Origin of the sequence: Saonia flava (genome assembly GCF_011927795.1) — a bacterium.
GTDB classification, from domain to species: Bacteria; Bacteroidota; Bacteroidia; order Flavobacteriales; family Flavobacteriaceae; genus Saonia; species Saonia flava.
Window position 1 is genome coordinate 830,666 of the sequence record NZ_JAATJJ010000001.1, and the last position, 115,343, is coordinate 946,008.

General features: G+C 35.6%; 78 protein-coding genes and 1 tRNA gene (1 of these 79 cut by a window edge). 29 read left to right on the plus strand and 50 right to left on the minus strand.

The window, feature by feature from the left end:
• The 5 genes from GGR42_RS03645 to GGR42_RS03665 all read right to left on the minus strand — a co-directional run.
• A partial coding sequence (locus tag GGR42_RS03645; protein WP_167960951.1) for a PKD domain-containing protein occupies window positions 1-7,698 on the minus strand: 7,698 nt, incomplete at its 3' end.
• 253 nt (window positions 7,699-7,951) lie between these two features.
• Window positions 7,952-10,315 (minus strand): GumC family protein, encoded by a 2,364-nt coding sequence (locus GGR42_RS03650; RefSeq protein ID WP_167960953.1) that lies wholly within the window; start codon window positions 10,313-10,315, stop codon window positions 7,952-7,954.
• 35 nt (window positions 10,316-10,350) lie between these two features.
• On the minus strand, window positions 10,351-11,127 hold the full coding sequence (locus GGR42_RS03655; RefSeq protein ID WP_167960955.1) for a polysaccharide biosynthesis/export family protein: 777 nt from the start codon (window positions 11,125-11,127) through the stop codon (window positions 10,351-10,353).
• Window positions 11,128-11,132: 5 nt separating this feature from the next.
• Entirely contained in the window at window positions 11,133-13,085 is a 1,953-nt protein-coding gene (locus tag GGR42_RS03660) for a polysaccharide biosynthesis protein (protein WP_167960957.1), read from the minus strand.
• Window positions 13,085-14,209 (minus strand): DegT/DnrJ/EryC1/StrS family aminotransferase, encoded by a 1,125-nt coding sequence (locus tag GGR42_RS03665; RefSeq protein ID WP_167960959.1) that lies wholly within the window; start codon window positions 14,207-14,209, stop codon window positions 13,085-13,087. Before GGR42_RS03665 ends, GGR42_RS03660 begins: the two co-directional genes overlap by 1 nt.
• Before the next feature lie 247 nt (window positions 14,210-14,456).
• Here GGR42_RS03665 and GGR42_RS03670 point away from each other — a divergent pair, with 247 nt between their 5' ends.
• The 3 genes from GGR42_RS03670 (at window position 14,457) to GGR42_RS03680 (ending at window position 17,922) form a co-directional block, all read left to right on the plus strand.
• Window positions 14,457-15,854, plus strand: a complete 1,398-nt coding sequence (locus GGR42_RS03670; RefSeq protein ID WP_167960961.1) for a nucleotide sugar dehydrogenase — start codon at window positions 14,457-14,459, stop codon at window positions 15,852-15,854.
• The gene (locus GGR42_RS03675; protein WP_167960963.1) at window positions 15,851-16,870 is read left to right on the plus strand and encodes an NAD-dependent epimerase; all 1,020 of its coding nucleotides are present in this window, start codon (window positions 15,851-15,853) and stop codon (window positions 16,868-16,870) included. The genes GGR42_RS03670 and GGR42_RS03675 overlap by 4 nt, the downstream gene beginning before the upstream one ends.
• A 140-nt stretch (window positions 16,871-17,010) precedes the next feature.
• Window positions 17,011-17,922: a sulfotransferase family protein gene (locus GGR42_RS03680; RefSeq protein WP_167960965.1), complete on the plus strand. Its 912-nt coding sequence runs from the start codon at window positions 17,011-17,013 to the stop codon at window positions 17,920-17,922.
• A gap of 166 nt (window positions 17,923-18,088) precedes the next feature.
• Here GGR42_RS03680 and GGR42_RS03685 read toward each other — a convergent pair whose 3' ends face one another.
• The 21 genes from GGR42_RS03685 to GGR42_RS03785 form a co-directional block, all read right to left on the minus strand.
• Window positions 18,089-18,982 carry a sulfotransferase gene (locus GGR42_RS03685; protein WP_167960967.1) on the minus strand — a complete coding sequence of 298 codons (894 nt, stop codon included), beginning with the start codon at window positions 18,980-18,982 and terminating at the stop codon, window positions 18,089-18,091.
• Between the two features lie 525 nt (window positions 18,983-19,507).
• Entirely contained in the window at window positions 19,508-21,703 is a 2,196-nt protein-coding gene (locus tag GGR42_RS03690) for a CBM96 family carbohydrate-binding protein (protein ID WP_167960969.1), read from the minus strand.
• Window positions 21,704-22,244: 541 nt separating this feature from the next.
• Window positions 22,245-23,276 carry a glycosyltransferase gene (locus GGR42_RS03695; RefSeq protein WP_167960971.1) on the minus strand — a complete coding sequence of 344 codons (1,032 nt, stop codon included), beginning with the start codon at window positions 23,274-23,276 and terminating at the stop codon, window positions 22,245-22,247.
• A 255-nt stretch (window positions 23,277-23,531) separates the two neighbouring features.
• A complete protein-coding gene (locus GGR42_RS03700; protein ID WP_167960973.1) occupies window positions 23,532-24,800 on the minus strand; it encodes an ATP-grasp domain-containing protein in 1,269 nt (422 codons plus the stop codon).
• A gap of 66 nt (window positions 24,801-24,866) precedes the next feature.
• The gene (locus GGR42_RS03705) at window positions 24,867-26,105 is read right to left on the minus strand and encodes a glycosyltransferase family 2 protein (RefSeq protein WP_245201384.1); all 1,239 of its coding nucleotides are present in this window, start codon (window positions 26,103-26,105) and stop codon (window positions 24,867-24,869) included.
• Between the two features lie 120 nt (window positions 26,106-26,225).
• Entirely contained in the window at window positions 26,226-27,014 is a 789-nt protein-coding gene (locus GGR42_RS03710) for an SDR family NAD(P)-dependent oxidoreductase (protein WP_245201385.1), read from the minus strand.
• Window positions 27,015-27,155: 141 nt separating this feature from the next.
• Window positions 27,156-27,764 (minus strand): sugar transferase, encoded by a 609-nt coding sequence (locus tag GGR42_RS03715; protein ID WP_167964335.1) that lies wholly within the window; start codon window positions 27,762-27,764, stop codon window positions 27,156-27,158.
• Complete coding sequence (locus tag GGR42_RS03720) at window positions 27,764-28,903, minus strand: glycosyltransferase family 4 protein (RefSeq protein ID WP_167960975.1); 1,140 nt, start codon at window positions 28,901-28,903, stop codon at window positions 27,764-27,766. Before GGR42_RS03720 ends, GGR42_RS03715 begins: the two co-directional genes overlap by 1 nt.
• A gap of 30 nt (window positions 28,904-28,933) precedes the next feature.
• Window positions 28,934-30,055, minus strand: coding sequence for a glycosyltransferase (locus GGR42_RS03725; protein ID WP_167960977.1), 1,122 nt, complete (start codon window positions 30,053-30,055; stop codon window positions 28,934-28,936).
• Window positions 30,056-30,075: 20 nt separating this feature from the next.
• The gene (locus GGR42_RS03730; protein WP_167960979.1) at window positions 30,076-31,161 is read right to left on the minus strand and encodes a glycosyltransferase; all 1,086 of its coding nucleotides are present in this window, start codon (window positions 31,159-31,161) and stop codon (window positions 30,076-30,078) included.
• Between the two features lie 23 nt (window positions 31,162-31,184).
• On the minus strand, window positions 31,185-31,343 hold the full coding sequence (locus GGR42_RS03735; protein WP_167960981.1) for a hypothetical protein: 159 nt from the start codon (window positions 31,341-31,343) through the stop codon (window positions 31,185-31,187).
• Between the two features lie 28 nt (window positions 31,344-31,371).
• Entirely contained in the window at window positions 31,372-32,673 is a 1,302-nt protein-coding gene (locus GGR42_RS03740) for an O-antigen ligase family protein (protein ID WP_167960983.1), read from the minus strand.
• Window positions 32,663-34,204: a lipopolysaccharide biosynthesis protein gene (locus tag GGR42_RS03745; RefSeq protein ID WP_167960985.1), complete on the minus strand. Its 1,542-nt coding sequence runs from the start codon at window positions 34,202-34,204 to the stop codon at window positions 32,663-32,665. The genes GGR42_RS03740 and GGR42_RS03745 overlap by 11 nt, the downstream gene beginning before the upstream one ends.
• 590 nt (window positions 34,205-34,794) lie before the next feature.
• Window positions 34,795-35,970, minus strand: coding sequence for an OmpA family protein (locus tag GGR42_RS03750; RefSeq protein ID WP_167960987.1), 1,176 nt, complete (start codon window positions 35,968-35,970; stop codon window positions 34,795-34,797).
• A 221-nt stretch (window positions 35,971-36,191) separates the two neighbouring features.
• Window positions 36,192-37,337, minus strand: a complete 1,146-nt coding sequence (gene bshA / locus GGR42_RS03755) for an N-acetyl-alpha-D-glucosaminyl L-malate synthase BshA (protein WP_167960989.1) — start codon at window positions 37,335-37,337, stop codon at window positions 36,192-36,194.
• A gap of 74 nt (window positions 37,338-37,411) precedes the next feature.
• Window positions 37,412-40,324 carry a glycoside hydrolase family 3 N-terminal domain-containing protein gene (locus GGR42_RS03760; RefSeq protein WP_167960991.1) on the minus strand — a complete coding sequence of 971 codons (2,913 nt, stop codon included), beginning with the start codon at window positions 40,322-40,324 and terminating at the stop codon, window positions 37,412-37,414.
• 102 nt (window positions 40,325-40,426) lie between these two features.
• On the minus strand, window positions 40,427-40,909 hold the full coding sequence (locus GGR42_RS03765) for an ABC transporter ATPase (protein ID WP_167960993.1): 483 nt from the start codon (window positions 40,907-40,909) through the stop codon (window positions 40,427-40,429).
• A gap of 2 nt (window positions 40,910-40,911) precedes the next feature.
• Entirely contained in the window at window positions 40,912-41,703 is a 792-nt protein-coding gene (locus GGR42_RS03770; protein ID WP_167960995.1) for a (Fe-S)-binding protein, read from the minus strand.
• 14 nt (window positions 41,704-41,717) lie between these two features.
• The gene (locus GGR42_RS03775) at window positions 41,718-43,043 is read right to left on the minus strand and encodes a (Fe-S)-binding protein (RefSeq protein WP_167960997.1); all 1,326 of its coding nucleotides are present in this window, start codon (window positions 43,041-43,043) and stop codon (window positions 41,718-41,720) included.
• Between the two features lie 3 nt (window positions 43,044-43,046).
• Window positions 43,047-44,006, minus strand: coding sequence for an MlaD family protein (locus GGR42_RS03780; protein WP_167960999.1), 960 nt, complete (start codon window positions 44,004-44,006; stop codon window positions 43,047-43,049).
• A 56-nt stretch (window positions 44,007-44,062) separates the two neighbouring features.
• Window positions 44,063-45,316, minus strand: a complete 1,254-nt coding sequence (locus GGR42_RS03785; RefSeq protein WP_394352747.1) for an N-acetylmuramoyl-L-alanine amidase family protein — start codon at window positions 45,314-45,316, stop codon at window positions 44,063-44,065.
• Window positions 45,317-45,510: 194 nt separating this feature from the next.
• Between GGR42_RS03785 and GGR42_RS03790 the strand changes: the two genes are divergently transcribed.
• Window positions 45,511-48,183, plus strand: a complete 2,673-nt coding sequence (locus GGR42_RS03790) for a putative LPS assembly protein LptD (RefSeq protein WP_245201386.1) — start codon at window positions 45,511-45,513, stop codon at window positions 48,181-48,183.
• Between the two features lie 10 nt (window positions 48,184-48,193).
• Window positions 48,194-48,574 (plus strand): RidA family protein, encoded by a 381-nt coding sequence (locus GGR42_RS03795; RefSeq protein ID WP_167961005.1) that lies wholly within the window; start codon window positions 48,194-48,196, stop codon window positions 48,572-48,574.
• Here GGR42_RS03795 and GGR42_RS03800 read toward each other — a convergent pair.
• From GGR42_RS03800 to GGR42_RS03815, 4 genes are all read right to left on the minus strand, one after another.
• Complete coding sequence (locus GGR42_RS03800) at window positions 48,567-49,418, minus strand: N-acetylglucosamine kinase (protein WP_167961007.1); 852 nt, start codon at window positions 49,416-49,418, stop codon at window positions 48,567-48,569. The genes GGR42_RS03795 and GGR42_RS03800 overlap by 8 nt on opposite strands.
• Before the next feature lie 82 nt (window positions 49,419-49,500).
• Window positions 49,501-50,502, minus strand: a complete 1,002-nt coding sequence (gene gap, locus GGR42_RS03805; protein WP_167961009.1) for a type I glyceraldehyde-3-phosphate dehydrogenase — start codon at window positions 50,500-50,502, stop codon at window positions 49,501-49,503.
• A gap of 21 nt (window positions 50,503-50,523) precedes the next feature.
• Window positions 50,524-51,498 (minus strand): 6-phosphofructokinase, encoded by a 975-nt coding sequence (pfkA, locus tag GGR42_RS03810; RefSeq protein ID WP_317169687.1) that lies wholly within the window; start codon window positions 51,496-51,498, stop codon window positions 50,524-50,526.
• Between the two features lie 166 nt (window positions 51,499-51,664).
• Window positions 51,665-56,107: a translocation/assembly module TamB domain-containing protein gene (locus tag GGR42_RS03815; RefSeq protein ID WP_167961011.1), complete on the minus strand. Its 4,443-nt coding sequence runs from the start codon at window positions 56,105-56,107 to the stop codon at window positions 51,665-51,667.
• Window positions 56,108-56,185: 78 nt separating this feature from the next.
• On the opposite strand from GGR42_RS03815, the gene tsaD reads away from it, so the two are divergent.
• The 7 genes from tsaD (at window position 56,186) to GGR42_RS03850 (ending at window position 61,849) form a co-directional block, all read left to right on the plus strand.
• On the plus strand, window positions 56,186-57,220 hold the full coding sequence (gene tsaD, locus GGR42_RS03820; protein WP_167961013.1) for a tRNA (adenosine(37)-N6)-threonylcarbamoyltransferase complex transferase subunit TsaD: 1,035 nt from the start codon (window positions 56,186-56,188) through the stop codon (window positions 57,218-57,220).
• A gap of 56 nt (window positions 57,221-57,276) precedes the next feature.
• Complete coding sequence (locus GGR42_RS03825) at window positions 57,277-57,603, plus strand: TfoX/Sxy family protein (protein ID WP_167961015.1); 327 nt, start codon at window positions 57,277-57,279, stop codon at window positions 57,601-57,603.
• A complete protein-coding gene (locus tag GGR42_RS03830) occupies window positions 57,604-58,074 on the plus strand; it encodes a GNAT family N-acetyltransferase (RefSeq protein ID WP_167961017.1) in 471 nt (156 codons plus the stop codon).
• An 85-nt stretch (window positions 58,075-58,159) separates the two neighbouring features.
• Window positions 58,160-58,867 carry a 16S rRNA (uracil(1498)-N(3))-methyltransferase gene (locus tag GGR42_RS03835; RefSeq protein WP_167961019.1) on the plus strand — a complete coding sequence of 236 codons (708 nt, stop codon included), beginning with the start codon at window positions 58,160-58,162 and terminating at the stop codon, window positions 58,865-58,867.
• Window positions 58,868-58,923: 56 nt separating this feature from the next.
• Entirely contained in the window at window positions 58,924-59,571 is a 648-nt protein-coding gene (locus tag GGR42_RS03840; RefSeq protein WP_167961021.1) for a DUF4159 domain-containing protein, read from the plus strand.
• Window positions 59,572-59,574: 3 nt separating this feature from the next.
• On the plus strand, window positions 59,575-60,663 hold the full coding sequence (locus tag GGR42_RS03845; RefSeq protein ID WP_167961023.1) for an AI-2E family transporter: 1,089 nt from the start codon (window positions 59,575-59,577) through the stop codon (window positions 60,661-60,663).
• Between the two features lie 73 nt (window positions 60,664-60,736).
• On the plus strand, window positions 60,737-61,849 hold the full coding sequence (locus tag GGR42_RS03850) for a THUMP-like domain-containing protein (RefSeq protein WP_449421097.1): 1,113 nt from the start codon (window positions 60,737-60,739) through the stop codon (window positions 61,847-61,849).
• A gap of 1 nt (window position 61,850) precedes the next feature.
• On the opposite strand, the gene GGR42_RS03855 is transcribed toward GGR42_RS03850, so the two are convergent.
• Together GGR42_RS03855 and GGR42_RS03860 are read right to left on the minus strand one after the other, a co-directional pair.
• On the minus strand, window positions 61,851-62,768 hold the full coding sequence (locus GGR42_RS03855; RefSeq protein WP_167961027.1) for an alpha/beta hydrolase: 918 nt from the start codon (window positions 62,766-62,768) through the stop codon (window positions 61,851-61,853).
• 11 nt (window positions 62,769-62,779) lie between these two features.
• Window positions 62,780-63,496, minus strand: coding sequence for a M15 family metallopeptidase (locus GGR42_RS03860; protein ID WP_167961029.1), 717 nt, complete (start codon window positions 63,494-63,496; stop codon window positions 62,780-62,782).
• A gap of 108 nt (window positions 63,497-63,604) precedes the next feature.
• On the opposite strand from GGR42_RS03860, the gene GGR42_RS03865 reads away from it, so the two are divergent.
• Genes GGR42_RS03865 through GGR42_RS03875 form a run of 3 tightly spaced genes read left to right on the plus strand, consistent with a single transcriptional unit; the run spans window position 63,605 to window position 67,876 of the window.
• Window positions 63,605-65,014 carry a GH1 family beta-glucosidase gene (locus GGR42_RS03865; protein ID WP_167961031.1) on the plus strand — a complete coding sequence of 470 codons (1,410 nt, stop codon included), beginning with the start codon at window positions 63,605-63,607 and terminating at the stop codon, window positions 65,012-65,014.
• 13 nt (window positions 65,015-65,027) lie between these two features.
• Window positions 65,028-66,116 (plus strand): glycoside hydrolase family 130 protein, encoded by a 1,089-nt coding sequence (locus GGR42_RS03870; protein WP_167961033.1) that lies wholly within the window; start codon window positions 65,028-65,030, stop codon window positions 66,114-66,116.
• Between the two features lie 2 nt (window positions 66,117-66,118).
• The gene (locus tag GGR42_RS03875; RefSeq protein ID WP_167961035.1) at window positions 66,119-67,876 is read left to right on the plus strand and encodes an arylsulfatase; all 1,758 of its coding nucleotides are present in this window, start codon (window positions 66,119-66,121) and stop codon (window positions 67,874-67,876) included.
• A gap of 4 nt (window positions 67,877-67,880) precedes the next feature.
• Here the strand turns inward: GGR42_RS03875 and GGR42_RS03880 are convergent, their stop codons facing one another.
• Window positions 67,881-68,042, minus strand: coding sequence for a hypothetical protein (locus GGR42_RS03880; RefSeq protein WP_167961037.1), 162 nt, complete (start codon window positions 68,040-68,042; stop codon window positions 67,881-67,883).
• Window positions 68,043-68,259: 217 nt separating this feature from the next.
• Here GGR42_RS03880 and GGR42_RS03885 point away from each other — a divergent pair, with 217 nt between their 5' ends.
• Genes GGR42_RS03885 through GGR42_RS03905 form a run of 5 tightly spaced genes read left to right on the plus strand, consistent with a single transcriptional unit; the run spans window position 68,260 to window position 74,926 of the window.
• Window positions 68,260-69,888, plus strand: a complete 1,629-nt coding sequence (locus GGR42_RS03885) for a vitamin K epoxide reductase family protein (RefSeq protein WP_167961039.1) — start codon at window positions 68,260-68,262, stop codon at window positions 69,886-69,888.
• Window positions 69,889-69,926: 38 nt separating this feature from the next.
• Complete coding sequence (locus tag GGR42_RS03890; protein ID WP_167961041.1) at window positions 69,927-70,088, plus strand: hypothetical protein; 162 nt, start codon at window positions 69,927-69,929, stop codon at window positions 70,086-70,088.
• Window positions 70,089-70,141: 53 nt separating this feature from the next.
• Window positions 70,142-71,392, plus strand: coding sequence for a glycosyltransferase (locus GGR42_RS03895; protein ID WP_167961043.1), 1,251 nt, complete (start codon window positions 70,142-70,144; stop codon window positions 71,390-71,392).
• A 35-nt stretch (window positions 71,393-71,427) separates the two neighbouring features.
• Window positions 71,428-73,632 carry a peptidase domain-containing ABC transporter gene (locus GGR42_RS03900; RefSeq protein ID WP_167961045.1) on the plus strand — a complete coding sequence of 735 codons (2,205 nt, stop codon included), beginning with the start codon at window positions 71,428-71,430 and terminating at the stop codon, window positions 73,630-73,632.
• A 1-nt stretch (window position 73,633) separates the two neighbouring features.
• A complete protein-coding gene (locus tag GGR42_RS03905) occupies window positions 73,634-74,926 on the plus strand; it encodes an HlyD family secretion protein (RefSeq protein ID WP_167961059.1) in 1,293 nt (430 codons plus the stop codon).
• 10 nt (window positions 74,927-74,936) lie between these two features.
• On the opposite strand, the gene GGR42_RS03910 is transcribed toward GGR42_RS03905, so the two are convergent.
• Window positions 74,937-75,815 carry a helix-turn-helix domain-containing protein gene (locus GGR42_RS03910; RefSeq protein ID WP_167961061.1) on the minus strand — a complete coding sequence of 293 codons (879 nt, stop codon included), beginning with the start codon at window positions 75,813-75,815 and terminating at the stop codon, window positions 74,937-74,939.
• Between the two features lie 798 nt (window positions 75,816-76,613).
• On the opposite strand from GGR42_RS03910, the gene GGR42_RS03915 reads away from it, so the two are divergent.
• The 3 genes from GGR42_RS03915 (at window position 76,614) to GGR42_RS03925 (ending at window position 85,285) form a co-directional block, all read left to right on the plus strand.
• Window positions 76,614-79,805 (plus strand): SusC/RagA family TonB-linked outer membrane protein, encoded by a 3,192-nt coding sequence (locus tag GGR42_RS03915; protein ID WP_317169669.1) that lies wholly within the window; start codon window positions 76,614-76,616, stop codon window positions 79,803-79,805.
• A gap of 47 nt (window positions 79,806-79,852) precedes the next feature.
• The gene (locus GGR42_RS03920) at window positions 79,853-81,607 is read left to right on the plus strand and encodes a RagB/SusD family nutrient uptake outer membrane protein (RefSeq protein ID WP_167961066.1); all 1,755 of its coding nucleotides are present in this window, start codon (window positions 79,853-79,855) and stop codon (window positions 81,605-81,607) included.
• 117 nt (window positions 81,608-81,724) lie between these two features.
• Window positions 81,725-85,285, plus strand: coding sequence for a VCBS repeat-containing protein (locus GGR42_RS03925; protein WP_167961068.1), 3,561 nt, complete (start codon window positions 81,725-81,727; stop codon window positions 85,283-85,285).
• Here GGR42_RS03925 and GGR42_RS03930 read toward each other — a convergent pair whose 3' ends face one another.
• From GGR42_RS03930 to GGR42_RS03960, 7 genes are all read right to left on the minus strand, one after another.
• The gene (locus tag GGR42_RS03930) at window positions 85,286-87,388 is read right to left on the minus strand and encodes a thioredoxin domain-containing protein (protein WP_167961070.1); all 2,103 of its coding nucleotides are present in this window, start codon (window positions 87,386-87,388) and stop codon (window positions 85,286-85,288) included.
• A 68-nt stretch (window positions 87,389-87,456) separates the two neighbouring features.
• Window positions 87,457-88,833 carry a sialate O-acetylesterase gene (locus tag GGR42_RS03935; RefSeq protein ID WP_167961072.1) on the minus strand — a complete coding sequence of 459 codons (1,377 nt, stop codon included), beginning with the start codon at window positions 88,831-88,833 and terminating at the stop codon, window positions 87,457-87,459.
• A gap of 16 nt (window positions 88,834-88,849) precedes the next feature.
• Window positions 88,850-89,965 carry an SGNH/GDSL hydrolase family protein gene (locus GGR42_RS03940; RefSeq protein WP_167961074.1) on the minus strand — a complete coding sequence of 372 codons (1,116 nt, stop codon included), beginning with the start codon at window positions 89,963-89,965 and terminating at the stop codon, window positions 88,850-88,852.
• Window positions 89,955-91,436: a sulfatase family protein gene (locus tag GGR42_RS03945; RefSeq protein ID WP_167961076.1), complete on the minus strand. Its 1,482-nt coding sequence runs from the start codon at window positions 91,434-91,436 to the stop codon at window positions 89,955-89,957. The genes GGR42_RS03940 and GGR42_RS03945 overlap by 11 nt, the downstream gene beginning before the upstream one ends.
• Window positions 91,437-91,445: 9 nt before the next feature.
• Window positions 91,446-93,155 (minus strand): glycoside hydrolase family 9 protein, encoded by a 1,710-nt coding sequence (locus GGR42_RS03950; RefSeq protein ID WP_167961078.1) that lies wholly within the window; start codon window positions 93,153-93,155, stop codon window positions 91,446-91,448.
• Between the two features lie 61 nt (window positions 93,156-93,216).
• Window positions 93,217-93,936, minus strand: a complete 720-nt coding sequence (locus GGR42_RS03955; RefSeq protein ID WP_167961080.1) for a carboxylesterase family protein — start codon at window positions 93,934-93,936, stop codon at window positions 93,217-93,219.
• A gap of 116 nt (window positions 93,937-94,052) precedes the next feature.
• Window positions 94,053-94,126, minus strand: a tRNA-Arg gene (locus tag GGR42_RS03960).
• Between the two features lie 300 nt (window positions 94,127-94,426).
• Here GGR42_RS03960 and GGR42_RS03965 point away from each other — a divergent pair.
• On the plus strand, window positions 94,427-95,305 hold the full coding sequence (locus GGR42_RS03965; RefSeq protein ID WP_167961082.1) for a phytanoyl-CoA dioxygenase family protein: 879 nt from the start codon (window positions 94,427-94,429) through the stop codon (window positions 95,303-95,305).
• 15 nt (window positions 95,306-95,320) lie between these two features.
• Here the strand turns inward: GGR42_RS03965 and GGR42_RS03970 are convergent, their stop codons facing one another.
• The 7 genes from GGR42_RS03970 to GGR42_RS04000 all read right to left on the minus strand — a co-directional run bounded on the left by GGR42_RS03970 (window position 95,321) and on the right by GGR42_RS04000 (window position 102,270).
• A complete protein-coding gene (locus GGR42_RS03970) occupies window positions 95,321-96,883 on the minus strand; it encodes a protein adenylyltransferase SelO (RefSeq protein WP_167961084.1) in 1,563 nt (520 codons plus the stop codon).
• Complete coding sequence (gene msrA, locus GGR42_RS03975) at window positions 96,880-97,422, minus strand: peptide-methionine (S)-S-oxide reductase MsrA (protein WP_167961086.1); 543 nt, start codon at window positions 97,420-97,422, stop codon at window positions 96,880-96,882. Before msrA ends, GGR42_RS03970 begins: the two co-directional genes overlap by 4 nt.
• Window positions 97,415-97,873, minus strand: a complete 459-nt coding sequence (msrB, locus tag GGR42_RS03980) for a peptide-methionine (R)-S-oxide reductase MsrB (RefSeq protein WP_167961088.1) — start codon at window positions 97,871-97,873, stop codon at window positions 97,415-97,417. Before msrB ends, msrA begins: the two co-directional genes overlap by 8 nt.
• 258 nt (window positions 97,874-98,131) lie before the next feature.
• Window positions 98,132-98,875 carry a carbohydrate-binding family 9-like protein gene (locus tag GGR42_RS03985; RefSeq protein WP_167961090.1) on the minus strand — a complete coding sequence of 248 codons (744 nt, stop codon included), beginning with the start codon at window positions 98,873-98,875 and terminating at the stop codon, window positions 98,132-98,134.
• Window positions 98,876-99,092: 217 nt separating this feature from the next.
• The gene (locus GGR42_RS03990; RefSeq protein ID WP_245201388.1) at window positions 99,093-100,172 is read right to left on the minus strand and encodes a bile acid:sodium symporter family protein; all 1,080 of its coding nucleotides are present in this window, start codon (window positions 100,170-100,172) and stop codon (window positions 99,093-99,095) included.
• A gap of 89 nt (window positions 100,173-100,261) precedes the next feature.
• Window positions 100,262-101,101 (minus strand): ThuA domain-containing protein, encoded by an 840-nt coding sequence (locus GGR42_RS03995; RefSeq protein WP_167961092.1) that lies wholly within the window; start codon window positions 101,099-101,101, stop codon window positions 100,262-100,264.
• A 47-nt stretch (window positions 101,102-101,148) separates the two neighbouring features.
• Entirely contained in the window at window positions 101,149-102,270 is a 1,122-nt protein-coding gene (locus GGR42_RS04000) for a lactonase family protein (protein ID WP_167961095.1), read from the minus strand.
• A 673-nt stretch (window positions 102,271-102,943) separates the two neighbouring features.
• Here GGR42_RS04000 and GGR42_RS04005 point away from each other — a divergent pair.
• The 5 genes from GGR42_RS04005 to GGR42_RS04025 all read left to right on the plus strand — a co-directional run bounded on the left by GGR42_RS04005 (window position 102,944) and on the right by GGR42_RS04025 (window position 113,278).
• On the plus strand, window positions 102,944-104,062 hold the full coding sequence (locus GGR42_RS04005) for a sensor histidine kinase (protein WP_245201389.1): 1,119 nt from the start codon (window positions 102,944-102,946) through the stop codon (window positions 104,060-104,062).
• A complete protein-coding gene (locus tag GGR42_RS04010) occupies window positions 104,062-104,778 on the plus strand; it encodes a LytR/AlgR family response regulator transcription factor (protein ID WP_167961097.1) in 717 nt (238 codons plus the stop codon). The genes GGR42_RS04005 and GGR42_RS04010 overlap by 1 nt, the downstream gene beginning before the upstream one ends.
• 399 nt (window positions 104,779-105,177) lie before the next feature.
• Window positions 105,178-108,195, plus strand: coding sequence for a SusC/RagA family TonB-linked outer membrane protein (locus tag GGR42_RS04015; protein ID WP_167961100.1), 3,018 nt, complete (start codon window positions 105,178-105,180; stop codon window positions 108,193-108,195).
• 18 nt (window positions 108,196-108,213) lie between these two features.
• Complete coding sequence (locus tag GGR42_RS04020) at window positions 108,214-109,791, plus strand: SusD/RagB family nutrient-binding outer membrane lipoprotein (RefSeq protein WP_167961102.1); 1,578 nt, start codon at window positions 108,214-108,216, stop codon at window positions 109,789-109,791.
• Window positions 109,792-109,963: 172 nt separating this feature from the next.
• Entirely contained in the window at window positions 109,964-113,278 is a 3,315-nt protein-coding gene (locus GGR42_RS04025; RefSeq protein ID WP_167961104.1) for a VCBS repeat-containing protein, read from the plus strand.
• 86 nt (window positions 113,279-113,364) lie between these two features.
• Here GGR42_RS04025 and GGR42_RS04030 read toward each other — a convergent pair whose 3' ends face one another.
• On the minus strand, window positions 113,365-114,579 hold the full coding sequence (locus GGR42_RS04030) for an aminotransferase class V-fold PLP-dependent enzyme (RefSeq protein WP_167961106.1): 1,215 nt from the start codon (window positions 114,577-114,579) through the stop codon (window positions 113,365-113,367).
• 72 nt (window positions 114,580-114,651) lie between these two features.
• Window positions 114,652-115,343, minus strand: partial view of an aminotransferase class V-fold PLP-dependent enzyme gene (locus GGR42_RS04035; protein ID WP_167961108.1) — the 3' portion only. It continues 538 nt past the right edge of the window; 692 of the gene's 1,230 nt are visible here — the last part of the coding sequence; its start codon lies beyond the right edge, outside the window — the gene reads right to left on this strand; the stop codon is at window positions 114,652-114,654.

Genomic DNA, 115,343 nt, shown 5'->3' on the forward strand with positions numbered 1-115,343 from the left:
AGAAACTTCCAAAGGTGCATCACCAGATTCAGTGGTAGCTGTTGCCACCGCAACTGGAGCTTCATTAGGTGAAACAATTATAGTTACAATATCAGTATCATATAATCCACCTCCATCTGTAACAGTTAAGACGACATCATACGTTCCAGGTGATATAAATGTGTAGGTTGGATTCGCTTCTGCAGATGTTCCACCATCAATAAAGTCCCATGCATAGCTTATAATACCTACATCATCTGTAGAGCCACTTCCTATAAAAGAAACTTCCAAAGGTGCTATTCCAGATTCTGGAGCAGCCGATGCCACTGCAACAGGCGACAAGTTAGGTTGATTTACGGTGATGGTCACTACATCGGTATCAATAAGGCCTTCAACGTCTGTAACAGTAAGCTCTACATCATAAACCCCCGGTGTGTTAAACGTATAGGTAGGACTTACTTCTGTTGATACTCCTCCATCAATGAAATCCCAAGAATAGCTGGCAATGGCTAAGTCATCAGTAGATACACTTCCATCAAAAGCAACCTCTAAGGGAGCGTCACCTTCCATTGGGATAGCAGAAGCTACCGCAGTTGGAGCTACTCCTGTTCCATTAACGTCAATTATTATACTCTTTGTATCTGTATTACTATCAGCATCCTCAACGGTCAAATCAACCATATACGTTCCTATTGTTGTGAAGGTATGTGCAGGATTAGACTCATTAGAGATTGGCGTACCGTCTTTAAAGTCCCATGAATAGCTAGTTACCCCCACATCATCCAAGGAATTACTTCCAGTAAAGTTCACTGTCAAAGGCACAAAACCACTAGTAACATCAGCTTGTGGAACGGCAATCAGCTCGCCAGGTTCACCAATGTACCATACAAAATCTACGGTTTCATTTCCAGCAGGGTCACCATCATCTGTTACTGTAACAGATACATTATATGGGCTATTATTAGCAGCTCCTGGGCCACTTACTCCTCCACCCTGTTGAGATTCAGGAGCATTAAGCACTGCATTGGTATTGTTATTATAACCCCAATCGTCCACTTTGTATAATACCATTCGGTCAATAGCATGACCTAAAGAGCGTTCTGAAACCTCCATGGTATAGGTACCCGGATTTACAAACCAAACAAAGATTTCATGATTATCGTTATCAAAGGTTCTTGCCTGCCAATCATAGGTTTCAGAACTCCCTCCACTTCTATATACTTTGAAGAACCCATCAGCCCCGTTTCCATCTGGTGTAGTAGCCGGTGTTACTCTTGAACTACCTATTGGGAAAACAATTTCTGATTGTGCCCCTTGAAGGTTGGTAATAATATCCGCTTCAGTTCCTGGGTTTCCTACAGAACCATCAATGGCAAAAAACCAAACATCATCATTATTGGGGAAACGTAACCAGTTATCGTTTTCCTCAGTTGGATCTATTCCTGAGTAGAAACTTCTCCAATTGAAACGATAGACCCCGGCCTCAGTAATAGTAATCTCATATGGGATTGTGCTTCCGTTGATATTATTAAAGTTATTGTTGTTGGCAATAATACCTGTAGCTCCATCCAAATTGGTAATATCCCATCCTGAAGTATCTACCGATTCAGCCTCAATGACCACCAATCCGTTTTCCTCTATAAAATTATCACCGCCACCACCGCTTATAAATCCATCATCAACAGTACCTGTTATTATTCCTGTATTCTCATTTATAGTTAAATCAGGCGGTAATCCTGTAGCGCTATATGTAGTATTATTTGGACTAGTTGCCTCAATTTGTAATGATACAGAGTCTCCTTCGTAGTTATATTGATCTCCAGGATTTGTTACCCCGAATGTAGCATCAGGATTATTGGTCAACGCAATATTAAGGGCACTTGAATCATTATAATTAATGGTCAAGGTAGCAGTTCTATCCGCCCCGGTACCCGACAATGATACACTTAATGTATGTGTTCCATTTGCATCGATTAAGGCATTTGACAATTCCCCTAATTCTATACTAAAATCAGCAGCATTGGCACCTGTTATTTCCATAGATCGTATGAACATTGCCACATTACCATCAATAACATCTAGATCTATGTCAACGGTTTCACCGTCATTAAAAATCACTGTATTTTGTGAAGATAGGACACTAACAACGCTAGGTGATCCTACAGGGTTATCTTCTCCTAGAAACTCCATATTCTTTTGGTTGCCCCCTGCTCTATTTGGAGAACCTGCCAAGATATGGACCCCTGGCCCCGAAACAATTGCCTGAGTACCGTGACGCTCAAAATTCATATCTGCCAGTCTATCCCATGATTGGGTTATTGGATCATACTCTTCCGTAATTTTCAAGGCATCATCTGTATTAACACCATAAACCAACTCATCTTGCACTTCTCCACCAATAACAAGCAACTTATTATTGAAGTTTACTGCAGAGGCACCTCCACGAGGTGTTGGTATATTTTGTCCACTGGGCAAGGTACTCCATGTACCAGAAGTAAAATCATAGACATCAACCTCAGCTATAACAGGTTTGAATACACCACCGGTGCCACCAGAAAGTCTTCCACCAGCAGCATATAATTTATCCCCTATTACAACGGCAGCAAAATGATCTCTTGCCCTAGGTGCATCAGTTAAAGGTGTCCAAGTACCTGTTGCAGGGTCAAACTCATCAAATTGAGCCACAAATCCTCCATCATGTCCATCATTGTTCCCCCCCACTATATAAAACTTATCATCATAAACTACCAAACCAGTTGAACCTCTTCTTCTATTGGCCGGTATTTGTGGACCTTGAATCCACTCTTGGTTCGCTGGATTGAACATCCATATGTACTCCGCTGGAACTTCGTTGGGATAGGCATTGTCTAGGAATGCACCAATAATCCAAATTAATCCCTGATATTCAATAGCTTGAAAGTGATTAAATTCTTTAGGAGCTGAATCAACCAGTGAAGTCCATGAGTCAGAAGTATAATCATAAACATCGATTGTTTGTGCATTTTCACGACCACCCATCAAATAAAACTTGTCACCCGCTTGTACGAAAGAATTCTCATGTCTCGCCGTGTAATTTTCATCTTCATCCTTGTCAGTCCATAAGAACTGTGTTTCGACAGTCCAAATAAAAACTTGGCTAGAGGGTGCAGACAAAGGTTTTAACGCAGTTACCACAACGGTATGGCTACCATTCCCGTTGGGACCACCCATTGATGCAGCGGTACTGATTGTACCTGATATTTGACCTGTTGCAGGATTAATGGTTATCCCTTGTGGCTGACCTGAAATATAAAAGGTAATTTGTTCGCTGGAATCTCCACCAGTTGCTGTAGCATTAAAATCAACTGCATCAAGAATTCCATTATTTTGATCTGGAATATTTGCCAATGTTAATGTAGGGTTGCCCATATCTACTGCAAACACCTCAATACCATTAACTAAGGGATTTTCAACTTCATGACCGAAAGAAATATTCAATTCACCATCATTTACAGATACAGGATAGGAAATCATTCCTCCGACCTCGTGGCCAAATCTTTCAACTAGGTCTAAATCATTTTCAACTAATGCTCCTTCAATCATTATGTCAAAAACACGATCCCCAATGTTACTTGCTTCATCAAAACTATTTCCCATGTAAAGATTAACCATATAGTCTCCATTCCCAACGGTCAAGACATATTCCATCTCAGGCGCAGCTGAAAGGTCATAACGTTCCTCATTAAAAACACCCAAGTATGTACTATTGTCTATGTATGCCGGTATGGAGGTATCCTTGGTGTTGAACGACATGACCTCATAGTCTTCGGTACGGCCCGTGTTCACTGTATAATTATTTCCAGTCTGGGCTCCATTACCCAAATCATCCTCCCAGTTAGAACCGATATCGGAAGCATCAACTTGAACTCCACCAGCATTGATACGGTACACATAGGGTTCAACAATTTCCCATGCAAAATTAATTTCTACTTGATCGCTGGTCAGTCCATCACTGTCATCAACAGTTATGGTAACATTGTAGGGGCTGCCCGAAAAGGCACCCTCTTCAATGGTACCAAAAATATGTCCGTTGGTGGGCTCAATGTCTACCCCTGGTGGCAAGCCTGAAGCTGAAAAATCAAGATTGCCGTCGCCACCAGCTGCATAGAGCGCAAAACTTCCATCAACATCATCACCGGCAAAGCTTAATTGATCTGCAATGGGATTTACATAGATGGGCGTATCAGAATCAGAAGCATCCAATATTTCGATACCGTTGATTAATGGGTTTTCTTCAAGCCCATGTAGGAATTCAACATTTATAACGCCATCGGTAACTTTTACAATATGGCTAATCATTGTACCTATATTATGCCCATAGGTTGTTGCTAAGTCTATATTGTTAAGCAAGGGCATAACAACACCTTCTATTGTTACATCAAAAATTCGTTGCCCTGGCTGTGAAGTTCCATCGAATCCATTACCCATGTATAACCGAACTTCATAATTGCCCGGTTGTGGTGCCACTGGAAAGGAATATAGTACGTTGGGGCTTCCTGGTGTGTTATCATATCGCTCAGTAGCAAAAATTTCTATTGGTGTTGTGCTTGTGTTTACAGAGCCATCAGCAGTTGTAATTGTTCCGCTGAAAGAACTGTTACTACCTGCCGTTGACAAGTACGTTGAATTATTGGCTTTTGTATCTTCATCCCAATCTATATCGGCATCAATACTGGACAACAAAGGTCCTCCGGCATTTACCCTATATAAAATGGGCGGTGTCTCGGTTACCGTTACTATAAAAGTATCATCCACAAAATTAAGGTCCTGATCCGTTGCTCTAATCGTAATATTCGATACTTGGGCTGTGGAAGGAAAAGAAAGGGTCAAGATGTTGTTTATTATGCTAGCATCGATAACAGGATTAGTGTTGTCCTCAACAGAATAGGTAAGATTGTCCGAACCATTGTCATCATCAAAATAAACATCCAAGTTGATATTCTCATCGACCGAATCTATCAATTTATCAATATCTGGTATGCCTTGAACCACTGTAGGAGTTTCTGCCTTAACATATAAAAATTCCCAAGTGCCTTCCAATTCAAAACCCGAAGCGTTGGATGTACCGATAACTCCAACCGCCAAATCTGTGTTTGCTTGCTGAATGGCATCTAAAATTGGAGTATCTGCAGCTATGGTACCCAAAGTTGTTAGGGAACCACCATCCAACTTATATTGTAGTGAAACATCTCCTGAAATCGCATCGACCACAAAGTAGAAGTCAATACTAGAACTGGGTCTATTTGGAACAGGGATATTAAAAGTTAAAGGTGTTTGTCCATTATTGTCAATTTCTTGTTGAGCCATAAGGCCCATAGGTGTAGCCACAAACTTAATGTAATTGCTCTGTGTACCATCACCAATCTGAATTCCCAATTCCCCGTTTGGTGTGTTCGCATTGGTATATAATTGGTTTTGAGTTATATCAAAGCCCCTAATTTGAGAATGTACCGTAAACCCTCCCATGGATTGATCGACTTGAACACCGTATTGAAATGCTTTTTCCTGATCGTTATTGGACTCAAAAGCCGTTCCTTCTGGCATTTGCATGGTCAATGCTCCTATGGCACCACCCAGTAAATCATCAGGGTTTGGACCAGGACCATCCAACCAGTCCAACCAATTGTTACCCGAATCGTTATTGTTCATCATACCTGTCAAGCCCAGACCCAAATAACCACCAAGCCCAGTGTCCGAATACAGGTCGTTGGTAATGGGTAGCTCATAGGCATCACTTCCTCCTATGTTTGGATTGCCCAACTGGAAAGGATCATTGGCATCCAATATACCATCGGCATCATCGTCGTCATCATTGAGGTCAGAGATTGAGTCATTATCAAAGTCACTTGGTTGCGAGCCTCCATTACAGGGATCAGTGCCATTGTCTTCTTCATCTTGATTGGTAAATCCATCAAAATCGTAATCCGCATTGGCATCATATCCAGAATCACTTGGGTCCAAACACTCTACAAAATCTTGGGGTTCCATAACAATGATGCCTCCAGTTGAGGTATTAAAAAGACCAACCCAGATAGTACCTGGAAAAGGATCCAAATCACTATTACAGGATATCCCTAAAGCATTGGCAGCCCCTCCTGCATTTAACCCAGAAGCCCAAGATTGTTCCAGTGTATTTAGGCTGCCATCTGGGTTCAATGCCACTCTGTGAAGTATACCATTGTTCTTCCCTACAAAAAGGTTCCCCTTATAATAGTCATCTCCATTACTGGCCGTATACTCATCAATACCATTTGAGTTTCTTGGAAAAATTGCGATGGGTTGATCATCTGGACCGTCAGGGTTGGTAACCGTTGGTCCTCGCCAATCACCTTCAACCGGGTTTGCCACCTCTACCGGTGGCCAATCCGCCGGTAAAGCGATAGATGGGTCATCCGTATATCCCGCTTGAGGATTTGAAGGGTCGTAAATCAAAGTTCGATAGGTAGCATTGTTAGGATTGGAATCTGGAGAAGTCAAGAGACCTGAATCGGTTGGATTTGCACGAGTTGGGTTGGGATGTCCTCCATAAAATGTATTGAATGTATAATTTTGAATATCAGTAGTAATCAATTCCAAATGATCTTCGTTGTCCATTCCCTCTCCATCATCTGGGGTTGCAATGTCTCCTCCAGGCTCTCCTGGACGATATGCATTTGTGGTATTTCCTCCCATTCCTTCATTTTCAGGTAGTCCTCCCCAACCTTCATTGGCCCCATTGTCTGTAACATATAATGCACCACTTTCCGTAACTACCAAATCGTAGGCATTTCGATAACCAGGAGATAAAATTTTCACTGGTCCACCAGCTACAACTTTGGCTTGGTTCAATCCATCATTTCCCCCAAATGGATCATTTACATCAATTCCATTATAGCCCGGTGCATCTGGATCCGTTATACCATTTGCATTGGTCCTTGTGGGGTCGTCCAATGTTGGTATATTATATTTATATACCCTGCCATTGTCAAACTTATCGCTCATTGCTTCTATAGCGTCCAAATCTATTGCCAATATAGCTGCAGAAAGTGCATATTCGCCTAACAAGGCAAAATTAATGGAAGGCGATCCACCATTGGCATTCCCCCCTTGGGCCACAATCAGGTAATTTGCCCCCCCAATTGTAACAAACTCCAATCCATTAGTGGCGTGATTTTCTTCAGAACGTGGAAGTCCCCTAACTAAATCTACCACATCCCAAGAACTTCCATTCCAATAGAAACGGGTTATTGTCCCTGAATTAGTATCTAAACCTGTATCTCCTTGACCTGTTGTAGCCCCACCTACTCTAATGTCACTTGAAGCTACATAGATAATCGGGTTTGCAGCAGTACCGGCAACTGCCAATCCAGTAGTTTCCCTTAATATGCTGGAGTTGCTAGTACCATCATCATTGTGGTTTTGGATTCCTTGAACACCCGAAAGGGTTTCCATGGAAGTCACCTTATAGTCATTGGCACCATCACGTTGTATGGTCATTACATGAACCAAACCCGTATATTCGGTTGCATAAAGTCTTCCATCAGGACCATAAGTCAGTGACGTAATCCCTGAGGCAAAACTCCCCTGGCCATTAAGATCTAACTCACTTTGTGGAAAACTTAACTGTGCTTGAACTTTAATTGAGAATATTGTTGCAAATAGAACGCATAACAATAAAAACTTGGGGTAATATTTTTTCATAATATTAAAAGTGTTTTCGACATTTTTCATAAAAGAAAAAAGGCCGTACTATGCTTCAAATATACTTTAATGTGCATGAAGCTAGTTTGTTGAAATAGTATTATTCGTTCAATTAAAGTACTTTATCGATAAAATACTAGAGACGTTAATAGGTTAATCTAAAAGATAAAAAATACAGAATTTATCTATATTTTCAACAATAGGGACAAACATTATAAGACTCAAAACAAAACTGGTTCAACTGAAGAAAACATTAGAATTTCCACCATTTTTTGGCAACCTTTCCATAACCGTAACCATACTTACCACCATACCCTAAATTGTTCAGTTTGACACCATTTACCACAAAAGAGAGGCCTTTTATTTTTCCTTCGCCCTGAAGTTTCATAGCAAAATCCAACGCCTTAATCTCTGTTACATCAGCACGTGTTACATAAATTAACTGGTTTGCATGTTCGCTGATCAACAAGGTATCTGAAACCATCATCATTGGTGCAGTATCAACTATGATATAATCATAGCGCCCAGATACCTCTTGAAAAAGTTCTTTCAACCTACCACTCATAAGAAGTTCTGAAGGATTTGGAGGAATTCTTCCTGAATAAATTACATCCAAATTGTTATCATTAACCAGCATTGTATTAATGATTTCCTTGTAAGAAATGTTTTGGTCATGTAAATAATCGGTCAGACCATAATCCGATTTTTTATGGCCGACTGAAAGATTATCTATATTCTTTCCTGTAAAAAAACTTTTGAATTTTGGATTTCGAATATCAGCACCTATTAGCAAGGCCTTTTTATGAGTATTGGCCAATATCATGGAGAGATTAACTGACAAAAAAGTTTTTCCCTCACCAGGCACACTCGATGTTATATAAATAATGTTATTGGATTCATTGGGCTTCGACTTTATTAAATAGTCTAAATTTGCTCTTATAATGCGCAATGCTTCAGCTAATACAGAGCGATCGTCTTTGACAATTATTTTTTTCTCCTTTTTACTAAGCCTAGGTAATTCGCCAAGAATGGGTATACTACGGACATTTTTTTCCAAATTGTGCATGTTATGCACTTTATTATCCATTAAATCTCTGGCATAAATTATGGAGAATGGGATTAAAAGTCCAAAAATTCCAAAAGCTAAATAGATTATCTTTTTTCTAGGAGATACAGGAATATCACTAAAATAAGCACTGTCAATCAGCTTAGACTTTGGTGCAGTTGATGCCACTGTTATTTGGGCTTCCTCTCTTTTTTGCAATAGGTAGAGATACAATGACTCTGTGGTTTGTTGACGTCTTGTAATATCTCTCAGTGCCCTTTCGTTTTTTGGTGCCGAATAAATCTTTGAATTGATGATAGCCTGTTGCCCACTTAATGTATTGACCTGTAGCCCCAAATTGTTCACTGTACTACTTAAACTTGCCTGCATCGTTCTTTTTAAGCTACTCAACTGCTGATCAAGGTTCACAATTACCGGATTCTTCTCATTAGAACTTTTGAGCAAACGATTTCTTTCCTGCACCAATTGATTGTATTGTTGTGTGGTACTGGCAATGGTTGGGTCTGACAATCCTAAATTGGCCGGAAGCACCTCATAACCTTCTTGTTGATTTACCATATCACGCATCGATCCGGCAATATTTAATTGGGTTTCTGCATTGGCCAACTCTTGGCGGTTAGCTACCCCTACATTGAGATTGATATTGGCTTCAGATGCAATATCAGTAACCCCTCTACCCGTTTTAAAATCTTCCGCTGATTGGTCTACCGATGACAGACTTGCTGAAATATCTGCTATTCGCCCCTCAATAAAACTTGAGGTTTTATCAGCTATCTGTTGCTTGTCCTCAACGGCATTCTTATTGTAAACAACAACCAATGAATTGATTATATCCCTGGCTTTCTCTTTCACGGGGTCCTCCAAACTTATGTCCAAAATACTTGAGAATTCCTGAGGTTTGGAAATAATTATTTCTTCTTGATACTTAGTGGCTATTTCTGAAAGAGGAGAAATCTCTACTTTCAGTCTTTTTCCTAAATGATTATTAATATATTCTCGATTGGGTGTAATGACAATATCACCTATTGGTGATGAAATATTTTTACCAAATGCATAATTCTTAGGAGCATCTTCCTCTTCAACCGAATAGCCAAAACTTGTAGTTGAAGAATTTATGTCCAAATAAAATTCCAAGCCCTCCCTATGCATTGTAGAATCGGGAGCAATTATATTTAGAGTTATTGGTGAGTTTTCATAGAGTTCCTTACTTCTAATACTACCCAAGGAGTATACCTTAGTGTTCAAACCCAATTGTCTGACAACTTCTATCAAGTTTGACCTGGAAGCAATTATTTCAACTTCATCTTCAACATTATTCTCCATATTGGAAAAAACATCTATGTCTTGCAAAAGACTGACTCCAGAGCCTGAACTTTTTTCTTGAAGAATTTGTATTTTGGCCTTTGCCAAATATTTGGGAGTAGAATAGCGAACAAAAAGATGGGCTATTATAATACCAATAATTAAAGACAAAACAGCCCACTTCCAGTGTTTGATATACTTTCTTATTTCATCGCTAAAATTAAAGTCACTAATATTGTTTTGACTCATTACCAAATGGTGTATAAAGAATTATGATCTAATACCTAATTTCTAGTTATTAAAATAATTGTTGATGTAATTAGTATAGAAGCAATTGACACATATATTCCAGCCCTGTTATCAAGACTTGAAGCCGTAATAGCCGATTGATTGGGTTCTACATAGACTACATCATTTTGAGTTAAATAATATACTGGAGAGCTCAAGACTTCCTTATCGGTCAAATCGACCTTGGTGTACACCTTGGTACCATCAAAATCTCGAATAACCATTACATTTTCACGTTTTCCCTTAATAGTCAAGTCGCCCGAAAGCCCTATAGCTTCTAAAATTGTAATTCGCTCTCCTTGAATCGAATAAGTACCTGGATGATTGACCTCACCCAAAATCGTGACAGAAAAATTTTTTAATCTAATATTAATAATAGGGTCCTTTAAATAATCACTCAACTTTTCACGCAGAAGCACTCTAACTTCCTCGGGCGAAAGACCTGTTATTTTAATTTTACCGATTACCGGAAAATCGATTTCACCATCTTGATCCACTAAGTAATCGACCTGTTCAGGTCGCATGCCATCCTCTTGTGACCCCCTAAAAAGATTAAACGGCACGCTTGCCTCTGGATCAAGGGTTGATATATGAATACCAACCAAATCATCTACCTTAAATTTTGGAGAGAAGGTGTTTTTATCCACCAATGTTTCGAAATTATTTGAATTCTGAAAATATACAACATCCTTTTTTGAAGCACACGAAGTTATTAATAAAATAATTGCGGTCAACCATACAGAATGAAGACTCTTCTTTTTTATAATGCCCATTGAAGCTAATTTATTTGTGTTAATTGAGTTTTTATAATGTTTTTGTTTTCAATCAGATTTTTATCGGTAGTTATGGACTTATCAAATTTACAAAGATCCGAGTTATTCGAAATATACTCTGGTACAATTTCTTTCATTAACTGCACAATGTTACTGTTGAAAACCATATTGGACACAAAAAGTTCATCAATTTTAGACCTGAAAAATTCATAATTTAAATCCCTGACCTTACTTATCATTATTTTTTTATTATAAGTAGGCAATGTATTTTCCCCGTTTGCCAGTAACTCTTCGTATAATTTTTCACCAGGTCTTAAACCTGTAATTTTAATATCAATATCTTCTGGATATTTGAGACCTGAAAGTTTTATCATATTCTTGGCTAAGTCAAATATTTTGACCGATTCTCCCATATCAAAAATGAATATTTCACCTCCTTTACCCATAGCGCCAGCTTCCAACACCAATTGCGATGCCTCAGGAATGGTCATAAAATAGCGGGTAATATCTTTATGAGTTACAGTAAGTGGCCCACCTTTTTCAATCTGTTTTTTAAATAATGGGATTACGGAACCATTGGAACCTAAAACATTACCGAACCTAGTAGTAATGAACTTGGTTTTATGCTCTTGTTGCATACAACTTATATATATTTCAGCAATTCGTTTGGTAGCCCCCATGACGTTGGTTGGATTCACCGCTTTATCAGTAGATACAAAAACAAATTTTTCAACATTGTGACTTATTGCCAAATCAGCAATATTTTTTGTTCCTCCTATATTTATTTTAATAGCTTCATAAGCATTATACTCCATCAGAGGCACATGCTTATAGGCTGCAGCATGGAATAAAATATCCGGTTTGTGCTCCTCAAAAAAATGATTCATCCTATTTTTATCCCTAATATCTGCAACAATTGGGACAAAATTATGATGCCCAGACTGCTTTAATTCTTGTTGCAGGTCATACAGTGCAGACTCAGCTTGGTCGATTATTATTAAGGATGCATAGTCATAGTTTGCTATTTGCCTCACTATTTCACTACCAATTGACCCAGCACCTCCAGTTACCATAACAGTTTTACCTTTTAATTCCTCACAAACTCTAGATTTTCTAATACTTATAGGCACTCTATTAAGCAAATCCTCAATCTGTACATTTTTAATCTGTGATGCCTTGAACTCTCCATTAATCCAATCCTGAACTGGTGGCACAATTTTGACCTGGACAGGTAAATCAACCAATCCTTCCACCAATTTTCGAAGTTTGGCATTGTCTATCTTATGAATAGCCACAATGATTTCAGAAATATTATGTTTATCAATAAGATATTCTGTCAAATCTGACCTAGAATGTACTGGAAGACCATTGATTCGTTTCCCTCTTTTTTTCTTATCATCATCTATGAATCCAACTACCTTAGAATTGGTACCTGTATGGTTTGTAAGGGCATTGTAGGTGAGAATACCCGATTCTCCAGCCCCATAAATAAATATATTTTTAAAAACCTTAAATTTAGTGACCATATTATGGTACATAGCTTTAAAAATATATCTGGATGTCGTGAGCCCTACCAAGCTAATAAGGCTATGTATGATAATTATAGAAAGAGGTATGGTGAAACCATCTATATAGTCAAAACGCCGATTGAGAATAATCACAAAAATAATGATGATACTTGAAAGACATATAGCATTAAAAATATTATAGATGTCTTTGATTCCCGTGTGCCTTATAAAACCTTTATGAGATCCTGTTACCACAAAAGTTACGGCAGCGACAATCATTACAATAGGCAATTGCAACAGAAGCTTAGATACATCAAAGCCAAAAGAGAGATTGAATCTAATGATATATGATAACACAAAAGAAAATGCAATAATCAAAGTATCAATGGCCAACACGGACCACTTTGATGCATATCTGTTCGAATTTTTTAGTAGATATTTCTTCAACATTAGCTTAAATTATTTAAGATTAGGGAAGTTATTCTATTTAAATCTTCTTCAAGCAAGTTCGAACCACTGGGCAAACAAAGTCCTCTTTTGAATAAATCTGAAGAAGTTCCATTAGTGTAACTTTCAAAACACTGGAATACGGGCTGTTCGTGCATAGGCTTCCAAAGTGGCCTACACTCTATATCTTCTATTTGCAATGCAAGTCTAATTTTTTCCCTGATTTCAAAAGATGGAGTAATTATACAGGTCAACCAACGATTACTATAATACCCTTTGGGTTCTTCCAAAAAATCAATCCCTTCAATATGGCCTAGTCGTTCTTTGTAGAAACTATAATTTGCCCTTCTAACCTTGACTCTTTCTGTCAACACTTCCATTTGCCCTCTTCCTATACCTGCTAAAACATTGCTCATTCTATAATTATGCCCAACAGAGGTGTGCTCATAATGTGGTGCACTATCCCTAGCCTGTGTAGCCAAAAAAACCGCCTTTTTCTTTATATTATTATCTTTCGTTAGTAACGCCCCTCCACCAGAGGTTGTAATTATTTTATTTCCGTTGAAGGATAATATTCCAATTTTTCCAAAACTTCCACATTTTTTCCCATTTACAGAACTGCCCAGAGCTTCTGCACTATCCTCCACTACAGGAATTTCATATCTCTTCGAAACTTCGTGAATTTCACGGGTCTTATAGGGCATGCCATATAAATGCACCGCCACAATTGCCTTTGGTTTTTTTCCTTTTTTCATTCTATCCAAGACAGCTCGCTCCAAAAGTTCTGGAGATATATTCCAGGTATCTTTTTCACTATCGACAAAAATAGGATTTGCTCCCAAATAGGTAATCGGATTTGCAGAAGCGGAAAAAGTAAAACTCTGACAAATTACATCATCGTCTCTAGAAACCCCTAAAAGCTTTAATGCCAAGTGAATTGATGCCGTACCAGAACTAAGTGCCGCAGTATGAACTTCATTGTCATAAAAATCTGATATAGAGGCCTCAAAAGCATTAACATTTGGTCCAAGAGGCGCCACCCAATTAGTATCAAAAGCTTCTTTAACATATTGCTGCTCCGTCCCTCCCATATGAGGAGAGGACAACCATATTTTAGTTTTTGTCATCAAAATTTGAAACTAGTTAAGGTTATTTAGAAATCAAATGTAGTTATATGGTTTTCAGTCAAGGGCATAATTCGTTCAAGACGTAAAATTATCGATTAAAGGAATGCGAAAAGTGAAATTTGTATAAACACTATAAAATTGTGTGTCAGTCAACGAAATAAGTAGGTCATATGACTTTTTTTGTGTGCAATAATATTAAGTTTACAAAGTTATTATAACCTTTGCACCAAAGAAACCTAACTCTATAATGAAAAAAATAAAAAAAATTTGCTGTATTGGTGCTGGTTATGTAGGTGGCCCCACAATGGCAGTAATTGCAAAAAATTGTCCAGAAATTGATGTGACCGTAGTTGATATTAACCAAAAAAGAATTGATTTATGGAACCATAACAATCTAGACCTCCTCCCAGTATATGAGCCAGGTCTAAGGGAAATTGTTAAAGAAACAAGAGGTGGGAATTTATTTTTTACCACTGAAGTAGACAAGGCTATAGATGAAGCTGAAATGATATTCATTTCTGTAAACACACCTACAAAGACTTATGGAAAGGGCAAAGGCCAAGCAGCAGACCTTAAGTTTATCGAGCTTTGTGCCAGAAATATTGCCAAAGTTGCCAAAACAGATAAAATTGTAGTCGAAAAATCCACGTTACCCGTAAGGACGGCTGAAGCCGTCAAGAGCATTTTGGACAATACTGGAAAAGGGGTTAAGTTTGAAATCCTTTCAAATCCTGAGTTTTTGGCGGAAGGAACAGCTGTTGATGACTTACTTAATGCGGACAGAGTTTTGATTGGTGGTGATGAAACCAAATCAGGTCAAGAAGCTAAAGATACCCTCAGTTGGATATATGAGCACTGGTTGCCCAAAGAAAGAATATTGCAAACCAATGTTTGGTCTTCAGAACTTTCAAAATTGGTAGCAAATGCATTTTTAGCACAGCGTGTTTCTTCAATTAATTCAATATCTGCCCTGTGTGAAAAAACAGATGCCAATGTAGCCGAAGTATCCAAGGCAATTGGTTTTGATAGCAGAATAGGATCAAAATTTTTGAATTCTTCTGTTGGCTTTGGTGGGTCATGTTTTCAAAAAGACATCCTAAATTTAGTCTATATAGCAAAAAGTTATGGCCTGAATGAAGTAGCAAACTATTGGGAGCAAGTTATTATTATGAACGACTATCAAAAAAGACGTTTTGCCGACAATATTATTTCCACACTATACAATACGGTTTCGGATAAAAAAATCTGTTTCTATGGTTGGGCTTTCAAAAAAGACACTAATGATACTAGGGAATCTGCTGCCATTTATGTCGCTGATGCACTTTTGGAAGAAAAAGCTCAAATAGTTGTTTATGACCCAAAGGTTTCTGAAGAAACCATTTATGCCGATTTGGATTACTTGGGAACGAGAAGTCCAGAGGAAAATAGAAAGCTTCTCAAAGTAATCAATGACCCTATGGAAGCTTGTAATGATGCCCATGCCATAGCTATAATGACAGAATGGGATGAGTTTAAAAACTATGATTGGATTGCCATCTTCGAGTTAATGCTAAAACCTGCCTTTGTCTTTGATGGAAGAAGAATTCTTACTAAAGAAAAAATGAATGCTATCGGATTCAAATACTATAAAATTGGGCAATCATGAAAATATTGGTGACCGGCGGTGCCGGTTTTATTGGGTATCACCTTTGCGAGGCTTTAATTAAGGATGGACATACAGTTGTAGGTCTTGACAATATCAATGACTATTATGATGTAAGCTTAAAGTATAATCGCCTAAAACAACTAGGAATTAGAAAAATTGATGCTAAGCAATACAATATCCTTTGTACCAGCAGCATACATGGAAAAAAAATGACCTTTGTTAAAATGGCCTTGGAAGACAGAGAAGCCCTTCCAGCACTTTTCGAAAATCTTGATTTTGACGTTGTATGTAACCTAGCTGCACAAGCAGGAGTCCGTTATAGTTTGGAGAATCCTTCCTCTTATATTGATAGTAATATTGTTGGTTTTTTAAATATTTTGGAGTGCTGCCGACATAATAAAATTAAGCATTTAATATATGCGAGCAGCAGTAGTGTGTATGGTATGAATGAAAAAATTCCATTTTCAGTTCAGGACAGTGTGGATTACCCCATAAGCCTCTATGCTGCAAGTAAGAAGAGTAATGAACTTATGGCACATGCTTACAGTCATTTGTATGGAATACCTACTACAGGGCTACGCTTCTTCACCGTGTATGGTCCATGGGGTAGACCCGATATGGCCATTTACCTATTCACAAAAGCAATAACCCAAGGCCAGCCAATAAATGTTTTTAACCATGGCCAAATGGAACGTGACTTCACCCATGTAAATGATATAGTCGAAGGCGTTAAGCGCATCATTGAAAAACCGGCAAAAGAAAGAAAAGACCTATACAAGCTCTATAATATTGGCAATAATAGCTCTGTAAGATTGATGGATTTCATAGAGGCCATTGAAAAAAGTTTAGGAATTAAGGCCAAAAAAAATATGATGCCCATGCAGCCTGGTGACGTATCTAGAACTTGGGCGGACGTGAATGACTTAATCGCGGATTACAATTATAGTCCAAACACTCCTGTTGAGGAGGGTATTCAATCTTTTGTGGATTGGTATAAGGATTATCATAATCTATAGACTTCATCATTGCTTCTACAATTATAAGTTAGTCAATATAAATTTTGAAAAATAGACATTATATTAAGAAAATTAGTTTGAGTATTTCGTTTTCAATTGAACTAGTTTTTTTGGTTAAAGTTAATTAAGTAAAAACTCAGATGGATAAGGATAAAAAAATAAAAGTACTTTACTTCGCTGGGTCAGGAAGATCCGGATCTACAATTTTAAATATAATTTTGGGAAATCATCCTCATATTTTTGGAGGAGGAGAATTGCAAAACATGGGGCAAGTTTACAATGCAAATAAAATTTGTTCTTGTCAAAGCCCATTGATTCATTGTGAATTTTGGTCATCTGTAGTGAATGATTGGTCTTCCAAAATTGAAGAAGACAATATTACTTCAGGTTTTAAAAAATGGAGTGAGGTTGAGGGTGTTTTTTCCATAAAATCATGGGTGAAAATGTATTTTGGAATTGGAAAAAAGGATGCTCAATTCAAAGAATATTTAAAAAGCACATCAGAATTTCTCCGTTCTGTTCAACAGCATAGCAAAAAAAAGGTTCTAGTTGACATATCTAAAAACCCTCTTCGAGCATGGGCCCTTGAGGAAAACCCTGATATTGATTTAAGAATGGTTCATCTTGTTCGGGACGGTAGAGCTGTAACCTGGTCCCTTAAAAGGACAGCTGAACGGCAAAATAGAAAAAGGCCAACATGGAGAGCTGCTATGTTTTGGGCATTGATAAATCGAATGACAAATTTAGTAAGGTCAAAAGTGGAACATAGGACTTTGGTAAGGTACGAGGATTTTATTGAAAACCCAGGTCTAGTTTTAAATCAAATCGGTGAGATGGCAGAGATTGATTTTACAGATATTATCAATAATATAGATAAAAACGATGATTTTCGAATTGATCATGTTATGGCCGGTAACGGTATTAGAAAGGCAGACACTATAAAATTTGAGACTACAAAAACTGACGGTTGGATAAAAAAACTAAATTCAAGGAGCAAAAATATTTTCAAAATTCTTTCATATAGTTCTTTGAAAAAATTTAACTACCGTTAGTTAGTGCTTACATTTTTCAATACCTCTACTTCCAAATATACGTTTTTGATACCTTCGAAATTATTTTCATCCCGTAGGCATTCCAAGTAGTATATAAATGGAAAATAGTTGGCTCTTAGTCAAGCTAGACTATATATCTTAATTTGGGACTAGGTTAGGCTAATTTCTATTTTTTTTCAAAAAGATTAATAAGCCTTCTTCTTTCCTCTTCAGAAAAGAAAGTAGCATTTTTCTTATTTTGATTAAAAATTCTATTTCTTTTAAAATAATCAAAACATGCTTTATCTTGACTTAGGCCGGTATAAGAGAGAATTTTCTCAATTGTACTTTCTGGATTTTCAATAAAATTTGTGTATTCTACTTTTAACGCATCAGGTCTATGTGTGAAAATTTCATTTTCAGTAACTTGAATAATTTTTCTTATCTGATAGGCAGTGATTTGAATATTATCTGATTTGTTAGACTCCAACCATTTATTATCAGAATCATCATAGGCCCCTTGCCACCAAAATTTGGTCATACCTCTTTCTTTCCAAAAAGGCACCCGCATCAGTGAATTTACTACTGCAATGGAATCTCTTGTTATATAAACAACCTTGGCTTTTGGAAAAATACTTAATAAATAGTTTAAACGAGAAGGTCCTGTTATTTTAAATGCCAGTCTTTTTTTTCCCTGTTTGTTAACAAGCTTGGAAAAAAAAGAAACAATACGTAATCGTTCTTCGGAAGTTGCTTTTTCATTTATCAAAAAATCTTTTGAAAAACTTATCCCATCCCTTACTAAATAATCCCACATTGGATAGGCTTCTACCGAGCGGAATATGAAGTAATTTAACGGGGAAACCTTGTTTAGCTGTTTTTTTTGACCGTGAAATCTCCAAAATGAGTTATCTGCCAGTCTTCTCAAATAATTGATATTGGTATTTCCTAATACCCTAGGTTGATATTGGGATGGATAAGCCAAGTCTTTGTGCCTCATCACTATTTCAGAAATTATCGATGTCCCAGATCTTGGCGCTCCTAAAAAAATAATAGGTTCCTCCACATAATTAATTCCCATATAATAAAATGCCTTATTCCCAATTGACTTTTTTTAAGTCTTTGGGGGTTTTTAATCCTTAAAATTTTAAAAATAATAATTTCTTCGGATTAATTGCCTTAGAATTCGACAACACTCCATTAAAAATCTTCTTTCTTCATTCTAAAGTACCTAGTAAGAGTTTTTGAAAGAATAAATGTTTTGTATATTACAAATTAAAATGTTTACTAAGACCTTCAAAATAGGACCTAAAAACTCCCTTAAGCATGTTATTTTGTCATTTTAATATACAAAAAAAACTTACTTTCTTAAAAACAACCACCTAAATCCAAAGTTTGAAAATGTCTTTTTCAAACTTTTATTAAACTGCCTGCCTATATCAAAAACCAAACTCTTTTAATGAAGGTCAATACATTGATTTTTTTTAATCAATCTTGTTTCACACTATTTCGACCAAACTGAAATATTAATGATTTTTTTATTATTAATACTTTAATAGAAGACTTAAATTCTTTATTTTACCAAAAGAAAGGAAAGGTAAAACAATTAGTCGTTAATATTTAGATTATTAGTGCCATCGATCATTGTCTCAAACCCTCCTGCATAGTATTCAGCACATATTTCTAGATTCGTATAACCAGCGTTATTTGTAACAGCATAACCTTCAGAAAATGACCAGTCTACATGAGCCATTAACATGTCATTTGGGTTATTAGGATTAAGGTGCGTGTGCTGATTTTCAAACCAGTCAGGCATGTAGTCTCCATCTGTGTCTGTATAAATTGATGTGCCTGGAAAACTACTTTGTGTCCATGAGCCAATTGATCTATACGAACTTTCTGTACCATTGTTCTTGGTTTTTGAAAAGTACGAGTTATCTAAATCGTCAGAACCATAATAAGGTGTGCCATCTTTGTTAATACCTCTATTATGACCAACACTGGCCATTACCTTTCGAGGAACATCCATTGCATCCCAATAACCCTCTGGCGGTGGATTAAAAGAGAATTGCTGGGTGGTGGTAAAAAATTGAGTTGGAACAGGCCCGTTCTCCTTTATTGAGACACCATGGAGGCTATTTGATGATGATTTAAACCAAGTATAAAGGTCAGATTGTAAATTACTGGAATTATCTACGTTAATTCCTTCAGTTATGTTGAAAGCAGAATAAATTCGAGGTTCATCACCATTCCAATCTCCACCATAATTTAGCTTATTGCCTCTTCTATGCATTCCACTTAAGCCACGAGTTACATTTCCCTGTTTATTATAATTCCTATGATAATCTACATTAGGAGTTATATTATAACGAGACAATCTTGCCGACCAATTTACAATGAAATTGTTATAATTTTCAAAATCGCCATTGGCATTCAAATTTGGGAATCTGTGCGAAATATTATAGGTCATATTTCTTGACCATGTATGGTCCCCAATATCTGTTGTTGCCGGCGTATCACCTTGTTTGTTCATAATAGATGCAGTACTATGGTCTGGATCGGCCTCTGCCAACAAGTTATAAACAAAAGAAGAACGATTTAAAGATGCATTACCCCCTTGAGAATGGGTATTGATATTTAGTGTCCATGTTTGATCAAGTCCATATCTTAAACTGCAGTGATCAACATAATTACTTGTTTCATTTTCAATTTGCAAATAATTGAGTGCATCAAAACAGTCGACATTGACTGTACATGGCTTTCCTAAATCAGATTGAAGAGTCAAAAACCTGAATATGAGATTTCCTGCCCTTGTAAATGTCATTCTAGGATGGCTTACCGTCAACCCTAACCCTGGTGCCATTTGCCCCCAAACTGCAATATCACCACTAGAAGTATCGTATTCAGCATATGCATTCGAATCTTCCACTCTACCTTCCACTTTTATTATAACAATACGCGAACCACTTGCTTCAAACGCTTCTCTAAAAGAACCTGGGCCCGAAGTGTTTAAGTTGGTCACCTCATAAAATTTAGCAGCTTTGGGATTAACCCTTGCAAAGGCCCCTGCTCCAATAGCAGAAGGAAAAGCCTTTAATGTATTTAGCGTTATTACATTATCAATACTTATAGAATCATCTTTATTCTCATCTTCATTGTCATTACTTTGTTGGGAATCACCATTTATCTTACCTATATACTCAACAACAAGTTTAGGACCTGGGTTATCAGTGCTTTCTTTGGAGGCTATTGAAATATCGTCTCCCGATTTAATGTTCAAAACAATAGACATTATGGAGGGGGTCAACCCTTCACTTTCCAAAATTACTTTTTGACTACGACCAACCTCATATTCACTGTCAATTTCACCAAGCAACTCTCCTTTTTCTGGAGCATTTTCAAATGTCAAATCCTCCTCAGTCCAATCATTCCCCAACCCTTCAAAAGCTTCTAAATGACCATAACCTTCATCTGAATCAGTAGTGAATTCAAGATATGCTCCAGTTATTGTCCCTTCGATTGATGACAAATCAAATTTTAAGTAAGTAGTTCTTGTATTGGCTTCAACACGCACAGTATTTTCATTATAACCCTTGCCATCTTGTAGATAGGCATCATCAATAGCATTTAATATTATTGTAGACTCTTCAACTTCAGAATCTTCTTCATCTACAGATAAAGAACCTGATTTATTTAAAACTATTTCTGCTAATAAATCCGAGTCTTTCTGACATGAACAAAAAAACAAAAAGATAACTAAAATAAAAGATATAATAAACGTAGAATTGGGGTTACGCTTCATAAGCTAGGTTTAATAAAGAATAATTCAAGATTTAGTATGCAATATTAAATCAAAAACGTAAAAAATCGATAAGAAGTTGTTTTTTTTCGATGAAATACATTGTTTTCGTTTTTTGCTATTTCACCTAATAACAATATTTACTTAACTTCTCTTAGATAAATTTTTAAGATGTTTGACTTTACTACGGAAGTACGTGGTTCATTCTAACCTTGGACTATTAAGTTAGTGCTTTTAACATTATTTTAGGATATTCATCCTTTTGGTTTGTCCTAAATAAAAAATGCTATTCTTTGCAATTTAATTATTTAAAAGGTTGTTTTAAAAAAATCGACAAACATAGAAAAAAAGACCTAGGTAATCATCCTATGAAAAAGAAGTCCATATTGACTTTTATGACTTAATAAATTTGACCATAGGGTTAGAAAAAAGGCAAAAGCCTACTTTGGCATCTCCTTCTATTAATTTTAGGTCCACGAAAGAAACTCATGTAAAGTATAAACAAACACTGACAACTCGAAGAAGTATTCATAATACTATTCTATCAAGAGGGAACAGCCCGCATGAGTACCATACCTAAAAAAAGACAAGTTTTATTGTTGAAAATTGGCACAAAAAAATTATTATAAAAACGGCGGGTATTGCCTTCTCCAATACCACCAATCTTGGGGTCGATTGGATATGCTTCATAGGTATTTAACCTGGATAGTATTTTTTTTAAATCTTTAAAACTAAGAAGGCGATATTTCAACGTTCTTATGAGAAGTGCGAAAACAAAGGCCTGTTGTCTACCCCTAAGGCTTTTCACTACTTTGTTATAATCCACATGAGAACTGTCAAGATCTTTTATTAATCCGTGGAAGTGTTCAATGGCATTGACCATACCATGAATGAACTTCAGGTTATGCGCTCGGTCCTTACTGGTCACAATTGAATTTTCAACTACAATGTACCGATGAACATCTATATCAACCTTGGCCATTCTATGGGCCGTTATAAAGAGACTGGCTGTAAAAATGGCATCTTCATATAATGTGCCTTCAATAAATCTTACTCCAGCATCTACCAAAAGGCTCCTCTTGACGATATATCTCCATGCTTCATTTCTAAAACCGTATTCCGCAACATAACTGATGCCGTCCATTACAAGAACAGGAAGGTCTTGAGGATTTTGTGTCAAAGAATCAAAATCAAGGGCTGCACTTTCTGCTATTTGCTTGGTATCGAACTCCAATATTTCAAGGTCATTCTCTACGGCTAATGCTATAATCAATCTCAAGACGTTAGTGGCCAAATAATCATCAGCGTCCAAAAAATAAACATAATCTCCATTGGCTGCGGCCAAACATTTATTTCTTGCAACACTTGGTCCCTGGTTTTGTTGCCTAATTAATTGAATATTTGAATGTTTTTCTGCATATTCATCTACAATTGCTGCGCCTGAATCTTTTGAACCATCATCAACAATTATAATTTCGTATTCATTATTTGACAGGCCTTGGTCAAGAAGACTTTTGAAACAGCGTTCAATATATTTCTCCTTATTGTACAGAGGAATTAGTATACTTAATTTCATTACGTTCTTTATTGACTTGTACTATTATTTTTTAATGATTACTGAAAAACATATTTATTTGAATGGTTCCAAAGTAAAAATGAAACTATATTAACATTTCAAACTCTGTTTTACCTCCCATAAAATCAGCATAAAACTAGGGCATCCTCCTGTTAAGGCAAATAAAATTGATTTAGTACAGTTTTATTGGATAAAATACTTCTATACCGAGAATACAACTAGATGAAAGCATTTCAACTTAATCGCTTTTCTACATCAATAATCGTCTTCATTGAAAGGCTTTAGCCATTCCAAAATCATGTTTTCTCCATGGGTATCATAAACCTTCAATAAACTTTTAAATTCATTGATTTTGATATTGACTTCGGGAATACTATTAGCCACCACATAAATTCTGGAATACACCTGTCTTTCAGTTCCAAGCCATTCCTTTTGAACGTTATCTGCCTCTTTAAATCGTTCCAAAACAAAAACTGTATTTGGATCAGCCTTTATCTCGTCCATACCTTGAATGGAACCAATCTCTCCACCGGTCAACAGTATCCATATGGTACAGGCCACCCTTCCTTTGAACCAATAGTCATTTTTCTCGGCAAAATCATCCTCCCCCAAAACTCCTGTAAACGCATAATTTACCAACATTTCCCTATGATCAAATCCATTGATATGGTTAATGTGGATGTGAGGTGCTTCACCTTGTAATCTAAATCCTGGGTCATAGGCATAGACAATACCGTTTTCGACAAAAAACTGAATATTAAGTACCCCATTTTGTATTTTCAACCCTTTGAAGAGCTCACACAACTTTGGGTGGACTTGTTCTATAAACAGATTAGAGTGTTTGGAAGGATAAACAGCTCCTATACAAACTGGACTGGCATCGCCCTGCTTTTTTGTGGTAATTCTGTCCGATATGGCGGAAATATAGGGAACGCCGTTTCTAAAGGTATAGTAGGCCGCCATATCATCACAGTCCATATATTTCTCTACTAAAACCACACCTTTTTTGGAAAACTTCAATGCAGTTTTAATCGATTCCATATAATCCTTTGCATCACGGCAGATTTTCATACCTACACCACCTCCGCTGTCTACGGGTTTAATCATTAAAGGGTAGTCGAGATTCTCTGGTTTATCAATGTTTGTTTCGTTCAGATAAATTCCCGGTATATCCTGTATGTTATAGTCAAGGCAATATTTTTTAAAGCCATCCTTGCTACAAAAGGCTTCCACAGCTTCCTTGGTTGCATAACAATGCATATTGAGTTTTTCACAAATCTCTTGGTAAGGCTTTACTAAAATATCTGCCACCCCCACCAGTACTGCATCAACATCAAGATTTTTGGCCAGCTGGACTATTGCGTCAACATCAAAACCATCTATATCATGAGCCTCAGAGGCATTTTTTTTTGCTGGTGCATTGGGGTTTGGATCAATTACAATGGTATAAATACCCAGAGAGACGGCAACATCCACCAAAATGCCTGTTTCAGGATTTCCCCCTAATATTATAAGTTTTTTCATATTTCAAGTTATTATAACATTTTACTATTTTAATGTCAAGGCCATTTCTAATTCAATGACTCGTTATTAATTTTTAAATTCAAATTGATCATTAAAACCTAAATTTATTAATAATTGTTTGATATCCTTTTCATCGGTGTTTATTTCTACTATTTTGCTTTTATCAATCCCCATGAGCCCAAGTTCCTCCTTAATTGCTTTGTAATTTGTTGGGTTGATGGTTGCTATGATTAAATCATCAAATTCATTATTGCTTACTACGCTAATTGGTCTGACATGATTTCCGTCAATATCCAATGGGTGATAGTCAAGGTCTATCCATTTAATAATTTCGAAAAAGTTGGATTTGGCATTGGTAGATAAAATATGTTGTCCAAAAGAACCAGAGCTATAGACAACCACTTTTGACCTAGCTGCAACATTCAAAAAAGGATTAAAAATCAGATTTCCGTCAGCATTAAAAATCAAACCTCCGGAACGAACCAGAATTTGAGAATATAAATAGTAACTAATCTGTTTGTTTAAATTTTCCTCATTTAGAACATTAGTAAGTTTTGATTTTAGGAAACTCATTAACAATCCTAGTCTAAAATATTCTATTTGTGGATCTTCAATAGATTTCACTATAGAATCATGTCGTTGTCTGTAATAATAAATTGGAATTTTGCTTATGGTTATTTTTTTAGAAATCGATAGGTAGACATAGGTTATTGCAGCATCCTCTCCCATGATTATTTCATTGGGTACGTCATATAGAACTTCACTCAACAGTGACTTTTTAAATAATTTATTCCAAACATATGTTGATATACCATGTTCACAGAAATGGCCATTATATATAGCATTTGGAAGTATTGTTGATTGCAATTCATCGTAATCGTAATTACCCACGAATTTTGATTTTACCGTTTCTATTTTCCCATCGAATTCTCTGAAATAACCAGTAACGACAAGATCTGAATTATTTGCCTCGGCAAGTTTATGTAAAATGTCCAAATAAAATTTATCTACCCAATCATCGCCGTCAACGAATGAAACATATTTTCCCTCAGCATTTTCTAACCCAGCTTTCCTTGCACTTAAGAGCCCCCCGTTTTCCTTATGAACAACTTTTATTCTAGAATCTAGTCTTGCATAATCATCACAAATTTTTGGACAACCGTCAGGACTTCCATCATCTACCAAAATTAATTCGAAGTCCGAAAAAGATTGATCTAAAAGACTATCAATACATTTTGGCAAATACTTTTCAATGCGAAAAATTGGTACAATAACACTTATTTCTACAGTATTCAATTGGTTCATAGTAATTTTAATTCAAGTATAAAACAAACCTCTACCCTAAATATTGTTTTCTTAACCAAAAACAGTGCTTTCTACAAGTTCAGTGTATGAATAAAAAACTAAAGATGAAATCATACCATGTTATATATATTCCCCTCCTGTGATTCTTATTAATGAGCCTGTTGTCATAGCTGATTCGTCAGAAATAAAATACATCACCGCAGGTATTGGGTCTGAAGTATTAAGCATTCTACCCATAGGAATTATTGTTGAGGCTTTTTCCTTTAATTTTTTAGCACTAATGCCTTCTTTGGTTCGTAGCTCAAGTTCTCCCTCGGTATTTGTCCAACCCATAACCAAATAATTTGATCTTATCCCATATTTCGCATAATGATGGGCAATGTGGTTGGAAAGTGTATACAGACTACTTTTCGTGAGTGCATATGGAGCCCTATTCATTTCACCATAATCCATATGTGCAGATCCAAAAAAAATGATAGAGCCAGATTTGTTGTCAATCATGGATTTTAATACATGTTTCAATAAAAAGAATGGTGCTTTAAGGTTGATATTGAATACACTGTCGTAGACATCTTCTTCTGTATTAGTAATGGATGAAACCGGAGTAATTCCTGCATACAAAACCAAAGCATCTATTTTTTTAAATCTTTTTATGGTTTGCTTGTAAAAATCTTTAATTCCTTCGATACTCTCCAAGTTTAGTTTATGAAAATACAGCTGACTTTCTGACTTTGTAGATTTAATGATTTTCTCACCTTCTTCCAAACTTCGGCCACAAAATGATACGTTATAGCCCTTATTCAAACAGGAGCTAAGTATTTCCTTACCAACCCCCTTAGATCCTCCCAAAATCATTATAGTTTTCATGGTAATATCTGCTTTCCTTATTATGTAATTATCTACTTTCAAATCTAAGAATTAATTTCTATGACCTTGTTTTTAATCTATTAAGTTATATAAACTTTCTTTGAACCGTAAGTATAAATCATTTTGGTTCTATTTTAATAAAAAAGATTTGTTATAATAGTAATTTCGTGTAAAATTAATTTACTAGCCTTTGGTTCCCATAAACCGCTCCATGGTTTGGTCTTCGCTTGCGGATATTCCATCTCTTTGCAATACCTTTTGGACTGTTTTGATTAAAATTTTTAAATCGGTGACAAAACTAATATTGCTAACATACCAGACATCCAAAGAAAATTTCTCTTCCCAGCTTATGGCATTGCGGCCATTTACTTGTGCCCAGCCAGTAATTCCAGGTTTTACATTATGGCGTTTGGCCTGTTCGGAGTTGTATAGTGGAAGATACGCCACTAATAAGGGCCTTGGTCCCACAATGGACATTTCTCCTTTAAGTACATTGACAAGCTGTAAAAGCTCATCCAATGATACCCCACGAACAAATTTGCCAACTTTAGTAATACGTTGCATGTCTGGAAGAAGATTTCCTTGCTCATCTTTTTTATCGTTCATGGTCTTGAACTTGATAATGGTAAAGATTTTCTCATTTTTTCCTGGTCTCCTTTGAAAGAAAAAAGGTTTTCCATTATTTGATAATGCAAGTAATACGGTCAATACCAAAATAATCGGAGATAGCACTAGTAATGCAACCAAAGAGACCGAAAAATCTATTCCTCTCTTTATGAACCTTGAATATATCATTTTTTATTCTGATTAATAATTTTCAATAAGTCAGTATTTACCAAATGGACATCAAACTTCTGTTCGGCGAGCTTTCTACTTTCCCTTCCCATTTCCTCAATTTTTTCAGGATTATCCAAAAAGAAATTTACGGCCTCTATAAGTGGGTCTAATTCTTTTGGAGGAATTAAAAAGCCATTCCTCCCCTCAATGACGGTTTCTCTACATCCGGGTGTGACAGTAGTTATTATGGGCATACCCACTGACAAGGCTTCTAGAATAGATCTTGGGACCCCTTCCCTATAGTAAGTTGGCAATACAAATATATCTCCTCCGTATAAAAAAGGCCTAACATCTTCCTGCCTACCATAGTAAATAATTACACCTTCCTCATGCAGTTTTTTTAATCTTGATGCCAGGAAAGTCAAATCCTCAGGCGGGCTACCTACCACATGGAAATTTGCGTTTCCATTTTTTTTATGGACAGACAAAGCAGTGTCAAGAAACAGTTCTATTCCCTTTTCTACCATCAATCGGCCAATTAAAATAAAGTTTACAGCTCCACCTTGATTGAATTCATTACTTTTTTTGAACCTAAATCTCTCAAGGTTTATTCCTGAACCATTTACCACATAGGATTTTTTGTTTTTTGGCAGGATATGTTGTTTCAAAAAAAGATTTTGGTCATCCACATTTTGAAAAATGGCAACATTGTTTTTTCTTAGCGATAGTTTGTACAAAATCCTGGAAATTTGCCCCAAAAATCTAGCTTTAAATGAAACTCCACTAAAAGTAAAGCCAAGCCCTGTAATGAGAGAAAAAGTCTTGATATTTAATTGTTGAGCCGCAAAAGAGCCATAAATGACAGGTTTTATAGTATAGGCGAACACAAAATCTATCTCTAACTCTTTCATTATTTTTTTAAGTTCCCCTACACTTTTAAAATCTTTGAAGGGGTTTAGCCCTTTCCTTTGTAGATTAAATTCCACAGGATGTGCACCCATAGCTTTGATTTTTTTAATACTGTCATCATAGAAATCAGGAGCGGCACACCAAACTTCATAGCCATTTTGTATCAGCTCTTCAATAAAGTCTTTTCTGAAGTTTAGTAAGGAATAGGAAACAGAACAAATAATTAAAATTCTTGGCTTTATCATTGATTGTGAATAGTTTATTGTTTCGTACTTCTAAATGACATTCTTATAGAGTTGTAAATACCCGGTGACCATATCCTGAATATCAAAATTTTTAGATCTTTCCATACATTTAGTAACAACTTCACTATAAGCACCTTCATCTTCCAATATTTTGGTTACGCTCATGGCCAAAGATTCATAATCTCCTTTATGAAATAGGATTCCATGTCCTTGAACCACTTCCGTAAGGCCTGGTACATCAGAAGCTATAAAGGGCTTTCCTGAAGCAAGTCCCTCAACACAAGAAAGGGAAAGACCTTCGAAATTTGAAGAAAGAACAACTACATCAACAGTCTTTAAAAGTCTTGGAACATCACCGCGAAGACCATAGAAGTGAACCCTTTCTGATAGATTTAAAGAACTGACCAGTTTTTCGTTATCCTTTTTTGATGGACCATCACCCACCAGAATAAGATGTGTTGTCTTAGGAAGATGCTTTAAACTTTGAATCAGTGTTTTTTGATCTTTTTGAGGAGTAAAACTGGATACTTGCATCAAAATATTTGTGCTTTCATTAAAACCTAATTCAGTTTTACTATAGGGTTGTGCCATACCTACTTCTTTTAAATCAATCCCGTTATTGATTTGGAATACTTTTTCTTTTTGTTTCCCAAGATGTTCTCTCAGATTTTTATGCACTGCGTCTGAGATGGAAATGATTTTTGTGTAGCGTTTATATATGATTTTATCTATGTATTTCAACAGGGGATGGTCTCTTCTTCGATTTGTGGTGTTGTGTTCAGTATAGAAAAGTTTTGCCGGGACTTTGCCTAAAAAACTTGCAAAACCCACCCAGTAAAAGGAAGGAAACAGGTGTACATGAACAATGTCATATTGATTCAGTAATTTTCTTAATTTAAAAATGTGCCATGGGCTGTACATATCTTTTCCTTCACCCAAAACATGGATTTTTATATCAGGACGAATTTTTATCAAACGTTCCATGAATTTGGTTTGCTGGCCATTCAGTAGAGCCAACTCAACATCTACACCTTGTTTAAGATAGGCAATGCATAAATCTGTGAGCAGTTTTTCCGCACCACCTGAACTCAAAGAATTAATTACCTGTAAAACCTTCATTATATTGGATTTCTCTACTACATTATGTAGCAAAACAGATTATTTTATGATTTTTACTTTTTCCCGAGGGAAGTCAATCCAAGAAACAACTTTTCATAACTTTCCAAAATTTTTTCTTCTGAATATCTTGAATAGACCGATTCTCGTATCGCACTTGGGTTCCAGTCTTGACATATCGATAATTCCAATTTTTCCAAAAAATCTGAATGATTTTGTGCTATATATCCATTTTGTCCCGGTATAATTATTTCGTTTATTCCACCAGGTGCATTAAATACTACTGCCGGTGTTCCCGTTGCACAACTTTCTAATAGGGCATTTGGGAAACCTTCAACATAAGACCCTTGGAGATATACATCGTTCTCTGCCAAATAATCATTTATTTTATCAGTGTGTGAAATGAATGTGATTTTTTTAGTTAACCCGAGTTCATCAATCAAATTGATTAGAGTCTCCTTATAGTCCCCAGAACCAATAATGGTATAATGAAAAGGTTTATTAAACTCGGCTAACGCCCTTAAGACTCTCTGAAATCCTTTCCGTTCCGTCAATCTGCCGATGGTTATAAACTTCAATAATTTGTCTTTGGCAAAAGCGCGTTTTTTTAATTTGAATTTTGAGGTTACCGGATTGTTGATGACCACCATTTTTGACATTGGAAGGTCAAAGTTAGCAATTAAATCAATTTTCATGTCATTGGATTGACATATGATTTTATCTTGGGATTTCAATCCCCAACGATACACCATTGCCGGTTTTTCATTTCCAGTTTCCTCACTTTCCATGCTAAAGCTGGATATGGTAGTTTCCCTAGCCACAAATTTTGTTCTAGGAAAAAAAAGTCCAATAAGGCCCATTACAGTATTTAAATGGCCCATAGAACCGATTACGATTTCTGGTCTACTCTTGACCAGGTGTTTTATTATTGCGGGTACAGCATGCTTTACACGGCTTTTGTTTAAAAAGGTTACCGGAATATTGTCAACCTGGTATTTCTGATCTTCATTGGATCCCGTAATCAGCAAATGAGAATTAAAAATAGTAGCGTCAATATTCTCCGCCAAAAACGACATAACCCGCTCAGCGCCACCTGAACGTAATGACGGCAATATAAAAAGGACATCGATTTCTTTTCCCAATTTAAATATGTTTTACAGCTACTTTAAATACCATATTCTATGTTTTTTCTGGAATACCGCAACCACCGTATATTTTTTTCATCAAACCACTTTCCTGAACGAGCATTGGCGGAAATGGTAGTACTGTCTGTTATTTGATTTTTTATCAAGTTTACAAAGTATTGTTTTTTAGTTTGTCTCATTATCGTATTAGGTAATTTAATTAGAAAGCTAATCAAAATTTTCAGTTTTTTTCCTTGGCAAGGGTATGAGCTTTTCCGATTCAAGTCCCAACAAAATTAGAATCATCAAAAAAGGATAATCTGCACTAAGAACAATGTTATTATGAAAGCTAATATGAACGGCATAGCCTAACAGACAAAGGATAAAAAAAACTCTCATAATAGAATTCGAGTTTTTATTGTGTCCCAACAAAAATTTAATAAACAAGAAAAGCAAAAAATACCCAAGCAATGAATAATAAATACCTATGTTAATGATACCATTATGGGATGGCAGGTGTAGGATCGCACCCTCTCCATATTTATAATACATAGCTTGTTTTACAGTTTTATAGTCTTTTTTGGATACTCCAAAAGGATATGTCACAGCGGCTGTGATCCCAGTAAGCCACAAAAGCGGTCTACTGTCCGAATGCCCTTGCGAACTCAATTTAGTAAGTCTTGAGTTTTTGGGCAAAAAATATTCTTGGCCTATTACAACAGAGAGAGAGAGAACGATACCGACAACAACAATAGCTGTTTGATACAAAGGTCTTTTTCTATGGGGAACCAAAAAGAAATAACCACCAACTATTACAAGTTCTCCTAGCAGCAATGAACGGGTTTGACTGAGAGCCGAGCATATAAAAACAGCTCCAAGAACTATTATATAAAATCTCTTTTTGGTTTTGATATACATAAAAAATGCCATACAAAAACTGGTGATGGCAAAATAAGTAAATGAAATAGTTGATACGAAAGGCCCAGCCATTCTAAACCTATCGGCATGCCCGCCAGAAATATACATACTTTCATTTTCAAGACCTTGTGATATTCTACCCTCTACAGGAGTAGATAACAGTGTTCTTTTAATTTCAAGCATCTGCCCAGCAATAGGGGACAAAGGATGCTGTAACAATGAGAACAAACATATTGTGAAATGGCCTATCAATATTATGTTAACGTATTTTATGTTCTTGCGGGCGGTCAAAAAAAACAATGATGAAAAAACAATAAATGAAACACCTTTGAATAAGTCAATTATCATGTCCCTTATTTCTATTTCGTTAAGGACCAAAAAGCGTAAGTCAACTATAAACTGTAATACTATAAAAGAAACTAAAAACTTATTCCACCCTCTAAAAAACCTATTCCCCCTTAGTTCGGCTAAATAAGGTTTAAAGAGCACAAAGAAGAATAAAAATTCAAGCACCCTATCTATGCTAATAATCCCTCCCAAACGAAAGCGGATAAAAACATTGTCAAAAGCCAACAAAAGGGCAATTAATATATACGAAAATTTAAGATTCATTGGTGTTGGGAAAAAAATCTTTGAATATACCTATTCGACCCATATAATTTCTAATTTTTATAGGTAGTGAATTTGAAACTAAAGTAAACATAGGTAGATTGTTAGGCGTAAAAATGATATTTTTTTTACTCTTGAAATATAGTACAAATATGGGTAAATATACCATTGTTGTAATAGACAAGTGCATCCATTTTGATTTAATTTCAAAATAATGCAGTATAACCGTACTTAGAACGAAAATTAAATGGAATATTAAATTTTTGGATAAGTCTTTAATTAATGCAATGCCTGAAAAATCGAGGAGCTTATAAAGTCTATATGACATCTGTAAATAATTTATTATCGTGGCCAATAGTACACCAGCAGCTACTCCTGCCAAAGAATAGATATAACTGCCAATATATGTGCAAACGAACATCAAAGCTGCAAATATTAGCTGATAATATGCTCCTCTATAAACAATTCCCATTGATTTGAGGTATGATTTGTTTATTCTGGTTCCAAATCTAAAAGACAGACCCAAGATCAATAATTGCAATGGGAGTACTGCCGATTTCCATTGGTTTCCCAAGAATGAGTCGATAATAAACTCTGCGTTTATCAAAATCAATACACTTATAGGCACCAAGAATCCAAAGCATAAGGTTGTGCTAAAAGTATAAAAAGAAGACAGCTTTTTTATATTACTTTGTTTTTGAGAAAGAATTGGAAATAATACTTTATCGAAAATACTTCCAAAGAAAGTAGCAGGTATGGCATAAAGCTGAAAGGCTTTTGAATAAAAGCCCAATAAAGATGTCCCTAAAACTTTACCAACAATGATGTTATCTGCTTTCTCTCCAAAAAAATTAAATATAATTCCCAAGGTATGTCCAGAGCCAAAAAAAAATAAATCCTTTAAAGGTTGCTTTTCCAAACTTAATGAAAACTTAGGTAGTTCGTAATAAACCGTTAAACAAATAGTAATACATAGTGTGATAAATTGCCCCCAAATGAGTGACCAATAGCCAAAACCAAGATAAGCCATGGTTATTGAAACAATGCCTGAGCCAATTAGGTAGGATAGCACTCCAATTTTCACACCAACATCGAATCGAAATTTTCTACTCAAAAGAGCTCCTCCGACACTACCAAAACTTACTAAAGGAAAAAAGATTGAAAAAAACCTAAGAGCATTGATATCTTCTTGTATATTAAAAAAATCAGCAAACATTGGAGTCAAGGAATAATATATAAGCCCTAAAACAATCCCCAAAACAATAGAAAGGGTATATGCCAACGAAATATGTTTGGTCGTTAGGACAGGTAATTGAATCAGAGAACTTGCAATGCCCATCGTAGTTATCTGTTTTGTAAAACTTACTACTATCATTATTATAGCAACAACACCAAATTCTTCAGGAGTTAGTAGCCTAGATAGAATACCTATTACCAAAAGCTGTAAAACAATTTGAATAACTGAACCAGAAAAGTTCCAAAGAAAACCAACAATTCCTTGTTTGGTAAGTGATTTATTTTTTGAGCTATTCATGAAAATTGTACAGGAATCAATTATTAAATATAACGGAGGTTAAGTTATTTATTTTGTTCAATATAAAAATATGTTTGTTTGCCAAAATCAAAAGAATTTTATTTATTATATAAAATTAGTTCCCAATTGTTTTGAAAAGTGCAATAGATTTAGGGCTTTCTTATTTAGTTTTAACCAGACCATATATAAATATTTAGAATAAATACACAAAGTCAAGTTCCAAAATATAAATCATATTGATTTTTGGGTAGACATCTATTCAATACCTTTTACACTTACCCGCTTTACCCAATAAAGTTTTAATTCGATTTGGCATTGTCCATACTAGCGTTTAAAACTATTTATTTTCTGCCTAATAACTAAAGCCTTTTAGTGAAAATTTTTTGTGAATGGTCGGAAGCTTAGTATAATATATAACTTTGATTATCTTCTAGTGCAAAACATCCAGTTTTTCGTTCACTCTTACAAATTATACCAAAGCCATCTTAAGGAATTTCATACTATCTTCAATAAATATTTTGAATAGTATTTAGAAATTTAATTGATGAATAGCTGAATATTTCAGAATTCCTCTACTTTATTATTCTAATCTAATTCCACAGAATTTTGAATTCCGATCTCCTATTCAACTTATGCTTAGCTTCGGAACAATATACCCCATCATCACAATCATTGGTAAGCTGTTGTTCTCCATATGCCTCACTAGAAATTCTTTCAGAATCAATACCTCTCCCAATAATATAATCTAATGTTTTATTCAATCTTCTATCGGATAGCCATTGATTGTATCCCTCTGAACCTCTTGCATCTGTATGTGAAGTTATCTTCATATTCAAAGTAGGATACTCTTCCATAATTACAACAAGACCGTCCAATACTTTCATATAAGCATTTGTAATATAGGAAGAATTAAGATTAAAATAAACTAGGCCCAAATCCTTTATTTTTTGTTCAATCATTTCTCGTTTTTGCTTCTCTGCTTCCAATTTGGCTTTTTCTTCCGCGGCTAATTTAGCACCTTCTTTTTCTCTTAGAAGCCTTTCCGCAAGCTCGTTTGCCAATTTTTCTGCTTCTCTGGCTCCATTGATTGAATCTTGAACTCGTTGTTGTTCTTTTTCCAATTCTTTCATAAGGGCCAATTTTTCCATACCCTTTTCAGACAACCCCTTTTCTATTTCGAATTGATAAATCAATCCAGCGGCATGCTGAATGTGATTAGTGGCGCCTGTTCCCATGGACCATTTACCAGACGAACTAAAATCCAATCCAAGCCTATTTGAAAACCAAGTTCTAAAACCAATTATTGCATTGTAAGTACCTCTCGGATTATTGTTTGCATCTGTATAACCAGCTCCAATACCAACATAAGGGTCAAACCAACCAGTTTGCCCAATTATTTTATTTAAGTCATAAGAAAGTCTAGCATCCAATCCTAAATAATCCTTTTCAGAATCGTTAATATCCCCATCAATAAGCTTACCGACCTTATATTTGTTATAGGTTCCTATGGCCTCCACTCCTAAACCATTTTTAAAGTACTTTCCAATACTTAATCTTGATGGAAAGGATACCATATTCCACTGATTCTCTACTTCGAAAAGATTTCCAAAAGCATCACCAGAATCATCAACAATATTGATTCCCAGCCCAATAATCCATGAGCTTTGAACTATACTATCCTTGGAAGTTAGTTGAACATCTTGTGCTAATAAGGCTTGATTAAAAAGGCCTACAATAATAATTAGATTAAAAACTTTAGTTTTCATAATAATGATTTAGGGGTAATAGTAATATAAAAGTAAAATTATCCTGAAGTTTTGAGTGGGCAAGGGAAGTACTACAAACTGTTATAAAAATCGATATAAAACTTAATAAGTATAAAATTTACACTGACTTAATCTTATAACTTTCTTTTATCGATAAAAAGACGCAAGTTAACGTAAAGTATTGAAAATTAGATTTTTAAAATGCATTGTATTTTCCTTTTCTAACCATATGAGGCTTTTAACCTTCCCTTATAGGCCTTATCATAAATTGATTCATACAAGGGTAGAATGTTCAATATATCAAAGCTCAGGGCAGTTTTGAAGGCGCTTTCCTTAAATTTTTTCAATTCCTTGTCGTTACTTAAAATGTGTAGGGCATTTTTTGCCATATCATCTACATCACCTACATTACTTAAAAAACCAGTGATTCCATGTTTATTTACTTCTTGCAATCCACCAGAATTGGTTGAGACTACCGGCACTCTATTTATCATGGCCTCTAAAGCTGCCAAGCCAAAACTTTCTGTTTGCGAGGGCAAAAGAAACAAATCGGAAAAACAAAGGATTCTATCAATCTCATTACTATTTCCCAAAAAGACCACCCTGTTTGTAATTCCAAGTTTTTCGCACTGCAATTCGGCTTTTTCTTTTTCTGGTCCTTCTCCCACCATAATAAGTTTAGCTGGCAATTTTTCATTTATTTTATGAAAAACCTTTATTACATCTGGTATGCGCTTAACTTTTCTGAAATTACTAATATGAGTCACAATTTTTTCATCATCATTCGCCATTAATGATCTTTGACAATCTGTATATTTGGTACTATACTTTTCTTTATCGATAAAATTGGGAATAACCTCTATTTCTTTATCAATTTCAAACAACTCCAACGTACTTTTTTTAAGGTTTTCCGAAACAGACGTAACAATGTCCGATTTATTAATACTAAACGTTACAGCTGGCTTATAAAAAGGGTGATTACCAACCAAAGTAATATCTGTACCGTGCAAAGTGGTAATCATTGGAATATATATACCTTCTTCCTCCAATATTTTTTTTGCCATATATCCAGCATAAGCATGAGGAATTGCATAGTGAACATGCAAAAGCTCTATTCCAAACAATTTAATGGTATCCACAAGCTTACTGGATAAAGCCAACTCATAGGGTTGGTAATGAAACAGGGGGTATTCTGGGACATGAACTTCGTGAAAATATATTTTATTGCTCAAAAGACCCAATCTCACAGGTTGCCTGTAAGTAATAAAATGTACCTCGTGTCCTCTATCTGCAAGGGCAATTCCTAATTCTGTAGCTACTACTCCACTACCCCCAAATGTTGGGTAACATACTATTGCTATCTTCATTTTTATTATAAAATAGTTTAGTCGAAAAGTCCAAAAAACATTTCAAAAAAAGTAAACAAATATAAAACTACCAATTAATTTAGAATGGCATCATAAATAGCTCTTTGAATTCTTGTTCTTAACCCAGATTTAACTAAAAGAGTATTGGACGCTGTTGGATATGTCCTGTTAGAAAGAAAAACATAGACTATTTCTTCATCTGGGTCTGCCCATGTGTAGGTTCCTGTAAAACCACTATGTCCAAAACTTTTTCTGGATACACAACCACAGGTAGGTCCTCTTTCATGTAATTGAGGTTTATCAAAACCTACTCCCCTGCGAACATCTTTATCACAGAAATAACAATTATTGAATTTTTTGATTGTTCTATCATTTAGAAAGCGTTCCCCTCCATAATATCCACCCTGTAAATACATTTGCATAATTTTCCCCACATCATTGGCATTACTAAATAAACCAGCGTGCCCTCCTACTCCTCCTTGCATAGCTGCACCCATATCATGCACATACCCTTGCACAGTTTGATATCTATAGTAGGTGTCTTCTTCTGAAGGAACAATCTTGTTTTTTGAAAATTTGTTCAATGGGTTATATTCAGTGTTGGTGGCTCCTAAAGGTTTATATAATGATTCCTCGGTAATCTTGTCCAACCCCTTGGCATAGGTCTTCTCTATGTATTTCTTTAACACATAATACGCTACATCACTATATCTGTATCTATTAGATTTTAATTCTTGTCTTCCTATTCTATTGTAAATTGAATCCTTGTAAACATCAGCTAAATACATTCCATCAATTACCTTAATAGAAAAACCATCCATAGGGGCATTCCTATAAAATTCTGATGAAGGTTTCCTGTTTTTGTTCAATGTATCAATATAGAATGCTATCCAAGCTGGTAATCTTCCATAATGGGAAAGTGCCTTTAAAACTGTCACATTTTTTAATTCAGATTCGGCATAATCCGGAATCAACTCTTGAAATGTATTGTTCAATGCAATTTTTCCTTCCTCCTCCATTTTCATAATAGTGGGCAATGTGGCCAGTATTTTGGTCAAGGAAGCCAAATCATAAATATGCTCGGTGGTAACACTGTCTTGAGATTCATAGGTAGGTTTTCCAAAAGCTTTATTATAAATCACTTTTCCTCTTCTAGCAATTAAAACCTGAGCCCCAGGGAACATTAAAGAATCAAGACCATCCTGTACCAGTTTATCAACTACCGCTAATTCAGCAGAACTCATTCCTACCCTCTCGGGCAAACTATATCCCAACCTAGACAAAGATTTGGTTAAAATCCCTGTATTTACAGGAAAAATTGAATCAACTGTCACAGGTAGAATTCCTTTGGCAGGAATCGCCCCAAAAATAATCTCAGCTGTTTTTCGTTGTGCTATTTTACTATTTTGATAGGACATTATTAGCCCATCTATACTATCAAAGGAATCAACATCCAACAAAGCATATGGTTTTGCAAAAATTGATACAATAGTGTTAGCGCTCCTATTCTTGGAAATAGCATCCAACCAAACCAATTCTTCTGCCGAAAATTTAAAAGGCTTCCATGGACTTTCATTGCTCTTATGCAAACCTATAATCACGAGGTTATATTCAGAGAGATTCTTTTGCAGGGATGCTAAGTCATTTCCCATAATATAATCTACAGATGCATACTTGTTCAACTCCTTTAAAAAAGGTTCATGTTCCGCGTCTCCAAACTTTACATAGGCAATTTTTTTGTTGTCCAATTTTCGTATAGGTAACAAAGAAAAATTATTCTTTACTACGGTAATCGCATTTTCAATAGCTTCTTCATAGACTAAATCATCTTCAAGAGAATTTAAATCTTCATGAAGATTTTCCAAAGGAACTGGTCTATATGTATTAAGTCCTGCCTTATATTTGGCCATCAGTATTTTCTTTACTGATTCTGACAGGCGTTTTTCGGATATTCTCCCTTTTTCATAAGCGTCCAATAACTTATTCTTTGCTTTTATAACATCTATAGGCATTAACAACATATCATTACCGGCCATAAAAGCGGTAAGTTCCACTTCACCCTCTGCAGCGTAATTGGAAACTGCTTTCATATTAAGGGCATCTGTAAAAATAAGTCCTTTAAAACCCATTTCTTCCTTTAATACACCTGATATAATTTGTTCTGATAATGAGGAAGGATATCCTTCCTTTATTTCCAAGCTAGGAACACTTAAATGAGCAATCATTACACTGCTCAACCCTTCTTTTATCAATTTTTTGTAGGGATATAGTTCTATACTATCCAATCTTTCCCTCGAAAAACCAATTACGGGCAAGGCATGATGTGAATCTGTTGCCGTGTCCCCATGGCCTGGAAAATGCTTTCCTGTAGAAAGCACACCTACACTTTCCAGTCCTTTCATAAATGCAGTACCGGCTCTTGCAACAGTTTCTCTATCTTCTCCAAAAGATCGAAAACCTATAATTGGATTTTCTGGATTTATATTAATGTCTATATCCGGAGCAAAATTAATGTGTACCCCCAATCTTTTTGCATGTAAGCCAATACGCCGACCTACTTTTTTAATTATGCCGCTATCCTTAATAGATCCCAAGGTGGTATTATAAGGAAAAGCATAGGTAGAGTCTAAGCGCATGGAAAGTCCCCATTCCGCATCCAAGCCTATCAATAACGGTATTTTGGAAAGTGATTGGTACTCGTTGGTTAATTTTGCCTGTCTATAGGGACCTCCTCGCAAAAAAACAATCCCTCCAATATGCTGTTCTTGGATTAATGCTTTTATTTTTTCGGTGCTTTCCTCACTCTCATTGGAACCAATACTTACCATGAAAAGCTGACCTATTTTTTCTTCCAAGGACATAGAACTGTACTTCATATTAACCCACCCCTGTTGCATTAAACTATCCTTAGCAATCAAAGGATTGGTTTGCCCTAAAATAAAATGAAATGAAAATAAGAAAATATAAAGTAGTTGTTTGTATCTCATAAAAAACAATCTATGATAGAAACCAATAAGATGTAAAATTATTGTATTTCATCGAAAATAGCAGTAATAATGGGATTAAACAACTACATACCTCGTTAAAAATTATATAAATCTACCATGCCAACTATCTTCGGCAGGAACTTCCCAATGATGCATATACTCATGTTTATTGGTCACCAAATTGTTAAAGACAATGGTATTTTTGGATACAGATTTGTTCTTAGCCATCTTCTTGAAGTCTTTTAATGCTTTATAGGCCACATACTCCCCTTGCTTGTAAGATACATTCATTTTATCCAACAAATCAACATTATATTGTTTCTCCAAATTTTGAATAAAATGCACGGACGCGTCTATGGAACAACCTGTTGCGCTATTCAATTCCTGATCCAATGCCAAAACAATAAATCGATTATATTTAATTTCATAGCCCGCTTTTAGTTCGTTCCCATGGGCGGTCCAATCTTTAATGAATGTATCTAGACTTTGTCTTATTTCATCCAATTCAGCAGATGTAAAACTTCTGTTGGATTGGTAGATCCATATCCTGGATGTATCTGGCAGTTCTTTAAAATCTACTAGCATTTTTACAAATTTTCTGCTGTTGCAATTAATTCCGCAATGTCCATAACCTTAATTGATGCTTCTTTTTCTTTATGTTTAACACCATCTGTCATCATTGTATTGCAAAAAGGGCAACCAGCTGCAATAATTTCTGGTTTAGTTTCTAAGGCCTGCTCAGTGCGTTCCACATTTATGTCCTTGTCTCCTTTTTCTGGTTCCTTAAACATCTGTGCTCCCCCAGCTCCACAACAAAGTCCCCGTTGTTTACAGCTTCTCATTTCAACAAGCTCAGCATCCAATTTCCTAATTAACTCTCGGGGAGCTTCATATACATTATTGGCTCTACCCAAGTAACATGGGTCATGAAATGTGATTCGCTTGCCCTTGTAGGTTCCTCCCTCTAAGGTAAGTTTCCCTTCTTCCAATAATGCCTTCAAAAATTGGGTATGGTGCAAAACTTTATAATTACCCCCAAGCCCTGGATATTCGTTTTTTAACGTATTAAAACAATGTGGGCAGGTAGTTACAACCTTTTTAATTCCATAGGCGTTCATGACCTCAATATTGGTCACTGCCTGCATTTGGAACAAAAATTCATTCCCTGAACGTTTTGCAGGGTCTCCAGTACAACTTTCTTCTGTGCCTAGGACAGCAAAGCTAACATTGGTCTTATTTAATATTTTTACAAACGCTTTGGTTATTTTTTTCGCCCTATCATCAAAACTACCAGCACAACCTACCCAGAACAAAACCTCCGGTTGTTGTCCTGCTGCAAAAAGTTCTGCCATAGTAGGCACTTTTAATTCATTGCTCATAAAGTCTTCTTACGTTATGATTCTGTTTTCCAGTTAAGCCTATCCATTTGATTAAAAGGCCATGGAGCTCCATTATTTTCAATATTTCCCATCATATTATTTAAATCTGACGGGGCAGCTGACTGTTCCATTACCAAATATTGTCTGATATCCATAATAATGGACAAAGGGTCTATACTTACAGGGCAAGCTTCCACACAAGCGTTGCACGATGTACATGCCCATAATTCTTCCTTGGTTATATAATTATCCAATAACTGTTTGCCATCATCCACAAAGACTCCTTTATTACTGTCCATGTTCTTGCCAACTTCCTCTAGTCTATCCCTAGTATCCATCATTATTTTTCTAGGAGATAGTTTTTTTCCTGTCTGGTTGGCAGGACACTCACTTGTGCAGCGTCCACATTCTGTGCATGTATAGGCATTTAATAATTGTACCCAGCTTAAATCCATAACATCAGAAGCTCCAAACTTTTCGGGCATTGGGGCATCTTCCGCAGGGGCGGCAAATGGATCAGCCGATGGGTCCATCATAACCTTTACTTCTTTGGTTACTGCATCATTATTTTTAAACTGTCCCTTGGGAGTCAATTTTCCATAATAGGTATTGGGGAAAGCCAATAAAATATGAAGGTGCTTAGAATAATATAAATAATTTAGAAAACATAGAATACCTACTATATGTAACCACCAACAAACTCTTTCGATTACAATTAATGTTGACACTGAAAAGCCATCAAAAAATTCAGCAATAAATTGACTAACAGGAAAATAACCAGCTTCTACATAATGTACCGCTCCCATTTGTTGTAATTGATAATCGGCACCGTTCATAGTCAAGAAAAGAGTCATTAAGACCAACTCAAAATAAAGTATAATATTTCCATCCATTTTTGGCCAACCGCTCATTTCGGACTTAAAAAAACGTTTTAACTTTATAATGTTACGTCGCAACCAAAAAACAATAATGGCAATTATAACCAGTAAAGCAAGTATTTCAAATGAGCCTATGAGTATATCATAAAATTTTCCAAGTGGGGCAAAAATGCGGTGGGTACCCAATACTCCATCAATAATTATTTCCAACACTTCTATATTGATAATAATGAAGCCCACATAGACAATGATATGAAGTATTCCTGGAATGGGTCTAACTACCATTTTGGATTGCCCTAAAGCAATTCTGGCCATATTTTTCCATCTTGTAGGTTTATTGTCCGAGACATCAACATCCTTTCCCAACCTGATATTTCTGGAAAGCTTTTTAATATTTCTTACAAAGAAACCTATGCCAAGGGCAAGTATAAGAGTAAATAAAACATTTGGAATATATTCCATGTATTAGTTTTTTTGTGCAGGGTCGTTTTCTGGAAGTTCATACTCCTTTTGTTTTTTTCCAAAAACAGAAACGTTTACATATCGTTTAGGGTTCAACCTAAAATCCTGTAGCAATAAATCCATTTCCTTGGATGCATTGGCCAAATTATTATAAAGCTCTTCATCCTTCATTAACTTACCCAAAGAGCCATCCCCCTTTTCCATTTTGGCCAAAAGAACATCTAAACTGGCAACTGTAGATTGTAAACTTTTCATAGTTTCTCCAAGTCCGGCATTTGCCAAAGAATCTGATATTTTAGCAAAATTATCCGTAATAGAATTTACATTGGCAATTGTACTATCTAACTGTCCTTTGTTCTCGGCCAACAATCCATTTAAAGCTGTAGCACTTGTCTGAAAATTTTTCACCAGACTGTTGAGTCCGCTAATGCTTTCCCTAAGATCTCTCTTTGTCTTATCGTCCAACACATCATTTACATTCATTAGCAAAGAATCTGCGTTGGATATAGCTCCCTCTACTTTTAATTGTAAAGGTCCTAATTTTTCCTGTACCAAATCTGTTAGCCCAGGACGGATATTCGTCATTAAAGTATCACTCTTTTGAGCAGGTCTAGAACCATCGAACACCGGAATTATTTGCAATCCTTTCCCCCCGATAATCCCTGTATCATATAACTCAACTTTACTATTTTTAGCAAATTGAAAATCACTCTTAACTGTAAAAGTGACCAAAGAGTTAAAAGACTCGTCTTTAAAAACAATATTGTTCACCTTTCCAACAGTGAGCCCATTTATAGTCACGGGAGTTCCTGGTTGGAGCCCACCCACGTTGTCATAAATAGCATAAAGAGTAATGCTTTTGTCAAATATTGGGTTGGATTTTAAATAACTAAAGCCTAAGATGAACAGAAAGATGCCTACTAAGACAATAGCTCCTGTTTTAAATTCTCTGGATATTTTCAAAAGAAATTTTTTTCAGTTTCTAACAAAATTAGGCATAATTTTTAGAAGACAGCATATTATTGAGAAACGTATTTAAGTGCATCGTCCAAAGGAATTCTATTTCCATCCTTGTAAGCCACAATATAGGAAGTGGTATATCCTTTTGCATCTGCATTGGACTTTAGTAATTTGGCCTGTAAATAGGAATTTGTTTCTCCGTACATATACCTATAGAGACTATTAAAGGGTTCTTTGGTAAGTTTGTTCAATCCCCCAAAATTTTCAGGATTCAGTGGCAAGTCTTTTGAGCTGGCCAATAACTGCACTTTATACACAATATTCTCGACAGATTTTACAGTTTTCTCCTCAATTATGGGGGTATTTTCTACTGTTTTTTCTATGACTTTAGGAGTGTCCTCTATTACCTTTGGCATTTCCTTTACTACTTCTTTATCTGGAGTTCTCTCAACAATAATTTCATCAACTTTTGACTCCCCTATTGTAGGTTTTTCTTCATCTACAACAGGTGTTGAAACTGCTCCAAGATCCGTCTTAAAATCTCCCTTGTATTTAATAATGGCATTGGCAATGGCATTCCCCATTTCTTTTTGGCCATTTTTTGAGTCCAAATAAGACCCTTCTGACTTATTGGTTAAAAATCCTGTTTCTACTAAAACACTCGGCATAACAGTTTGGTGCAAAACAATAAAACCAGCTTGTTTTACTTTTCTATCTTTTCTCTTTAGCTTTTCTGTAAAATTATCTTGCATCATTTTGGCCAAGGCTATGCTTTGGTCTAAGAACTCTTCTTGCATAATGGTCAATCCAATAACCGATTCTGGTGAGTTAATGTCGTATGCCGCATATCTACTTTCATAATTATCCTCCAAATAGATTACCGAGTTTTCCTTTTTGGCAATATCAAAGTTTTGTTTATTAACATGTAATCCCAAGACAAAGGTTCCCGCTCCATGTGCATCAGATGAATGAGAATCACAATGAACCGATACAAAAAGATCTGCATTGGCCTTGTTAGCTATTTCCCCTCTAACATATAAATCAACGAAAGTATCATCCTTTCTCGTGTAAATAACTTCTATATTAGGGTTTTTCTCCAAAATGGCTCCAACTTGCAAGACTATGTTAAGCGCAATGTTTTTTTCCAGATAACCATTTCCCAAGTTTCCTGGGTCGTGCCCTCCGTGTCCTGCATCTAACACAACGACGAATTTTTCTGAACTTAATTGTTCGTCGACACTATTCTTGCTGAAAGACATTGATAAGAGTACCAATGCAATAAAACATATTCGATAAAGTTTATTCATTCTCATATTATTTCAAAACTGTTCTATAGCTTTGTCTAAGGTTAAATTTATTGTAATGTCCTACAAAGAGAACAAAAAATATATGTAAGTTTGAACTCCATAAATCGAGCCAAACTATAACAAAAATAGGATTTATAGCCTTGCAATCAAATAAACATTTTTCTCTTTTCCTATTGCTGCTATTCTTTGGCATCCTTTCAATGTCCGCCCAAGAGGATCTTATAGTGCCCTTATCCATCCAACCTATAAAGGACACCCTTGTCCTTCCTCCGCTTATAAACACTGTGGTCCAGGACACCATAGCCTCCGATTCTATACAAATTGACACTTTAAACAAAAAGGATCCTTTATTATTAGATATAATAAAATACAAAGCGAAGGATTATGTAAAATTGAGTCAAAAAGACCAAAAAATTTATTTATATAACGAGGCAGAAATCTATTATCAGGATACAGAATTAAAAGCCGGCATCATTGTAATGGACTATGTAAAAAATGAGGTTTATGCTGGCAGAATGAGGGATTCATTGGGAAATTACAGCCAACTACCCTATTTTAAACAGGGAACAAATGAAGTAACCCCGGACTCTATCAGATTTAATTTTGATACCCAAAAGGCCATTATCTGGAATTCACGAACAGAACAACAGGCAGGACTTGGTCAATTGGGAAGTGACAATATGAAAGTGCTTGCTCAAATCACCAAAAAAGAAAACGATTCTGTCTATTTTTTACATGAAGGCAAGCTTACTACATCTAAAGACACTATTGACCCAGATTATTTCATACGTATTAAAAAGGCGAAATTTGTACCTGGAAAAAAGGTTATAGCCGGTTTTAGCAATTTGTATATTGTGGATGTGCCCACCCCTATAGCCATGCCGTTTGCGTATTTTCCTTTAACAACAGGCAGATCACCTGGTTTAATGATGCCTTCTTTTGGAAACATTCCAGATCGAGGTTACTTTTTGCAGAATGGTGGCTACTATGTACCTTTTGGTGACTATGCAGATTTATTGATGACAGGGGATTTCTATACCAACGGAAGCTATGGAATAAGGACCCAGTCTGTTTATACAAAGAGGTATAAGTTTAGGGGGAATGTGAATTTTAGATATGAAAGGCTCATTAACAGTCAAAAAGGATTTGATGATTATAGCAGCACAAGGATATACAATCTACAAATTTCCCATTCTCAAGATGCCAAGTCTAATCCAAACTCTCGATTTTCGGCCTCAGTAAACCTGGGAAGTAGTCAATACTATAGAAACTCCTTAAATGTTATCAATACTCCAAATACACAAAACAACAACCTATCATCGTCTATTTCCTATTCCAAAACATTTCCCAACTATCCCTCAGTTAATATTAGTCTAACGGCCACTCATAACCAAAATACCAATACACAGTCCATAAACATGACCTTACCGACATTCCAGGGAAGTTTAGAACGCATTTATCCATTTGCAAAAAGAGATGGAATTAAAAAAGGAGTATTGCAAAATATTAATATGCAATACAATGTAAGTGCAGTAAATAGAATACAGACAACAGACTCCCTATTCTTTAAACCAGGTATGTTCAAGGATGCAAAAGTAGGCGCAAGACATACCATTCCTATCAGCACCAATTTTAAGGTTGCCAAACATTTTAGTATTTCCATGGGAACCAGTTATGAGGATGTATGGACATTGGAAACCTTTAAACGTGGCCGGGATTCGGAACTCAACAAAGAAGTGGTGTTGGATACCGTTAAAGGTTTTGACCGTTATGGCAAGTATAATTTTAGCACTAGTTTGGGAACCACACTCTATGGAACTTTTAATTTTGGCGAGGATAAAAGAATACAAGCCATAAGACATGTAATGAGACCTTCCATAAGTTACAGCACAGCTCCTTCTTTTGACCAATATTACGAAGATATTTTAGATGAAAACGGAAATGAATATATAAACAGCAAGGGAGAAGTAGAACGCTATAGTAGATTTGAGGGCACTTTGAACGGCGCACCAGGATTAACTAGTTCCAGTTCCATGAGCTTTTCCCTACAAAACACTTTAGAAGCCAAGGTAAAAGATAGAGATTCAACAGTGTTGGAACCAAAAAAAGTATCTATTCTCAATAGTTTAAACCTATCTACTTCCTATAATTTCAAAGCAGATTCCTTAAAATTAAGTACAATTAGATTAACTGGAGGTACCAATATTTTAAACAAAAAAATGAGTATAAATTTTGGTGCCAACCTAGATCCTTATGCAATAGACAATAATGGTACCCGAATCAATACTTTTAATATAGACAACGGTGGTAGTTTATTAAGATTGACAAGAGCCAACATGAATCTTAGCTACTCCCTTAGCAGTGAAACATTTGGCAAAAAAGGAGGTAAAGAACCTGATAAAAACGAAGAGGATGAAAATTCATATGCAGCAACAAGTGGTGGACGAACAGATGGTCTCTTTGGAACCTCTGATGACTATGACAACAGGTCATTTAACGAGGATGACTCTGGGGATGTAGAAAATCCTAATTACGGAAACAAATTACCCTGGGATTTAAGAATGGCTTTTAGCACTGGTTACAATAATAGCAACAGACAAAATGAATTCAGCAATGCCTCATTGATGTTCAGCGGTAATATCACATTGACCCCTATGTGGAAGGTTGGTTTTAATTCTGGGTATGATTTTAAAAATAAAGGGTTTACCTTAACAAGACTAAATTTTACACGGGATTTAAAGAGTTTTGTAATGCGTTTCAACTGGACCCCATTTGGCACATATAAACAATGGAATTTCTTTATTGGTATTAAAAGTTCGATTCTACAGGACCTTAAATGGGAAAATAGAAGTCAGCGTGCAATTAGAAGATAAACACAAGATTATGAAAAAAATAATTACATCTAAAAATGCCCCAGCCCCTATAGGTCCATACAACCAAGCTGTTTTAACTGGAAACACTTTGTATATCTCTGGGCAAATACCAATAAATCCAAAAACGGGAGAATTGAATGAAGGTGACATTAAAGAAGAAACCAAACAATCCATGGAAAATCTAAAAGCAATTCTTTTAGAAGCTGATATGGATTTTGAGCATGTAATAAAAGCCACAATTTTTGTGGCTGATATGCACCAATTTTCACAAATAAATGAGGTATATGGCTCCTATTTTAGTGCAGATACAGCACCAGCGCGGGAAACTGTAGAGGTGTCCAATTTACCCAAATTTGTAAATGTGGAAATTTCTATGATTGCAGTTAAATAGTTTCCTTGTGAAATTCTACCAAACCATCAATGGGACGTTGGCGAATAACACCAACAATTAAATCGTTTCTTTCCAGTACAGTTTTTAACTCATCCTGCAAAAAATAAGCAATACTCCCTACAAAACTAATAGGAACTTTGGTAGCCAACTCAAATTGCATAATACAATTATTAACAAATTGCTGAAAACCTTTATCTATTACCCCTCTACAATAAGGATGGTCTTTGTTCTCAATAATGAAACGGGCAAATTTTGCCAAATACGTGTTTGGATTGGGTTGCTTATATAGGTTTTCCTTAATAACATCTGCCTCTAGTTGATATTCCTTGGCAAACTTTATACCCAAATCTTGCGGCATTTTATGAAAGTAGTAGTCACGAATCAACTTTCTACCAAAAAAGTTTCCACTACCATCATCCATAACAATATAGCCCAAAGAGGTTACTTTTTGGAATAACTGATGACCGTCATAATAACTACAATTAGAGCCTGTGCCCAAAATACAGACAATACCTTGATGTCCAATCTTTGTGGTGGCATAGATAGCAGCATAGGTATCCTCCCTTACCTCATTCTTTGAATTTGGAAAGAAATCCTTAAAAATTTCTCCTAAAAAACTTTTCATGCGATCCGTGCCACATCCTGCCCCGTAAAAATACAGATGAGTTACAGCCTCCCTATTCTTGGAAAGTTCAAAATTATTTGCCAATCTATCTTCAATAACCTCACGGGTCAACACTTCTGGACTCAACCCCAAGGTTTGTGTCAAAAACAATTGATTTCCCTCACTATCCAAAGCAATCCAATCGGATTTTGTGGCCCCACTATCAACAATTAATATCATATAAATTGGAAATTAAAAAAGAATCCTGAGAACAGACAATAAGCTGATAAGTTCCCAGGATTTTATATTTTACAAAAAAAAATTACAGGTTAGAAACGTAAACTGCCAAATCTACCAATTTGTTAGAATAGCCAGTTTCATTGTCATACCAAGAAATAACCTTGAAAAATTTAGAACTTAACTCAATCCCTGCATCAGCATCAAACACACTAGTTTGAATTTCCCCAACAAAATCTTGAGAAACTACACCTTCTTCTGTATATCCTAAAACTCCCTTAAGTTCACCTTCAGAGGCAGCTTTCATAACTTTTTTAATTTCTTCGTAAGAAGTTTCTTTTTCCAACCTAACAGTTAAATCAACTACAGAAACGTCTGCCGTAGGCACCCTAAAAGCCATACCTGTTAATTTTCCATTTAATTCAGGAATTACCTTGCCAACGGCCTTTGCAGCCCCTGTTGAAGATGGAATAATATTTAACAAAGCTGATCTACCTAATCTATAATTTTTTCTAGAAGGAGAATCTACTGTGTATTGTGTAGAGGTAGCAGCATGTATCGTTGTCATTAACGCTTCTTCAATTCCAAAACTATCATTCAATACTTTTGCAATTGGAGCCAAACAATTAGTCGTACAAGATGCATTGGAAACAATAGTATCCGATGCTTTTACACTTTTATGGTTAACACCCATTACAAACATTGGGGCATCACCAGAAGGTGCAGAAATAACTACTTTCTTAGCACCACCATCTATATGGTATTGAGCCGTTTCTAAAGATGTAAAGATACCCGTACATTCTGCTACGATATCAGCTCCAACCTCATCCCATTTCAAATTTTTTGGATCTCTTTCTGCAGTAATCCTAATTGTCTTTCCGTTAACTACAAGGTTTCCATCTTTTACATCTATAGTACCATTGAAACGACCATGAACTGAATCGTACTCCAACATATATGCTAGATGATTAACATCCAACAAGTCATTGATTGCAACAACATCTACATTATCTCTTTCTACTGTTGCCCTGAAAACCAATCTACCAATTCTTCCGAATCCGTTAATCCCTATTTTTAAATTTGACATTTTCTTTTATTTATGATTTAATTATACAGTCATTATATCCGAAACTCTCATAAGTTCCTTGTCTATTTTGGTATGCCCTTTAATTGCCTTGCTTATAGGTGTCAAAATCAATTTATTGTCCTGAACACCTACCATTAAGTTGCTTTTTCCTTCTAATAAGGATTCAACTGCCTTAACACCCATTCTACTTGCCAATACTCTATCATAGCAGGATGGTGCTCCACCACGCTGCATGTGTCCGAGTACCGATACACGTACATCGTAAATTGGAAGATGTTCTTCAACATATTCCTTCAGTTCAAAAACATTCTTTCCAATTTTGTCACCTTCAGCAACAATAACGATACTAGATGATTTTCCAGAAGCTTTGCTGCGCTTTAAGGATTCCAATAAACGTTCAAGTCCAAGATTTTCTTCTGGAATAAGAATTTCTTCCGCTCCTGCCCCAACACCGGCATTCAATGCTATGTGGCCAACATCCCTGCCCATTACTTCAACAAAAAATAAACGGTTGTGGGAACTTGCGGTATCCCTTATTTTATCTATTACCTCTACAACTGTATTTAAAGCAGTGTCAAATCCAAGTGTAAATGTAGTTCCAAAAATATCATTGTCAATAGTACCTGGAATTCCTATTACTGGAAAGTCATACTCTTCGTTAAACTTTAATGCCCCTGTAAAACTACCGTCTCCACCTATAACCACAAAAGCATCTACCCCTTCTTTTTTTAATTGGTCATATGCCTTTTTACGTCCTTCTTTGGTTCTGAAGTCATCACATCTGGCAGATTTCAGAATGGTACCTCCCTTATTTATAATATTGTTCACGCTACGGGCATCCATTGGTTTGAAATCGCCTTCAATCATTCCTTGATAACCCCTATATATGGCAACACAATCCACCTTCATATAAGCGCATGTACGCACTACTGATCTAATCGCAGCATTCATTCCCGGCGAATCACCACCAGAAGTAAAAACCGCTATTTTTTTTATCTCCAAATTTTGTGAAAATTTTAAGTTGACAAAGGTAATAAACTTAGCCTAATTAAAGAATTAGTTAGCAGTGAATTTAACTAAATGATAAACTTTAAACGGCTATAAAAAGGAATAAGTTTAATTTGTAACATTCAAATGAAAGACTGTATTATTGCTAACAAAATTATTTTGGCGGATAAGATTTTCGAGTGAATTGAATAAGACTGTCTTTCCCCATTATGGCGGACGATGGAGGTATTATAGGTTTAGGTCGCTCCCCATTTTCATTCTTTTCTTTTTTTTGAAAGATTTTATTCATTAATTCTTTAAAATTATTAAAATCCACTTCATACGAAAGACCTACACCTTGCGTATAACCATTATTATCACCCACAAATTGCCTTATTTCATTTTCTCTGTTAAATATTTTGGCACTCAAAGTACCTTCTTCGTTTAAAAGTACCTGAACCTCTACATCACCTGCAACCACTGTTTCACTATACCCTCCACCAACTGGTACTCCCAACTTACCATTTAACAAAACCCTATCGCTAATTTGAGTAGATACTGTAACCCCAATTCTATTCTCAGTTTGTATATCAGAACTTAATCTATCTCCTTGTTCATAGGATAGTCCAAGATTAAAATTGTCATTATCCCCACCTAAAACTTGGTTTAACAAGCTAGTTCCGGTCTGTATCAAGTTTCCAGTGACCGCCTGTTGGTTGATTCCGCTTTCCTCATTTACAAACGTTCCCTGAGCTAAAAGAAAGATTGCATTTCGCTCTGCAACCGTGGGATCTTGAAGACTATATTGTAATTCCGATTTAATAATGGAACTGGTTCCCGGGAAATCTATATTGAAATCTATTGTTGGACTTTCCAATTCACCACTTAACCTAACTATTACATCTGTTGGAATTCTTCTTCTATAGCTCCCATCTGCGAGCAAAGGAGCTGGGTTGGCATTCAAAGAGTATACCGCCTCCATATTTAGCTGAGCAGCCAAGGGGTCTCTTTCCCACTGTATTGTACCTCCTGGATTAACCCTAAGGGTCTTATCTATGATTCCGCCAAATTTATAACGGTACTCTCCTTCTACGACTACATAATCCCCATACATGTTAAATTTTCCATTTGTATTAATTTCAATAAGAAGTAGACCCTCGCCCCTGCCTTTTAAAGAACTTCCTGTCTTCTGATCCACAACAATTTCCACCTCTGCATCACTGGTAACATCTAGGTTAAACTCCAGTTCCAAGCCTTGATAATTTTCCAATACACGCTGCTCCTCTATGGTTCTTACATCGTCTTTCTCTATAAAATTAATAAAGGAATAATCCCCTATACTAGCTACATCGCTAATGGGTATTTTTAAAGATGTACCTCTTGCTGTGGAGCCATCCACAGTAACTGTTAAAGCAGTGGTTGGGCCATATATCCTACCTAATCCATTTAAAAATCCTGTTCCATAATACAATTGTTCCTCATCAAAATCTGTGTTAAGAATCAAGAAACGATTGTTATTAGTGTTCACATTTAAATCCAGGTTCCAATCACCAAAAGCAACATGATTTATTGTACCATCAAGTGCAGCGCTAGTGTTATGAGCCACATCAGTGAGATATATATTTTCAAAATAAAAACTTTGATCAAACAATCTAACTCTTGAATTAGGCGCAAAGTCATAGTCCACATTCAAATAAGGAATGCCAATTCCTCCATCATTAATTGTAAGCAATCCACTTATATCAGGATTGTTTACATCTCCCACAATTTTAGCATTTCCACTTACATTTCCCCTAATATTGGAAATAACCCCATCTCCCAGTGGATTAAAAGGTTCCAGACTAAAATCATAGAAATTTGCCAGTAAATTAGCTTTTGGGGTTTCAGTATTATTGGCAATATTTCCAACAACACTAAACTTCTCTACTCCATTATCTGTAATTTGAGAGTTCACAACAAAATCTGTTAAATCCTTGTTCCCAACTATCCCAATTGACAATTGTCCCAAATGCATGTTGTTGATGGAAAAATCACTAATACTCAAATTTGAAGAAGGAAGATATACACCATCCTTTTGCAACACGTTCAAAGTCCCATTTACCTCTCCCCCCAACTTTAAACTATCAATTGCGGGAGCAATTTTATCCAGTGAAACTATTTTAAATTGAAGCTCTAAATCTTTATAAGTAGAATCTGCCAATTGCCCCTTTAATCTAATTTGCTCTTGAACATCATTGTTCATAACAATTTCTTCAATGGTAATACTGTCCAGAGCACTATTAAGAATTACCTTGTTCTTAGTATTTCCAGTCTTATTCAACACCCAAGTATTTCCCTTGAAACTAATATCGGATTTTTTTAATCCTATTACCGATTTATTATCTCGATTAAACGTGTGGTAAAAATTAAGATTGTAACTATCATTATACTCACTTCCTCCTTTAAATTCGGTTCTAAAGAACAACGTATCCTTTAAAGTTGTATTAATAAGGCTAAAATCCTGAACATCATAATAAGGTGTGGAAACATCATCTACCGACACATAAGTATTGAACAATGGATTTTTGTTGTCAATCTTTACGTCTATAGCATCCAATTTATTGCCGTACGCCTCAAAGCTTGGTGATTTAAAAGTGAGCTTAAAGTCACCCTCATCAGCAATGATATTACCTCTTATAAAGGTATTGGGTCCAAATGCAACTTCTGGAAAAAAGACTTCCACAATCTTATTGTAAATTTTAAAATTAAAATCCAGCTTTTGTCCTTCAGAAATATCATATGGCTTGTAGTTGGTATAAATGCTACCAACAGAATTTTGGGCCAATTTTCCAAGCTCATTTACTTTAAAATTACCTTTCATATAACCCGTAATAATATCTGGTGAGTTAATTGTAATATTTCTTACCGAATCATTTTCAAAAACTGAAGAAACGGCAAAATCATCAAAATAATAGGTGTCGTTCACATTTTGATAATTGGTCTTGGAAAAATTTATATCTCCTACTATATTATCCAAAGTGGTTCCAGAAATGTTCATGTTCACATCCCCTTTAAATACAGAAACACTATCTTTTATGAAATTCAATTTTTTGAAATCTGCATATCCAACAGAAGCGATAAAATTAAAATTGCTCCTATCCTCACCAAAGTCTGCAAGTCCTTTAAAGTTGAGTTTTAAATTTTCGTCATTACTAATAACAGAACCATCGAACAATTGGTCTTTTAGGATCCCCGATACTTTTACGTCTTTATAGGTGTAGCCATTAAAATCAATGGAATATACTTCTCCAATTACCTCAGTATTCAAATTTTCCTTTACAAATCCCTTTCCTTCCACATTAAAATCTAAAGTGGTCTTCCCCAAACTCTTACTATCGGCGAATTTTCCCAAATCAAAGTCAATTAAAGAAACAAAACCTTTGTAGGTGGCAGCATCAATGTCATCAAAATGGGATAGCTCTAAATTGGAATAACTGCTCCCTACCGCCGTATTCAAATTAAGTTCAGAAATTACAGAGTTATCCGTTAAAGTTGCGGTACCCCTAGCTGTAAATTGACCTAATTTTTGTAAAGTAGACGGCAAAGCACTTCCCAAAACATTGGGCATTAAAGACCTAAGTTCATAATAACTAGTCGTTATATTTCGCATATTGGCCTCTAAGCGAAAAGGTTTTTGTTTATTAAAAAGCTCCTTAAAATTAAAATCTCCCCTAATACCAGAGTCTTCAGAATACAAAAACAACTCTTCAGCCGTTAAGTCATTTAAGACCCCCGTGATTTTTGATGAAAAAATGGCTTCTTTACCGCTTCCAAACTCATTATATAATACATTTACTTCATCAAAAGCCAAAATAGACTCTTCAAACTGGGCATCAACTTTTACTTTATTTAAAAAATCTTTAAAATCACTGCGATCATAATTGAAAACCAAATTTCCAACAAGGTTGGATTTAGGTGTTTTTATGTTAAGTGAATCAAATCGCATTTGATCTAATGAATATTTAAAAGAGGATGACAATTTCTCTACTGACAATCCACTCTTAGCTTTTAAACTGAGTGCGTTAATTTGTGTTGATACTTCTGGTCCAAGTATTTTAAAATCATCCGCTACTATATTCAGGTTTTTAAAATTTAAGGTCTCGGCATTCTCTAGATTATCATCTATCAGTTTAAACCTACTATTTTGTATTTCCACATGTGAAGAAGATAAATAGAAGGGCGGCGTACCAGGATCTCTAGGTTTCCCATTATCCAATTTGGCTACAAAAACATCTAAGTTGGTATCCCGTTCCCCAGAGTATGTCCGCAATTTAAAAGTAAGCTCTTCTATATCCACATCCCCAAATTCCAATTTCCCACCAGAAAGATTTTTTAGGCTTAAAATAGAAGTCGTCAACTCATGAATATAGAACAATGTATCTTTTTTGTAATCTTCTACATAAATACCTTTTAATGAAGTGTCCCAAGAAATTAAAGAAGCCTTAAGCCTATCTATACTAATGTTTGTGCCGTACTCCTCATTAATGGATTTTGTGGCATAGCTGGCCAAACGGGTTTGCACAAATGGTAAGGACAACACCAAAGTTCCCAAAACACAGATAAGCAGGATAACCAGCAAAATCCTAAGTAGTATTTTCCGTAATTTTTTGATAGGGCTTTATGTTTTACCTTTGTGCTTCAACTTTTATTCCAAACCTTGGTAACAGATCAAACTATTTACATTTTGGCCATAGAATCCTCTTGTGATGATACTTCTGCGGCCGTTCTTTGCAACAATAGAACATTGAGTAATGTGGTGGCTTCACAAAAAATTCACGAGGAATATGGGGGTGTAGTCCCCGAACTTGCCTCTAGAGCCCACCAACAAAATATTGTTCCAGTAGTACACCAAGCTTTGACTAAAGCAAATATCGATAAAAAACAGTTATCCGCCATAGCATTTACACGCGGACCTGGACTTATGGGTTCTTTATTGGTGGGTACCTCCTTTGCCAAGTCTTTAGCCTTGGGATTAAAGATTCCTTTGATAGAAGTTAACCACATGCAAGCTCATATTTTAGCCCATTTTATTGAGGAAGAAAACAGCTCACAGCCCAGCTTTCCCTTTTTGGCATTGACCATTAGTGGTGGCCATACTCAAATTGTGTTGGTAAAGGATTTCTTTGATATGGAAATACTCGGCGAAACTTTGGATGATGCCGTTGGTGAAGCTTTCGACAAAAGTGCAAAAATATTGGGATTGCCATATCCTGGAGGACCGTTGATTGACAAACATGCCCAGTTGGGAAACCCTAAGGCATTTCCATTTCCAAAGCCTAAAGTAGATGAGCTAAACTTTAGCTTTAGTGGACTTAAGACCAGTATTTTGTATTTTATTCAAAAGGAAGTTAAAAAAAATCCAAATTTTATCGAACAAAATTTAAACGATGTTTGTGCCTCCATACAATATACGATTATCAATATTTTAATGGACAAATTAAAACTTGCAGTAAAGCAAACTGGTATAAAGGAAATTGCTATTGGAGGAGGGGTATCGGCTAATTCAGGAATTAGAAAAACCTTGCTGGAAGCCGAAAAAAAACTAAGCTGGAAAACCTATGTGCCAAAGTTTGAATATTGCACGGATAACGCTGCTATGATTGGGATTGTGGGTTACCTAAAATACAAGAATAATGATTTCGCCAATCAAGACATAAATGCACAGGCTAGATATAAAATAGTTGAAAACTAAAGGGTTGAATCCTAAAATAATCCTTAACTTTTCCTATTAACTTTAAACAGAAGCAATTGACCTGTAATCAAGAAATTGCAAAGCGAATAAGGGAATCATTGAGGGTATTTCCCAGAGATTTTACCGAAAAGAAAATGTTTGGCGGTATTTCTTTTCTGCATCACAGAAAAATGACAGTTGGCGTAATAAAAGAAGATTTAGCCGTAAGAGTAATTTCGAATAAAATGGAGGGGTTAATGCAATTGGATGCCGTTCGGCCAATGGATTTTACCAAAACGGCCCTAAAAGAATTTATTTATGTTTCCCTAGAAGGGTTTAAAACCGATGAACAAGTACAGAACTGGATAGAATTGGGGTTGGAACATGCAAAAAATAAATTATAAATGATTAGACTCCTTAGAACAAATTCTTCAAATCAAGATTTCATTGACCTTGTCAACATGCTTGACGCGGATTTAGCTATCAGGGATGGAGAAGACCACGACTTTTACCATCAATTCAACAGTATTGATCAAATTAAATATGCTGTAACTGCTTATGAAAATGATATTGCAGTGGGATGTGGAGCCATCAAAGATTATGATTCCAAAGCAATGGAAGTTAAACGTATGTTTGTTTTACCAGAAAGCCGAGGAAAAGGAATTGCATCTCTTCTTTTAAGGGAGTTAGAAAATTGGGCAAGTGAATTGGGATATCAAAAATGTATCTTGGAAACCGGAAAAAAGCAACCTGAAGCTATTGCATTATATATAAAAAAAGGGTATGTTGTAATTCCAAATTATGGACAATATGCTGAGATTGAAAATAGTGTTTGTTTTGAAAAAATATTAAAAAACCTTGGAACAAACTCATAAGATATTACCTAAAACCAGCCTATACATTTAGGTTTAAGCTTCAGAAAATTTAATACTTTTCTAACCAATAAAAAGTAATTTATACATGCAACTCTTCTACAACCCAGATATAGACAATAGTGCCAACCAATTTGTATTTCCTGTCGAGGAAAGTAAACATATTGTAAAAGTATTGCGTAAAGTAGAGGGCGATAAATTGCATGTCACCAATGGAAAAGGATTTTTGTACACTGTGGAAATTCTATTGGCCAATCCCAAAAAATGCAAGGTTTCAATTGTAGATACCGAGAAAGAGCATCCGAAAATGTATTGGTTACATATGGCCGTCGCCCCCACTAAAATGAATGATCGTTACGAATGGTTTCTAGAAAAGGCAACCGAAATTGGGGTCAATGAAATAACCCCAATAATTTGTGACCATTCCGAAAGAAAGGTCATTAAAAAAGAACGCATGGAAAAAGTGATACAAGCTGCAATGAAGCAATCCCAACGTTCCTTTTTGCCAAAATTAAATGATGCGATACCTTACTCAGAATTCATGTCACAGGAAAAAAAAGGGCTGCTATTTATTGCACATTGTGAAAATGAGGAGAAGCTTGAGCTTAAAAGACGTGTGGCCGCAGACAAAGATGTGACCATTCTAATTGGGCCAGAGGGTGATTTTTCTTCTTCAGAAATAAATACAGCTTATGAGAAAGGTTTTATACCTGTTTCTCTTGGACAATACCGTTTACGGACAGAAACAGCGGCAATTGTAGCCTGCACTACAGTAGTAATGATTAATAATGGGTAATATTTATATTAAACCGCTTTAATCATTAAATTTGAGTTCTGCTCATTTTTTTAATTATGAACAAGTACATTGCTTTACTGGTTGTTTTCTTCTGTATGCATTCAACTTTTTATGCTCAAGAAATTGCCATTTTAAAATACAACGGTGGAGGAGATTGGTATGCCAACCCAACAGCGTTGCCTAACTTAATTCAATTTTGCAACCAGAACATTGGCACACAATTGGCTTCTAAGCCAGAAACCGTTGAAGTGAGCAGCAGTAGCATTTTTCAGTACCCTTATATACATATGACGGGACATGGAAATGTGTTTTTTTCCCAAGAGGATGCCGATAATTTAAGAACCTATCTCCTTTCTGGGGGTTTCTTGCACATTGATGACAACTATGGCATGGAACCCTATCTTAAAAAAGAGCTTGTAAAAGTTTTTCCAAATAAAGTCTTGGAAGAATTGGGTAGTGACCATCCAATATTTAATCAAAAATTTAAGTTTCCAGAAGGTTTGCCAAAAATTCATGAACATGATGGCAAACGACCGCAAGCGATGGGAATAATCCATGAAGGTAGATTGGTCCTTTTGTTTACATTCGAGTCAGACTTGGGCGATGGTTGGGAAGACCCCGCCGTACACAATGACCCTCAGGAAGTTAGAAACAAAGCATTGCAAATGGGAGCAAATATTGTTCAATACACATTTAACAACTAAAACATGAAATCAAAGACCATAGCGGAGGGTATTGTAAAGGCCATAGGCATTCTATTGGGATTAGCTCTTTTACTATACTTCTTGTACAAAATCCAAGCTGTTTTGGTCTATATAGCCATTGCCGCCGTAGTATCATTAATCGGTAGGCCCATTGTTCTATTCCTAAGAAGAAAATTAAAATTCCATAACGCCTTGGCGGTAATTGTCACCATGCTTCTTTTAGTTGGAATCTTAGTCGGATTAATTTCACTTTTTATTCCCCTTTTGGTACAACAAGGACAAAATTTATCTCTTTTAGATATAGATAAGCTACAGGGAAATGTGGAAGATCTGTACAGGGAAGTAATAGATTATTTTGGAATAACCACTATAGATATAGAACAAAGCATTAAAGATTCAAAAGTTTTTGCCAACTTGGATTTTGGATTTATTCCCAATTTTTTAAACTCATTTATTGGCGTTTTGGGTAGTCTTAGCATTGGACTTTTTTCGGTGCTCTTCATTATGTTTTTCTTTTTAAAAGACAGCAAATTATTTGAAGATGGTCTTTTAGTTTTTGTTCCGGACAACAAAGAAGGTAGATTAAAAAAGTCTATTGTAACAATCAAAGATTTGCTGTCCAGATATTTTGTTGGATTGGTTTTCCAGATACTTATTTTGTTTATTATTTACACCATTGTTCTACTTATTTTTGGTATAGAAAATGCCGTGGTAATCGCCTTCCTTTGCGCCCTTCTAAATTTGATTCCCTACGTGGGTCCAATCATTGGCGGAATCTTGATGTTGGTCTTAACAATGACCAGTAATTTAGGAGCAGATTTTAGCTCTGTAATCTTACCTAAAACCATCTATGTAATGATTGGTTTTGTAATTGGTCAATTAGTCGATAATTTCTTCTCGCAGCCTTTCATTTTTTCGAGCAGTGTTAAGTCTCACCCTTTAGAAATTTTTCTGGTCATCATTATTGGTGGACTACTCTTCGGAGTTACGGGAATGATTATTGCCGTACCTGGATATACGGCAATTAAGGTAATTTTAAAAGAGTTTTTAGCTGAAAACAAGATTGTTAAATCCTTGACTAAAAATTTATAGTATTACTTTGAATAAGTTAATATTAAATACTGGTGTACAAGAATTTATACAAAAAAATATAAATACTGACATCGTGTCAGTATTACTTAAAAAAAGTAATTTTAAAGGAATATCCTCAAAAGAACTTGGGGAACAGCTAGAAGCAAAGAAAAAGTGCCAAGACAAACTGCCAACATGGTACTCCACTCCACTTATTTATTATGCGAACAAACTAAATATTGAACAAACATCATCTGAAATAACTGCTCAATATAAATCGAGAATAGTGAGTGGAAAAACGCTAATAGATATCACCGGAGGCTTTGGAGTTGATAGTTATTATTTTGCAAAAAAAATCAGCCATGTTTACCATTGTGAAATCAATGAAAACTTATCTGAAATCGCCACCTATAATTTCCAAATTTTAGGCTTAAAAAACATTCAAAATATTATCCAAAATGGCATTGAATTTTTAACCGAAACAAATGAAAAATTCAATTGGGTTTTCGTTGACCCTTCTCGTCGAAATGAAAGCAAAGGAAAAGTGTTTTTTTTAGCAGATTGTTTGCCGAATGTTCCCCAGCACTTGGACTTATTTTTTGGAAAATCTGATAACATTTTAATTAAGACTTCTCCCCTTTTGGATTTTTCAATTGGCATTAAAGAATTGAAATTTGTAAAAGAGATTCATGTAGTTGCAGTTAATAACGAAGTAAAAGAATTGTTGTGGGTTTTAGAGAAAAATTATTTAAAGGAAGTCGCTATAAAAACGATCAATCTAAAAAAAACTGGCGAGGAAGTTTTTGGATTTTCTCTCAGTGAAGAAAAAGACGTCATCCCAAATTATGGTCCTCCATCAAATTATTTATATGAACCCAATGCCGCTATTCTAAAATCAGGGGCATTTAAATTAGTTGGAAAGCAATTTCTCCTAAATAAACTTCAGGAACATTCTCATTTATACACATCAGAAAATGTTATTGATTTTCCCGGACGGCGATTTAAAATAGAAATGGTTTTGCCATACAGCAAAAAAGAAGTACGCAGTTTAAAGTTGACGAAAGCAAATATTACAACCAGGAACTTCCCAGAAAGCGTTACTTCAATCCGAAAGAAGTTTAAGATAAAAGATGGTGGAGAGGACTATTTGTTCTTTACAACCGATTTAAACGATAATTACATCGTGTTGTGCTGTATTAAGACATAGACTAATCCAAGCTCGCTATCCAATCCAAAAGCCTATCAACCCAGCCTTTAAGATGGTTATCATCCAATGCAAGAGAAAATCCATGTCCCCCATTGGGATACACATGAAGAGTTGTAGACACTTTATGCTCTTTTAATGCCTTAAAAAACAAAAGGCTGTTCTCTACCGGAACAGCATCATCATCCACGGCGTGCACTAAAAATGTAGGAGGTGTATTTGGCCCTACCCTTAATTCATTAGAGAAATAATCCACGTCCTCTTGTGATGGCTGCTCACCAATAAGTGCGCTTTTTGATCCACCATGAGTAACTTTCCCATCAAAAGTTATAACAGGATATATCAAGGCCATAAAATCTGGTCTCGCACTTAACACATCTTCCTCGCCATTCTTGGCATACACATTTTCATCATAATGCGTACCCAATGTGGAGGCAAGATGTCCACCAGCCGAAAAACCAATTATTCCAATTTTACCCGGGTCAATATTCCACTTATCCGCATTGTATCTTACCAGCCTTATGGACCTTTGGGCATCTTGCAATGGAACATTTTTACTATCGAAAAGTGATTTTGAAATAGGCAACCTATACTTTACAACAATACCAGCAATTCCTTTTGTATTCAACAATTTAGCTATGTCTGTCCCTTCCCAGTCATAAGCCAATCCATGATAGCCACCTCCAGGGAAAATCAATACAGCTTTCCCATTGGCATTTTTTTTTGCAGGCAAATACACCTCAAGGGTAGGGTTTTGCACATTTGTTATCCATAAAATATCATTTTTCTCATGGTGTTCCACTTCGTTGGATTTCACTTGATTTGGAATCTTGTTTTCCCACAAGGGCATTATTGTATCTTGTGCCATTATTGAATTTATTGTTGCCAGAAAAGCTAGAAAAGCCACTATTTTTCTATTCATTTTTTCATAAATTATTTACACGCCCATTTAAAATTGGCAACCTTATCATTGGATGCTGCAGAAAAGTTATAATGCCACCATTCAGTCCTAATACTCCAAAAACCATGCTTCTCCATAGTGTCTTTTAGCAGCTTACGATTATCAAGAATATTTTGAGGCAAATCTTTATTATCATGATGGGCTCTTTTTCCAAAGAAATCAAAATCGGTACCCATATCAAGCTCTTTTCCCTCAAGAGTTTCCAGGGTAATATCTACCGCACCCCCCTTATTATGAATAGAGCCTTTTACAGGGTTTGCAACATATTGAGGGTTAGGAACTATTTCCCACATTTTATACTGTACAGAATTAGGGCGGTAACAATCAAAAAATTTAATCCTAACCCCATTTTTTATAAACTTAGCATTAGCCAATAATAAGGCTTTCGCAGTTTTTACACGGGTATAACATTCCGCGCAGTCATACACCTTGGCCTTAAGGAAATTATTCTTCGTAGCATATCGTAAATCGTATGCAAAATGAGAACTAAAATCAGCCAACCTCACAAATGTAGTATCCGAAAAAGCATCCAGTGACTTCATGGTCACAGAAGACTTTGTCTTAATTTCGACTACAGAAGTTGTATCTTTTACGGGAATTGAAACGGAATTGTCCGATTCCAATTTTCGACCTTGCTCCTTGCATCCCAAAATCAAAAAAAACAATAATAACCTTAAAAGCATGTTCATTGGCTGGATTTAAAATGAAAGATAACCATAAAATTATGACAAAAAAGAGGAAGTGGATTTTAAATTAAGGCAGTATCTTCCCAAACTGAAAATTAACTACGCATTAAAATGATTCAATTTCCCAAAGATTTTATATGGGGGTCAGCAACCTCAAGTTACCAAATAGAAGGCGCTGCAACAGAAGGAGGGCGCGCATGGAGCATATGGGATGCACATGCCCATATTCCCGGAAGGACCAATAACAATGAAAATGGCAATATTGCATGTGACCATTATCATCGGTATAAAGAGGATGTAAAATTAATGGCGGATTTAGGGTTGAAAGCGTATCGTTTTTCCATTTCCTGGAGTAGAATTCAGCCAGATGGGCAGGGCGAGGTGAATCAAGAGGGAATTGATTTTTACTCCAACTTAATCGACGAATTACTTAAGTACAACATCACCCCCTGGGTCACCTTATATCATTGGGATCTACCCTTAGCATTACAAACAGAAAAAGATGGATGGTTAAATCCTGAAATTGCAGATTTCTTTGAAAAATATGCGGATATCTGCTTTCGAAGTTTTGGTGATCGTATAAAAAATTGGATTACCCTTAACGAACCCTGGGTGGTTGCAATTTTAGGATATGGCGAAGGCGTATTTGCGCCAGGAAGAAAATCCAAAAATGAACCATATTTAGCTGCCCATCAGCTATTGCGTTCTCACGGTAAGGCGGTAAAACTATACAGAAAAAACTATCAAGTGGAACAAGGCGGAAAAATCGGAATCACCAACAATTGTGATTGGAGAGAACCTTTAACCAGCAAATCAGAAGATATTGAGGCTGCGGAACGTTCACTACTATTTTTTTTAGGGTGGTTTGCTGACCCAATTTACTTCGGAGACTATCCAAAAGTCATGCGCGAGCGTGTTGGGGACAGATTACCCAAATTCTCAGATGAGGATATTGAAAATATAAAAGGGTCCTCAGACTTTTTTGGATTAAATCATTATACTGCACTTTATGCCGCAGACGTAGACCCTAATGCAAATGCAGGTAATGCAGTATATGGAAACGGAGGGATTTTTGAAGACCAGTATGTGGATTTAACTGCTGACCCAAAATGGAAAATGACAACAATGAACTGGGCCATAGTTCCTTGGGGCTGTAGAAAGTTGCTGGAATGGATTAGGGATAGATATAATAATCCCCCCTTATACATTACTGAAAATGGCTGTTCGTTAGATGACAAATTAGAAAATGGGGAAGTAAAGGATACGGTAAGGAAAGAATTTGTGGAAGGTTATTTAGCCGCTTGTAAAAAAGCCATTGACCAAGGTGTTAATTTGCAAGGATATTTTGTTTGGTCTTTTATGGATAATTTTGAATGGGCTTTGGGATATTCCAAACGTTTTGGGATTCACTATGTAGATTATAAAACTTTGGAACGCACTCCTAAAAATTCAGCACTGTGGTTTAAAGAAGTTATTAAAAACAATGGTTTTGAGTTCACCCTTAATGAGAATGATATTTAAAATTTATATAAGTATGAACAAATATGTATTGGCAGCTGCAAGCCTATTGTTTTTAACCCATCTTCAAGGGCAAGAAAAATGGCTGTTAGGATTTAAGAAACCAAAACAGAATCCCATAATGATGGCCGATTCCAGCTACACCTTCATGGACCCAATTAAAAATGAGTCGGTTCAATGGCAAAAGGCAGATGTATTTAATCCTGGAGCAATTGTAAGGAATGATACTGTTTTTATGTTATTCCGGGCAGAGGATAATCCTGCAGCGATTCTAGGAGGAAGAACTTCCAGAATAGGCCTAGCCTATAGTTTGGACGGAATTAATTTTACAAAATATCCTGCACCAGTTTTGTTTCCAACCAATGATGAGTTTCAAAAATGGGATTATCCAGGAGGGATTGAAGATCCTAGAGTTGTAGAAACTCCAAATGGAGAATACATTATGCTCTACACCAGCTGGAATAAAGATGTTGCTCGACTTTCCAGCGCTGTTTCCAAGGATTTAAAAACATGGAAAAAGAATGGCCCCGTATTTCAAAAAGCAAAAAATGGTGAGTTTTTAAATATATGGAGTAAATCTGGCTCTATAGTTACTGAATTAGTTGATGGGCGCCTAATTGCCAAAAAAGTTAATGGAGAATATCTTATGTACTGGGGTGAACTCTTTGTCAATTTAGCTCAGTCTAATGATGGTCTTGATTGGGAACCCATACTAGACAAAAAAGGGAAGCTCCTGCATGTTTTTACACCTACATTGGGAGAATTCGATAGCCATTTAACAGAACCAGGACCACCAGCTTTATATACTAAAGAAGGTATTCTACTGCTCTACAATGGCAAAAATTTAAGTGGAGAAGGCTCTACAGATAAAGTCGCCGAAGGCACCTATTGCGGAGGGCAAGTTTTGTTTGATAAAAATGACCCGACAAAACTTATAGATAGATTACAAACCCCTTTTATTTGTCCAAGCTTGCCGCATGAAACTTCTGGACAATACAAGGCTGGAACGACTTTTATAGAAGGTTTAGTTTTTTTCAAAGACAAATGGTTCTTGTATTATGGAACCGCAGATTCTATGGTTGGCTTAGCTATCAAAGAAAATTAATCATGAAAAGTGTTTTCTATTTATTTTTATTAATTGTTTTTGTTCATTGCAAAAACAGTCAAGAAAAAGTAACTAGGAAACCAAATATTGTTTTTATCCTAGCAGATGATCAAGGCTGGGGCGATTTAAGTTTCAATGGCAACAAGAATGTACAAACACCAAACATTGACTCCATTGCGCATAATGGTGTTCATTTTAAAAATTTTTATGTAAGTCCCGTTTGCTCTCCAACAAGAGCAGAAATTTTAACAGGCAGATATGCCACTAGATTGGGTGTTTATTCCACATCAGCAGGAGGTGAAAGAATTAATCTTGGAGAAACAACCATTGCAGAAATCTTTAAAAATGCTGGCTATACCACTGCAGCCTACGGAAAATGGCATAACGGTACACAACCGCCATATCATCCCAATTCAAGGGGTTTTGATGATTATTATGGTTTTGCGTCTGGTCATTGGGGCCACTATTTTAGTCCAATGCTAGAACATAATGGTGAAATTGTAAAAGGCGATGGCTTTTTAGTAGATGATTTTGTAAATAAAGGAATGGATTTTATCACCGAAAATGCACATCAACCTTTCTTTCTTTACTTACCACTAAATACTCCCCATAGTCCTATGCAGGTTCCAGAAGAGTTTTGGAACAAAATGAAAAACAAGGATTTAATAGACAAATATCATGGAGCCGAACAGGAAGATATAATCTTTACCAAAGCAGCATTGGCAATGACCGAAAATATAGACTGGAATGTTGGAAGGTTAAAGCAAAGATTAAAAGACCTAAACCTTGAAGAAAATACTATTATCGTTTATATGACCGATAACGGCCCTAACGGATGGCGATGGAATGGTGGTATGCGAGGCAAGAAAGGTTCTACAGACGAAGGTGGTGTAAAATCGCCACTTTTTATACAGTGGAAAAATAAGCTTCCCAAAGGAAAAAGTATCGCCCAAATAGCAAGTAGTATAGATCTTTTGCCAACATTAAGCGGTTTAGCTGGTATTGATGCAAAAACCAATCATGGTTTAGATGGGAGAAATTTACACCCTTTAATTATTGACAGCACTTCCATAAAGTGGACAGACAGAACTATTGTAAACCACTGGAGAGGAAAAACAAGTGTCCGAACTCAAAAATACAGGTTAGATGATGATGGTAGGCTTTACGACATGGATACCGATTTGGGACAGACCATTAATATAGCTGATAAATTTCCTAAACTTTTGGATTCACTAAAAAAAATAAAATACAAGTGGCTGAAAGAAATCACATTTCCAAAAAATAACCCAAGACCCTTTACTGTTGGATTTAGTAATCAGCCTACACATTTACCTGCTAGAGATGCAGTTTCTGAAGGTGAAATTTTACGAAGCAATAGGTACCCAAATGATTCCTATTTCTATAATTGGACCAATTTGTTTGATAAAATAAATTGGACTGTTGAAGTCCTAAACGATGGGGTTTATGAAGCTGAAATATATTACAGCTGTGCGAAAGAAAACATAGGGTCATCATTTCAACTCAGTTTTGGAAACAACACTTTAAAAACCTTAATTACTGAGGCTCACGACCCCGTATTATATGGCATGGAAAAAGATAAAAGCCCAAGAATAGAATCCTATGTAAAAGATTTTAAACCTTTGAAAATTGGGAGAATTCAATTAGAAAAAGGAATTGGAAAATTGAGCCTTTCCGCAACAGAAATTCCCAGTAAAGAAGTTATGGATTTTAGGCTATTAATTCTTACCAGGGTAGAATAAACTATTAATGCACTAAAACCTCACTTTCTTCATAACCTATTCTTACAGCTTTTGCTTCAAAAGGTATATTTTTCCTCAAAGGTTTGTCGTAAATATTCCATACGGAATCTTTAGGCTTTTTCCATATAATGATGGCATCGAACAATGGGCTTTCTCCTGCAACCAAATCATTTTAAAAAAATTTTGATAGTTATTTTTTGGTTTAAAAATAAATGAAACAAACTTAAGCATTAAAATTAATTTTGTAAGATTTTTCATTTATTAACAATAATTTAACGCCTACAAACAAAATAACCATTACCTTCATAAAGTAAGTATTATTCATTTTTTCTTACATCCTCCCCCTCTTTTTTATATTATATAAAGTTAAATTACTTTAAGTTTTGAAAGACAATTTTGTTTATACTTTCAGTCAATTCGTTACAGAACTGAAAGTTAAAGTTACTAAAACTAGTGCCGAACAATTTTTAGAAAACCATCCTGAGGAAGGTTCAATGCTAGCTTATGCGGATGCCTTGAATCATTTTAAAATTGAGAACGTTGCAGCTAAAATCACAGTAGATGACTTGGGAAATGTACCTACTCCTTTCATTACTTTTTTTCAAAGAAATGGAGGCACATTTACTTTAATAAAATCAATAAAAAATGATTCCGTTAAGTGGTTGGACATCCAAAAAGGGTGGATGCAAAGCAGACAGGAAGAATTTTTTGAAAATTGGTCAGGGATAATACTAATGGCGGAGGCAAGTAAAAAATCTGGAGAAAAAAATTACACTGTTAAACGAAAATCAGAGCTTTTAAAACGTATTAGAATACCATTGGCTATTTCCCTAATTGTTTTTTTTATAATCGGGATGATATTTAGAGCCAATATAGAGGCTCCTAGTTTATATCTAATTTTATTTTTAAAAATGATTGGGATGACACTAACAAGTTTATTGTTTGTTAAAAACATAGACAGCTCCAATGAACTGGTGAATAAACTCTGCAATGTGGGTTCAAAGATAAATTGTCAAAGTATTTTGGACAGTCCGACTGCTAAGATTACTTCCTGGTTCTCATGGTCAGATGCAGGCTTTATTTATTTCTTTGGTTCTTTTTTTAGTTTGCTAATTTCTTTAGAGTCCAAACTATTCCTAAATACATTTTTAAATGTTCAATTACTGTTTAGTTCAATAGCAATTTTCTTCTCAATTTATTCCTTGTATTACCAAGGCATAAAAGCCAAAATGTGGTGTACACTTTGTCTAGGGGTAGTTTCTATCTTTATTTTAGAAGCAGCAATTGCTTTTATGTTCTTTTCAAATTATACTTTTTCATTGAATATTTCATCATTACTTTATATTGTAATGGGTTTCATTATTCCTATCGTCTTTTTATTGTTATTTAAAAATACAGCTATAAAAGCACAGGAAAGCAAGAAATTAAACAAGAAGTTAACCAAACTAAAAACCAACCCTCAAATATTCAATTCATTAATGGCTGGACAAAGACAAATGCCTGAAATGCCCCAAGATATGCCTGTTGTTGTACTGGGGAATCCGAATGCCCAGCACACCCTTACTCTTGTTAGCAACCCTTTATGTACTCCCTGCGCAAATATGCATCAAAGAATAGAGCAACTTTTACTAACCAATAAAAATATTAACTGTCAAGTAGTTTTTAGATCTAACCCAGATAAAAATGATGCTGGTGGACAGTTTGTGCATAAAGTTTTCAGTTTGCCCAAAGAACTTCAATCACAGGCAATGGATGAATGGTTTTATAGAAATGATAAGAATTTTAAAATATGGGGCAAAAAATATATGGAATATCCTGAATTGAAAAACCTTATCGAAATTCAAATACAACATAATTCTTGGGCCAATATTGCTAAGGTAAAAGGCACACCCACCGTATTTATTAATGAAAGATTGTTACCAGAAATAATAAAAGTTGAAGACCTGTCTTTATTATTAGTACATATTACTTCCCCCAATGTCAACCATGGATTTGCAAATCACTTAATATAAATTAATTATTAATCTAAAAATTTTCAAAAATGAAAAAAATGATTTCAAAATTTTCAGACAAATTGTTGTCCAACCAACAGTTAAAAACTGTAAAAGGTGGTAGCACACCATATTGCTTTTGCTACGGGTCACCTGTAAATTGCCCTCCTGGTGAAACGGGAGGAAGTCCATTGCCGCCAAATAGTCCAGGTTGTCCATAATTAGTAATAATGTTTTTGACCCTGCAATAGCAGGGTCAAATTCAAATAAAATTATGATACTTTTTATACTCCAACCATATCCCAGTCATTACTATCCAACTTTTGGGCTAGCACATGAACTTATGAAAAATGGTGAAAAAGTCATTTTTACAACCACTCCAAATCTTAATAAAATAATCCAAAATGAAGGGTTTGAAAATTATGAATTTCAATACTTATCTGAATATATAGTTAGAAATTCCAAAGTTTTCTTTGGGTTGTTTCTGAAAAATTTGACCTCAAAAGATTATTTGCTTCAACGAAAAAATGAATTTGAAAACGCATTTAATAATGTCAAAGAATTAATATCCAAATACAAACCAAGTCATGTTTATATTGATCAAAGCTTGGCCGAATATTTTTTTTACTTTAAACCTTATGTTCCCAATATAACCATTGTACACACCAAAATCTACTCTCGAAAAACCAATGGCATACCACCAATGAATTCAATTTATGTTCCTAAAGGAAATTTATTTTCACAATTAAAAATTGACGGTCTATGGTTAAACCATCTTCTAAAACAAAGATTACGTGAACTAGTTCTAAAAATTGCCTTTCTAGGAAAGGACGAAATATATTTTTGGAAAAAGCATTGTAAGAAGAATGGGATGAATTGGAAGAAAGAAATTGATTTAAAACATTCTTTAAATAGAGGAGTTAAAAATGTAGAAAATCTTGTGTTTGCACCCAAGAAATTAGAATTTTTTGCATTTAAAAAACCTAAAAATGTTCAATTCTATGACAAAATTTCTATAAAAAATGAAAGCTCAGACCTTTCAAAATCATACAAGGAACTAAAAAGAAAATATTTCATAGAAAAAAAATTTAATATAGTTTATATGGCTTTTGGAACACTTGCCCAAGGTCCAAAAGTTGTTGATTTCTTTAATAATACTATTTCAACAATTGAGAAACTTCCAAAAACTATACTTATCATTTCAAGAGGAAACTATCCCATGAATTTGTTAAACCCTAAAAACGTGTTCATTTTTAACTATTTGCCACAACAAGATGTATTATTATATACAGATTTGTTCATTACACATGGAGGTCTAGGCTCTGTGAAAGAAGCTTTTTACCATGAAGTGCCAATGCTTGTTGCTCCAATTAACAAATTTATAGACCAAAATGGCAATGCAGCACGAATCAAAGCCAATGGATATGGAGATCGAATTGACATTGATAACTATTCAATGGAAGAATTGATTTCTAAAATAACTACACTTTTATCCAATAAAAACAAGAACTCCATATTAAAGTAATATTATAAAGCTTGTGCCAATTACTAAAGCAAACCATGCCTAAAAAATTTCCAAATTATATACAAGTTGATGGCAAAGACTGTGGCCCCACATGCTTAAAAATTATTGCCAAATATTATGGTAAAATAGTATCACTGCCTTACATAAGAGAACTAAGTGAGACCACACGAGCTGGAAGCAGTCTCTTAGATTTAAGTGATGCAGCAGAAAAAATGGGCTTTAGAAGTCTAGGTGTAAAACTTTCTCTTAAGAATCTTTTAGAAGCTCCTCTACCATGTATATTACATTGGAACAATTTGCATTTTGTAGTTCTATATGAGGTTAGCAATAAAGGGACAAAAAGTATATTTAGAATTTCTGACCCAGCACATGGATTATTGGAGTATAATGAAAAAGAGTTTTTAAAATTCTGGATTGGAAATAATGCTGATGAAAATACAATAGAAGGTATTGGACTACTTCTTGACTCCACTCCTAAATTTTATGAAGATAATTTCAATGAAAAAGGGAGTTCTTTAAGTTTTAAATTCCTGTCAAAATATCTTTTTAAATATAAAAAATTCATATGGCAATTGATTATTGGCCTTTTTGCTGGAAGCCTGTTACAACTTATATTCCCCTTTTTAACTCAAAGTATTGTTGACGTAGGGATTAAAAATCAGGACATAAACTTTATTTACCTTATATTGTTTGCACAATTGGCTTTGTTTATTGGTCGTACAGCCATAGAAATTATTCGCAGCTGGATTCTTTTACATTTAAGTACAAGAATGAATATTTCATTAGTGTCAGATTTTTTTATCAAACTCATGAAGCTTCCCATAGCCTTTTTTGATTCTAGAATGACTGGTGATATTCTACAACGTATCAATGATCATAGCCGTATTGAGCGTATACTTACTACATCTTCATTAAATGTTTTGTTTTCAACAATTAATTTATTTGTTTTTGGATTGGTCTTGGCCTACTATAACCTTTATATATTTGGTATTTTTCTTATTGGAAGTTTTCTATATTTTGCTTGGATTATAATTTTTCTAAAAAAAAGAAGGGATTTAGACTATAAACGATTCTCACAAATAAGCCAAGAACAGAGTAAGGTAATAGAACTCATCAATGGCATGCAGACTATAAAATTACATAATGCAGAAAAGAAAAAACGATGGGGATGGGAATTTTTGCAGGCGCGACTGTTTAAAATTTCTATTGAAAGTCTTGCTTTGGAACAATATCAAAGTGTCGGTTCGGGTTTCATCAACGAATTGAAAAATATTTTAATTACGGTACTTTCTGCCAAATTGGTTATTGATGGGGAAATTACCTTGGGTATGATGTTGGCCATTTCGTACATCGTTGGTCAATTGAACTCACCAGTATCACAACTCATTGAATTCATAAAGGAAGTACAAGATGCGAAAATATCGTTGGAACGCCTGAGCGAGATTCATAACAAAGAAGACGAAGAAGACAATAATGAAAATAAAATTTATAATATTCCCAATAACTTAGACTTTAATGTGAAAAACCTATCCTTCCGTTATCGAGGTTCGGATCAATATGTCTTGGACCAACTGAATCTACATATTCCAGCTCAGAAAATTACAGCGATTGTAGGCGTAAGTGGCAGTGGCAAGACTACTTTGATGAAGTTGTTATTGCGATTCTACACACCCAGTAAAGGAAAAATACGGCTAGGCACACATGATATGGAAACAATATCTCAAATAACTTGGAGAAATAAATGTGGTGTAGTCATGCAAGAGGATTATATATTTAATGATTCCATAGCCAATAATATAGCTGTGGGAGTAGACTATATAAATAAAGACAGATTAGAATATGCTGTAGATGTCGCTAATATTAAAGAATCTATAGAAGAACTACCACTGTCATACAATACAAAAATTGGTATGGAAGGGGTTGGCCTCAGTACTGGGCAAAAACAAAGACTATTAATAGCCAGAGCGGTATACAAAAACCCTGATTATTTATTTTTTGATGAAGCTACATCAGCTTTGGATGCCAATAATGAAAAAGTAATCATGGAAAAACTCGATGAGTTTTTTGATAACAAGACTGTCATAGTAATTGCCCATAGGTTAAGCACAGTTAAAAATGCTCATCAGATAGTTGTGTTGGATAAGGGTCAAATTGTAGAAGTAGGTAATCACAAAGAATTGGTGAAAAAGAAAGGAAGTTATTTTAATCTTGTTAAGAACCAATTAGAACTAGGAAATTAAAATGTCAGATTCATTGGATAACATAGAATTACGAAGTGAAGAAGTTCAGGAAATACTCACTCGTATACCTAATTGGATGATACGTTGGGGCAGTTCTTTGTTTCTTTCACTTTTTATAATGGTACTGGGACTATCTTGGTTTATTAAATATCCAGATGTGATTGAAACAGTAGCAGTTATTACTACAGAAATACCACCACAAAAAGAGTTTGCCATGGTATCCGCAAAATTTGACTCTATATATGTACAAGATTCAGAAATTGTAACCAAAAATAAGGTTTTGGCCGTTTTAGATAATACTGCCAATGCAGAAGATATTTTTTACCTGCAATCTATATTGGATACAATTGATGTTAAAAAAAATATTTTTGAATTTCCATTAGATAGTCTTCCTATACTTTTTCTAGGAGATGTGGATCAAAGTTTTGCAGCATTTGAGAATAGCTACTTTCAATATAAGCTAAACAAAAACCTAGATCCTTTTTCCAATGAAGAAATTGCAAACAAAATTTCTTTATCAGAATTACAAAGTAGATTAACAAGCCTAAATGCTCAATATGCGCTTCATGAATCTGAGTTCAACTTTAAAAAAAATGATTTAAATCGTAATAAGGCACTTTATGAAAAAGGTGTAATTTCCAAACAAGAATTTGAAAACAAACAATTGGAAGTATTATCAGCTGAACGGAACTTTAAAAACCTTGGGGTTTCAATTTCTCAAATACGCGAAGCTATAGGAAGTGCCAGAAAGACTTCAAAAAGCACAGAGATTTCCAGAACGAGAGAAGAAACGCAATTACTAAAGACTGCTATACAATCATTTAATCAGCTAAAAAAAGCTATTAAGGATTGGGAAAATACTTATGTTTTGAAATCTGAAATTGATGGAAAGGTATCTTTTCTAAATTATTGGAATGAAAATCAAACTGTTTCTCAAGGTGATTTGGTTTTTACTGTTATCCCTTCCAATAATTCAAATTATCTTGCAAAGATAAAAGCTCCATTACAGAACTCTGGAAAAATTGAAATAGGTCAATCTGTAAATGTAAAACTCCATAACTATCCAGAAACTGAATTTGGAATGTTGAGTGGGAAAGTAGAAAATATATCTCAAACACTTGATAAAGATGATTTTTACTTGGTCGATGTAACCTTACAAAAAAAATTGATTACCAGTTATAAAAAAGAGATAGAATTTAAGCAAGAGATGAGAGGAACTGCAGATATTATTACTGAAGATTTACGATTATTAGAGCGTTTTTTCTATCAATTTAAAGAGCTATTGAATAGATAACTCATCACTTCTAAAGCACTCTTTTAATTCCTGAAAAATCCTGTCTGTAGTTAGTAGGCGTTCTGCCTTTGCTCTTCCTAAAAACCCTATTAAAATTGGCAATGCTATTAAAACCGCACATAAATGCAATCTCTGATACGCTATAATCCTTTTCTATCAACCATCTAGAGGCATAACCAATTCTAACATCATTTAAATATTCAACAAATGTTTTTCCTGTTCTTTTTTTAATAAACCGGTTAAAGGACACATTGCTCATATTTACCAACTCAGAAACTTCAGATAAAGTAATTTTTGAAGAATAGTTATTTTGAACATATTCATATAGGAGTTTTAATTTGTCACTATTTTCAAAATTCTCTAAATGTATAGTGGATGTGGACAATAACCGTTGGTTTCTAGAAATAGACAAATCATATAGTATTGAGAGCAATTCCATGAAATAATCAATACCATCCAGTTTGGACACCATAATAATTCTTGGCATTAAATTTTTAATCGTAGCCCTAGAAAATAATATTCCATGTGAAGACCGAGCAAACATATCCTTCAAAGGCCTCATAATACTTCTTCTTAAAAAAGCCTGGTCAAAGAGATCCTGATGAAATTGAACGGTGATTTCATGTATTTTATCGCTAACACAATTATGCTGCTCCCATCCATGATAAAGACTTGGCCCCACCAAAACCAATTCCAAATCATCAATTTCTTCTAGACTATCCCCTACGATTCTTCTGACCCCTTTTCCGTTGGAAATAAAGTTTAGTTCAATTTCAGGATGAAAATGTACCGGAAAATCAAAAAAATCCTTGACCCTATCGAACACTAGAAAACTATCCTGGGCAGATAGCGGAGTTATCTCTCTATGAATCTTCTTAAGTATATCCATATGAATATTTTAGTTATGAGCATTTTTGATTAAAAAATGATAAAATAGTATACACTAAAAGTATGTTAAATGAATTCACTATAACATATTTATAAACTGAATAACAGTAACTTAAATAAGATAAAACGTTCTATTTACATTATTTTAAACTCAAACCTTATTAATTTATCAGTTAAATGTGAATATAGTATTATTATTTGACAAAATAAATTTAGATAAAAGTCATTCTGGTAAAAACAAACCATAAAACTTAAAAAAGTTAAATTCAAAACAAAAGTGATAGTTTCCTCTAAAAAACAATGACCAATTCTTAGTCAAGTGATAAGTAATTTATGAGACCTTCTACATGAATAATTTAAGGGAAAATCAGATGATTTAGGGCGAAAATTAAATAACCAATAAATCTTGTTAATCACTTTGTTTATTTATAAAAACCAATACGGAATTCTAAAAAATAAGTTAAAAAAATTATATGTTATTAATAAATTATATTATAAATTAGCAACTTGTTCAATTTAATGACCTTTAATTATTGTTTTCATAACTAATATGATTTAGACGTTAGAACGAACTATAACGATTGAATAATTACCCATTATTATACATTATTTAAGCTTGAAAATTAATTACTAACTTTTTATTTAAACTAACTAATACCAATTTATTATGATTCAAAAATGCGATTGTTATTCGTTAAAGTCTTATAGCAAGATGTTATCATCTTGGAGCATAGGACTTTTGTCGATGTTATTTTGTTTTGGTACACAGTTTGCTTTGGCAAGCTCCGAAACAAATTTGGTGAAATTTGAAGTTGACGAACTTCAATCAACGATTACTGGTACAATAACGGACTCAGATGGTGTCCCTCTACCAGGAGCTAACGTGGTTATTAAAGGAACCGCAACTGGTGCAGTAGCCGATTTTGATGGAAATTATTCCATTGAAGCAAATGTAGGTGATGTACTTGTCTTTAGCTATACAGGTTACACCGCTGGCGAGATGACTGTTGGGGTGGACAGTGTAATCAATGTGACTTTGCAAGAAGGTCTTGCGTTAGAAGAAGTTATTGTAACGGGTTATACAACAGAAACAAAGCGTGAAACTACTGCTGCCGTTTCTATTGTAAAAGCTGAGGAATTGGCTGCAATTCCGTCTGGTAACGTAGAACAACAATTACAAGGACGTGTTGCTGGGGTTACCGTTTTAACAAATGGACAGCCAGGTACCACTTCCCAAATTAGGGTTCGTGGTTTTAATGCCTTTGGAGGTAATGCACCTTTATATATTGTAGATGGTGTTCCTGTTACCAATATTGACTTTCTTAGTCCAGATGATATTGAATCTGCAGTTGTTTTAAAAGATGCAGCAGCAGCATCCATCTATGGTGCAAGAGCCGCGAACGGTGTTATAGTTTATAGCACAAAACAAGGTTCTAGAAATGCTCAAAAAACACAATTTACATTAAATGTAACCAGTGGTGTTAGAGATCCTAATGTTAATGGGGCAACAGATATGTTAAATCCACAAGATATGGCAACTTGGACACATATTGGATATGAAAACAATGCTGCTGCCAATGGTACCGCGGTTGCGTATACGCATCCACAATATGGATCTAATGCCACACCAAGATTACCTGATTATCTCCATGCATCATCTGCAGCAGCAGATGGCACAAACTTAAACGGTGTTGTTGGCAATATAGATTTGGCAAGGGTCCAAGCCGCTTATGCAGCTGATCCTGGCAATACTTTCTTGATAAGACCTAATTTAGCTGGTACCAATTGGTACAAAGAAATAACTCAAATAGCGCCTATAACAAGGGTTAGTTTAGGTATTAAAGGAGGAACAGAAGATGGTCGTTTCTATGTAGGTCTTAGTGGCCAAGAAGAAGATGGTATTGTACTTACTCAAAAATTTCAGAGATATACTGCCAGGGTAAATTCTGAATGGGATGTTACACCATGGTTGAGCATTGGTGAGAACTTCCAAAGCACATATCGTTCCACAAGAGCTATTTTTGGCGATGGTGGTGGTGTTGAATCCGCTGATGATGAATCAGAAGTGTTATCTGCTTTTAGAATGCCTACAATTATACCGGTGTACGACGAATTTGGTAGTTTTGCCAGTACTAAAGCTGCTGGTTTCAACAATGGTCGTAACCCAGTAAGGAGATTATTGCAAGACCAAGGTGAAGACCAGAGTTATTCAATAGGAGGATTTGGAAATTTATATGCTTTGGTAAAGCCTGTTGAAGGCTTAACCTTGAAAACCAGTATTGGTGCTGGTTATAGTAATTACCATTTTGTGAACTATGGGTTTAAGTATTTTGGTGATTCTGAACCTCAAGCAAGTGATAACTTTCAAGAAGGGAGCGGATATGCTTTCCAATGGACTTGGACCAATACAGCCACTTATGAAAAATTGTTTGGGCAGCACAAAATTAAGCTGTTAGGTGGTGTTGAATCATTAAATACAGGTGCTGGAAGACAAATGCAAGGTAATGGTATAAACCCATTCTCTACTGATCTTGATTTTCAAAACCTATCCAATGTACAAAGTCCCAATGTAAGTAGTTTCCAATTTAAAGGGGTTAACTTCTTCTCATTGTTTGGGCAAGTGGATTACAATTTTGATGAGAAGTATTATGTAAGAGGTGTTATCCGTAGAGATGGTTCTTCTCGTTTTGGTGGCAACAACAGATATGGTGTGTTCCCTGCGGTTTCAGCATCATGGAGAGCCATTGAAGAGGACTTCTTACAAGATGTTGACTGGTTAACGGATCTTAAGTTCCGTGCTGGTTGGGGGCAAATGGGTAACTCAGAAAACGTGGATCCCAACAACCAATATTCTTTGTTCGCATCGGATAGGGGAAATACATTTTATCCTGTAGCTGGTCAAAACAGTGGCGTAAATGAAGGATTTGCCCAAAGCCGTATTGGGAATCCTGATGCAAAATGGGAAACTTCTACAACCACAAACATTGGTTTTGATGCCTCTTTCCTAAGCGATAAATTGGAAGTCCAATTGGATTGGTGGAAAAAAGATACAGAGGATCTTTTATACCAAGTACCTCTTGCTGCCGTAACAGGCAACTATGCTTCTGCACCGTCAGTTAATATAGCCAGTATGAGCAATAGTGGTTTGGATTTTCAAATCACAAATAGAGGTACTCTTGCTGAAGATTTAACGTATACACTTACCTTAAACAGTTCTTTTTTAAAGAATGAAATCACTGCCTTGGCAGAAGGAATAGAATTCTTTGATATTCAAGGGCAAAGAGGTATTAACCCAGTAAGAAATGCGGTAGGACAATCTATTTCATCATTCTTTGGATATAATGTAATAGGATACTTTAACTCACAGGCTGAAGTGGACAGTGCACCTGCCCAAGAAGGTATGGGTGTAGGTCGTTTTAGATATGAGGATGTAAATGGCGATGGTGCCATTACACCAGATGACCGTACCTTTATCGGTAGTGCAGTTCCTGATTTTACAGGTGGTGCAACATTTAATCTTCGTTACAAAAATATAGAAATGGAAACTTTATGGTATGCTTCCATTGGTAACGAAGTATTTAACCAATCCAAATGGTACACAGATTTCTTTGGCACCTTTGAAGGTTCTGCAAAATCGGAAGTAGCAAAAAGGTCATGGACCCCAGAATTGGGGAATAATGCAGCTGCTCCAATTTGGGAAAGTGCTGCAAACTTAAGTACTAGTGGTGCTGCAAACTCATGGTATGTAGAAAGCGGTGATTACCTTAGGTTGCAACGTTTGGCTTTCTCCTATAGCTTTGACAATAATTTGTTGGATAAATGGGGACTTTCTACTTTTAAGTTAGGAATAGCGGCTAACAACATTTGGACTGCTACCAAATATAGTGGATTAGATCCAGGTGTTGCAGGTCCTGATACCAATTTTGGTGTAGACTTAGGTAACTTCCCTGTTACTCCAAGTTATTTAATCAACTTAGAATTAGGACTTTGATCATGATTTTAAAAATAAAAATGATATCTTTAATATAAAAATAAACTATGAAAACATTGTTTAAATTCAAAAAAATGACAGTCGCTTTAATGGCTACCTTAATGGTAGGTGTTTCATGTAGCGATGAGTTTTTGGAAGTTCTTCCTACTGGTTCATTGGCTGATGCCCAAGTGGGTACCAAAGACGGTATAGAAGGACTTTTGATTGGTACGTATGCTGCTCTCAATGGAACAGATGGAAATCGTTTTGAAGGCCCTAACCACTGGGTTACTGGTTCTATAATGGGTGGCGATGCGAACAAAGGAACAGATGCTGGTGATTATGGGGATATCAACCCCATCCAACGTTACGAAACATCAGCAACTTCAGGTGATTTGAATCAATTATGGCAAGCCCGTTTCGAAGGAGTATCAAGAGCAAATGCCGTTTTAGCCGCAATAGCTGCTTCTGAGGAACTTTCAACCAGCGATGCAGCCATATTAGCTGGACAAGCTAGAATGTTGAGAGGGCATTTCTATTTTGATTTGACCAAACATTTTGGAGATGTTCCTGTTTTTGACGAAACTCTTTCTGCTGTAGAAATAGTTGAAGTTCCAAGATCTAGTGCTTGGGCACAAATTGAGGCTGATTTCCAATTTGCAGCTGACAACCTTCCAGCGACCATGAGCGACGCTGGCCGTGTTAACAGTTGGGCGGCAAAAGCTTATTTAGCTAAAGCATTATTGTTTCAAGGTAAATTTGGAGCCGCTATTCCAATCTTTACTGATGTAATTAACAATGGAGTTACCACCAACGGATTGGCATATGACTTATTGGATGATTACGCACAAATCTATAATGCTGAAAATGACAATCATGCAGAAGCCGTGATGGATGTGGAGTCTGCCAACAATTCTGGTAGTACACAAAATGCAAACTGGTTTGATGATTTGAACTACCCCTATAATACTGGGGCAGATGGTCCAGGTAACTGCTGCGGATTTTTTCAACCAAGTTTTTCAATGGCAAATTCTTTTAGAACAGATGCAACTGGCCTACCATTGTTAGATGGTTCATATAATGATCCTGCCAATGCATTGGAAAATGATTTTGGTCTTGAAAGTGCAGATGCTTTTACTCCAGATGCTGGTAATTTAGATCCACGTATTGATCATTCTGTAGGTAGAAGAGGTATTCCTTACTTGGATTGGATTCCTCACCCAGGTAAAGCTTGGATAAGAAGTCAGCCTTACGCTGGTCCTTATTCTCCTAAGAAGTACATTTATTACAAATCTCAGGAAAATAGCTTTACAGATGGTAGCTCATGGACGCGTGGTTATGCAACTATGAACTATACTATCATAAGGTTTGCTGATGTCCTTTTAATGGCTGCCGAAGCAGAAATTGAAGCTGGTTCATTACCAACTGCTATGGGATATGTAAATAGAGTAAGAGCAAGAGCTGCAAATTCTGATTACTGGGTAAAAACTGAATTTGGAAACCCTGCTGCTCCAGATGCGGCGAACTATGTTATTTCTGAATACCCTGCTTCCCAATTTGCTGATCAAGCATCTGCAAGAACAGCAGTACGTATGGAAAGAAAATTAGAGTTATCTGGTGAAGGTCACCGTTTCTTTGATTTAGTAAGATGGGGTGTTGCTGCCACGGAATTAAATGCATACTTACAGTATGAAGCTCAATTCTTGCAAACTAAGTTTGCAGGCGCCAGTTTTACTGCGGGCAAAAGTGAGTTATATCCTATTCCACAAGCACAAATAGACATTCAAGGACCAGATATATTACCACAGAATGCTGGATACTAAGAAATTAAGTTTTTCTTAATCTTTTTAACAAAAGGCCACTTGTAAAAGTGGCCTTTTTACTTGTCTGTTTATGTACCAACTACCATATTTGTATATACCCTACCAATTAAACATCTAATGAAGTATTTCAAAACTTTTTTTTATAGTATTCTATTTTCACTTATTGTTTTAAGTTGTAAAAATGAAAAAACCTTATTTAAAAAAATTGATACATCAGAGTCTGGACTTGCTTTTACTAACCAATTAAAGGAAAATGACACCTTGAACATATTGGACAATGAGTTTGTATACAATGGTGCGGGCGTTGCGCTGGGTGACTTAAACAATGATGGGTTGGATGATGTTTTCTTCACGGGAAACCAAGTGGACAATAAACTATTTATTAATAAGGGAGGTTTAAAATTTAAAGATGTTTCTTCTGTCTCCAAAATAGGAAAAACAAACCCTTTATATTGGTCTTCCGGAGTCTCTATTGTAGACATAAATTTAGATGGGAAACTGGATGTTTATGTATGCAATACCTTACACAAAAGTCCAGCAAACCGTAGAAATTTGTTGTACATAAACCTAGGAAACAACGAAAATAACATTCCCATATTTAAAGAGATGTCGAAAGCTTATGGTGTCGACAATAATAGCCATTCATCACATGCACAATTCTTTGATTATGACAACGATGGTGATTTAGACCTATTTATCGGTGTAAATAGAATTGAAGGAATCAATCCAAGTCAATTTAGGCCCTTAAGTGATGCCAAAATGGCAATGAGTAGAGATATATTGCTACAAAACACTTGGGACGAAAGTTTAGGACATCCGGTATTTAAAGATGTAACTCTAGATGCGGGAATAAGATACAATGGGTTTAGCCATAGTACCTTGATAAATGATTTTAATGAAGATGGCTTTTTAGATATTTATGTTGCCAATGATTACTTAACAAGTGATTTGGTATATATGAATAACAAGAATGGGACATTCACCAACAAGGCTGGTGAAATATTTAAGCACTTTAGCTTATCTTCCATGGGAAGTGACATTGCAGATATAAACAACGATGGCGCGTTTGATCTTTTCACATCAGAAATGCAGCCCTATTACAATAAAAGAAAAAAACTTTTCCAAGGCCCAAGTAGCTATCAACGAGAAGTGTTGACACGGAGGTATGACTATGAATATCAATACACCAGAAACACTTTACAAATAAATTTAGGATACAATCCGGAATCTGGATTACCAATTTATGCTGATTTAGGTATGTACTCTGGCGTTCAAGAAACAGATTGGAGCTGGGCTCCCCTATTTGCCGATTTCAACAATGATTCATGGCGAGATCTTTTGGTAGTAAATGGTTTTCCCAAAGACGTGACAGACAGGGATTTTGGTGATTTTAGGTCTACTGCAAGCAGGTTAGTAAGCAAAGAAAAGTTATTGGCTGCCATACCAGCCGTAAAATCACCAAACTTTGTTTTTAAAAACAATAGCAACCTCACTTTTGAGGATATGACCACAAAATGGGGCCTTAATTTCGCAACTTTTTCAAATGGTGCGGCTTATGGGGATTTAGACAATGATGGTGATCTTGATTTGATTTTTAACAATATCAATGACCCATCTACCTTAATGGAAAATAGGGCGTCAAATTTATCAAAAGAAAATAATTATCTAAGAATTAAACTAAAAGGAGATTCTAAAAACCCCGATGCTTTTGGGGCTGTTGTGGAAGTTTATGTAGACAGCATAAAATTGAAGCATTCCCTAATATCAGGTCGAGGTTATTTATCCAAACCAGAGAGCACATTACATTTTGGATTGGGAACAAACTCTTCCGTTGATTCCATAAAAATAATATGGCCAGGTGGAAAAATTCAAAAAATTGGAAACACCGTTGTTAATCAAGTTGTTGGAATAGAGTACAATCCAAATATGTTAATTAATGACAAAGGAATAAAAACAAAAAGAGCACCCATTTTTAAGGAAAACTCCAATGCCTATAATTTGGCATACAATGATTGTGATGCAGATTTTATAGATTTTAATTTTCAACGTACTCTCCCGCATAAATTCTCGCAATATGGTCCATCCATATCGGTAGGTGATGTAAACAATGATGGTCTAGATGACATGTTAGCAGGAGCTAGCAGAGGATTTAAGGAAAGATGGTTCATACAGCAACCCAATGGCTTATTTGATCAAAATGAAGTAGTTTACAAAACAAGCCCTGGTTTAGAGGAAGAAGATGCCGGTACTTTATTATTTGATGCGGACAATGATGGGGATTTGGATTTATATATTGTACGTGGTTCTGCCCAATATAAGGAGGGTCATGAGTTTTATGAAGATGTTTTAATGATTAATGATGGAAAAGGAGTATTTTCCAAAAGCATGGGTATTCCACAAATCCGTTCCAACGGTTCTTGCGTTAAAGCGGCAGATTATGACAAAGATGGAGATTTGGATTTATTTATTGGGAGTAGGGTTAAACCTATGTCCTATCCAGTTGCAGATCGCTCTTATATACTAAGAAATGAAAGTACTGCAAATTCTATCAAGTTCATTGATGCAACCCATGAAGTTTCATCAGAATTATCTAATCCAGGCATGATAAGTGATGCGATTTGGACCGATTTTAATAATGATATGTGGCCTGATCTGATTTTAGCTGGAGAATGGATGCCGATACGTGTTTTTGAAAACAAAAAAGGAAAACTTGTAGAAATCACAGACGAAACAGGTCTCTCGGATAATCTAGGGTGGTGGACCAGCCTTGCCTCAGCAGATATGGACAATGATGGTGACATGGACTATATTGCTGGAAATTATGGGGAAAACCTTTATTTTAATGGAACAAAAGAAGAACCTTTAAAACTTTATGCAAAAGACGTAGATCAGAATGGTATGATTGACCCCTTTATTTCATATTATCTACGAGATAGTGTTGGCGTAAAAAAGGAATATTTGTATCACCCATGGCAAGATGTGGTAAAACAGTTTGTTGGTATAAGAAAAAACTACAATTCTTTTGGTGCATTTGGTGAGGCAACCACACAAGAACTATTTTCTGACGGTATTATGGACGATGCTATGGAGTTTACAACCAATTGGATGAAATCTTCTTGGATAGAAAACTTGGGAAATGGAAAATTTGACATCCATGAATTGCCCATTGAAGCTCAAATAGCTCCTGTATATGGAATACAAACCATGGATTATGATAATGATAGCCTAATGGATATTGTTCTTATTGGTAATGATTTTGGAATTGAAGTACAACAAGGAAGGGCGGATTCATTTGTAGGGTTAGTTCTAAAAAACAAAGGAAATGGAGATTTTACTTCAGTTCCTCTTAAAGAAACACATTTTTATGTTCCTGGAGATGCTAAAAGCCTTGTTTCAATAAATATTAACAATGAAAAGTCCCTTTTGGTGGCATCACAAAACAATGATGCACTAAAAGTCTTTGAAAGAGAAACATCAGAAAAGACCATAGTTCCCCTAGAAAGGAATGAAATAATATGTAAAATTTTGTTTAAAAATGACGCCCAAAGTATTCAGGAATACTATTGGGGAAATACTTTTCAATCCCAATCAAGCCGTTTTGTAACAATAACAGATAATATAAAAGAAATCAGCTTTTATGATGGATTGGGTAAGGAAACGAGAAAAATGCAATTTTAGCTAGAAGTTATTGATTTGCTCTATTGCTGTCTCCACATTGGTAACGGGGAGTTTACAGGCATTGTTTCTACAAACGTATATATATGTTTCATTTTCTTCATATCTATTCTTAAATAGTGGCAAATCACTCTTAGTTGTGCTTCCGACGGTTAACGTATTTGGAATAAATCTTCCATTCAGTTCGGTCATCAATGTATTTGCGTTTTCTCCTACCACCGCAATCTCATAGAAAGGATATCCAATATTTAATAACAGGGCATCCCATTTAGCATAACTATCTGCATACTCAATCAATAACGGTTTCATTGAACTAAGCATGTTTTTTGCCTTATCCAAAAATCTAACATCATAATTTATATGACCAAGATTGAACAAATTATGCGCCATCATGGCGTTTGCAGAGGGTATATCGCCATCATCTGTTCTAATAAGTGTTGCAATTAGACTTTTCTCCTTATTGTATCTATACATACCAGAAGTTTCATCTTTAAAATCTGCTTCTACAATACTTGTAAGTTTTTGTGCAAATTTAAGATAGTTATTATCCAAGGTAGTCCCGTACAAGTTTAAAGCGGCATTTGCTAAAAAAGTATAGTCCTCCAAAAAGCCTATAGTTCGTTTCCCTCCCTCTTTGTAAGAGTGCTGCAATTGATTATCGTTATAACTATTCTTTTTTATATAATTGAAAGTGGAAACAGCATTTTCTAAATAAATATCTTTCCCAAAAGCCTTATAAGCATCCACAAATCCATTGATTAAAAGTGCATTCCATGAAGTAATGATTTTGTCATCCACTCCAGGGCGTACTCTATTTGCTCTTTTGGCAAGCAATAAATTTTTCCATTTTTTTTTCTTTGTTTCAAAAGCAGCTAATTCTATATTCTGCTTTTCACAAAAAACACTATCCAAAATATCCTTTCTAAGTACAAAATTTCCATTCTCCCATACATTTTGCCCTTCTACCCCAAAATAGTTAGCAAACAACTCAAAATCGTCTTTTAGAATAGTTTTAAGCTCATCTTCTTTCCAAACATAAAATTTACCCTCTTCCCCATCGCTATCTGCATCCAAAGTAGCATAATAGGCACCATCGGCATTTTTCATTTCCCTATTCAAAAAGGCTATTGTTTCTTCAACAACATATTTATACTCCGGCTCTTTATAAACCATGTAAGCTTTTGAGTACAAGCTCAATAATTGGGCATTGTCGTACAACATTTTTTCAAAATGAGGCACCCTCCATTCATTGTCCACGCTGTATCTATAAAAACCACCTGCTAAATGATCATACATCCCTCCAATGGCAATTTTATCTAAAGTGTTTTTCACGTGCTTCTTGGCAGATTCATCTCCTGTTAAAATACTATAATCCAATAAAAAACTTAAACTAACAGGTTTTGGAAACTTCTGAGACCCTAAGTTTCCTCCCCACTCGTGATCCCACTTTGGCTTCCATTTTCTAATACTTTCTGTAACAACATTCTCAGTAAGGCCTTCATGGTCAGAAGATGGATCCACTATATTTACATTCTGAACCCCCTCCGCAATGCTATTGGCAACTTTATGGGCTTTATCTGGATCCGTTTTATACAGATCACTTATTCTAGTAAGAACATCTGTCCACTGTTGTTTAGTATGATAGGTGTTACCATAAATTGGTTTTCCATTTGGTAGGGCAATTACATTTAAGGGCCATCCCCCGCCACCGGTCATAAGCTGCACAGCTGTCATATACACATTGTCCACATCTGGACGCTCCTCTCTATCCACCTTAATATTGATGAAATTTTCATTCATCATCTTGGCAACTTCCTCATCTTCAAAAGTCTCTTCCTCCATTACATGGCACCAGTGACATGAAGAATAACCAACACTAATAAGTACAAGTTTGTTTTCCTTCTCCGCTTGATCCAATGCCTCTTGACTCCATGCCCTCCAGTTTACAGGGTTATGAGCATGTTGTAATAAATATGGGCTAGTTTCACTGATAAGCTCATTGGTGAATTTATGCTTTTCTTCCTCAATATTTTGTGCTTTTTCTTTGCATGCAGTAAAAACCAAAAGAACAAGCACAAACACTTTTATATAAATATCCTTAATCATAGTGTAAATAAAACAGATAGCTAAAATACCACAATTAGCTACAAAAAGTGTTATATAAAATTTGAAGCTTAATCGCTAATAAAACTGGATGCAGGTAAATTTGCTTCGTTAAAAAGATTGGGCAAAGCTCTATTGTTCCATGCAAAACGAACCTTTTTTGGTTCTTTTACTTCTTTAGATGAAACAATCACCCTATCGTTTTTTATAATTGCTTTTGCAGGATAAAATTGGTCCTTATCACCAGCAATTTCAAAATGAGTGACTTTTTTACCTTTGGCATATAAACCCTTGGAGTGGTCAAAAATAACAGTTGCCTTTTTACCTTCAATAATTAATTCTTTAAAAAGTGGACTATGTACTTCAACTTCCAATGTTTCATAATGGTCTTTTAAAGCTATATTGGCCAGCCTATTCCCAACATCCAATTTGTTTCTTGGGTGAATATCATCAACCGTACAAATATCACTAACTACCACCATTCCGGTATTTTTTAGGGCCAATGTTCTACGTTGTGCATCTCTCACTTTTACACCTTGTTCTGGTTCACCATAATTAAAAGGTGCAATTTGAACAAAATAGAATGGAAAACTATACCCCCATTGTTCCCTCCAAGAAGTTATCATAGATGTAAACAACTCTGTATAAATTTCGTGATTTGCAGTATTGCTTTCACCTTGATACCATAATGCCCCTGCAATTTTATATGAAGTAATAGGGGAAATCATGGCATTGAACAATTCTGATGTTTTATTAGAAACCCACTGATTCGCCTCAATCTTTTTAGCCGATTCTTTTAGGGTTTCATTTATATCAAATACCGATTTTGGAGTCCAGACCTCAGCAGAGGAGGCTCCCCATGAAGAATTTATTACCCCAATAGGGATATCTAATTCCCCGTATAACCTCTTTGCAAAAAAATAAGCAACAGCACTAAAATGCTTCATACTTTCAGGAGTACAAATTTTCCAAGAACCAGATAGGTCATCTTGTGGATAGGCTGCTGTTCTTCTATCCACCGTAAACAGACGAATATTTGGATAATCAGCTTTGTCAACCTCGTCCATATGAACAATACCACTATTGGCGCTCCATTCCATATTTGATTGTCCAGAAGCCAGCCATACCTCTCCAATTAATACATTATTTAATACAATTTCATTTCCCCATCCTTTAAAACTAATGGTATATGGACCACCTGCTTCAGGTGTTGTAACCTCAACCTTCCATTTGGCATCCGTGGTACCTTTAGCTTTGTATTCTTTTCCGTCCCAACTTGTAACAATTGTAATTTCTTCAGAAACATTTCCCCATCCCCATAGCAAAACATCAGAGTTTCTCTGAAGCACCATATCATTCGAAAATATTCTTGGAAGCACAACCCTAGCTGATACAACATTAATAGATAGTATACAGGCCAATAAAAAGAATGCATATTTAAATTTCATGTTAATAATTTTGATGTTAGTCAGATGATTCCAGTAAGTTTTGATAGAAAGGTGCTAAGACTTCAGCCATTTCTTTATGATCATTAATTCCAGGGTGATAAGAACACCCGTTTACATATAATTTATCATACTTGAAAAGCTGAATAGGCTTCTCAATATTTTGGTTGTTAAAATGGGCTACTACTCTATCCAAACATTCCAAGAACATGATATTATCCTCTCCAGAAACCATTGGACTAGATAATAATCCTATTTGGGTCCTAGGGTAATGACCATAAACAGTTTCAATAAATTTAATATATCGTTCAACAAACAAATCACTATCAAAAGGAGTTCTTTTATGTACACCATCTCCATGGGAAAGGTCATTGGTGCCCAAGCAAATAGTAACCACATCGGGCACATAGGAACTAAAATCCCAAGGTTTTGAGCCTTCCCCATTGAGATATGTATTTTCGTATACTGATGGAATGGTATGATTGGCCTCCTCTTCGGAATTCCAACCTCTATAAATGCCCCAACCAGAAATACTGCTCAACATATAATCTGTGTTCAAGTTTCTGGCAATGGTTGGCCCATAACTTAAATAAGCATTATGGTGGTCATGGTAATCCCCCTCATTACAAGGACTGAATTCGTCATCCATAGCAGCGCCGCAAGTAATGGAATCTCCAATAAATTCAATTTTCTTGTTATTGGTTTGGGATACATCTTGTACACGTTCTGCCTTTATACCACTAAAAATAATAGGCCCGCTGGATGCTTCAGTAGCTTTAACTATTTCTATTTCATGAACAGTATCCTGATTTTTAAACTTTACAGGAAGCGAAAAATTTGCGGTTGTATCTATTTTAAATCGACCTAAATGCTCCCCATCAGCTACTAGGGTCACAAAATTATGGGCATAATCCCCACGAACATATACTTCCAAAGAATCACCTACCACTTCCGTTTTAATGGAAGATGCCGCTCCAATCAAGAGGGCTTCTTTACTATCCAGCAAATTCACTCTACCTGAGTAATGAAAAGTAGTAGTATCGGCTGTAAACAAATGTTGTGTTTCCTTAATCTTGCATGAAGACAATATCACTAGAAAAATTGTGGCTATGTAAAATTTTATTTTAATATTCATTCTTGTGCTTGTAATCTCCAAAACGGTATTTTACTGTTCGTTTTAATGGAATGTTCATTCCATTGGTTTCCTCTAACCATGTATAAATAGCTTCTGACATGGATTTAGCAATTTCCTGTTTATCAGGGTCGGCGATTAAATTATACATTTCTTCAGGGTCATTTTTTAGATCATACAACTCATTCCTATCCCATATTCCATGGTATTTTATGTACTTGTAATTATCTGTTCGCATTCCAAAAACGGTTGGTGTCATAGGAAAATCATATTCCCAGTAATATTCATAGAAAACCTCCTCCCTGGCCTTGGTTTTTTCATCTCCTGTTAAGATTGGAATAAAAGAAACTCCTGGCATATTTTCTGGTTGTTTTACTCCAGCTTCTGCCAAAATGGTAGGTGCAATATCTATATTCTGTACCATTTGCAATGGTTTTTTACCTCCTTCAAAAAGCTCTGGGCATTTTACCAACAAAGGCACTTTAACTGATTCTTCATAGAAATGCCTTTTATCTATTAAGCCATGTTCTCCCCAACTAAATCCATTATCTCCCATATAGATAACCAAGGTAGATTCTTCCAATCCCTCTTCTTTAAGATATTTCATAACGGAACCGACACTTTCGTCTACCCCAAGAAGTGTTTCACAATAATCGACCACCATTTCATGCAAGTCCCTATTTTCATGATACATATAATCCACACCATGCCAACTGGTTCTCTGGTCCGCTACCCATTGTGGCCATTTTAAATTCCTATATTCCCCGGTCTTTGTTTGATCATACGTGGATGGTAAATCTATGCGCTTACCCTTGTATTTTCCTTTATGTCTTCTAGCGGGCTGAAAACCAGCATGTACTGCCTTATGGGACAAATACATAAAAAAGGGTTTTTTCTTGTCCCTTTTATCCAACCAATCCAACGCATGTTCTGTAAGCAAATCTGTAATGTAGGTTGAATCCTTATAAGCAACCCTATTTCCATTAATGTTAAGAGTTGGGTTATAGTAAACTCCTTGTCCTGGGAAACTTTCCCAATGAGTAAACCCAGGTTGTGGGTCATCACCATGATCACCCATATGCCATTTTCCAAAAAAACCGGTCTGGTACCCTGCCTTTTGTAAATATTGTGGAAAATAAGTAAGATTACCAGGATCTGGTGCTTGGTTATCCACAATGGTATGACTATGTGAAAACCTGCCTGTTAATATGGAAGCCCTACTTGGTGAGCACAATGATGTAGTAACAAAGGTATTTGGCAAATAAGCTCCTTCATTGGCAAGTTTATCCATATTTGGTGTTTCCAACCATGGTACTTTACCTGTAAAGCCCATATAATCATACCTATGATCATCAGTCAATATAAAAATGACATTTCGTTGTTTTTTCGTTTTATAAGGATTCGGGTTATTGCCAAAACCATAAGCAAAACCCATTAAGAGCAGACAAAACAATAGACTTATTTGAGCCTTCATAATTAATTTTTAATTTGATTCTCGTTCTAAAAACCCAAGAACATATGTCAATGGGGAGTTCCAATTTAAGCAAATTTCATTACTGGCATAACTAGGCTCTTGGTCCACCCAACTCTTCATTGGGGAAGGGTTCTCTGGATATATTGTACCACTGGAAGCATCTTGTAATCTACTATTTGGACCACCAGAAAGTAGGCCTGGGACAGGTTCTTCCACATCATCGCCCGCGCTTTGCCTGTGGTGTATGAACATAGGGGTTTTGTCCCCAAACCCTGTTAGGTAGCTATATCCATTTGCATTGTTCCCAAAAATATAATCTGTTGCCTGTTGGACTCCTTTTAAATATTCAGGTTTTGGTTCTAAACGATAGCCTTGGGCCATAATAAGCGCCGCATTAAGGACATCGCTATTGGAACCCCATTGAAAGTCATCAATAGGTTGGAAATAATCGGTATTATTACCTCTAGCCACCAATTCATCTGCCAATCTTAGTACTCCTGTCCTAAGGTTGTTGTATAAACTTTCAGGAATTATTTCCTTGTTGTCCAAAAGCGAAAAAACACCGGTATAGCGCATAAAAGCAGTCCAATTATCACCGGGCCTAAACTTAAAACTGGTAGCATCATCCAAATTGTTTAGATACTTTTGATCTTGGGTAGAAATAAAAAGTTCAGCATTTGCCCAGAAAAATTCATCCTTAAAATCTCTATCCCCATACTGTCCAGTACTTACGTCTGGGGGATTTACAAATGCAACATTTGGATTGTCCTGAGCCCATGCATAGGCCATTTTAGCGGCTTCTAAACATTTATGGGCATAAGCTTTGTCTATAGCATCAAAAACCCTGTAAGCTTGTGCCGCACAACCTGCAAAATCCAAAGTTGCAGCCGTACCCTTACCAACAATATACCTTTGGGCGGTTGCTAAATGCGGCATTACCATGCCCTCAAAATTCAAGGTTGTTAATTTGTGGTACAAGCCTCCATCATCATCCTGCATTGTAAGTGCCCAATCCATTTCGTACTTTAACTCATCCAAATAATCACTAACACCATTATTACTTTCAGGGATATTCAATGCGCCATCCTTTACAATATCTGGATATTGCTGATGCAATAAAAAGAATTGCCCTAAGGGAAAAGTGGCATTTACAATATACTTATTATAATCGCCAGCATCATACCATCCCTTTGGAGAATTCACAATCTCTCTTGAAATTTTACTAGATCGGTGATACAAAACACTGTCATCTGGATGACCTGCTGGTCTGTGCCACTTACCTGCATATTTTTCCTCTAAAGCCATTCCTGCCCTTTGGTAATACAATCCTTTGATTGAACCCAAAAAGGCTTCCTTGTAAATATTTGGTTTTATTTCAAAAGGATAGGAGTATCCTTTTCCAGGAACATAAATATTGTAATTACCTTCTTTCATGATTTCACTAAAATCAGCTGTTCTCAAATGCTCACCAGCCAATTCCCAGTTTTTGTTTTCAGAAAGAGCACCAGTAAAAACAACATCAATAGAATCTTTTACAACAAGAAAAATACCCTCTTCTGCATTTACAATGGTCGCTATTTTATGGGCATTTGGATAATATCCTATTTGGTTCAATCTAATTTCTTCACTGAATTCATCGGTCATAGGTGGAGCAGGCTCCTTGCATGACATTGCCAAGAAAACAAGAACAATAGATGCATAAAAAATATTTTTTTGCATGATTGATTATTATGTTAGTTAGACTGAAAAATAAGGAAAATTCTATAAATGTCTATGGTAATTAAGGCTTTCTTTTTTGCTTAATAAACCAATCATACAACTCCGGTGTTGTATAGGCTTTGTCCCATGCATTATGACCAACATTCCCATATCTGGTAAATTTTACATCATATCCCATTAGAAGTAGTTTTTCTACCATGGTTTCTGATTCTGAAATAGGAATGGACTTATCTTCTTCGCCATGAAAAACCCAAATGGCAAGTTCTTTATCTATCCAAGAAGCATAAGGTAAGGGTGCCATACCACATACAACTGCCATGGCTGCAAACTTTTTAGGGTGTTGTACTGCCAACTCCCAGGCGGCAGCACCTCCCCTGCTTAATCCCGTTAAATAAATTCTGTCCATATCAACATTATTGGTTGCTATGACCCTATCTAACAACTGAATAATAGCTCTCGTGTTCCACCATTGTTTCCTGTGTGGGTTTTGAGGTGCAAGAACTAAAAAAGGAAACTCCATTCCTTCTTCTATAAGTTTTGGAGGACCACCTGTATTTAAGTCCGATAATGTTCCACCTGCTTCACCCCCTCCATGTAAAAACAAAAGCAGTGGAAATTTTTCTTGTCTGGAAACATCATAGTCTTTGGGATAGTAGAGATAATACTTTAGGTTTTCTATAGTTATTGTCTCCAGCTCGTCTTCCACTAATTGAGATTGCGCACTACAACCTTGCATTAACAGAATAATGAGCAAAAATAAATACCCAATATATTTCGTCATTTTAAATAATTTATATTCTTCCACCTTAAAAATAGAAAATTGAAAGTAGATTTTCCCATTATTCAGTTTAATATAAACAAAAACAGCCCCTACATTTAGGAGCTGTTTTTGTTAAGTGATCGCGATAGGATTCGAACCTATGACCGTCTGCTTAGAAGGCAGATGCTCTATCCAGCTGAGCTACGCGACCATTTTCTATGTTAGAAAAGATAGGATTTTTTAAATCCTGCGCAAAAGTAAAAAAACCTTTCAGATTAGAGGTTATAAATACTCTAATTTTATTTACTTTTTCGTCAATACATAAAAAAAGGTGAAATAATCTTCTTGTTTTGGCTATGATCACAGTCAAATAAACACATTCCACAACCTCATTAATATACATAAAAATAGTATCCTATCGTAAAATCCATGTTTAAGAAATCTTGATAATTAAGAATAGATTGATTAGAAATTATTAAATTGAGTACATTACATTTTTCAATTACAAATTATGGTAAAGGATTTAGCTGACTATCACTCACCCATTTCCAGCATTTTTACCCAACCCAAATCAAAAGAGGATTGGGAACAATATAGACTAACCAAGGAACAAGTAGGGTTTTATAATGAAAATGGTCATTTATCTGGAATAAAACTACTGGAAGAATGGCAAGTGGACGCGTTAAACAAAGAATTATCTGAGATACAAAACCCAAATCATCCTTCCAATCACCTATTCTATGAATTCCATTCTAACGAATCTACAAATGAAAATTCAGTACTTTTTCATTCCTTAGGTCATTGGAGAATAAGTGAAGGGTTTCATGATTTATTATGGAATCCAGCATTTCTCATGGCTGCAAGTCAGCTCTTGGGAAGTAAATCCGTACTGTTTTGGCATGACCAATTATTTTGCAAACCAGCACTCCATGGAGGTGTTGTAGCTTGGCATCAAGACTATTCATACTGGACAAGGACCACTGCCATGCAGCATTTAACCTGTTGGATAGGTTTGGATGATTCATCCACAGAAAATGGATGTCTACATTACATTCCCAAAAGTCATAAATGGGGGCTACTGGACAAACCAAAATTAGCCGGTGAGATGAATGGGTTACTGAGCTCTTTGAACAATAAGCAAAAAACAGAATTTAAGCCTATTCCCATTGAATTAAAGAAAGGGTATGCCACATTTCATCACCCCCTTATGGTTCATGGTTCACATGAAAATCATTCCGAAAAAAGAAGAAGAGCCTGTGTTTTAAATGTTTTTGCAGACGGCACAATTAGCAATACCAATGATGAACTTTTACAAGGAGTTCCTATTATTGAGAAAGGAAAGAGAATGGAAGGCAAGTTTTTTCCTTTGCTATATGATACTAACAATTGAGTTCCCAAAATTATTTTAAGAACTACACGATAACATGGAACACCCAACTTTATGCCTCGCCCATTCTGGTCTTTTAGCAAACCATTTTTCATTTTTGGGTTGCTCTTCATAAGGTTTTTTTAGTAAGTTGAACAATTCCTGTATTAAAGAATAATCTCCATTGTCAGCGGCATCTATAGCCAATTGTGCCATATAATTACGTAATACATATTTGGGATTTACCTTGTTCATTTGCTTTTTTCGCTCTTTTTCTGGTATAATCTCCTTGTCTAATCTTTCGGAATATCTATTAAACCATTCTGTCCAACGTTTCTCTATTTCACCTTTAACTTCTGTTGGCACATACAGAGCCTGTTTTAATACATCTAACCCATCCATTGGCCTTTCACTGTTAAACTTGTTTAGATTTCTAAAAAATAATGTCATGTCTGTTTCCGTTAACTCCAAAATTTCTTCCAAATCCCTAATGAGGATCTCATCCTTATTATCATTGGTATATAATCCCAATTTGGATTTCATCATTCCATGGTAGGCAATTGCAAAATCTTTTTTATAGGCTTCTAAAATAGATTCCAATTCTTCAGCTTCCTCAATTAAATAATAGATAACATTTGCAAGTTGATACAGGTTCCACAACACTATTTCTGGCTGACTACCATATCTGTATCTTTTGTGTTGTCTATCAGTTGTATTAGGTGTCCAGCCACGGTCATACCCTTCCAACCATCCATAAGGACCATAATCAATTGTTAATCCTAAAACCGACATATTATCAGTATTCATAACCCCATGAACAAAACCCACTCTTTGCCAGTGTACAACCATTTCTAAACTACGATTTACCACTTCTTCAAAAAACTTCAAATAAGTTTCTTTCGAAGGCTTTCCCAAATGTGAAAAGAAATGTTTTATAGTATACTCCATCAACGCTTCCAAAGTATTTTTATCTCCTCGGGAAGCCAAAATTTCAAAATTTCCAAACCGTATAAATGTGGGTGCCACTCGGCACACCACTGCCCCTTTTTCATAAGCGGGATGTCCATCGTATAGAACATCTCTTAACACTTTGTCACCTGTCAATGCCAATGACAATGCCCTCGTTGTGGGCACACCTAAATGATGCATTGCCTCACTGCACAAATATTCCCTAATGGATGAACGAAGAACGGCCAAACCATCTGCAGTTCTTGAATAAGGCGTCTCCCCTGCCCCTTTTAATTGAACTGCCCATTGTTTATTATTCTGGTTTACCTCGAACAAATTTATTGCTCTTCCATCACCAAGTTGTCCTGCCCAATTTCCAAATTGGTGCCCTCCATAACACATGGCGTATGGGTTTGTATTAGACAATACTGTATTTCCCGTAAAAACATTTAAAAAATCTTCAGATTTGGCATCTTCCAAAGTCAATCCCAAATTACCAAGCATTTCAGGGGATATATGCAGTATTTCAGGTTTTTCCGTTTTCTTTGGAGAAACAAAGGAAAAGCATGCCTCTTTCACCTGTCTTCTCGTATTTTCAAGAATGGGATCCGCAGGTAAATCTATATTGAAGGTATCATTAATGTTTAACTTCATATTTTAAGTTTATCTGAATGTTTTTGCCTAAGCTTGGTCAACTTAGGGGTGATTACCGCACTACAGAATCCTTGCTCTTTATTGTTGGCATAATAATCCTGATGATAATCTTCCGCTATGTGAAACTTTTCCAATTCGCTTACTTCTGTAACTATGGGGTTATCATAATAATCGGCAACTTGTAACAAAACATTTTCTGCTATTTTTTCTTGCCCTTTATCATGATAGTAAATGACCGACCGGTACTGAGTTCCCACATCCCCTCCTTGACGATTTAAGGTTGTTGGATCGTGAGTTGTCATAAAAACCTCTAGCAAATCATTATAAGACAATATTGAAGGGTCAAAAGTTATTTGAACAACTTCAGCATGGCCCGTTAAACCAGAACACACTTCTTTATAGGTGGGAATGCCGGGAACTGTTCCTCCTGTATACCCAGAAACCACTTTTTCTACGCCTTTTAATTGATTAAATACAGCTTCAACACACCAAAAACATCCTCCGCCAACTGTGGCTAATTCTAATTTACTATTATCCATTATCTATTTCCTTATCTAATTTCATGGATTCTGAATTTATACAATATCTTAAACCACTTGGCTCTGGCCCATCTGGAAATACATGTCCCAAATGCGCATCACATGCATTGCACATGACCTCTACTCTTACCATACCAAAAGTATTGTCCTTTTTGTATTTAATGGCATTTTCTTTTATAGGTTGAGTAAAACTTGGCCAACCAGTGCCAGAATTAAACTTAATAGTAGAATCGAACAAAGGGGTGTTACAGCAAACACAATTGTATAATCCATCATCATAAACACTGCAAAGCTCACCAGTGTTTGGGACTTCGGTACCTTTCTTCCTTGTAATCCTATATTGGGATGGTGTTAAAACTTCTTTCCACTCCTCCCCGGTCTTTTCTATTCGATTGTCTGGTGTTGGATTTCCCTTGACTGCAAAATGTATAACGTCTTTCCAGTTCAACATAACTTATTTTTATCTCTTTATTAAAATTGATATTAGTGGACATCTAAATTACAAATCATATAGAATAAGCATTAATTTTTCTACTGTATTTTTGTATGTCAATGCAATTCGTCGTATAAAGGGAATGCTAATTACACAACCTTGCATTTTGTTATAATGGTAGATGATTCCAAATAGTTGCAATATTTGACATTGCCATTTTATAATCGACCTTATATATGGTATAGAGAGAATTGTAATCCATTTCTAATATTTTAATTATTCTAATATTAGAAAACCGAAATGGTCTGGGGAATGGAATTGGGGATTTTTTGAAAACGTGCTGCTCCAACAAGCAAAAGTAGAATTATCAGAGTTATTCATCCAATTTTTATTTGCATGATCTGCATTTGAAATAATCCTATATAAATTAATTCTATAAGTATCCTTGGAAATAGCATTGGGATATTTCAACATTTCCATAGGTATTCTTAGATATCCCTTCCATATATTTTCCTCTATTTTTTTTTCAACATAATGTGAAACATCTGAGGTGGTTGTATCTATAAAATCACTACTAAATTTTTTGTCCGTTTTATATGTATTTTTAATTTTACTCAAGAACAAGGCATTGTTTGGATTTATTTGGATTTCTATATATTTTTCATTTGATAGTTCTCCATTACTAATGAAAATTTCAAAAACCTCCTGGGTATACATTTTAGTATTGTCCTTAGTGAAATAATTTTGCTCAATTCTGGGATTGTCCCTGCATTCAAACTTTACTTCTAAATATTTATCACTATACTTCATCATCACCAATGTTTCTTCCTCAACTGGCTCCCCTCCAACAGAATGCTTAAAATGGAGGTCTTTAATTTTTGTATACTCTTTTTTGTTGATTTTTAAAACAGGTACTTTCATTGTTTTATCTCCATTAAAAGTTGAGATTTTTTTTACTCCATTAGTTGTTTTACAAGCATTAATGGACAAAATTATAAGTAAAAGGTGCATTTTTTTCATACTAATAATAGTGTTCTGTTTTGTTAAGACCTATTTATTTCATTTCTCCTTGAGTTCTAAAAAAGGGGTGCATGATTCAAGTTGCACCCCTCTCAAAAAAACTAACTCAAAAACATTAAGAGTACATGCGGTTGCAGCCACTAACTCTTTTCTATTAAAACAATCAACAAAACATTCTCTTATTATTATTTTTAGTTCTATTTATAGTGTACAACCATTATTCCACTGGTTTTTTATGCCAATAAGAGGCCAGCATGGATCCCGTGATGTTCATCAACGGACCGAACACTGCGGGTGCAAGGCCCATGGTCGCTATCTTACCCAAGGAATTTGCAATCCCAGAGGCCAGCCCACCGTTCTGCATTCCCACTTCTATGGCAATGGTACGGGCATCGCGCTCCGACATCTTGGCCAAACGGGCGAACCAGTATCCAAGGGTATAACCAAATAGATTGTGCACCAGCACGACCAACATCAATACACCTCCAATATCCAAAAGACTATCCCTTCCCGCCGCGGTGATCACGACTATGATCAGGCCTATGCCCAGCATGGAGACAATGGGCATGGCCCTGTCCAGCCATTTTGCCCTGTCACCTCTCAATTGGTTAAAAAGAAGCCCGGCCCCTATGGGCAGGATGATCATCTTTACAATGCTCCACATCATAGCAAGTACCTCAATCTCCACAAACTCCCCGGCCAATAACTTCATCAGCAATGGGGTGGCAAAAGGAGCTATAAGGGTAGCTATGGAGGTAATGGTAATGGACAGTGCCAGATTGGCCTTCGCCAGATAGGCCATGACGTTGGAGGCCACCCCACTTGGGGAGCACCCTATAAGTACTATTCCCGCTGCTATCTCCGGGGGGAAATTGCTCATCTTGGCAAGCACAAAACCCATCATGGGCATAATGGCCAATTGGGCTACCACACCAATAAGGACCCCTTTGGGAGTCTTTATGACACTTCCAAAATCCTTGATGCTCATGGATGTCCCCATCCCGAACATGATGACCTGGATAAGGGGTATGATGAGCCCTGTGAGCTTGAACCCTCCAATGACCGTAAAATAATTCGGATAGTACATCGCAATGGAAACCCCTGCAAATATCATGGAGGTGAACACATAGCTCTTTAAACTTTCATATCCGTTAAAAAAAATGGCGAGGGCTACAAAAAAAGTGACCAAAAACGGCCCCATTTCTGGAACCCTCCCAGTAAAAGCCAAGGTTATGATGACCAAGAATAGAACTCCAAGAATTCCTAAGGTCATTAATGCTATTTTTGATCTCTTCAAAGTATTCAATGTTTGGTTGGTTATTGACTAAATATTTTTTGATTATCAATCAGATTTGAAACAATTTAATTTATTGAATCAAAATTATTTTAGTGACTATTTTTTTTCGCCAACCACAATAGTGCTTGGATAATTAATTTATTTTGGTTTTTACTGCTAAATGTTGATGACAATTCTTCATTGGTTCCATTCTCGTAGTCCATATCATTATGTCCCATATTAAAATAAACCATATTATAATTGATATTGGTCCATACCACAGGATAATATCCACTGTGCCATATTTCACTAGGCTTAGGTCCAGTACCCAAAGGAAAACTTGAAGGGTCTATAGATAACAGTATTTTAATGTTAGAATTATTCCTCAAATCATGTTCCCATCTGTACCACTCATTAGGGGCGGACTTTATTTTTTTCGGAGTTTTTTTTGTTACAGGGTGCTCTCTGTCCTCTACCCTAAGAATGGCGGAAGTAGGTCTCCATGTATTACTTTTATACTGTCCCGAGCCCAATAGTTCGTTATGGTACCAATCCCAGTTTTGGGGATATGCAGAAGGGGTCAAAGCAAAGGCCGAAAAATGAAATCCCAGCCATGAACCACCATTTTTCATGTATTGTTCAAATGCTATTTGTTGATCAAGGGATTCTGGCCTTGTATCCAAGAAAACAACTACCTGGTACTCTGAAAGAAATTCTTCATTAAGATTGCCCCAATCACTTGTCGAAGTATACCCAAACCCATTAGCATTCCCCATTTTGGAAAACCATTTATTTGCTTCTTTCACAAAGCTTATATGTGCTAGGTCATTCTTAGCGGTATAAAAGGATAGAACTTTAAAGCCATCTTTCTCTTTTTGGGCACTTAAAAAAAAGCCTAAAAACAAAATAAAGGAGAAATGCAAAACTCTATGGCATAATGAAGCCCTCATATTTTTTTAAATTAAAATTTATGGTTACAACTACAACACATTATCTTTTAGAATAAAATACATGTTGGAGTTGATGCCTCTACTTGATCAATATATGTTAAAAGACCTGTTGATTTGTTTCTACTATAAGAAACTATGTTATCAGTATATTGATTGGCCACCAACAAATAATTTTCATCTGGTGAAAGTGAAAAATTACGGGGCCAATCACCTTTTGTTGATTCAGTGGCTATAAGTTTAAGAAATCCTGTATTTGCATCTACTCCCAATATAGCAATACTATTATGCCCCCTATTTGAAGCATATAAATATTTACCATCAGAAGAGATATGAATGTCTGCACAGTAACTTTTTTCAGTATAATCCTGAGGCAAGGTTGAAATGGTTTGTTTTTTTTCATACAAACCTTTATTATCTTTCTTAACTAAAGTGATGCTATTGTTTAATTCATTTACTACATATAGCCATTTACGATTAGGATGAAAAGTCAAATGTCGCGGCCCTGCACCAACATCCATTTTCAAGGACTGCTGCTTATATGGCACTAGTTTATGCTCAATACTATCCAAGTTAGTAAACCAAAGTTCATTGATTCCCAAATCAATAGATATAATAGTATTGCTTTCCTTTTCAAACCAGGCCGAATGTGCATGTGCCTTACTTGTGCTTTCCAATTCATTATTTTCATCATGCTGTAAGGTATTTAAGAGGGGACTAAGCTTTCCTTTTTCATTTTGATACAACAATCCAATTGTTCCACTGGAATAGTTAGCAGTTAAAACATACCCAGATTTATCAACATTAACAAAGCATGGATTAGCACCACCTGAAGAACTCCTCCCTATAAATTTTAGGCTGTCTTTGGTAACTAAAAAAGACTCAATAGTACCAACTCCACTTTCATTTTTTATTTCGTTTGCTGCTATGATATATTTTCTATCACTGCTCCTGGCCAAAAAGGAGGGATTCTTTGATTTAGCCACCAATCCAATTAACTCCATAGAACCGCTATCATGTAAAAGATATTTATATATCCCCTCGCTAGTTTTATTGGTGTAAGTTCCAACAAAAAAATAATTCTCTTCACTCATCTGCTTCTCTAAGGCATTTTCTTTTTCCTTACAGCTTATCATAGTAAGCAAAATTGCCAAGACCCTGTATAAATTCATTCTTTTCAAGAATTAATAACATTAAACAAATACCATTTGCAATCAAAAATAAAGGAGAGCGCCCCCTCCTTTATAAAAAATCTAAAACACAATGAAAACTAACTCAAAAAAATATTTATTACCGTTCGTATATAAATAATACTTTATCTGTTGTGCACTCTTGTTCTTCGCAATAAAGATCATCTAGAACTTCAACCATGCCTTAAATCAAACACGCAAATAAATCTAGAAAACCAACAAGTGGCATTAAAGAAAATTCGACTAATGACAATGCTGGAAAGCTAAAGGACATTATAATAAAAACCATCATCCGTAAAATGAGAAATAAAAAAAAGGATTAACGAATTAGTTTTCTAAAAGTGTTTTTTTAGAAGCCATTCAATGCTATTATTTTTAATGATTTAAAATGTCTCATAATCTTCCCAAAGCCAAGAACTCAAATTTTATTTATACATTTCAATACTTTTAAGAGTATCATATTCCTCCTTTAGGAAATTTTTCAACTGAATTCAAACAACTAAAATTGCTATTATTTCATTTTCATAAAATAACATATATGACAAGTGAATATCGGGGTATTCGTAGTAGTTTATATTGTTTTTTATCTAGTTAGTAAAAATTAAAGTTATTACATCTAAAAGTGATTTCAATATTCTAAAAAATCTATTTTTATATGATAAGGAAAGATGAAAATGAAAATACCATGAGAAAAATTATGGAAAAAAATGATTCCATGAATGACTTCTTGATGGATAGAAGAATTTATAAGAAATATATTATTAGCTATAAGCATCACATAGTATTTTGGTCTATTTATTTTGGATTTAATGTCCTAAGATGGGGAAGCATACATGACAACCTGTTATACTCGTTTAAAACCAATCTTATTGGTTTTCCCATTCATATAATATTGACCTATTTCAATATATATTATTTAATGCCCAAGTTTATTTTCACCCGAAAATATTTTACATATTCCGTACTGTTACTAGCATGTCTTTCTATAATGCTTCTAGCAAAAGTTAACCTAATTAGCTACTTGGTTGGACCTTTAAATGAAACTACCGACCTTGAACTTACCGTAAATTCTGCGATTATTAATATGGTAGGAGAACTTTATGTAATTTCATTTGTTACCGCTATTAAAATTACTATAGATTGGCTAAGGGACAATAGTAAGTTCCACGAACTGGAAAAAAGACAATTAACAACAGAACTAAGGTTTTTACGGTCACAAATTTCACCCCATTTTTTTTTTAATACACTTAATAATATTTATTCCCTTTCTCTTGAAAAATCGGACAAAACCCCCCAGGTTATTTTAAAACTTTCTGATTTAATGAGGTATTTACTATATGCCACAAAGAAAAAGAGACAAAGTCTTAAAAATGAGGTTGATTGCATTATAAATTACGTGGATTTGGAACGAATGCGTTTTAGCGACTCACTAGAAGTGGATATAAACATAACAGGAGACATGGATCGTTGCGAAATTGCTCCTATGCTCATGGTTCCACTAATTGAAAATTGTTTTAAACATGGCGCAAATAACAACCTTGGCAAAATACATATTACAATAGATATAAAAGTAGAAAACGGCATTTTAAACTTTATGGCCTCTAATACAATTCCACAAAACGTGGTTAAAGAAAAAAAGCCCCGAAAGAATAGTGGCATTGGTCTCTCCAATGTAAAAAAAAGACTGGAACTCGGCTATAATAAAGAAGATTATGAGCTTTCAATTTTTGAAGAAAAAAATATTTTTCACGTTAACCTTAAACTTAAAGTCTGATGTTATTAAAAGTAATAATTATTGATGATGAACCACTTGCCGTTAATGTAATTAAAAATTACGTTGATCAAATAAAAGAACTTACTCTTGAAAAAACTTTCCCAAATGCAGTTGCCGCTTCCTTATACTTATGTGAAAATGAGGTGGATATTATTTTTTTAGACATTAATATGCCCGTAATAAATGGTATGGAATTTATAAAAAGTCTAAAAAACCCACCTATGATTGTTCTCACTACAGCTCATGCAGAATATGCTTTGGAGGGGTTTGAACTGGAGGCAATTGATTATTTAATAAAACCCATTTCTTTTCCTCGCTTCTTAAAATCTGTAAACAGAATCATACAGCTGCGTAACGGCTTTGGTAAAAAAGACTATTTCGCAGCAAACGACAGACCCAGCATTTTTGTAAAAGTGGATAAGAAAAAACTACAAAAAATATACATCGATGAAATATTGGTAATAGAAAGTCTTAAAGATTATATCCAAATTAAAACAACTTCTGGAAGACATGTTGTCCATAGAACTTTAAGCAGTTTTACAAATGACCTTCCAAATGATACGTTTATAAGAATACATAGGTCGTATACCATATCCATAAATAAAATAGAAGTGGTAGAGGGCAATAGTGTTGAAATTGATAAAATTAGATACACTATTGGGCGGAGCTATGTCAACGATGTAAAGAGCCGAATTTTCAACAATACTATTTTGTAAGAAGCATTTCTTACAAAATAGTATCGCCAATAGAAAATGGCCAACATATCGAGATTACATATTGTTATTATACAATTTTTTATCGGTAGAAAGAAAGTGTTTCTAACTATAATTAATGTTCTACTTATTTAAAACAAAACGCTTTTAAAAAACCATACACCTAAATAGCTTTTTACGAACTTCATAAAATGTAGGTAAATCCCTATGATTTTAGGGTTTTCGAAGGATTTTTAGCTATAATAAAAACGGCCCTAGACTTGCAAAGCCTTGCAAGCTTAAAATCTATAAGGCACTATTTAATGCCATCCATCTTTCTAGGACCGTCATTAGTCGAAATTTTTTCACAATAACATGTTAATATCAAACTTTAGAAGTTCATTACTAACTAAACTCATTTATATGAAAAAAAGAATCAATTACTTTTTTGCCTTTGCGGCAATACTCTTGGTACAAAGTATTTTTGCCCAGGGTAAGACTGTAACTGGGACGGTAACTTTAGCCACAGACCAGTCTCCACTTCCAGGTGTTAGTATAGTCGTTCAAGGAACCGCTAGAGGAGCACAGACGGATTTTGATGGTATCTACAGCATTGAAGTTTCAACTGGAGATGTTTTGGTCTTTTCCTATATAGGAACCAAAAACCAAAGTATTACTGTAGGCGCCTCAAATGAGATTAATGTATCAATGGAAGAAGATGCTAGTCAATTAGACGAGGTAGTGGTTACAGCCTTGGGTATTAAACGAAGTGAAAAAACACTTACTTATGCTCAACAAACAGTCGGGTCAGATGAGCTGACTAAGACCAGAGATGTCAATTTCATCAATAGCATATCTGGAAAGGCTGCGGGTGTTGAAATCAAAAAAAGTAGCTCTGGAGCAGGGGGTTCAACCAAAATTGTACTTAGAGGAAGCAAATCCTTAAGTGGTGACAGTTCTCCTTTATTTGTTATAGATGGTATTCCAATGGCGAACAACAGAGGTGACCAACCCGGTATGTGGGGTGGGGTCGATACTGGTGACGGATTATCTGCGATAAATCCAGATGATATAGAAAGTATTAGTATTCTTAAAGGATCTAATGCTGCTGTTTTATATGGTAGTCAAGGAGCTAACGGTGTGGTATTAATTACCACAAAACAAGGTAAGTCAGGTAAAACAACTGTTACCTTTAACACAGGTGTAACATTGGAGAGTATCTTAGAGACACCAGATTTACAATTTAAATATGGAGCCATAGGAACTGCAAAAGAAAGTTGGGATACTACCCCGGGTGATTATGACAGTAATTATGTTGATGATTTTTTTGAAACAGGTTACAATCTTATCAATTCTGTTACTGTAAGTGGCGGTAATGATAAAACCACTACATATTTCTCATATGCAAATACATCTGCTGGAGGTATTACACCAAAAAACAACTATGAAAAAAACAACCTTTCCTTTAAACAGTCTACAAAAATGTTTAATGATAAGGTAACCATTACTTCCAATGTTATTATGACTTTGGAGAATTCGGAAAACAGACTTCCTGCTGGATATTACTTAAATCCCCTTACCGGCTTGTATATGTTTCCAAGAAATAGGGATTTTAGCGAGTTTAAAAACAATTACGAAGTCTTTGATACAGATAGAAACATGAATTTACAAAATTGGTTTGTATCGGATCATCATCAATCCAACCCATATTGGATTGTTAACAAACAACCAAGAACTAGCAATAGTAGAAGAATTATTGGAAGTGTAAACTTAGATTACGATATATTGGACAACCTTAAATTCTCTGTTAGAGGCAACTATGACTATGCTGTAAAGGAGTTTGAGCAACAACATGCGGCAGGGTCAAACTCAACCAATGTACATCCAAATGGGGCTTGGGATTATAGAAAGTATGACGATGAGTTAGTTTATACGGATGCCATTTTATCCTACAATACGGACATTAGTGAGAAATTTAGTTTAAATGCAGTACTAGGTGCCAGTTATCAAAAAACTATTTATGGAGATGGTGTTAATGTAAGTACTGGAACAACTGGGTTGTTATATGCCAATGAGTTTTATTTTCAAAACTTACCTACTAATGTACAAGTAGAATCCATTTATAATGGGGAGGTAATAAAACAAGGAGCTTTTGCAAACCTGCAGATTGGATATGATGAAATGTTATTTTTAGATCTTTCAGGCAGAAATGACTGGGCATCAACTTTAGCCTTAACAGGAAATGACTCCTACTTCTACCCTTCTGTTGGGTTAACTGCTATTGTTACAGAGATGTTTGATATGCCTGAAGCAATAAGTTTTGGAAAGTTAAGGGCTTCGTATACACAGGTAGGTAATGAGGTTCCTTTTAATAGAATTTTTCCTTCCAACACAATTAATGCAAGTGGCGGTGTAGTAAGAAATACTGTAGCTCCATTTTACGATGCAAAACCAGAGATTATAACAAGTAAAGAACTTGGTGCTGATTGGCGGTTTTTTAATAATCGCTTTGGGTTTGATTTAACATACTACAACATTGTAAGTACAGATCAATTTATTGAATTACCAACCGTTTCAGGTGAGGGTGGTTATACCACAGAGTTCATAAATGCCGGTAAAGTTGTAAACAAGGGTATAGAGCTTACTGTTAGTGCAACTCCTATTAGATCAGAAAACCTAGAATGGAACACCAGTTTTAACTATTCTAAAAATGACAATGAAATTGTTGATATAGGACCAGATGATGAAAAAACCATTAGCCTTGGGTCTTCAGAAGGATATGAAACCAAACTTGCCGAAGGGGGTTCTTTTAATGATCTTTATGTTTTAAAATTTCTTCGAGATGACCAAGGACGTATTTTGTTTGATGGAGGCAAGCCTCTTAGAACAGCAACAACTGAGCTCGTTGGAAACTTAAATCAAGACTGGAGTTTAGGTTGGAACAACAATGTTAGCTACAAAAGATTCTCCTTAGGTATGTTAATAAGTGGGAAATTTGGCGGAAAAGTTTTTAGCCAAACAGAATCTATGTTAGACGGTGCAGGTGTTTCACAAAGAACGGCAGATGCTAGAGATAATGGAGGGGTAATTGTAGATGGAATAGATCAAACCAGTGGAGCAGCTATTACAACTGTTGATGCCGAAACATGGTTTAGAGCTATAGGTGATCGTAATGGTATTGGCGAGGCTTACATCTATGATCGCACAAGTGTAAGACTAAGTCAATTGTCCTTATCCTATAACTTTGATTTGGACAAGCTAAATTTACCCATCACATCGGCAACTATTTCATGTATCGGAAACAATTTAGTAATGTTCTATAAGGATGCGCCGTTCGACCCGGAATTGGCAATGAGTACCAATCAAAACTCTCAAGGTTTGGACAATTTCAATTTGCCGTCTACAAGAACTTATGGGCTAAATCTTAAAGTAACATTTTAATCTAGAAACAGAAACAAGATGAAAAAGTTAATATATCTAATTACAGTTATACTTGCACTAGGTGCTTGTACCGATAAATTTGAAGAGACCAATACAAATCCGTATGAAATAACCGGTGAGTCATTACAACAGGATTTTAATCATGTAGGGTCTTTTTACCCATCAATGTTGGGTCAGCTTTTTGGAAATCAAATAGACCATAATTTAATAAATGATACCTATGCTCAACATTTGGCTACTCCAACCCCTTTTGTGGGTGGTGTTAACAACACTACCTATTATATAAGATGGAACAGTTATTGGGCCAGAGAATATGACAACATTATGGCACCTGCTAAACAGGTAATAGAAGTTGCAGAAGCTGATGGATATACAATGTTCGTTGAATGGGCAAACCTCATTAAGATTTTGTCCATGTCCAGGGTGACGGTTTATCAAGGCCCTATAATTTACTCTAATTTTGGGACTACAGGAGAAGTCACTTATGATAGTGAAGAGGAACTATATACTGCCTTTTTTGCAGATTTGGATAGAATAATTGCTGAGTTTAGTGCCAATACGGACTATGTTGGTTTCAATAAATTTGACGCTAGCTATGGAGGAGATGTTAGTAAGTGGGCAAAATTAGCAAATTCCATGCGTCTAAGATTGGCGATTCGTATTTCAAAGGTAGCACCAGCAATGGCAAAAGCCCAAGGAGAAAAAGCTTTGGCCGATCCTGTTGGATTAATTGAGGCTAATTCTGATAATTTCAATGTTTCTCTATATGGAAATAAATTCCATGCAGCCCAAATATGTTTTGAATGGGGAGATACAAGAATGAGTGCCGCCATGGAATCCATTTTAATTGGCTACAAAGACAACCGAATTGAAAAATTCTTTGATCCTGTATCTGATATGTCATTGGTAGCGGATCATCCAGATTGGCCATACAAAGGTATTCGTAATGGGGCTGAGTTGGTTGCTAAAGATGATCGTTTGGATTTTTCAACGATTGACATAAGCTATAATGACCCTGCAAAAGTTACGTCCAACAAATTTTTTACAGCAAGTGAAGTTTCATTTCTAAAAGCGGAAGCAGCCCTTAGAGGTTGGACTGGAGCTGGGGAAGCACAGGCCAATTACGAAACAGGTGTTAGGGCTTCATTTGAGCTCTTTGGAGCTGGTGGTGTAGATGCTTACTTGGCGGATGACACAAGTCTACCAATTGATTACAATGACCCCAAAGCAGAAGGAGATATCAATGATTTTGTAAGTAGAATCACTACAACCGTTGCTTGGGATGAAACAGATGACAATGAAACTAAGTTAGAGAAAATAATAACCCAGAAATGGATAGCTGCCTTTGAGGATTCAATGGAACCTTGGGTGGACCATAGAAGGACAGGGTATCCCAAATTACCCTTTGTTTATCAAAATGATAGCAATGCGGATTGGGGCGTTATTCCAGATGGGGATATTCTTAGAAGATTTCCTTTTGTAAATGCCGAAAGAGAGGGGAATCCTTCTGGTGTTGCTGATGCAACAGCCAAACTGGGAGGGCCAGATGAGATTGGCACTAGATTATGGTGGGACACTGGAGGCCCTAATTTCTAATTTTTTTAGTACAAAAATGCAATTAAAAAACCTGTGGAATCAATGTCCACAGGTTTTTTCTATAGAATAAAATATTACGAAATACTATTATATATCTTATGACAAATTCTAATCAAGCTAATGAAATAGTATGATATAGCTTATTATAATATCCCATATAAAACCAACTATTATGCATGATTTCATAAAAAAGACCTGTTATCTTTATATCATTTTCTTATTTCTATCCTGCCAAAGAACAAATGATGACAAGCTCTTTACCCTACTCCCAAGTAATCAAACCAATATTAAATTCAATAATGTCCTAAAAGAAACAAAAGAATTTAACATTTTAACATATGGTTATATCTACAATGGAGGCGGTGTTTCGGTTGGGGATATTAATAATGATGGTCTTCCGGATCTCTATTTTACTGGAGGCATGGTGGGTAGCAGGTTATATATAAATAAAGGAAATTGGAAATTTGAAGATATTGCTGAAAAGGCAGGTGTGTTCGCAGCAGGACTTTGGAATACAGGAACAACTATGGCAGATGTCAATGCTGATGGTTATATAGACATCTATGTATGTAGATCTGCGGCAAGAGACCGTAGTAAGAGGAAAAATTTATTGTTCATTAATAATGGTGATTCCACGTTTACAGAAAAAGCAGAAGAATATGGCATCGATGATTCTGGATATTCCTCACAAGGAGCTTTTTTTGATTATGATAAGGATGGGGATTTAGATCTCTACGTGGTCAATCACTCCATTCAAGAATATGCAAGTTTTAGGCAAGTAACCAATAATCTAAAAAATAGAAGAGACCCGGATTTTACTGATAGATTATACAAAAATGTAAATGGGAAATTTGTAGATGTTAGCGATGAAGCTGGACTAACATCAAATGTTTTGGGTTTTGGATTGGGTATTGCCATCTCAGATATTAATAATGATAGCTGGCCAGATGTTTATATTTCCAATGATTTCAACGAGCAAGATTATTTATATATCAACAATCAGAATGGAACTTTTACTGAAAGCCTGGAAAAATATATAGGCCATACATCCCATTTCTCCATGGGCTCGGACATAGCCGATATCAATAACGATGGTTTTCCAGAGATAATGACCTTAGATATGCTCCCCGAAAGCAACCGCAGAATTAAAATGGTATCAGGTCCAGATAATTATGATAAAAACGACCTCTTGGTCAAATCGGGTTTTTACCATCAATACATGCGTAATATGATGCATCTCAACAATCAAGGGAAATCCTTTTCTGAAATTGGACAGTTCTCAGGCGTATCCAGTACAGATTGGAGCTGGGCATCCCTTTTTACGGATTTAGACAATGATGGTTACAAAGATCTCTTCATTACAAATGGGGTCAAAAGAGACTATACCAATATGGATTTTCTAAACTATGCCGTACAACAAAAAATGAATGAGAACAAGACCGGTGTAGAAATGGCCATAACCGATTTATTGGAAAATATCCCCCCTACTATCGAAGAAAACTACATGTACCATAATAATGGAAATTTAACTTTTACAAAAGTAAATAAGGAATGGGGATTAAATCAAAAATCCCTTTCAAATGGTGCTGCCTATGCCGATTTAGATGATGACGGGGACCTAGATCTTGTAATAAACAATATAGATGAGCATCCATTTATATACAAAAACAACAGCAATGTCCTAAAGCCTGATAATCATTACTTAAAGATTAAACTATTAGGTGAGGGTAAAAATACATTTGGTTTTGGTTCCAAAGTAATGCTAAAGGTGAAAAACGAACTGTTGTCACAGGAAATGATGCCCACCCGAGGGTTTCAATCATCTGTAGATTTTAATTTAATCTATGGCTTAGGAAAAAATGACATGGTAGATGAGCTAAAAGTTATCTGGCCTAATGGAAAAGAACAAATAATCAATAATTTAAAATCTGACCAAACCATAACCTTGTATCAAAAAGAAGCTCAAATAAAAGAACATATTAAAAAAGCTGTCCCAAATTACTTCACCCAGATTTCAACAGATAGTCTAATCTCCTACACACATAAAGAAAACAAGTATATAGATTTTAAAAGAGAACAATTATTACCTCACAAACTATCTACTCAAGGTCCCAAAATGGCAAAGGCAGATTTAAATAACGATGGTTTAGAAGATATTTTTATTGGAGGTGCCAAAGGATATGCTGGAAAATTAATGATGCAGACTCCTTCAGGAAACTTTGTGTCCACTAACAATACTTTATTGGACAATGAAAAAATATATGAAGACATTGGTGTTCTGTTTTTTGATGCAGACAACGATAAGGATATGGACTTATATGTAGTAAGCGGAGGCAATGAATGGGAGGTAAATTCTCCTGAACTGCAGGACAGATTATATTTAAATAATGGGTATGGGGAATTTCATAAAAGTGACAATGCCATTCCACAAATGCTTACAAGTGGTTCTACTGTAACATCTGGAGATTATGATTCTGATGGTGACTTGGACTTATTTATCGGTGGACGGGTTGTACCTGGCCAGTACCCTAAAATACCAAGAAGTTATATATTAAAAAATAATGGAAATGGAAATTTCATTGATGTAACTATCGAAGTCAATTCTTCACTAGAATTTCCAGGAATGGTAACCGATGCCATATGGAACGATTTTAACGGGGACCATGTTGAAGATTTAATAGTTACAGGAGAATGGATGGGTATTCGGTTTTATGAAAATAAAAATGGTAAATTAATAGAACTGGAAAGTGGTTCAGGACTGGAAAACTCAGAAGGTTGGTGGAATAAAATTTCTTTTGGTGATTTTGACTCTGATGGAGATATGGATTATCTAGTTGGAAACTTTGGGTTGAACTCTCAATTAAAAGCCACACTGGATGAGCCCGTAACTCTTTATGCCAAAGATTTTGACAATAATGGATCCATCGATCCCGTAATGTGCTCTTTTAATATGGGAGAAAGTTATCCCGTATTTTCAAAAGATGATCTTTTAGGACAATTAAGCGGGCTTAAGAATAGATATGTAAATTATTCTGATTATGCCGACCAAAAAATAACAGATGTTTTTAGCGAAGAAGATTTAAAGGAGGCAACAATTCTACATGCCAAGAATTTTGCCACTAGTTATATTGAAAACTTGGGACAGAATAAGTTTAAGATATCGCCACTGCCCGTAGTTGCCCAATTTTCTCCCACTTATGGAATATTTGTTGCGGACTATAATAAAGATGGGAATTTAGATATTATCCTAGGAGGAAATTTCTTTGGTACCAGAGTAAAATATGGTCGTTATGATGCAAATAGAGGTGTGTTTTTACTAGGGGATGGCAAAGGAAATTTTATACCTGTCAATAATTTAGAAAGCGGTCTTAATATAACAGGAGAAGTTAGAGATATCAATATGTTGTCTACGTCCCATGAAGAACAGATTATCATATTTGCAAAAAACGACCAAAGTATACAAACATATAAAGCTAAGGAACCATAAAAATATTATCCTAAAAGTAAAAAAGGTTGTTTGCTCTAACGCAAACAACCTTTTTTTGGGGTACTACCCTATTTTAATAAATAAAACTAAGCATTTGCAAGTATTTCGTTGACGCGTTTCGCAACAATTCTTTCTTGCCCTGGAGCCATCATCCATGTTGTAATCCCAACTTCATTCTTGTTACCTACAGTAGAAATTGAAGGATGCCCTTCTGCAAGCTTTTTTCTTACTTCCTCTGGGGTTATTTTAACCATGTCCTGATTCCATTTAATAATTAAGGATGGTACATGATTGGCATACTTAGGAACATGTATAACCGTTTCGACACCTTCAACAGACAGGGCACTGTCACTTATTAACTTAATTTGATTTTCCCATAATTTCCATTCTGCGTCATGATTTTTTTTCAGGTATAATTCCAAGGCAACTAAAAGTCCTAAAACTTCTTCTTTATTAACCTTCATGCCCCGGCCAATATTAGAGCCTCTTGGAGGAGTATGTAGTCTGGCAGCTTTAATCAGTTCCTTTTTGCCCAATAACAATCCTGAACTTTGGGGACCTCTTAGTCCTTTGCCTCCTGAAAATGCAACCAAATCAAATCCCATTTTCGTAAACTTAAATAAATTTTCTTTTGGGGGAACATCAGCCGCACAATCAATAAAAGTTGGAATATTGTGCTTCTTACCTATTGCAATGAATTCCTCATGTTTTATTTCCGCATTGTCGGTATTTGCATTTAAAAACCACATCATAGCGGTTTTTTTGTTTATTGCATTCTCCAACTCCTTCCTAGTTTTTACTGTAACTATTTTTGCACCCACATTTTTAAGGGCATGTGTATATGCAATATTATGTCCTTCTTGCAGAATAACTTCGTTTTTTAATCCTGTAGTATCCGGAAGCTGCTCCACCTTTTTGGTATCCATACCAGAAATAACCCCAGCAAGACCAAGTGTAATAGCGCCAAATGCCCCAGAAGATACTGTAGCGTACTCGCACTCCAATAATTCTGCTATTCTTTCCCCAACCTTATCATGCAAGTCATCCAAATCCACAAATTCAGTTGCCCCAAAGGAAATAGCTTCGGTAACTTCTTTGTGCATTAATGACCCAGTCATCGAAGTATAAGTTCCCGCTGCATTTATAAATGTTCTTATCCCTAGTTCTTTAAAAAAATTTCGACCCGCATACGGTGATATAGTTTCACTTAATCCTTGTGCTGATATTAATCCAGTTCCCATTAAACCTCCCACCACTGGAAGGGTAGATAGACTTTTCAATAATTTTCTTCTAGTAACCATAAAATTTGATTTGTTAATTATATAACTCCGTTGTCTAGACCCTCAGAGACTTGTACATTTAAATAAGTCCAGTTACATGGCCTTCAATAAAATTTCCTTCAATCTTCCGGCCACAATATCCACCTGGTCTGGTCTCAACAGTACAACACCGACACTCAACATCTCTTCTTCTCCATCTCGTCTCACATTGGACACAATACTGGGTGTGCCACTTTTAAGCTCATTATAAACATCCCGCGGTCTCACTTTTATCTTATCTTGGTCCCATCGAACGTGCATGCTTGGAAAAGCATTTGCCGGCCCAGGGCTAATATGTGTTTCCCCTTTTACACTTGAAACAGTTTCCACCTGTGCTTTGATGCGTTCTATACGGTCCAACCAGCTCTGCCACTCCTTATCGTGATCTTTCTCCAAATATGATTTCAGTGCGGCATACATCCCGAACATTTCCTCTTTGTTGACTTTCATGGGCCTTCCAATAGGAGCTTCATGGGGGCTGTGATTCAATTTTGCAGCTTCTATCAAGTCTTTTCTTCCAAACAAAAGTCCGGCACTTTGTGGCCCCCTGATCATCTTGCCTCCGGAAAAGGTAATCAGGTCAAACCCTATTTTTTGGAATTTGAAAAGATTCTCGACTGGTGGAACATCGGCAGCGGCATCAATGAAAGAAGGAACATTGTTTCGCTTTGAAATGGCCACAAATTCTTCATGTGAAATACTGGACTTTCCCGCTGCATTAAAGAAAAGGGTCATTACGGTATTGT

Excerpts from the sequence above, each read along its gene's own strand:
- GGR42_RS03650 (WP_167960953.1), bottom strand. The coding sequence starts at position 10,315 with ATGAGTCAAAACAATATTAGTGACTTTAATTTTAGCGATGAAATAAGA.
- GGR42_RS03655 (WP_167960955.1), bottom strand. The coding sequence starts at position 11,127 with ATGGGCATTATAAAAAAGAAGAGTCTTCATTCTGTATGGTTGACCGCA.
- GGR42_RS03660 (WP_167960957.1), bottom strand. The coding sequence starts at position 13,085 with ATGTTGAAGAAATATCTACTAAAAAATTCGAACAGATATGCATCAAAG.
- GGR42_RS03665 (WP_167960959.1), bottom strand. The coding sequence starts at position 14,209 with ATGACAAAAACTAAAATATGGTTGTCCTCTCCTCATATGGGAGGGACG.
- GGR42_RS03670 (WP_167960961.1), top strand. The coding sequence starts at position 14,457 with ATGAAAAAAATAAAAAAAATTTGCTGTATTGGTGCTGGTTATGTAGGT.
- GGR42_RS03675 (WP_167960963.1), top strand. The coding sequence starts at position 15,851 with ATGAAAATATTGGTGACCGGCGGTGCCGGTTTTATTGGGTATCACCTT.
- GGR42_RS03680 (WP_167960965.1), top strand. The coding sequence starts at position 17,011 with ATGGATAAGGATAAAAAAATAAAAGTACTTTACTTCGCTGGGTCAGGA.
- GGR42_RS03685 (WP_167960967.1), bottom strand. The coding sequence starts at position 18,982 with ATGGGAATTAATTATGTGGAGGAACCTATTATTTTTTTAGGAGCGCCA.
- GGR42_RS03690 (WP_167960969.1), bottom strand. The coding sequence starts at position 21,703 with ATGAAGCGTAACCCCAATTCTACGTTTATTATATCTTTTATTTTAGTT.
- GGR42_RS03695 (WP_167960971.1), bottom strand. The coding sequence starts at position 23,276 with ATGAAATTAAGTATACTAATTCCTCTGTACAATAAGGAGAAATATATT.
- GGR42_RS03700 (WP_167960973.1), bottom strand. The coding sequence starts at position 24,800 with ATGAAAAAACTTATAATATTAGGGGGAAATCCTGAAACAGGCATTTTG.
- GGR42_RS03705 (WP_245201384.1), bottom strand. The coding sequence starts at position 26,105 with ATGAACCAATTGAATACTGTAGAAATAAGTGTTATTGTACCAATTTTT.
- GGR42_RS03720 (WP_167960975.1), bottom strand. The coding sequence starts at position 28,903 with ATGATAAAGCCAAGAATTTTAATTATTTGTTCTGTTTCCTATTCCTTA.
- GGR42_RS03735 (WP_167960981.1), bottom strand. The coding sequence starts at position 31,343 with ATGAGACAAACTAAAAAACAATACTTTGTAAACTTGATAAAAAATCAA.
- GGR42_RS03740 (WP_167960983.1), bottom strand. The coding sequence starts at position 32,673 with ATGAATCTTAAATTTTCGTATATATTAATTGCCCTTTTGTTGGCTTTT.
- GGR42_RS03745 (WP_167960985.1), bottom strand. The coding sequence starts at position 34,204 with ATGAATAGCTCAAAAAATAAATCACTTACCAAACAAGGAATTGTTGGT.
- GGR42_RS03750 (WP_167960987.1), bottom strand. The coding sequence starts at position 35,970 with ATGAAAACTAAAGTTTTTAATCTAATTATTATTGTAGGCCTTTTTAAT.
- bshA (WP_167960989.1), bottom strand. The coding sequence starts at position 37,337 with ATGAAGATAGCAATAGTATGTTACCCAACATTTGGGGGTAGTGGAGTA.
- GGR42_RS03760 (WP_167960991.1), bottom strand. The coding sequence starts at position 40,324 with ATGAGATACAAACAACTACTTTATATTTTCTTATTTTCATTTCATTTT.
- GGR42_RS03765 (WP_167960993.1), bottom strand. The coding sequence starts at position 40,909 with ATGCTAGTAGATTTTAAAGAACTGCCAGATACATCCAGGATATGGATC.
- GGR42_RS03770 (WP_167960995.1), bottom strand. The coding sequence starts at position 41,703 with ATGAGCAATGAATTAAAAGTGCCTACTATGGCAGAACTTTTTGCAGCA.
- GGR42_RS03775 (WP_167960997.1), bottom strand. The coding sequence starts at position 43,043 with ATGGAATATATTCCAAATGTTTTATTTACTCTTATACTTGCCCTTGGC.
- GGR42_RS03785 (WP_394352747.1), bottom strand. The coding sequence starts at position 45,316 with ATGAGAATGAATAAACTTTATCGAATATGTTTTATTGCATTGGTACTC.
- GGR42_RS03790 (WP_245201386.1), top strand. The coding sequence starts at position 45,511 with ATGTCCGCCCAAGAGGATCTTATAGTGCCCTTATCCATCCAACCTATA.
- GGR42_RS03795 (WP_167961005.1), top strand. The coding sequence starts at position 48,194 with ATGAAAAAAATAATTACATCTAAAAATGCCCCAGCCCCTATAGGTCCA.
- GGR42_RS03800 (WP_167961007.1), bottom strand. The coding sequence starts at position 49,418 with ATGATATTAATTGTTGATAGTGGGGCCACAAAATCCGATTGGATTGCT.
- gap (WP_167961009.1), bottom strand. The coding sequence starts at position 50,502 with ATGTCAAATTTAAAAATAGGGATTAACGGATTCGGAAGAATTGGTAGA.
- GGR42_RS03830 (WP_167961017.1), top strand. The coding sequence starts at position 57,604 with ATGATTAGACTCCTTAGAACAAATTCTTCAAATCAAGATTTCATTGAC.
- GGR42_RS03835 (WP_167961019.1), top strand. The coding sequence starts at position 58,160 with ATGCAACTCTTCTACAACCCAGATATAGACAATAGTGCCAACCAATTT.
- GGR42_RS03840 (WP_167961021.1), top strand. The coding sequence starts at position 58,924 with ATGAACAAGTACATTGCTTTACTGGTTGTTTTCTTCTGTATGCATTCA.
- GGR42_RS03845 (WP_167961023.1), top strand. The coding sequence starts at position 59,575 with ATGAAATCAAAGACCATAGCGGAGGGTATTGTAAAGGCCATAGGCATT.
- GGR42_RS03855 (WP_167961027.1), bottom strand. The coding sequence starts at position 62,768 with ATGAATAGAAAAATAGTGGCTTTTCTAGCTTTTCTGGCAACAATAAAT.
- GGR42_RS03860 (WP_167961029.1), bottom strand. The coding sequence starts at position 63,496 with ATGAACATGCTTTTAAGGTTATTATTGTTTTTTTTGATTTTGGGATGC.
- GGR42_RS03865 (WP_167961031.1), top strand. The coding sequence starts at position 63,605 with ATGATTCAATTTCCCAAAGATTTTATATGGGGGTCAGCAACCTCAAGT.
- GGR42_RS03870 (WP_167961033.1), top strand. The coding sequence starts at position 65,028 with ATGAACAAATATGTATTGGCAGCTGCAAGCCTATTGTTTTTAACCCAT.
- GGR42_RS03875 (WP_167961035.1), top strand. The coding sequence starts at position 66,119 with ATGAAAAGTGTTTTCTATTTATTTTTATTAATTGTTTTTGTTCATTGC.
- GGR42_RS03890 (WP_167961041.1), top strand. The coding sequence starts at position 69,927 with ATGATTTCAAAATTTTCAGACAAATTGTTGTCCAACCAACAGTTAAAA.
- GGR42_RS03895 (WP_167961043.1), top strand. The coding sequence starts at position 70,142 with ATGATACTTTTTATACTCCAACCATATCCCAGTCATTACTATCCAACT.
- GGR42_RS03900 (WP_167961045.1), top strand. The coding sequence starts at position 71,428 with ATGCCTAAAAAATTTCCAAATTATATACAAGTTGATGGCAAAGACTGT.
- GGR42_RS03905 (WP_167961059.1), top strand. The coding sequence starts at position 73,634 with ATGTCAGATTCATTGGATAACATAGAATTACGAAGTGAAGAAGTTCAG.
- GGR42_RS03910 (WP_167961061.1), bottom strand. The coding sequence starts at position 75,815 with ATGGATATACTTAAGAAGATTCATAGAGAGATAACTCCGCTATCTGCC.
- GGR42_RS03920 (WP_167961066.1), top strand. The coding sequence starts at position 79,853 with ATGAAAACATTGTTTAAATTCAAAAAAATGACAGTCGCTTTAATGGCT.
- GGR42_RS03925 (WP_167961068.1), top strand. The coding sequence starts at position 81,725 with ATGAAGTATTTCAAAACTTTTTTTTATAGTATTCTATTTTCACTTATT.
- GGR42_RS03930 (WP_167961070.1), bottom strand. The coding sequence starts at position 87,388 with ATGATTAAGGATATTTATATAAAAGTGTTTGTGCTTGTTCTTTTGGTT.
- GGR42_RS03935 (WP_167961072.1), bottom strand. The coding sequence starts at position 88,833 with ATGAAATTTAAATATGCATTCTTTTTATTGGCCTGTATACTATCTATT.
- GGR42_RS03940 (WP_167961074.1), bottom strand. The coding sequence starts at position 89,965 with ATGAATATTAAAATAAAATTTTACATAGCCACAATTTTTCTAGTGATA.
- GGR42_RS03945 (WP_167961076.1), bottom strand. The coding sequence starts at position 91,436 with ATGAAGGCTCAAATAAGTCTATTGTTTTGTCTGCTCTTAATGGGTTTT.
- GGR42_RS03950 (WP_167961078.1), bottom strand. The coding sequence starts at position 93,155 with ATGCAAAAAAATATTTTTTATGCATCTATTGTTCTTGTTTTCTTGGCA.
- GGR42_RS03955 (WP_167961080.1), bottom strand. The coding sequence starts at position 93,936 with ATGACGAAATATATTGGGTATTTATTTTTGCTCATTATTCTGTTAATG.
- GGR42_RS03965 (WP_167961082.1), top strand. The coding sequence starts at position 94,427 with ATGGTAAAGGATTTAGCTGACTATCACTCACCCATTTCCAGCATTTTT.
- GGR42_RS03970 (WP_167961084.1), bottom strand. The coding sequence starts at position 96,883 with ATGAAGTTAAACATTAATGATACCTTCAATATAGATTTACCTGCGGAT.
- msrA (WP_167961086.1), bottom strand. The coding sequence starts at position 97,422 with ATGGATAATAGTAAATTAGAATTAGCCACAGTTGGCGGAGGATGTTTT.
- msrB (WP_167961088.1), bottom strand. The coding sequence starts at position 97,873 with ATGTTGAACTGGAAAGACGTTATACATTTTGCAGTCAAGGGAAATCCA.
- GGR42_RS03985 (WP_167961090.1), bottom strand. The coding sequence starts at position 98,875 with ATGAAAAAAATGCACCTTTTACTTATAATTTTGTCCATTAATGCTTGT.
- GGR42_RS03995 (WP_167961092.1), bottom strand. The coding sequence starts at position 101,101 with ATGAGGGCTTCATTATGCCATAGAGTTTTGCATTTCTCCTTTATTTTG.
- GGR42_RS04000 (WP_167961095.1), bottom strand. The coding sequence starts at position 102,270 with ATGAATTTATACAGGGTCTTGGCAATTTTGCTTACTATGATAAGCTGT.
- GGR42_RS04005 (WP_245201389.1), top strand. The coding sequence starts at position 102,944 with ATGATAAGGAAAGATGAAAATGAAAATACCATGAGAAAAATTATGGAA.
- GGR42_RS04010 (WP_167961097.1), top strand. The coding sequence starts at position 104,062 with ATGTTATTAAAAGTAATAATTATTGATGATGAACCACTTGCCGTTAAT.
- GGR42_RS04015 (WP_167961100.1), top strand. The coding sequence starts at position 105,178 with ATGAAAAAAAGAATCAATTACTTTTTTGCCTTTGCGGCAATACTCTTG.
- GGR42_RS04020 (WP_167961102.1), top strand. The coding sequence starts at position 108,214 with ATGAAAAAGTTAATATATCTAATTACAGTTATACTTGCACTAGGTGCT.
- GGR42_RS04025 (WP_167961104.1), top strand. The coding sequence starts at position 109,964 with ATGCATGATTTCATAAAAAAGACCTGTTATCTTTATATCATTTTCTTA.
- GGR42_RS04030 (WP_167961106.1), bottom strand. The coding sequence starts at position 114,579 with ATGGTTACTAGAAGAAAATTATTGAAAAGTCTATCTACCCTTCCAGTG.